The following is a 91,827-nucleotide window of genomic DNA, read 5'->3' on the forward strand; positions in this document are numbered from 1 at the left end:
CCGCGGGACAGCGGATCGCCGCACCAGCTGGACATCAGGACGCCGGGCCTGAAGGCGCGTGGCGCCGCCGTGCCGAGGCGCGCGGCGATCTCGTCGCGCAGCAGCGCCTCCGCCGCAGCGGCGCCGCCGCGTTCGATGGCGGGCGCGAGGCCCGCGCCGATCCAGGCGCTCGCGATGGGGTGGCCCTGCGGCCAGAAGGTGATCGGGACGAGCGCTTCGCCCGGTGCGACCTGGCGGTCGGTGGAAGCATGATCCGGAAGGCCCAGCCGGTCCTCCCCCGAGGCGTGCAGCGCGACCTTGATCGCGTGGCCGAGAGGCAGGTCGTGCACCGCCTGCTGCACGTCGTGCGGCAAGGGCGGATCGAAGCGGATAGCGCCGGCGGCCAGCAGCGAGGTCGGCAGGGTGCACACCACGGCGCGCGCGCGCAGCGTGCCGAAGTCGCCCTCCGCCACAGCTTCGCGCCCCGACCAGCGCAGGCGCGTGACCGCGGCGCCGCAGGATATCGGCAGCCCCTCGCCAAGGCGTGCGACAAGCCGGCCCAAGCCGCCCACCGGAAGCCGGTTGCCGCCCGACAGCAATGTCGCGTGGAAATCGCGGAGGCTCATGGCCTCGAGGGGCGCAGCGGCGATGACCGGCCCCTGCCATTCCACGACCGTGGCATCCCAGTCGCCGCCGCGCGGCGCGGCGTCCGCGACCGGAATGTCCGACCCGGGCGCCGCGGCGCGGGCCGCGATGGCCTGTTCGAAGGCCGCCCAGGCCGCGTCGTAGGCGGCATCCTCGGCAGGGCTGATACGTCGCCCCCCGATGAAGGTGATCTCGCGGCGCGCCGCGTCGCTGTCGACGAGGTGGATGCCGACTTCGCCCGCGAGCGGCACCAGCGGATTCGAGTCCGCCGCATGCAGCCAGGTGGCGCCGAGGTCGAAGGGCACGCCCAGGCTGTGGTCGGTCAGGGCCCGGCCGCCGATCCGTCCACGGGCTTCCAGCACGCGCACGCTGCGCCCGGCGTCCAGCACGGCCCGCGCCGCGGCGATGCCGGCGGCGCCGGCACCGATCACAAGGATGTCGCAATCCATGCGCGCGTCACGCCCGGTGCGGGGCGCGGGTTCGGTTCCGGGCCTCGCTACACCGTCAGCCTGGCGCCGGAGATCTCGACGAGGCGGCGCCAGATGGGCGTGTCACGACGGATCAACTCGGACAGCGCGGCGGGGCTCTCGCTCGTGGTCGGAAGGAAACCCATCTGGCGGAAGCGCTCGACGAAGGCGTGCTCGCGCGCCACGGCCGTGATGGCGGCGAACTGGCGCTGGACGATCTCCGCCGGGGTGTCCTTCGGCGCCATAAGCGCGTTCCAGGTGGTCACGTCGAGGTCGCCGAGCCCGACGTCGCGGAAGTTGCGCATGCCGGGCACGCCGGGGATCAGGGGAAACTCGTCGGCCGAGGAGACGGCCAGCGCCCGCAGCCGCCCCTCCGCCACGTGCGGCAGGAGGATCGTCGGCACGTCGAACATCATGTCCACCGTGCCGGTCAGCATGTCCTGCAACGCCGGCGCGCCGCCGCGATACGGCACATGCGTCACCTCCGCCCCGCCCATCGCGCCGAGGGCGGAGATCAGCAGGTGGCTTGTGGTGCCGGCGCCCGAACTGCCGCCGCGCAGCCCACCCGGATTGGCGCGGGCCCAGCGCATCATCGCGGAGAAGTCGGTCCAGCCGTTGCGCCGCGCGGTCTCGGCGTTCACGACGCAAAGTTGCACGCCGGAGGTGATCTGCGTCACCGGCGTGAAGTCGCGCTGCGGTTCATAGGGGATGCGGTCGTAGAGAGTGGGAAAGGCGCAGAGTGCGGATACGCCGATGACGCCGAGCGTGGTGCCATCCGGCGTGCTGCGCGCCACGTTCTCGGCGCCGAGCATGCCGCCCGCACCAGCCCGGTTGTCCACCACCGCCGTCTGACCGGAAAGATGGGCCGGAAGCCGTTCGGCCAGCAGCCGGCCGATCAGGTCGATGGCGCCGCCGGGCACGAACGGAACAACGATGCGGAGAGGCCGCGCGGTTCCCTGGGCACGGGCAAGGCCAGGCAGCGCGAGCACGCCGGCGCCAAGCAGCACGTGACGTCGGAGCATCGTGATACCTCATCATCTCGTCGGCGCTGCCACTCTGGCGGTGCCCCCACGAGCATTGCAAGCGCCATGCCTCAGGCAGGCGGCAGGCGTTCCAGCACGTGGATGAGAACGGCTGCGGCGACCGAGACATTCAGGCTTTCCACGCGGCCGGAACCCGCCAGCGTCACGCGATGCGCGCAGGCCGCGACCGCGGCCGGCGTCGGCCCGACCTCCTCGTTGCCGAGCAGCAACGCGAATGGCTTGCCGCGCGGCAGAGCCTCGGGCGTGACGCCGCCCTGCGGAACGGCCGCGACGGTCGTGAAGCGGGGCGCCATGGCGCGCAGCGCGACGGCAAGGTTCGGCACGCGATGCAGCGAGAGATGTTCCAGCCCGCCTTCCGACGTCCGGTAGGCCGCGTCCGACAGGCCCGCCTGGCGCGGATCGCCCGAGAGGAGCAGGCCGCTGCAGCCGAAGAAGGCGGCGGAGCGCGCGATGGCGCCGAGGTTGTGCGGGTTCCCCACGGCGTCGAGCACCGGCAGCACGCGCGCCTGCAGCAGTTCCGCCGGGAATGGGGCACCCAGTTCCGGCACCTCGCGCGGAATCGCAACGGCGACGATGCCGCCGTGATGGGCGCTGCCCGCGATCCGGGCGAGTTCGTCGGGCGGCACCTCGCGATAGGGCCTGCGCGTCGCGGCCATCAGCTTGCAGAGTGGCCCGGCCTCGCGGCGCCGGGCAGCGACGTAGAACAGCCGCAGGACAGCGTCCGGGCGCTTCGCAAACAGCGCCGCAACGGCGGATACGCCTGCGATCCGATCCGTCTCGGTCTGGCGCGCGCCGCTCATGCCATGTCGCGCAAGCTGCGCAGAAGGGCGTCCGGCACGTCGATGCCATCGCGCATCGCGCGGGATGCCAACTCGGCGCGGCGGCTGCCGGGAAGCCGCACATCCGGATCGGCGAGCATCGCCTCGATCAGCGTCTCGACGCGGTCGAAGAAGCGGTCGCGACCGGCGAGCGCGCCGGGATCCACGGCCAGGAGCGCGTGACCCAGCGCGGGCCGGTTGCCCGCCTCCTCGAAGAAGCTGTCGGCCTCGAACCCGAAGGCGGCGCCCGTCAGTGCGCAGCACAGCAGTTCCACCACGAGGGCTAGCAGCGCGCCCTTCGTCCCTCCCGCCGCGAGCATGGCGCCGGCAAGCGCGGCCTTGGCGTCCGTGGTGGGATTGCCCTCCGCGTCGATGGCCCAGCCGGGCGGGATGGGGCGGCCTTCCTTCGCGGCGAGCATGATCTTCCCGCGCGCCACCTCGCTCAGCGCCATGTCCACGACCAGCGGTCCGGCGTCGCGGCGCGGGAAGGCGGCGGCGATCGGGTTCGTGCCCATCAGGGCCCGGCGTCCACCCGGCACCGGCATGGCGGCCGGCGAGTTCGTGAAGGCGAGTGCGACAAGCCCGCGCCGTGCGAGCGCGGCGACCGGCAACCCCATCGCGCCCGCGTGATGGCTGTTGGTCACGCCGACGAAGGCGACACCATGCGTGGCGGCGCGCAGCGCGGCCTCCTCGACGGCGAGGGCAAGCGCGGGATAGGCGAGCCCGTGCCGCGCATCGACGAGCGCGGCGCCACCGCGGGATGCGGCAATCCACGGCTCGGCCGTGCCGTCGGCCCGGCCGTTCCGCAGGAAACCGGCGTATTGCGGCACGCGCGAGAGGCCATGCCCCGATTGCCCCTCCGCCTCCCCCGCCACGAGTGCGACGGCCGTCAGCGAGGCCATCTGCGGGTTGGCGCCGGCAGCCAGCAGCGCGTCGCGCGCGAGCGCCTCGGCTTCCGCCAGGCTCACTCTAGGCATCTGGGCGGATCTGCGCCTCGGTGACCAGCGTGGCCCGGCGGTCCGTCTCGTCGCGCACGAAGCACGCCGAGCCTGTGGCGTCCCCGCCCGGGGCCTGGGAGCCGGCGTCGCGGGGCCGGCGAATGACGTCAGCGTCCTGCATCGCAGTCGTGATATCGCGCCCGAGGCGTGCCAACAACGGCATGGGTGCCGCGGACTGGCCGAACACAGCCGCCGCTGACGCTCAGCGCGCCGCCGCGGTCAGCCCGCCAGATGGACACCGCACTATGCAGCGTGGGATTCGATCGGGACATGCGGCCTGCCCGTGGGCGTGCCCCACGAGCGGCTGCGTTGCGAGAAGCAGTGTCGCGCGACGACGCAACTTCGGATGGTTCCTGCGACGCGTTCCTACAGGACGTGTGGCGCCCCTTCGGTGCAGGGGGCAAAGCGGGCGCGGCGCACGCGACCACCTGTCAGCACACGGAAACGCTCAGCTCGGCGATCCAGCAGGGCATGGCTCCGTGCCGTTCATCGGATCGCAGTGATCACGACGGCTCCTGCGTCAAGCGCATCAACATGCCGAGACGCAGGCCACCGCAGTTCCCCTGCGCGAACCTCGACCTCCGGCGGAGATCAGGTCGGCGGCAGTAGCGCTGCGTAAGCCGCTGCCGCGGCGAGGAGAGTGGCTGCGGAGATGATTGCCAGGCGGAACATGGGCGCCCTCATTCTTGCTTTTTGCGGGGGGGTCAGAGGCTGCGGGGACAGCCGCGATCGACGCTGATCGACCGCATCGCCACGATAACAAATTCCATCGTCTCGCCAAGCCGATTCTATCGATCACGAAACGGCGAGTGACACGGTAACCCTTTCAACTCATTCGTGAAATTAGCGTCCAAGGCGTCTCATTTTGCGAGCAGCGCGTCTTGCGGTTGAGTGTGTGGCGAACCGTGTTCCGATGCGGGTTTCCCGAGCCCTCATCGCACGTATTCCGTGCTGCGGAGGAGCCAGCGCGTCGCGCATCGCGACGCCGGTTGAACGATGCAGGAAATTGCTCGCGCGAGCCGGGTCGAGAAGCCTTCGTCACGTCGGCATGCGCGATTGCATTGCCATTGAGGCATGCCATCCCAGCGCAATTCCCGACTCCCTACACTTGCCCGAGGCCTCTTCGTCCTTGCACGCCCGACGCGCGTCAAAAAAATCGCACGACCGCAGCGTTCTGATCCGCCGCCCTCTTCATCACCCTATGCCGCCTTACCGTGGCACGTTCCGCTTCGATCACACGCTCGCTCGGCTGCGGCGACGCGTCGGCAGCTCCGTGGAGAGGATCTGCGCCGGCAGTGGCCCCTTCGAGGCCAACCCGCTCCCGCATGCCGCGATGCTCTCCCAAGCGATGCCGTCGGAGCAGTGGCGCTCGGGCGTCATGAGGCGGGCCGCGCCGCGCCCCTTCAATCGTGTGCGCAGCCATGCTTTGAAGAGTGCAGACACCTGATCGGGGCGAGACGAATGGCCGGCGTCTACTGGTATGGCGGCGAGTGGACCTCGGAGGAACCGAAGCTCACCGGGCCGATGGACCACGCCTTCTGGTTGGGATCGGTCATCTTCGACGGCGGGCGCAGCATCAAGGGCGTTGCACCGGATCTCGACCGCCACTCCGCGCGCTGCGTCGAGAGCGCTCGCAAGATGCTCATGAAGCCGACGAAGACGGCCGAGGAGATCGAAGCCCTGTGCCGCGAGGGCATCCGCCGGATGGGCCCCGACGCGACGCTCTACATCCGGCCGATGTTCTTCGTCCGAAAGGGCCTCGGCGCGGCCCGGCCGGATCCCGACAGCACCGATTTCGTGCTGGCGATCTACGACAGCCCGCTGCCGGGCTTCGCCGGCTTCTCGGCCTGTCTTGCGCCGTTCCGGCGCCCCGCGCCCGACATGGCGCCGACGGACGCGAAGGCATCGTGCCTCTACCCGAACGGCGCGCGGGCAACCGCCTGGGCCGCGGAACGGGGGTTCGACAACGCCGTGATCTGCGACGCGCTCGGCAACGTGGCGGAGTTCGCGAGCGCGAACCTGATGTTCGCCAAGGATGGCGTCGTGGTGACGCCTGCGGTCAACGGCACATTCCTGAACGGCATCACCCGCCAGCGTGTGCTCGCCCTGCTGCGCGGCGCGGGGGTCCCCGTCGAGGAACGCGCGGTGAAGCCGGACGAGTTGGACACCGCCGACGAGATCTTCTCGACGGGCAACTACGCGAAGGTGCAGCCCTGCACGAACTACAACGGACGCGCGCTGCAGCCGGGCCCGCTCGCGCGGCAAGCACGCGAGCTCTACTTCACCTGGGCGGAGGCGCATTGGCGCATCCTGCCCAAGGCCGCCTGACTCACGCGCGCAGCAGTTCCTCCACCATCGCACGCGTCGGCGTCGCGCCGTCGCGGGCGCGGAGCGCGCCGGCGGCCGAGGCGAAGCGCATCACGGCCTCGATCGGCTGCCCTTCGGCAATCGCCAAGGCGTATGCGCCATGGAAAACGTCGCCGGCGCCGGTGGTGTTCGTCGCCTGAACGCGGAAGGCAGGCGTGCGGCGCGGCGTCGGATCATCCGCCGTCATCCACAACGTGCCCTTCTCCCCCTGGGTGACGGCAGCGACCCTGCAACCGGCTGCGAGCGCCTTCCGCAACGCCTCGGCGGGCTTCAGGCCTGGCGCGTAGTTGCCGAGGCCAGGCACGGAGAACACCGCGTGGTCCACCCGCGGGATCAGGTCGAGCAGGATCCTTGTCTCCGTCTTCTCGCCATCGATGACCGTCGGCACGCCCTTCGCCCGAGCGCGGTCCAGAACGCTCGCCGCGCCTTCGGGCCAGCGCGGGTCGCACAGGACGCACTGCGCGGATTCGATCAGGTGCAGAGGCAGCCAGGCGGGATCGGTGCCGAGATTCTCGCCACGGTAGCTGTAGATGCTCCGCTCGCCCTGCGGGTCGACCAGCACGGCCGAGACGGGCGTGCGCCCGCCGGGCGCCATGTGACAGTGGGAAACGTCCACGCCCTGCTCGGCGAGAGCCGCCAGTAGCGGCCTGCCGTTCAGGTCGTCCCCCACCCGTCCCCAGAAGATGCAGTTGCCGCCGAGGCGGGAGACGGCGATGGAAGCATTGGCTGCCAGCCCGCCGGCTCCGAGCGCATAGCTCCGCGCCCGGTTCTTGGATGGCGGCTGGACGATGTCGTCCACATGGAAGGTATGGTCCATGACGACGCTGCCGAGGCAGACGATGACGGGGCGGAGATCCGGAGCCATGCGTCGCAGGGTGCCCGCAGCCGCCGGGCCGCGCAAAGGAAGTCTCGCGCCGGGCCGCGCGCATGAGGCGCCGCTGCCCGATTGGCTGAAGGCGCGGATCCTGCACATGGACGCCGAGGTCCTCGTGCTGGACAAGCCGACGGGTCTTGCGGTCTCGGCCCGCAGCGGCCCCAGCCTCGACGCCTGGCTTCCCGCCCTGCGGCTCGGCAAGCGGCGCGACCCGCAGCCGGCGCACCGGCTCGACGCCGACACGGCCGGGTGCCTCGTGCTCGGCCGGACCGCGCCGATGCTCGCACGGCTGCATGGGCTTTTTGCGGAGCGCCGGGTCGAGAAGCTGTACTGGGCGGTCGTGCGCGGCGCCCCCAAGGCAGAGGCCGGCGTGATCGAGGCGCCGCTGCGCAAGGTCAGCAGCGCCGCGCGCGGCTGGCGGATGGAAACACATGACGCAGGCGATCCCGCCCGCACGGCATGGCGCGTGCTGGGCCGCGGGAGCGGATTGGCCCTCCTGGAGTTGCGACCGGAGACCGGCCGGACGCACCAGTTGCGCGTGCACTGCGCGCATCTCGGCACGCCGATCCTGGGCGATGCGATGTATGGCGGCGGCAGCGGTCCGCTGCACCTGCTCGCGCGGCAAGTCGGCCTGCCCGACCTCTCGATCAGCGTGGTCGCGCCGGTTCCGGAGCACATGCGCCCGGCCGTGGACGGCCTCAGCGCACCCTGAGCTCCGCACGGGCGGCCACGCCGTCCGCGTCCAGCACCGTGATGCGGTAGAAGCCTGGACCGGGCGGCGTCCAGGCCGCCTCGCGCCGCGCCCGCTCGACCTCGAGCGGTCGGCCGTCCACCAGGAAGCTGAGTGGCCGGCGCCCGCCGGCGGCGCGAATCGTCACCGGGCCGCCCTCCGTCAGAAGGGCGCCAGGCATCGGGAAGAGAAGCCGCAGCCGATCGGTGCTTTCGGCCGGCTGTGTCGGCGCGGCGCGAACCAGGGCGGGCTCGCGCGGCGCAGCCGGCAGCAGGGCGAAGCTCCGCGCCAGCACGGGAAGCGCGAGCGCGCGGCCGGTCGCGCCGGGCAGCGGCGTGCCGTCGGGCCGACCGATCCAGACGCCCGCGACGTGCCGCGCATCCAGGCCGAAGGCCCAGGCGTCGCGCCCGGCCCAGCTGGTGCCGGTCTTCCAGGCCACGCCCGCCCGCCCGCCGGCCGGGAAGGGCTGCACGAGCAAGGCAGCGGCCTGGGAAGCAGCGCGTGGCGCGAGCACGGGTTGCCGTTCGATCTCACCGGGCACGACGAGAAGCGGAGCGGCCCGGCCTGCATCGCCCAGCATCGCGTAGAGCGAGACCATGCTGCGCAACGTCATCCCGGCGCCACCGAGCGCCAGCGGGAGAGACGGCTCGGCGCCCGCCGGCAGGCGCGGCGGCGTGCCGGCCGCCTTCAGGAAACCAGCGAAGCGCAGCGCGCCAAGCTCGTTCAGCAGGGCCACGGCGGGCAGGTTGAGCGACTGGCGCAGCGCATCGGCGGCGGTGATCCGGCCCGCGAAGGAACGGTCGAAATTCTCCGGCGCATAGCCGCCGAATCGGAGCGGCAGGTCCGCCAGAACGCTATCCGGCCGCACGATCCCCTCCTCGAAGGCCAGGGCATAGATGAAGGGCTTGAGCGCCGACCCCGGCGAACGCACGGCCCGCGTGAGGTCGAGAGACCCGGCGCGGGGGATGTCCCCGAAGGCGCCGCCGACAAGCGCCCGGACCTGGCGCGTCTCCGTCTCCGCGATGACGAGGGCGAGGGCGGCACGATCGGGCAGCGCGCGCACCGCGTCCTCCGCCAGGCGCTCGGCGGCACGCTGGAGGTCGCGGTCGAGTGTCGTCGTGATCCGGCTTCCGGGCGTGGCGCCGCGCGCGAGATCGCGCGCGAGGTGCGGGGCAAGGCGCGGCATCGGCTGCCGCTGCCGCGGCACGTCGGTCACCAGCGCGGCCGCCCGCTCCTGCGGATTCACGTCACCCGCGCCGACCGCCCGCGAAAGCAGGACGGAGTCCCTGGCGTAGCGGGCGGCGACGGCGTGGCGGTCGGGCCGCAACGCCTCGGGGCGGCGGGCGAGTGCGACGAGCAGGGCGGACTCGGCGGCGTCCAGGGTCGCAGGCGCCCGGCCGAACCAGGCCAGCGAGCCGGCCCGCAGCCCTTCGAGGTTGCCGCCCTGCGGCGCCAGGGTCAGCCACATGCCCAGGATCTCGTCCTTGGAGAAGCGGACCTCGAGCTGCACCGCCCGCAGGATCTCGACCGCCTTGCTGCGCAGGGTCCGAGGTCGCGGATCAAGAAGCCGCGCCACCTGCATGGTGATGGTCGAGCCGCCCGAGACGACCCGTCCGGCGCGCGCCCATTGCACCGCCGCGCGCGCGAGGGCGAGCGGATCCACGCCCGGGTGCCGACGGAAACGGCGATCCTCGGCAGCCAGCAGCATGGCGACGAGATGCGGCGGGACATCCGCGGCGTCGGTGCGCAGCCGCCACATGCCTTCCGCGGCCGGCAGCACCGACAGCACGCGCCCCTCGCGGTCCAGCACCTCGATGCCGATCGCGCGGTAGCGCGACAGATCCGGCGGCAGCAGCCGGTCGAGCGTCGCTGCCGTCGCGCCGAGCAGGACGACAAGCAGCAGGGCGATGCCGCAGTGTCGCCGCATCGGCGTCAGCGCGGCGCCTGGGGACGCGCAGGCGGCGGAGGCGCCGGCGCAGCGGGCATCGGCTCGCCCTCGGCGTAGACCACGATGCGGCCACTGTTCTGGCGTGCGAAGACACCGGGCCGGTACATGTCCGAAGCCTCCATGCCTGGCAGTTCGAAACGGCCAGGCGTCACGGCGCGCAGACGAACGGCAAGCCGCGTCAACGGCTCCTGCGGCGTCAACGTCACCGCCGCGGCGAAGCGGTCGTCACGCGCCGGCTGCGCATCCGGCTCGCTGAGCACGCCGAGCCACGGCATCCCCTGCACCTCCCCTGGCGGCAGCCGCCCGGTGATCTCCCAGCCGGCGGGCAGGCCTTGCATGACCATCGCCTGATGGCGCTCGTTGGTCAGGGCGCGCACCTCGAGAAGAAGCACGAAGTCGGTGCCTGCGCGCACGCGATCGAGATCGAGCGCGCTCCCATCCGTCGCGAAGAATCGGCGTGCAACGCGCAGGCCCTGCGCCGCTGCTGGCAAGGGCGAGGTCGGCACGCCCGTGATGGCAACGGCCTGCATGAGCGACGCTTCGCCACGATTGGTCGCACGCCCCGGCGCGCCCAGCGCCGCGCCGACCACCGGCGACACGGGCAGGTCGCGACCGTCGAGAGTCACGCGCACCGGGCGGCCGTCCCGTCCCAGCAGCGTCGCCGCCACGATGGCCCAGGCCTGCTCCTGCGTATTCGCCATGGCGGGGCTGAAGTCGGCGCCAGGGAGCCGACCGAGCAAATTCGGCAGCTGGTCCTGCGCGACACCGCTCTCGCGCAGCAACACGGCGATGGCGAGCAGATCGCGCGACACGCTGCCGAAGTCGATCCAGCCGCTGCGCGCCGTATTGGCCAGTGCGGCGGCGAAGATCTGCTCCGCCCGCGCGCGGTCGCCCGCGCGCGCGAAGGCGGCCGCGAGCTGCGCGCGCGCCAGTGGCGTCGGCAACGCCTCCACATCCTCCGCCAAGCGGCGTGCAGCGCCCAGGCGGTTGCGGCCTGCCAGGGCCAGCACATGGACGCGATAGGCCAGCAGCGCGCGCTGCTCGGGATCCCGCGCGTCGCGTTCGAGGCCCTCCTCAGCCGCGCGCAGTGCCTCGTTGAGCGCCGCCTCGGGCACCGCCGCGCCGGCGGCGCGGGCACGAAGGAGCGCCTCGGTGGCGTACAGGCTGGCCCACTCCTGCACCTGTCCCTCGGCGCTCCAGAAGCCGAAGCGGCCGTCGAAGCGCTGGCGGTCGAGCACCGAGGTGATCGCCTGGCCGAGCATGGCCGCATCTTCCTGCGCAAGGTCGGGGTTCAGCGGCGCGAAGGCGAGGCCGAGGACACGCGATGCCGCCTGCTCGAGGCAATCCAGGGGAAAGCGCTTGAGCGCGGCGAGCATGCCGCCGGGGTCGTAGCGGACCGGTGCGCCCCAGGTCGCGCGCGCACTCCAGGTGCCGGCGATGAAGCGATCCGCGGGCAAAGGCACCGGAGCAGTCTCGTTCGGCGCAAGCGTCCGGATCGCCACCTCCGTCATCGGCGCGCGGGACGAGCGGACCGCGATGTGCGTCTCGCGCTCGGTGCTGAACCCGCCCGGCCCCGTGACGGCAAGGCGCAGGACACCCTCGCCCGCCACGGTCGCCCGCAGCGTGGTGGCCGGCATGGCGCGGGCACCGGTCGCGAGGGTTTGCACGACCCTTGAGGGTCCGGCGATTTCGACGGCGCCAGTGGCCGTGAGCGTGGCGACGATCTCGCCGGCGGGAAGCTCGATGTTGTGCAGCAGCAGCGGCAGGCGTGCCTCGTCGCCCGGCGCCAGGAAGCGCGGCATCATGGCTTCCGCGACGATCGGCTCGCGCACGGTCATGGGCCGGGAGGCCGATCCCACATTCGCGCCGCTCCACGCGACGACCATCAGGCGCAGCTCGCCGGCGAAGTCGGGCAGGTCGAGCGGCACGCGCGCAACGCCGTCCGGGCCGACCAGCACGACGCCGCTGAACAGCGCAACGAGGCGCTGCGGAATCTCGAGCAGGCCTCCCGCTTCATCGCCACCCTGGCGCAGCACCGCCGCCTCGCCCTCGGCCGGCGCGATCAGGCGGCCGTAATCGTCGCGGATGTCGACGCCGAGCCGTCGGCGCGCCAGGAAATGCGCAACCGGATCGGGTGACCGGAAGCCAGTGATGCGCAGGATGCCCTCGTCCACCGCTGCCAGCGTGAGCATCGCCGGGCCTGGGGGCGCGCCGGCAAGCCGCACGGGGACCTCGACGCGCGTGCGCGGCCGCGCGAGGTCGGGGGCGTCGATCGCGACCTCCATGCGGCGCCGTGCGGGATCGAGCCCGATCCAGGCGAGCCCCAGGGCGCGGGCGGGGCGGCCCGCCGGCGACTGGCCCGCGCGGAACACCGTGACCGCGACATGCGCGCCAGGGCCCCAGGCCGCGTCCACCGGGACCTCGATCTCGGTTCCTGCCTCGGGGATCTCGACCTCGCGCAGCGACAACACGCGGTCGGTCAGGACGGCGACGCTCGCACGACCGGCGAAGGGCGGCGTCACGCGGATCCGCGCCGTCTCGCCCGCGCGGTAGTCGCGGCGCTCCGTCGCAAGATCGACGCGATCCGGCACCTCCGGCGAGTCGGCGCCGGCCCAGCCGGAGCGGAAGCGGTAGGAGGCGATCGCAAGCCCGTTCGGTTCCGTCACCTCGATGCGGTAGCGACCGAAGGGCAGACTGCGCGCAAAGCGCGCGGGCGCGCCGGGGGCGACGCGGAGCTCCGTGCTGTCGACGGGTTCGTCGCGCCAGACCGTCTCGTAGCGCGCCACGCGCTCGCGGATCACGATCCGCCAGTCGGGTCGCTCGCGCACGAGACGCAGGCGAAGATCGGCCTGGATCGCCGCGCCGTCCGGACCGACCGCAGCGATGTCGAAGGCAGCCTCCGCATTCGCATCCACGGCCCCGCCGCCAAAGGCCGGGCGGATGGCAAGCAGGGTGCCGGGCGCACGCACGGGGAACGCGAGACGCGTGCCGCTCGGCCGGCCGCCCGGCTCCTCCATCAGGATGCTCAGCTCCGCACGGAGCGGTCGCGTGGTGTCCGGGACCCGGGGCAGGTTCAGCACGAGCGTGCTGCGCCCCTGTGCGTCGGTCTCCGGGATCGCGATGCCCTGGAGTTCCGGCGAGAAGCTCTCATCGGCGAGGCCGAAGCGCCAACCGCGCCAGGCTTCGAAAGGCTCGGGCTCGACGACGAGCCGCAGTTCGGCGTTGCCCGTCAGCCCTGCGCCAGGTGCGCCATAGAGAAAGCGCGTGGCGATCGGAACTTCGAGCGGCTGCCCTGCGATCAGGGGGCCCTGGACGGGCCCGGCGGTCACCTCCAGACGTTCGGGCACGAACGCGTCCACGCGGAAGGTCACCGTGCCGATGGGCGGCGCATCGGGATCGGCCAGCACGTCGGCGGTCCACATGCCCGCCTGCGCGCCAGCCGAGAGGCGGATGGGCGTGGTGAAGGCCGCGCCGCCGAGCCGATCCGGCACGCCCTGCCAGAACACCTGGCCGTTCGGCCTGAGGATCCGCAGGCGCGCCGGAATCTCCGCGGGCTGTCCGGCCGCATCGCGCAGCAGCGCCGAGATCTGCACGGTCTCGCCGGGACGGTAGATGCCGCGATCGAGCCAGACGAAGGCGTCGAGCGGCCCCGGCTGCGGCTGTCCCGCCGCGCCGCGGTCTGACAGATCGAAAGCGGCCGTCTCGAGGTCGAGCGCGGCGAAGTCATCGCCGACGAAGGCGTGCAGCGCCTGTGGGGCGAGCGCCCCCTGGCCGCGCAAGAGGGCGGGGGCGAAGCGCACCAGCCCGTCGCCGTCGGAAGTCGCCTCTGCCAGGATGTCGTTGTTGCGGGCCAGCAGCGCGACGCGCACGCCCTGGCGCGGCCGGGCATCGGAGAAGCCCCGAACCTGCGCCGCCAGGCCGTTGCCGCGCCAGGCCGTGACGCCGAGATCAGTGACCATGACGGCCACCGCGGCCTCGGCGTTGAACCGAGCGCGGCTTCCGTCCGCGGGCGCCGCAAGCAGCACGTACATGCCGGTCCCGGCTGTGAGCAGCGCGTCCGGCAGCGGCAGAGCCTGCCGAGCCAGCCGGTTCGGCTCGCCTGGGCCGAGCTCCGCCCGGCCTTCCCAGACGAGGCGTCCGCTGTCCTCGGCGATGCCGGAGGCGAGCCAGCTGTCCATCCGCTCGCCCGGCCGCCAGTCGCGCGTCAAGCCGACAAGATTGCGCTCCGTGACCCGCATCAGCCGGAGCGACATCTGCGTGACGTTGACGGTCGCAACCGTCAGGCGTGGCTGCTGACCGCGCGGAAGGATGAAGGTCCGGCTGTCGAAGATGATCCGCGGCGCGCGGTTCGGCATCGCGACGTTGACCGCGGTGTCGCGGATGACCCGCAGACCGTCCTCGCCCGGCAGTCCGGCGCGCAGGATCATGCGCGTCGAGCGGCCCCAAGGCAGACCCGCCACGCAGATCTGGTCGCCTTCCTTCGTGACCGCGAGACCGGGCAGCGGAGGCTCGGCATGGATCCAGTCCCGCGGCTGCCAATCCGTCCGGCGCGCCGGCGCCGAGGTGAAGACGAGGCAGGCGCGCGCCGGCTCCGCATCCGGCTCCGTCCGAAGCTGGCGCACGAGCAGCCCGGCAGCACGACGGGCGCTGGCCAGCGCCTCCCGATGACGCGTCTCCTCCGGTGCACGCTGGACGACGGCCTCCAGCGCCTGGATCTGCCAGATCGGCTGGTCGAGGCGCCGGAGGGCCTCCGCCATCAGAAGCAGCGACGGGATCTCCGGCACGCCGCCCGGAACGAGCATGAAGGCGCGCCAGCTTGCCTGCAGGGCGCGCGCCGGCTCGGGCGGCGTGCGGCGCAGCTGCGCATCTGCCAGGGCGAGCCAATGATCGGCACTCGCCTGACCGGCTCCGACACGCTCCTCCCAGGCCGCGGCAGCAGCGCCCCAATCGCCGCGCTGCTGCGCCGCGCGCGCCCGCGTCTCGGCGGCGGTCCGCTGCTGCGGCGTGGCGCCGGCGGGAAAGCGGCGGCTCAGCTGGGCTTCGTAGGAGAGCGCGTCATTCTCGAGCCCGGGCAGCTCGAAGGCGGTTGCCGGGACGGCGAAGAGTAGGCCGAGAAGGACGAGCAGGAGCGGAACGAGGCGCGGCATGGCGAGATCCCCAAGCGGGGGCGAGCATGCCATGCGCGCATCCGGGCTGCATGGATTCCCCGTTACCTGCGATGCCCCGAGACGCTCGCGCCCACATCCGGTGGCAGGCGCAGGACGGATGGCAGCGAAGCCAGCACCACCGCGCCCGCAATGAGAAAGGCGATGGCGAACTCGCGCGCACCGGGCGCCGCCGCGCCCGTCAAGGAGGCGGCCGCCGCGAGGCCGACGGAGCCGAGGACGACGCCGAGCGCCTGGCCAAGCTGCTGCATCGTGCCCGACATCGCCGTCGCGGCAGCCAGCTTCGACTGAGGGACGTCCGCGAAGGACAGCGTCGCGAGCGAGGTGAACTGCAATGCGCGCGTGAGGCCGCCAAGCGCGAGCACGACGAAGATCGCAGCCAACGGCCAGGCCGGCGTGAAGGCGGCACAGATCGCGACCCCACCCGCAGCCAGGACGGCGTTCACGCTCAGGACTGTGCGAAAGCCGTAGCGCATCAAGAGCGGACGGACGAGCGGCTTCATGGTGAAGGCGCCGAGCGCGGTCGCGAAGGTGATCAGGCCGCTCGCGCTGGCGGAGAGGCCAAACACGATCTGGAGCTTGAGAGGCAGAAGGAATGGCAACGCCGAGGCGCCGATCCGAAAGAGGCTGCCGCCACCCATTGAGACCCCGAAGCTTTGCAGCCGAAGTAGCGAAAGGTCCACGGCCGGGCGCGCGGCGCGGCGCGAATGCCGGACGGCCAGGACGCCCGCCAGAATGGCCAGGGTCAGCATCGTCGGCGCAAACCAGGCAGGCGCGATGTCGCGCCCCGCTGTCTCAAGTCCGGCCATGAGGACAGCCAAGGCGAAGCCCCACAGGCCAAGGCCGAGCGCATCCAGCGGACCAGGATCCTGAGGCTCGACGTCCGGGATGAAGCGCCACACCAGCAGCAGTCCGATCACGCCGACGGGGATGTTCAGCCAGAACACCGCGCGCCAGGAGATGGCGTCGGTCAGCAATCCGCCGATCGGCGGCCCGAGCACCGGACCGAGCAGGCCCGGCATGGTCAGCCACGTCATCGCGGTGACCAGCTCTTCCTTGCGGATGCGACGAAGCAGGAGGAGACGACCGACCGGCACCATCATGGCGCCGCCAAGGCCCTGGAGGACGCGGGCCGCGACAAGCGAGCCGAGGCCCTGTGCCAGTCCGACGAGGGCCGAGGCGAGGGTGAAGACCACGATTGCGACCATGAAAACGCGACGCGCACCGAACCGATCCGCCACCCAGCCGGAGACCGGGATGAAGACGCACAGGGCAACCAGATAGGATGTGATCGCGACCGACAGGTGCACCGGGTCCACTGCGAGGTCGCGCGCCATCGCCGGCAGCGCCGTCGCCACCACGCTTGCGTCGAGGTTCTGCATGAAGAGCGCGCTGGCGACGATCGCCGCGATGATGCGCGGGTCCTTCGCCTCAGCCACCGGCCATCTCGCGCAGCCTGGCGCGCTGGACCTTGCGCCCGTTCGGCCCGTCGACCATTGGGAGTTCCGGCAGCACGACGAGGCGCGACGGCGACTTGAAGGTTGCGAGCTGCGAACGGCAGGCTTCGAGGACAGCGGACGAATCGAAGCCGGCGCCGGGAACGACGAAGGCCACGGCGCGCCCGTCATGCGCCACGACCTGCGCGGCCGTCACGCCCGGCAGCGCAAGCAGAAACCCTTCGATCTCCTCGGGCGCGACAAGAAAGCCACCGAGGCGGAGCGCGTCGCCGGCCCTGGTGACGAAGTCGAAGCCGCGCCCGTCGGGATGCGCCGTGGCGAGATCGCCGGTCCGGAACCAACCATCCACACCGCGCGCGCGCGCCGTCGCGTCCGGATCGCCGAGATAGGAATCGAAGAGCGATGGTCCCCGCACCAGCAGTTGGTCGTCCGGGCCGATCGCGAAGGCCGCCGCGTCACTCGCGGGGAGGCCGCCGCCGACCGATGCATGCACGCCGCCAGGATCCTGCAATGCGAAGAGCGCCTGCGCCTCCGAACTGCCGTAGACGCCGCGTGCGGCGAGGCGCAATCGCGCACTTTCGGCCATCACCCGGTCGGCCTTGCCGTGGAAGTTGGCGAAGCCCGTGAAGGCCAGGGAGTTGTATGGGCTGCCTGCCACCTCGGCCAGACGCAGCAGGAGATCGTCGCCGCCGACCAGGTGCGTCACGCCCGTGCGGCGGATCGTCGCATCGGCCTCTGCAGCGTCGAACCGCGCCATCGGCTGGATTACCGCCCCGCCGGCCAGCGCGGCCATCGCGGCCGCGAGGCCGAAGGTGCCGCAGAGCGGCACGGCCGCAAGGAAACATGCGCCCGGGACGTCGAGGCCTATGCGGGCCGACACCTCCGCAGCATGGGCCGCGATGCTCCGCTGCCGGTGCAGCACCAGCTTCGGCCTGCCCGTCGTGCCGGATGTGGTGAAGGTGAGGCATTCGGCATCGGGCGTTGCGGCGTCAGGCGCCTCCCGCGCGCTGTCGAGCTCCGTGAACGGCCGAACCGGGAGATCGAGGAGATTTCCGACGCCAAGCGGGTCAACGCCGATGACCAGCCGCAGCGAGACGCGCTGCGCGGGCTCGACGGCAGCCAGGATCGCCGCTGCGTCCACGGCTTCGAAATCCCGCGCGACTGCGATCGCTGAGGGGCGTGCACGGGCGAGGAGCGGGCCGATCTCGGCGCTGCGGAATCGCGTGTTGAGCAGCACCGCGCATGCACCGCGTCGCGCCAGCGCTGCCAGCAGGAGAAGCAGGCCGGGCCCGTTCGGGAGGAAAAGCGCAACCCTGTCGCCGGGGCCAACCCCCTCCCGCGCCAAGCCTCCGGCGAGCCGCCTGACGGAGGCAGCCATCTCGGCCCAGGTCAGCCCAGGCAGGGCAGCGGAGTCCGGGCGGCGCGCGGCGGTCGCTTCGAGGAGCTCGGTGATGGTGCCAGGCCAGGACATCATCACCCATCTTGGTCCGGCCCCGATGGTGCCGCCAGACCGGACGCGACGGGGAGCTAGGTCAGAGGCGCGCAGGCCGCTGCGAGCCACGCACGCGTCCTGTCGTCCACCAGAGGTCCGACCTCTCGCAGCACGCGCGCGTGGTAAGCATCCACCTGCGCGCGCTCGTCCTGCGTCAGCAACCCGACATCGATCAGCGCGCGCTCATAGGGCGCAAGGGTGAGGACTTCGAACTCCAGGAACGGCTTTCGCTGGCCGGGCTGTTCGGCCGACGGGCGCACCATCAGCAGGTTCTCGATGCGGATTCCGTAGGCGCCAGGCTCGTAGTAGCCCGGCTCGTCGGACAGGATCATGCCCGGCTTGAGCGGCACCGGTTTCGCGGCACGGCTGATGCCAGCGGGCCCCTCGTGCACCGAGAGGAAGCTGCCGATGCCGTGCCCGGTGCCGTGGTCGTAGTCGAGGCCAGCCTGCCACAGGGCGCGCCGCGCGATCGCATCCAGGTGCGGCCCCGCGACGCCCTCCGGAAAGCGCGTGGCCGCCAACGCCAGATGCCCCTGAAGCACACGCGTGAAGCGGGCGCGAAGCTCAGCCGGCGGGTTGCCCGGCCCGGTCCAGAGCGTCCGCGTCACATCGGTGGTCCCGTCGCGATACTGTGCGCCTGAGTCGAGCAGGAACACCTCGTCGGGGTGGATGGCGCGATCCGTCTCCGGCGTCGCGCGGTAGTGCACGATCGCGCCGTGCTCCCCTGCGCCCGCAATCGCGGGGAAGCTTTCCGCCACGAAACGCTCACCTTCGGCGCGCAGCGCCAACAGCTGCGACGCAGCCTTCATCTCCGTCAGCCCTTCGCGGGGCGCTGCCGCGAACCAGGCGAGGAACCGTACCAAAGCGACTGCGTCGCGCCGATGGGCGGCCCGGGCGCCCTCCTGCTCCGTCGGGTTCTTGCGCGCCCGGGGAAGGCGGCACGGATCCTCAGCAGCCACGACGGTCGCGCCGGCTGCACGCAGCCGACGGGCGAACCAGGCCGGCGTCGCGTCCGGATCGAGCCGCAGGGTGCGGCCCGCCATGCCGTCCAGCGCCGCTGCCAGCTCGCCCGGTGGGCGAAGCGTCACCGCGCTGCCCAGATGTGCACGGAGGGCGACATCGGCGCGACCGGGGTCGAGGAAAAGTTCGACACGCCCGTCCGACATCAGCAGGGCCTGGGCGAGGAGGAGCGGCGTGTGGACGAGGTCGCGTCCGCGGATGTTGAGGAGCCATGCGACGGAATGCGGGTCGGCCAGGACAGCTGCATCCTCACCGGCCTTGCGCAGTTCGGCAGCGGCCGCTTCGCGCTTCGCGGCGGATTCGAGGCCCGCGAAGGCCAGCGGGTGCAGCTCGCCGGGACTGGCCGGCGGCACGGGGCGGTCGGCCCAGACCGCGTCGACCGGATTGGCATCGACCTGCACGAGTTCGGCGCCGGACGCGGCCAACCGCTCGACGGCGGCTTCCGTGTGGAGCCAGGGATCGTAGCCGATCCGCGCTCCGGCCGGCTCTGCCTTCAGCGTATCGACGGGCGGCTGCTCGAGAAGATGCCGCAGGGTCCAGAGCGCGCGGTCGGTCTCACGGTCGGCCTGGGTCGTGTAGCGGCCATCCACGAACAGAAAAGCGCGGTCGCGCAGCACCAACGCGAGTCCTGCGCTTCCGGTGAAGCCGGTAAGCCAGGCCAGCCGCTCTGCCGATGCCGGCACATACTCGCCGAGGAATGCGTCGCCGCGCGGGACCAGGAAGCCGTCCAGTCCCAGCCGGCCGACCTGCCCCCGCAACGACGCCAAACGGTCGGAGAAGGGCGGACGCTCGCTCGGTTGCTTCATCACGGCACCCCCGCCATCAAAGCATGCATCCACAGGAACCAATGCGATCAACGCATGTCTCTGGTGTGGCTTTCGCGCATCGCCTGTGGCCTGGACGTCCCTATCTTCCGGTCATGCAGCGAAGCCAGTGAGGGGCCATGGGGGCCCGCCGGCGAACGCTGCATAGCGAGAGCATCATGGATCCCCGTCGAGCCCCGGAACAGAGCGGGCTGTTCCATTCGAAAGCGCCGGCCAGCGCCGAGATCGAGGCGATTCGCCTGGCAGCTGTCCGCAGCCGCGATGCGGCGATCGCCGACATCCTCCAGAGGGCGGCGCGGCGTGTTGGCGCCGTGTTCTCCGCAGTTGCCGACGCCCTCACCAGTTGGCCCGAGCGACGCGCCACCTACGAGAAGCTGAAGCGGCTGAACGATCGCGAACTGGCGGACATCGGCCTGACGCGCGGCGACATCGCCCGGGTCTTCGAGCCTGATTTCCAGCTGCCTGTCGGCCGCGCCGCCAACGGCAACGAGGCCGCCGCGCAGGCCCGTGCCAAGGCTGCCTAGAACAGAACAACTCACGCCTCACTCCGCGGGGTCACCCCCCCTCTCAGCGCCCCGCGGACGCACGGGGCCGGCACCTTCCCCTCTCCCGGTGCCGGCCCCGTTCTTCTTGCAGCCGCGCCTTGCGGCGCACATCGATCTACGCCGGCTTGCGTAGCACCAGCGTCGTCCAAGGCCCCACCGGCAAGGCACGTTCGAGCCGGAGTCCCTGGCGACGATGTGCCGCGAGCACCATGCGCGCCTGCGTTCCGAGCAAGCCGGCGAGGATCGCCGTGCCCCCCGGCGCAAGGGCGGTCGCTAGTTCACGCGCCATCGCACACAGCGGGCGCGCCAGAATGTTCGCGAAAACTAAGTCGTAAGGTCGGCCGCGCCGGACATGTCGCTCGGCCCAGCCATCGGCCAGCCGCGCACGGACGCGGTCGCCGAGGCCGTTCATGCGCGCGTTCTGCTCAGCGACGCGAACACTCCAGGGTTCAATGTCCGTGGCCAGCACCCTGCAGCGCAGTCGCTTCACAGCTGCCATGGCGAGAATGCCGGAGCCGGTGCCGAGATCGAGCACACGCCGTCTTGGCCGACCGTCGCGGGCGATCCGCGCCAAGGCGACAAGGCAACCGCGGGTCGAGGCGTGCTCGCCCGAGCCGAATGCAATCCCGGCGTCCAGTACAAGCACGATCCGGCCATAGGTGCGGCGCGGCGCGACATGGGTCGGCCGGATCAGGAAGTCGCCGCCAATCTCCTGCTCGCCGAACGCCGCAACCGTGCGTGCGAGCCACCCTTCGGCCTCCACGGCCGCCGCCTGCAGTTGCGGGTGCTCCATGCCGGTCATCGCGGCTGCCAAGGCCAAGGCGCCGGCCAGTTCGTCATCACCGGCACCACGCGACCGCACGCCCTCGACGCGCCACGTGTCCGTGGCTTCGTCGCGGAACAGCGAAACGGAACGACAGACGGTCTGCAGGGCGGCCTCGAAGGTCGGAACGGCCTCCTCGGGCAGGGCGTCCAGCCAGATGGTCTCAAGGGGATCGGCGCGCCGGTCGCGCTTTGCCGAATAGACGTCGCGCGGCATCAGACCTCGCTTGCCCGGCGAACGAAGCGGTCGAGCACGCGCTTCGTATCCGCCTTGTCAAAGGCGACTTCCAGGCGGTCGTCGTCCACGGCGGTGACGGTGCCGTAGCCGAACTTGTCGTGGAAGACGCGCTCGCCTCGCGCGAAGCCCGTCTCCTGGGCGGGGCGCTCCTTCACCTCCCAGGATCCGGCCTCGATCACGCGGGGGCGGCGGGCGAGCAGCCCACCGCCGGAGAAGACGGAGGCCACGTCAGCCGCACGGTTCGCTCGGCCGGTTCCACCTTCCCGAAGGATCATGTCCTCCGGCAGTTCGTCCAGGAAGCGAGAGGGGATCGCAGGCGACCAGTTGCCGTAGATGCGCCGGTTCGCAGCATGGCTGATGATCGCCCGCCTGCGGGCCCGCGTGATGCCGACATAGGCGAGCCGCCGCTCCTCCTCCAGCGCCTTCTCGCCGCCCTCGTCCAGACTGCGCTGCGACGGAAAGAGGCCTTCCTCCCAGCCCGGCAGAAAGACAGTGTCGAACTCCAGGCCTTTCGCGGCGTGCAGCGTCATGAGCTGCACGCGCTCGGCCTCGGTGTTCTCATCGTTCTCCATGACCAGCGCCACGTGATCCAGGAAGCCAGCGAGTGTCTGGAACTCGCCCATGGCGCGCAGCAATTCCTTGAGGTTCTCAAGTCGGCCCTGGGCCTCAGCGTTGTTCTTCGTCGCTTCCGCCTGCCACATCGCCGTGTAGCCGCTCTCGTCGAGAAGGGTCGCGGCGGCGACGACGTGGCCGTCCTTCTCGTTCGCCTGCCGCCATCGCGCGAAGCCTTGCATCAACTCGCGGATTGCGGAGCGCGGCTTCGGCTTCAGCGAATCTCCCTCCACTATCCGTTCGGCGGCGGTCGCCAAGGGCACGCGTTCGGCCCGCGCCCGCTCATGCAGCGCGCGCATTCCCGAATCGCCAAGCCCGCGCTTGGGCACGTTCACGATGCGCTCGAAGGCGAGGTCGTCCGCCGGTTGGTGCAGCACGCGTAGATAGGCCAGCGCATCGCGGACCTCCTGACGTTCATAGAACTTCAGCCCTCCCACGACGCGATACGGTACGCCGAGGACAATCAACCGCTCTTCGAAGCTGCGCGTCTGGAACCCTGCCCGGATCAGGATCGCGATCTGGCTCAGCGGATGCCCGACGCGCCGCGCAGCTTCGATCCGCTCGCCCACCATCCGCGCTTCCTCCTCGCTGTCCCACAGCGAGACGACGCGCACCTTTTCCCCATCCGCATCATGGCGCCCGGGGCGCAGCGTCTTGCCCAGCCGCCCCGTGTTCCGCGCGATCAAGCCGCTCGCGGCGCCCAGGATGGGGCGGGTCGAGCGGTAATTCGACTCCAGGCGCACCACGCTCGCGCCCCGGAAATCCTTCTCGAAGCGGAGGATGTTCTCGATCTCAGCGCCGCGCCAGGAGTAGATCGACTGGTCGTCATCGCCGACACAGCAGATGTTCTGCGGCTCGGGCTCGGGGCGCTGCGCCAAGAGGCGCAGCCAGAGATACTGCACCAGGTTGGTGTCCTGGTACTCGTCCACCAGGATGTAGCGGAAGCTCCGGTGATATCCCGCCAGAACGTCGGGGTGCGTGCGCAAGATCTCCGTCACGTGCAGCAGCAGGTCGCCGAAGTCCGCCGTGTTCAGCGCACGTAGCCGATCCTGGTAGTCGGCATACAGCGCGCGAGCACGACCGCCGGCATAGTCCGTGTCTTCAGCCGGCGTCACGCGGCCAGGCGTCAGGCCGCGGTCCTTCCATCGCTGGATCTGCGCCATCAGGCCCTGCGCTGGCCAGCGCTTCAGGTCGACCGCCGCGGCCTCCATCACCTGCTTGAGGAGGCGCAACTGGTCGTCGGCATCGAGAATTGTGAAGGAGGAGGTGAGGCCGACGAGCTCCGCGTGCCGGCGCAGCATCCGCGCGCAGAGTGCGTGGAAAGTGCCGAGCCAGAGACCTTCGACGGGCCGCCCGAGAATGCCGGCGATGCGTTCCCGCATCTCGCGCGCGGCCTTGTTCGTGAAGGTCACGGCGAGGACCTCCCAAGGCCGTGCCCGCCCGCTGACAAGGATGTGTGCAAAGCGCGTCGTCAGCACCCGGGTCTTGCCAGTGCCGGCTCCGGCAAGGACGAGCAGCGGCCCGTCCAGCGTCTCCACCGCCTCGCGCTGTTCAGGGTTGAGCGCCTCGAGGTAGCTGCTCATTGGCAGGTGCCGACACTCCCGACGGCACAGATGCGCTGCCCATCGTTCCAGCGTGCGCCGTCAAGTATCGCGCCGGAAAAGTCGGCGCCCGTCAGCACGGCTCCGGTCAGGTCCGCGCCCGTCAGGTCGGCGCGGAACAGCCGGGCCCGGCGGAGATCGGCTCCCTTGAGAATCGCTCCGCGCAGGATCGCACGGGTGAAGTCGACCTCGCGCAGCGTTGCCTCCTGCAGCACGGCACCTTCGAGGTCCGCCGAGACGAAACGTGCATCCGTCGCGTCGGCGCCCGCCATCTTCGCGCCGGTCAGCCGCGCTCGCTGGAAGGAGGCGTCGCGCAGATGCGCTCGCGTCAGGTCCGCCCCCGACAGGTCACGGCCATCGAGAAGGCAGCGTCGCCACGTGACCTCCGGTGCAGGCGGGTCGGTGCAGGCGGCGAGCGCCGGCTGGGCGATGAGCGCCACCAGCAGGGCGAGGGCAAGTTGGGAGTGACGGGGCACGATGCGGCATATAGAACGGGGGTCGAACACATCCAACCGTCTCCGCAACGCCACCTCGCCTTGGGCCCGGTCAAATCCTTCCTCGAATGGTCGGCGCGCAGAGCCGGACTATTGCTTGCGGGCTGCATTTTCGTCGGCGTCGCAGTGCCGCCGCTCGCCGCGCTGTTGCGCGACACGCTGACGGTCACGGTGGCAGGCCTGATGACGTTGGTCCTGCTCCGGATCGACCTCGTGCAGGTCCTCGGCTATCTGCGCCGCCCGCTGCTGGTCGCGGCGCTGCTTGTCTGGATCCTCATCGCCTGTCCGCTGATCGTCTTCGCCCTGGTGCAAATGGCGGGCCTCGACGGGCCGCTCGGTGCCGCACTCGTCATCATGGCCACTGGCTGCGCGGCGACCTCCTCCCCTGCCTTCGCTCGGCTGGTGGGGCTCGATGCTTCGATATCGCTCGTCGTCGCCGTCGTCTCGACGCTCCTCGTGCCTTTCACAGCGCCGCCGCTCGCGCTGGGATTGCTCGGCATCGATCTCGCGATCTCGATCTGGGGACTGATGGCGCGCCTAGCCCTGATCGTCGGCCTGCCGCTGCTGCTCGCGCTCGCCATTCGGCGCGTCGTGCCGGCGGAGCGCCTCGGTGGCTGGTCCGGCATGGTGGACGGCACGGTCGTCCTGCTGCTGGTCATCTACGGGATCGGCGTGATGGACGGCCTGCAAGCGAAGCTGCTCCTGGACCCGCTATGGGTCGCGGGTGGGCTTGCGCTCGCCTTCATCGGCAATTTCGGGCTGAACGCGCTGACGGCTGTTGCGTGCCTCCCGGCCGGCCGGGGCGTCGCGCTCGCCACGGGGCTCCTGAGCGGCAACCGGAACATGGCACTTTACCTGGCGGTCCTTCCGGCCGCGACGGAACCGCGCATCCTGCTCTTCTTCGCACTCTGCCAGTTCCCGCTCTTCCTGAGCCCATTCCTCCTGCGTCCGCTCTATGGTCGCCTACGGCACGCCGGCCTGACAGGCTGACTCGCGCAGCGCTTGGGGGTTACGCTGCCCCCCGACACGAATGGAGCGACGCATGACGTCTTGGCCTGCCGCGGCACGTCCTGGCGAGCCGGCTGACCCTGGCCGCCCCTGGCACTGGGTCACTCGGGCAGAGGATGCCGGGTCGCATCCCTTGCCGATCGGCTGGAACCCGCATCTGCGGCATTGGGTGCTCTGGGACGGAAGCACCATCGGGTCGGAAGAGGCGGCCCGTCGCTTCGCCTACCTGGGACCTTGCCTGACGCCGGCGGAGACCGAAGCGGTTGTGGCAGACGCCGTTGCGGCGACCACACCGGCTGCGCCCCCGCCGGAGCGATCCCCGGAACCGCTCCGTGGGCTTGCGGCGCTGGCCGCCGCAGCGGCGCCGGATCCACCGGCCGCAATGGTATTCCGAAAGGACGCTATCCGCATCCACCTGCTGGTGTTCGCCGGGACGCTGTTCGGGACCCTGTTCCTGATCGACAAGTTCAACCTGATGCGGTGACCCGCCGGTTCAGCCGGTTGGAGCGTCTGTCCGCGGGGCGCGCACCCCGAGCAGATGCGCAATCGCATAAGTCAGGTCAGCACGGTTGAGCGTGTAGAAGTGGAATTCGTCGACGCCGTTGGCCTGCAGGAGTCGCACCTGCTCGGCCGCGACGACCGCGGCGACCATTCGCCGTGTCTCCGCGTCGTCTTCGAGTCCGTCGAACAGCTTCGCCATCCAGCCAGGCACAGAAGCGCCGCACATCGCGCTGAACTTCTGGACCTGCTTGAAGTTGGAGACCGGCAGGATGCCCGGCACGATCGGCACGGTGATGCCGGCCGCGGCGCAGCGGTCAATGAAGCGCAGGTAGATGTCGGTGTCGAAGAAGTATTGGGTTATAGCGCGGGTCGCCCCCGCATCAATCTTGCGTTTGAGAAAATCGAGATCGGCCGACGCGGACGTCGCGGCCGGATGGGTCTCGGGATATGCGCCGACGCTGATGTCGAAATCTGCGATGCGCCGCAGCCCGCGGACGAGATCCTCCGCCTGCGCATAGCCGCCAGGATGGGGCGTGTACTCGCTGGCGCCGGCCGGCGGATCGCCGCGTAACGCGACGATGTGGCGAACGCCGGCCGACAAGTACTCGCGCGCCACTTCGTCAACCTCATCGCGCGTCGCGCCGACGCAGGTCAGATGCGCCGCCGGGGTGAGTGACGTTTCGCGTGCCAGCCTGGCAACCGTCTCGTGGGTTCGGGCCCTGGTCGAGCCGCCCGCGCCATAGGTGACCGAGACGAAACGCGGGGCCAAGGGCTCCAGCCGTCTGATCGATGCCCAGAGTTGCTGCTCGAGTGCCTCATTCTTCGGCGGGAAGAACTCGAACGACAGCTTCGGAGGCGGCAGTTCCGTGGGCTGTGGCAAGCCGGCCACGCGCGGTCCCGTCAGCCAGCGCTGCAGCGTCCCGGCATTCATCGCGACGTTCATGGTTCTCCCCCGCGGCGGCGCGATGCCACCGCACGCCCATGCAAGCGCCCGCGCGGAACGGCCGTTCCGCCGTGGCTGGCGAGCGCATATATAGGGGGCCTGCGGAGCCCGAAAGCCCCGGGACGCACCGCCCGCCGCCTCGTCTTTGGCACAGGAGAGACTGGTTGATCGTTGGTCACCTCCCGCGTTCGGTCCTGGCGCTGGTCTGTGCGGCCGCTGTGGGCCTTGGCGCTTGCGCGACGCGCCCGGATCCGGCCGACACCGAAGCCGTCGAGGAATTCAGGGCCAACAACGATCCCCTGGAGCCGCTGAATCGCGGCATGTATTTCGTGAACGAGGGCCTCGATACGTTGGTCATCCGACCCGCCGCCGAAGCCTATCGGATCTTCTTGCCGCCGGAACTCCGCTCCGGCGTTCGCAACGTCCTCGGAAATCTGCGGACCCCGGTCATCCTGGTGAACGACCTGTTGCAGGGCGAGACGGACCGGGCCGGCGTCACGATCGGGCGTTTCGTCCTCAACACCACGCTTGGCGTGGGAGGCATCTTCGACGTCGCGACCGGCTTCGGCCTGCCTGGCCACGCAGAGGACTTCGGGCAGACCCTGGCGATTTGGGGGGTTTCGGAGGGTCCCTATCTGTTCATCCCGTTTCTCGGGCCGTCCAATCCCCGCGACCTCGTCGGGTTCGGGGTCGATGCAGCCAGCAATCCCCTGACCTGGATCTCCGGCAACGAGTTCTTCGATGCCGCGACGAACACGCGCATCGTCCTGCAGGGGCTCGATACGCGGGAGGGGCTGATCGAGCCTCTCGACGCGGTCCGGAACAGTTCGCTCGACCCCTACGCGACGATCCGGAGCGCCTACAGGCAGCGCCGGGCAGCCGAGATCATGAACCGGGACACCGCCGCGCCAGCAGCGCGAGGCACTGGTTTTGGCGCCGGCACAGGCGGTGCCGGCCAGGCGAGGTGAGCGGCACGCCCATGCAGCTCGATCGCGGCGCCGCAGTTTGAGGATGTTGTCATGCCGATAATGACCCGTCGCTTCGTGTTGGCTGCCGCATCCGTGGCTGTGACCTGCGCAGCGCGTGGCGCCGCCGCGCAGCAGATCGATCTCGGTCGCGCGACCGGCTTCATCCAAGCGACCGGCAACGAGCTCGTCGCCGCCATCAACGCCTCGAACCTGACCGCGGCCGTCCGTCGAGAGCGTGTGGCACAGATCCTCCGGCGCGCCGTCGATGTCGATGGCGTCGGCCGCTTCATCCTGGGGCGATGGTGGCGTGCCGCGACACCGGAGCAGCAGGCTGAGTACATGCAGCTGTTCGAGCAGGTGTTGCTAAGGAACCTGTCCGCCCGGTTTGGAGAGTATCAGGGCGTTCGTTTCTCTCTCGGGCGTACGCAGGCTCGCACCGAAGAAGATGCTCTGGTCAGCACCATCGTCGAACGACCAAGCACTCCGCCGTTCGGACTTGACTGGCGGGTCGCCGAGATCGGCGGCGCACCGAAGGTCGTGGATGTCATCGCAGAGGGAACGAGCCTGCGCCTGACGACACGCAGCGAGTACAGCAGCGTGATCACGCGGAACAACGGCAACGTGGGAGCCCTGCTCGTCGCGATGCGGCAGCAGATCCAGCAATTGACGCAGCGCGAGGGCGCTTGACCACTTGGCGCTAGGCGAGGCTCTCGAAAATCAGCATGCGGTGAGACTGGTGTAGAAACGCTCCGCATTCCTTCATGCCGATGTCGCTCAGCACCGCGCGGGACGCCTGGTTCGTCTCCCGAGCCACAGCAATGATGCGCTTGAGCCCCGCCCGATGCCCGAACTCGAGGGCGGCCACCGCTGCCTCCCGCGCGTAACCCTTGCCGCGGCATTCCGGCCACAGGGCGAACCGTAGCGCGACACCGCGGCCGTCGGGGCGCTCCATCAACCCGCATATGCCCAGGAAGTCGCCAGTCGTCCGCTCGAACACGCTCCAGGTGCCGTAGCCACGGACCAGCCAGAACTCCATGTCGTCTTCGAGTTCCTCCTTCGTCCGATCGGGACTTCGAACGCCATGGAGCATGAAGCCGAACACGCGTTCGTCGCCCTTGAGCCGGATCAGGTCCGGCAGGTGCTCCGGCCCGGGCGGGAGCAGCGAGAGACGCGGCGTATGCAGAGTGCGGGGTGCGGAGAGGATCGGTGTCGTCACGCAGCGTCCAGGCGGATCGCGTAGCCGTCCCCCTCCGCGACGAATTCGGCGAAACCCGTGGCGACGCGCGCATCCGGCCGGGCGCGATGGAGCGCCCTGAACAATGAATCCGGACTGCCCGGCGGCGGCCAGCGCCGCGGCATCGCGCCAACGTCGACCAGGGCGCGCGCGATCACCTGGGCACAATTGCCGCCCACGGCGACGAATCGCGGCGGACGCTCCGCGATATCCTCCCAGATCCGCGTGAAGAGCAGGGCGGCCTCGCGCCCGACCTCCACGACACAGAAGGTGGTCGGGCAGCGCCGTGCCCGCGCCTCCGCCGCGATCATGTATTCTGGCCGGTCACGGAGCAGCGCCCGCGCATCGCGCACCATGCCGGGCGCGACGATGGCCAGACGCCGGTCACGCCTCGTCCTGGCATAGTAGCCGACCGGGACGCCGCCCGGCAGGACAGCATCGGCATGGCCGCCCTCATCGGTGCTTCGCACCGTCGGCCCGGCCTTGTACCGGCAGGCGATCCCGACCTCTCCCGGGCCGACGCGCAGCCACACGGTCGGCGAACGCTCACCAGACACGCGCGGGAGCCTATCGTTCGAGCGGGCGGTATTTGATCCGATGCGGCTGATCCGCCGCGGCGCCAAGGCGTCGACGCTTGTCGGCCTCGTAAGCGGCGAAGTTCCCTTCGAACCACTCGACGTGGCTGTCGCCTTCGAAAGCCAGGATATGCGTCGCGAGGCGGTCGAGGAACCAGCGATCATGGCTGATCACGACGGCGCAGCCCGCGAAATCCTCCAGCGCATCCTCAAGGGCGCGCAGCGTATCGACGTCGAGGTCGTTGGTCGGCTCGTCGAGCAGCAGCACGTTGTGCTCGCGCTTCAGCATCTTCGCGAGGTGCACGCGGTTGCGCTCGCCGCCCGAAAGGATGCCGACGCGCTTCTGCTGGTCCGCACCCTTGAAGTTGAAGGCGGCGACGTAGGCGCGGGACGGGATGGTGCGCTTGCCGATGGTGATCTGGTCCATCCCGTCCGAGATCTCCTGCCAGACGGTCTTGTTGTCGTCGAGGCTGTCGCGCGACTGGTCCACGTAGCCGAGCTTCACGCTGTCGCCGATGGTCAGCTTGCCGGCATCCGGCTGCTCGACGCCCGTGATCATCTTGAAGAGCGTGGACTTGCCGGCGCCGTTCGGCCCGATGATGCCGACGATGCCGCCGGGCGGCAGCTTGAAGTCGAGATCCTCGATCAGCAGGCGATTGCCGTAGCCCTTCCGCAGATTCTCGGCCTGGATCACGAGATTCCCCAGGCGCGGCGCGGGCGGGATGACGATCTCCGCCTCGCCGGGGCCCTTCTCCTGGCTCTTCTGCAGCAGTTCCTCATAGGCGGTGATGCGGGCCTTGCTCTTGGCCTGGCGCGCCGCAGGGCTGCGCCCGATCCACTCCTGCTCGCGCGCAAGCTGGCGCTGCCGCGCACTCTCCTCGCGCTCTTCCTGCTGCAGACGCTTCCGCTTCTGATCGAGGTAGGAGCTGTAATTGCCCTGGTAGGGGAAGCCGCGGCCGCGATCGACCTCGAGGATCCAGTTCGTCACGTTGTCGAGGAAGTAGCGGTCGTGGGTGACGACCAGGACGGCGCCCTGCCACTCGCGCAGCGTCTTCTCGAGCCACGATACGCTTTCGGCATCGAGGTGGTTGGTCGGCTCGTCGAGCAGCAGGAGATCCGGCTTCTCCAGCAGCAGCTTGCAAAGCGCGACCCGCCGCCGCTCACCACCGGAGAGGTGGCCGACCGGGCTGTCGAAGGGTGGGCAGCGCAACGCATCAAGTGCGATCTCGATGCGTCGCTCCAGCTCCCAGCCTTCGGCCGCGTCGATCTTTCCCTGCAGCTCGGCCTGCTCGGCGAGCAGGGCGTTCATCTCGTCCTCCGACATCTCCTCGGCGAACTTCTCGGAGATCTCGTTGAAGCGGGCGAGCTGCGCCGAGAGCTCGGTGAACGCCTCCATGACGTTCTCGCCGACCGTCTTGTCGGGGTTCAGATGCGGCTCCTGCGGCAGGTAGCCGACCCGCGCGCCCTCGGCGGCCCAGGCCTCGCCACCGAACTCCTTGTCGATGCCGGCCATGATCTTGAGGAGGGTCGACTTGCCGGCCCCGTTCGGCCCGAGCACGCCGATCTTGGCGTCGGGGAGGAAGGACAGGGTGATGCCTTTGAAGACCTCACGGCCGCCCGGGTAGGACTTCGTGAGATCCTTCATCACGTAGACGTACTGCCAAGCGGGCATGGAGCGGGACTTCCGGGCGTGTGGGGAGAGGCGCGGGTTCTATCGTGCTGTGTGGCGCGAGGCCAGACGCGACGTCGGCCTCCCGCCGTCGCGGCGCGTCCGCCGGAGGGCTGCCGGCTGGAGGAGCGGACGCAACGGGGACGCGGGCGAGCGCCGGAATGGGCCCGGAGGGACTCGAACCCCCAACCAAGCCGTTATGAGCGGCCAGCTCTAACCGATTGAGCTACAGGCCCGGAGAGCCACTGATCGCCAAAGCGATCAGCCGATGCAAGCCCGGCGCTGGCCGGATCAGCCGGCCGCCTTCGCCCGCGCGATGGCTTCGGCGACATAGGCCTTCGCCTGCGCCGCATCGCCCCACCCAAGTATCTTCACCCACTTCCCAAGCTCCAGGTCTTTGTAATGGGCAAAGAAATGCTGGATCTGGTCGATCGTGATTTGCGGCAGGTGCGTGTATTCCGTGACTTTCTCGTAGCGCTTCGTCAGCTTCGGCGACGGCACGGCAATGATCTTCTCGTCGTGCCCACCGTCATCCTCCATCAGCAGAACGCCCACCGGCCGGACGTTGATGACGGCACCCGGCGCGATGGGTCGGGTGTTGGCCACGAGCACGTCGAGCGGGTCGCCGTCCCCGCACAAGGTGTGGGGAACGAAGCCGTAGTTCCCCGGATAGCGCATCGGGGTGTGCAGGAAGCGGTCGACGAAGAGCGTCCCGGATGCCTTGTCCATCTCGTACTTGATCGGCTCGCCGCCGACCCCGACCTCGACGATGACATTCACGTCCTCAGGCGGGTTGTTGCCGATGGGGATATGCTCGATGCGCATGGGGCGCGGGGGCTCCTTCCGACGGGTGGGAGCATCAACCACAAAACGGGGCCCGCCGCGAGAGGCGCGCGCCGCCTCGAGGGGGCGGTACCGGCCAGGACTTTTCCACTTTGGGTGGCGTTGCCAGCCAGGGTGCCTTCGCGCAAGGTTCTGATGGGCCCGCAGGCCGGGCCGGCCCGAGTGAGCGCGCCCCCATCGCGCCCCGTGGCCGGCTGACTGTCGGCTCCAGGGAGACATGAGGGGGTAAGCGGCCTTGATAACAATATCGGTGCTTCTGATCATCGTGCTGGGGGCGCTCTCGATCGCCTACGGCGTGAAGACGTCCAAGGAGATCATGGCGCTCGACGCCGGCTCCGACCGAATGCAGGAGATCGCGAAGGCGATTCAGGAAGGCGCATCGGCCTACCTCAAGCGCCAGTACACCACCATCGGCATCGTGGGCGCCGTGCTCTTCGTGCTGATCCTGGTGGCCTTCGGCTTCGGCGGGCACGCCTTCGCGGTGGCAATCGGCTTCCTGATCGGCGCGGTGCTGTCGGGGGCAGCAGGCTTCATCGGCATGAACGTCTCGGTGCGCGCCAATGTCCGCACCGCCCAGGCGGCGACACAGTCGCTCGCGCAGGGCCTCGACGTGGCGTTCAAGTCGGGCGCCATCACGGGCATGCTGGTCGCGGGCCTCGCGCTGCTCTCGATCGCTGTCTACTTCCTCATCCTGGTGCCGATCGGCGGCGCGGCGCCCAACAGCCGCCTGGTGATCGACGCACTCGTGGCGCTCGGCTTCGGCGCTTCGCTGATCTCGATCTTCGCCCGTCTCGGCGGCGGCATCTTCACCAAGGGTGCGGACGTCGGCGGCGACATGGTCGGCAAGGTCGAGGCCGGCATCCCCGAGGACGACCCCCGCAACCCGGCCACCATCGCCGACAACGTGGGCGACAATGTCGGCGACTGTGCGGGCATGGCGGCGGACCTGTTCGAGACCTACGCGGTGACCATGGTCGCCACCATGGTCCTGGCGGCGATCAGCTTCGGGGCAGAGGCGCGGGTCGCCGCGATGCTCTTCCCGCTGGCGATCGGCGCGGTCTGCGTCGTGACCTCGATCGCGGGCACCTACTTCGTGAAGCTGCCTGCCAACAACTCGATCATGGGCGCCATGTATCGCGGCTTCGTGGTCACCGGCGCGCTCTCGCTCGCTGCGCTGCTGCCGCTCTCCTACCTGGTGTTCGGTACCGGGACGGTGACCGCGGGCGGGCACAGCTTCGGCGCCTTCAGCCTGTTTCTCTGCGGCGCGGTCGGGCTCGCGGTGACCGCGGCGATCGTCTGGGTGACGGAATACTACACCGGCACCGACTACCGCCCCGTGCGCGCGATCGCCGAAGCCTCGCAGACCGGCCACGGCACCAACGTGATCCGCGGCCTCGCGGTGTCGATGGAATCGACCGCGCTGCCGGCGCTGATCATCATTGCCGGCGTGCTGTCCTCTTACGGCCTTGCGGGGCTGTACGGCATCGCCATTGCGACGACGACGATGCTGGCACTCGCAGGCATGGTCGTGGCTCTCGACGCCTTCGGCCCGGTCACCGACAATGCCGGCGGCATCGCCGAGATGGCCGGCCTCCCGAAGGAGGTCCGCGTCTCGACCGATGCGCTGGACGCGGTTGGCAACACCACCAAGGCGGTGACCAAGGGCTATGCGATCGGCTCGGCGGGCCTCGGCGCGCTGGTGCTCTTCGCGGCCTATACGCAGGACCTCAGCTATTTCATCGCCAACCCCGCCAGCTACCCCTACTTCGCAGGGCTTGGTGAGCTGACGTTCAGCCTGTCGAACCCCTACGTCGTGGTCGGCCTGCTGTTCGGCGGCCTGCTGCCCTATCTCTTCGGCGGCATGTCGATGACCGCGGTCGGCCGCGCGGCCTTCGCGGTCGTCGAGGAGGTGCGGCGCCAGTTCCGCGAGAAGCCGGGCATCATGACGGGCGCGGACAAGCCGGATTACGGCCGGGCGGTCGACATGCTCACCAAGGCGGCGATCAAGGAGATGATCATCCCTTCGCTGCTGCCGGTGCTGAGCCCGATCGTCGTGTTCCTGGTGATCCTGCTGATCGGCGGCAAGGCCGCGGCCTTCTCGGCGCTCGGTGCGATGCTGCTCGGCGTGATCGTCACCGGCTTCTTTGTCGCGGTCTCGATGACGACCGGCGGCGGCGCCTGGGACAACGCCAAGAAATACATCGAGGAGGGCAACTATGGCGGCAAGGGCAGCGAGGCCCACAAGGCCGCCGTCACCGGCGACACGGTCGGCGACCCCTACAAGGATACGGCCGGTCCCGCGGTGAACCCGATGATCAAGATCACCAACATCGTGGCCCTTCTCCTGTTGGCGATCCTCGCCCACAGCTGAGGCTCACGGCACTGGCGTCGAGCGGGCCGGCGGAGCGATCCGCCGGCCCTTTTCGTCTCCGCTACCCGGCGACGCCGAGCAGCATCAGCCGCCGCAACTCGCTTTCCTGCGCACGCAGCAGCCTTGCTGCCTCGCTCTGCGAGAGGACGCTGGTATTGGCAGCCATCCAGGCATGGCCGGCCGCGACACGCTCGAGCGCGGCCCGCCGAGCGTCCTCCGCGGGCCGCTGGCGGTCCAGTTCCGCGCGCCTGGCCGCCACCAGGTCCTGGAGCGCCGCTCGTTGCTGCGGCGTTGCGTTGCGAGGCAGTGCCGGCGCCTCGATGGCCGGCTGCGGAGCCTCGGCCAGCAGCGCCGAAGACTGGCGCTGCAAGGCCGCGACGGCAGCCTGGAGATGCGGGTCGCCCAGTTGAATCGCAGTGCGGAGATAGGGAGCGCGTGTGTTGCGCCGCGCCGTGTAGCCCATGATCTCGCCGAGATTCGTGAGCGCCGCGGCGCCTTCCGGGTCGAAGGGCTGGACCTTCTCGGCAAGCGCCGTCAGCGGGTTCTCGCGCTGCCGCGGCCAGCCGTCGTCGGCGAGATAGGCCAGCAGCCCAAGCCAGGAGGCGATGCCTTCGTTCAGCGCCTGCACCGCGCCCGCTCGCCCCTCGGCGGTGACGGGCGCCGGGGGTGGAGGGAGGAGAGCGGGGTCGGACGCGACACGGCTCGCCTGCAACGGCAGGACCGCTTCCCGCGCCTGCGACGACCAGTCGCGCACTGCCGAGTAGTCCGGCGAACAGCCGGCAAGCAGTGCGGCACCGACGATCAAAGCACTCCGCATCCTGACCCCCCTCTCCACGCTCCCCAGTCTAGGAGCGCCGAGGCCGGAACGGAAACCGCCCGCTCAGATCCGCAGCCGGTCGGGAATACGCAGGCCGAGCCGCTGCGGCACCGGCCAGACCTCCCGAACCGTGCGCAGCACCCGGAAGCCGGCCGCGATGTAGTTCGGCAAGGCGCGCGGATGGTCAGCCGTGCAGGTGTTCACCGTCACGACCGAGGGGCGATCGACCCAGGCGGTATCCACGGCGTGGCGCAGCAGGCCGCGCCCCAAGCCCTGGCCGATCACGTGCGGCATCAGGCCGAAGTAGGAGAGGTTGACGCCCCCGTCGCCGCCGCGCCGCTCCAGTTCGTAGAAGCCTGCGGGCTCGCCGTCCCGGTATAGGACGTGGATGGAGACGTCCGGCCGGGCGAGCAGACCTGCGATCTCGTCGTCCGGGACGGTGCGGCGCAGCCACCAGACCCAATCCCGCCCCACCGTATCGTAGAGATAGCGGTAGAACGGAACCGAGCAGCGGGAGACCCGCACCACAGCCGAGCCGTCGGGGAGCGCCGGCGCCGCATCGCCGGGTGGCGCATCCATCCGGAGGAAGGTCACCTCAACGGCGATACGTGTGACCGGTTCGCGCGCCGCGCTCATGGGCCGGTCAGTTGTCCAGGAAGCTGCGCAGCTTGCGCGACCGGCTCGGGTGCTTGAGCTTCCGCAGCGCCTTCGCCTCGATCTGGCGGATGCGCTCGCGCGTCACGTTGAACTGCTGGCCGACCTCTTCGAGGGTGTGGTCGGTGTTCATGCCGATGCCGAAGCGCATGCGGAGCACGCGTTCCTCGCGCGGCGTCAGGCTCGACAGCACGCGCGTCGTGGCCTCGCGGAGGTTGGACTGGATCGCGGCATCGAGCGGGATGATCGCGTTCTTGTCCTCGATGAAGTCGCCGAGATGGCTGTCCTCCTCGTCGCCGATCGGCGTCTCGAGGGAGATCGGCTCCTTCGCGATCTTCAGGACCTTGCGCACCTTCTCGAGCGGCATGCCGAGCTTCTCGGCAAGTTCCTCCGGCGTCGGCTCGCGGCCGATCTCGTGCAGCATCTGGCGGCTGGTGCGGACCAGCTTGTTGATGGTCTCGATCATGTGGACCGGGATGCGGATGGTCCGCGCCTGGTCCGCGATGGACCGCGTGATGGCCTGGCGGATCCACCAGGTCGCATAGGTCGAGAACTTGTAGCCGCGGCGATACTCGAACTTGTCCACCGCCTTCATCAGGCCGATGTTGCCCTCCTGGATCAGGTCCAGGAACTGCAGGCCGCGGTTGGTGTACTTCTTGGCGATCGAGATCACGAGGCGGAGGTTCGCCTCGATCATCTCCTTCTTCGCCTGCGTCATGTCCCGCTCGCCACGGGAGACGGTCGCGTAGACGCGCTTGAACTCGTCCACCGGCAGGCCGGTTTCGCCGGCGACCTTCGCGATCTCGCCGCGGACCGCCTCGACGTCGTCCTTCGACTTCGTGACGAAGGCCTGCCAGCCCTTCCCCTTCAGCTTGGCGAGCCCGTCGAACCAGGCCGGGTCGAGCTCGTGGCCACGCCAGCTCTGGATGAACTCCTCGCGCTTCACCTTGTGGCCCTCCGCCATGCGGAGGATCTGGCCTTCCAGGGTCGTCAGCCGGCGGTTCAGTCCCTTGAGCTGGTCCACCAGCTCCTCGATGCGGTTGTTGTGGAGATGCACCTTCTCCACCAGCGCGACGAGCTCCACGCGCTGCTTCTCGTAGGTCTTCTCGCTGCGCGCGGAGGTCTCGCCGCCCGAGGTGTAGGCGTCCATCCGCTTCGCGGAGAGCTTCTGCAGCTTCGAATAGGCGCTCTCGATCGCCTCGAACGCAGCCAGCGCCTCCGGCTTGAGCTTCTCCTCCAGCGCCGAGAGCGACAGGCCGAGGCCGCCGCCTTCCTCGTCGCCCTCCTCGAATTCCTCCTCCTGCGCCTGCGCCGCACCCTCCGGGTTGTTGGCGCCGGCCGTCGCCTCGAGGTCGATGACGTCGCGCAGCAGCATGCGGCCTTCCTTGACCGCGTCGTGCCAGGCGACGATGGCCTTGAAGGTCAGCGGGCTCTCGCAGAGCCCGCCGATCATCATGTCGCGCCCGGCCTCGATGCGCTTGGCGATGGCGATCTCGCCCTCGCGCGAAAGCAGCTCCACGCTGCCCATTTCGCGGAGGTACATGCGGACCGGGTCGTCGGTGCGGCCGAGGCTTTCCTCGTCCACATTCCCGCCCGACTCCTCGTCCTCTTCCTCTTCGGCCTTGGCGACGGGCTTGGGCGCGGCAGCCTCGCCGTCCTCGCCTTCCTCGTTCTCGACGACGTTGATCCCGAGGTCCGAGAGCATCGCCATGGTGTCCTCGATCGTCTCGGAGGACACCTGTTCGGACGGCAGGGCGGCGTTCAGCTCGTCATAGGTGACGTAGCCCCGCTCCTTGCCGCGGGCGACGAGCTTCTTGACGGCCGCCGACTGGATGTCGAGCAGCACGCCCTCCACCGCCTCGTCGCGGCCTTCGACCGTCTCGGCGCCGTTGGCGACCTTGGTTGCCATGCCTGACCCTGCTCCGTCGTCCTGCCGGCGCTCCGTTCCGGCTTTCGCCGGCACGCCGCCTTCCGGGCCGCCATCACCCCGCCGGTGATGCAAAGGCCCCCTACTTTATGGGGTGCTCCTGGGGTGTCCCCCAGGCCGATCCCCGTTGCCGGCCCCGCCCGGCGGCTCGTCTTCGTCCTCGCCCCACTCGCCGCGCCGCAGGGCGGCGATGGCGGCCTGCAACCTGACGAGGCGACGCTGCGCCCGCTCCTGCTCGCCGGCATCGTTGCTCTCGGTCCAGGCGCGCCGGGCGGCGGCCTGATCGTCCAGCAGCTCCGCCTCGCCACGCAGCAGGGCGAAGAAGTGCCACCACCCGTCCAGCGCCTCCTTGGGCTGAGCGTCCGGCCGGGCCGCGAACGGAAGGGATGGGTCGCGGAGCAACGCCGCCGCCGCCTCCCCCAGGCCAACCTTGGCGAGGTGGTCCATGAGCCCAGCCGAGTCAAGCGCGTGTCCCTGTGCCAGCCATGCGAGAACGGCGCTCCGGCACTGCGCGGCGAGCCCCGCGCCAAGGTCAAGGCCCGCCAGGCTCTCCTCGACCTCCGTCAGCAGCCAGGGGTGGCGGAGCGTGATGGCCATCAGAGCCGCGCCCTGCGCCATTCGCGTTCTTTCCGATGTAATCGCCGGGCGCGGAACATTCATTGGGCGCCTTGGTTGAAGAGCCGAGTGCCCGGAGTTCCGAGCACCTGACCCTCGTGAGCCTGGACGTCCCGAGTTCCAGCGGCTCAGTAACTCTTCGCGTAATGCATCAGCAAGAGATCGGTCTGTAATGAGCCTCGAAAAGCGAAATATTTCGCTCTTCTGTTTGCCGCGCGCGGTCACACCGGCTCCAGGTGCCGCCTCCTGTATAAGCCCCCAAAGCACGTCTTCAATCTTACGTGGAGCTTTGAGCAACGCCTCGAACGCGCGTGACCCGCCCTTCAACAGCAGGGTGTCGGGGTCTTCCCCGTTTGGGAGCGTCACAAATCTCAACGTCCGTTCAACGGTCACCAGCGGCAGCGCCGTCTCGGCGGCCCGCGCCGCAGCCCGTGCGCCGGCCGCGTCGCCGTCGAAGCACAGCACGGGCTCCGGCGTCAGGCGCCAGAGTTCCTCCAGCTGTTCCGCGGTCAGGGCCGTGCCGAGCGGCGCCACCGCCCCGGTGAAACCGGCCTGGTGCAGGGCGATGACGTCCATGTAGCCCTCGACCGCGACGACGGTACCACCGCGGAATGCGCCTTCCTTGGCGAGGTCCAGCGCGTAGAGGCTGCTGCGCTTCTTGAAGAGCACCGTCTCCGGGCCGTTCACGTATTTCGGCACGCCGTCGCCGAGGACCCGGCCGCCGAAGCTGATCATCCGGCCGCGCCGGTCGCGGATCGGGAACATGACGCGGTTGAAGAAGAGGTCCGTGAAGCCCTCGCTCCGGCCTTCGCCGTCGCCCTCCCGGGCGCGGATGAGGCCGGCTTCGGCAAGCTGCTCCTGCGTGATGCCCTCGGCCTTCAGGTCCGCGGCGATCGCGCCACGGCCGCCACCGGACCAGCCCAGACCGAAGCCGGCGATCGTCGCATCCGACAGCCCGCGGCGCTTGAGATAGGCAAGGCCATCCGCCCCCTCCGGCAGCCGCAGCCGCCGCTGGAAAGCGGCACAGGCCGCTTCGAGCACGCCATGCAGGTCGCGCGCCCGCTTTTCGCGCGCGGCCGCTTCGGGCGTCGGCTTCGGCACCTCGAGGCCGGCCTCCGCCGCCAGGCGCTCCACCGCCTCGGGGAAGGACGCGCCTTCGGCACGCATGACGAAGGTGATCGCGTCGCCATGCGCGCCGCAGCCGAAGCAATGGAAATGGTCGTCGTAGACGTAGAAGGACGGTGTCTTCTCGCCGTGGAAGGGACAGCAGGCCTTCCAGTTCCGGCCGGACCGGGTGAGCCGCGTCTTGCGGCCGATCAGGCCCGGCAGCGGGGTCCGGAGCCGCAGTTCGTCGAGGAAGGCGGGGGGCAGCGCCATGCGCGACGGCCCTCAGCGCCCGGGACGGGACGCGGCCGAAGGGACGGTCGCGCTGGCAAAGCCCTGCCGCGTCACGCCCCCAGCCTGGCCTTCACAAGCGGGTTCGCCCGGGACATGTCGAGCGCCGGGCCGTGCTTCTTCAGCACGGCCATGACCTTGCCCATGTCCTTGACGCTGGACGCCCCGGCTTCGGCGATGGCGGCGTCGACGGCGGCAGCGATCGCGGCCTCGTCCATCTGCTGCGGCAGGAACGACTCGATCACCGCGATTTCGGCCAGTTCCTTGTCCACCAGTTCCTGCCGGCCGCCCTGGCGATAGAGTTCGACGCTTTCCCGCCGGGACTTCACCATGCTGCGGAGCATGGCCACCACCTGATCGTCCGGCACCTTGTCCACGCCCGAGGGCCTGGCGGCGATGTCGACCTCCTTTAGCTTGGCGATGATCATTCGGACGGTGGAGGTCCTCGCCGCATCCTTGGCGAGCATCGCCTCCTTCATCGCGGCATTGAATCGGGCGCGCAGGTCGTCGGCCATGGCCGGGTGTCTCCTTCAGGCCTGATCTAGCCGCTCGGGCGCACCGGCCCAACCCTCCGGCGCAGAACCGCAGCCTAGACCGAGGACGCCGCGGACCGACCACGCCCGGGAAATTCTCTCCCAACCCATCATCGCGCTGGACCCGGGAAGTTTTTTCCCACATATCGAGGCCATGCGAACGGTGGAAGACATCATCGGCCTCCTCGGGGGGCCTGAGGCGGCAGCGGGTCGCCTCGGGGTCGGCACGGAAGCCCTGCGGAAGTGGCGCCAGGCCCGTACCATTCCCGCAAAGCACTGGCCTGAGGTCATCGCCGCCACCGGCCTGTCGCTGAGCGACCTCCCGCGTAGCGAATCCCGCAAGATCACGACGGAGTCTCCCGTGCCCGACCACGCAACCCCCGAAGGAGCGACCGCGGCCCTCGTCCTCGCAGATGGCAGCGTGCTCTGGGGGCGCGGCTTCGGGGCGCATGCGACGACGGTCGCCGAGATCTGCTTCAACACATCGATGACGGGCTACCAGGAGGTGCTCACGGATCCCTCCTACGCCGGGCAGACCATCTGCTTCACCTTCCCCCATATCGGGAACGTCGGCGCCAACCCCGAGGACATCGAGGCGACAGCCCCGGCCGCCCGTGGGCTCATCGTCAAGCAGGACGTCACCGCCCCGTCGAACTGGCGCGCCACGCGGCACCTCGACGATTGGCTGAAGTCGTACGGCGTGCCGGGGATCGCGGGCGTGGATACGCGCGCGCTCACGGCACGGATCCGCGACGGCGGCGCGCCGAACGGCGTGCTGTGCTTCCCGGCCGACGGCCGCTTCGACCTGCCGGCCCTGCAGCGCGAGGCGCAGGCATGGCCTGGGCTGGAGGGGATGGACCTCGCGAAGGAGGTCTCGACCCGGCAGACCTACGACTGGAGCGAGACCACCTGGACGATCGGCGAGGGCTACGGACGGCAGACCTCGCCACGCTTCAAGGTGGTCGCGGTGGACTACGGCGCGAAGCGCAACATCCTGCGCTGCCTTGCCGCGGCGGGCTGCGACGTGACGGTAGTGCCGGCCACCGCGACGACGGAGGACATCCTGCGCCACCGGCCGGATGGCGTGTTCCTGTCAAACGGGCCGGGCGATCCTGCGGCGACGGGCAAGTACGCAGTGCCTGTCATCCAGGGCGTGCTGGCCGCCAGCGTGCCGACCTTCGGCATCTGCCTCGGCCACCAGTTGCTGGCGCTGGCCCTCGGCGCGAAGACCTACAAGCTCGACCGCGGTCATCGCGGCGCGAACCAGCCGGTCAAGGATCTGAAGACCGGCAAGGTCGAGATCACCAGCCAGAACCATGGCTTCGCGGTCGACGAGACGAGCCTGCCGGTGGGCGTCGAGGTGACCCACCGCAGTCTCTTCGACGGCTCGAACGAGGGTATCGCCAGCACGAAGCTGCCGGCCTTCTCGGTGCAGTACCACCCGGAAGCCTCGCCTGGGCCGACGGACAGCCACTACCTGTTCCAGCGCTTCGTCGACCTCATCGAACAGCAGAAGCGCGCCTGAGGGGCCCATGCCCTCCGCCGAGACGCTTCTCGTCTTCGCCGCGCTCTCGCTCGGCCTGGCGGTCACGCCAGGGCCGAACATGCTCTATCTGGTCAGCCGCGCCCTGGCGCAGGGCACCTCGGCCGGCATGATCTCGTTGGTCGGCTGCCAGGCGGGCTCGCTCGCCATCATGCTCTGCGCAGCCGCCGGAATCACCGCCGCGCTGCTGGCCGTTCCCTATGCCTGGGACGTGCTGCGCCTCGGCGGTGCCGCCTATCTGCTCTACCTCGCTTGGCAGTGCGTGAAGCCGAGCGGCCAACCGCTCTTCGCCGCGCGCAAGCTGCCGCAGGAGCCTGCCGCGCGGCTGTTCGGCGTCGGCTTCGCGACCGCGGCGCTCAATCCCAAGGTTGCGCTCTTCTACATGGCGGTCCTGCCGCCCTTCCTCGACCCCGAGCGCGGCAGCCTGTTTCTCCAGGCGGCGATCCTGGGCGCCACGCAGATCCTTGTCTGTACGCTCTGGGATGCCGTCCTGGTCTGGGGGGCGGCAGGGACGGCGAAGTTCCTCTCGACCAAGCCCGTCTGGATGGCGGTCCAGCGCTGGGTGCTCGGCGTCGCACTCGCCTTGCTTGCGGTGAAGCTCGCGACGGAGGCGCGCTCCTGATGGAATTCGCGATGGGCCTCTTTGCGCTGGCCTATTCGGGCCTGGTGCTCTTCGTCCTGGCGGGCTCGCTGCGGAAGATGTTCCCACCCATGCGGGCGGCGATGACGGCCTTCGTGATCTCGAGCGTCGTGCATGGCGCGACGACGCTGCTGATGGGCGAGCACGCCGCCTGGGCCTTTGCCTTCTGGGGAATCCCCCATCTCCTCATCCTGCCCGCACTGCTGTGGACGGCGCGGCGGCAGAACTCGACCGGAGCCTGACATGCCGAAGCGTACCGACATCAGCTCGATCCTCATCATCGGCGCTGGCCCGATCGTCATCGGACAGGCTTGCGAGTTCGACTATTCCGGTGCGCAGGCGTGCAAGGCGCTGCGCGCGGAGGGCTACCGAGTCATCCTGGTGAACTCCAACCCGGCCACGATCATGACCGATCCGGGCCTTGCGGATGCGACGTATATCGAGCCGATCACGCCGGAGATGGTCGAGAAGATCATCGCCAAGGAACGACCCGACGCGCTGCTGCCGACGATGGGCGGGCAGACGGCACTCAATACGGCGTTGAAGCTCGATGCCGCCGGCGTCCTGCGGAAGTATGGCTGCGAACTGATCGGCGCGAAGGCGGAGGTGATCGACAAGGCCGAGGATCGCCAGAAGTTCCGCGACGCGATGTCGAAGATCGGGATCGAGAGCCCGAAGAGCGCCATCGCGCATTCGATGGCCGAAGCGCAGGCGGCCCTCGAGCTCGTCGGGCTGCCCTGCGTCATCCGTCCGTCCTTCACGCTCGGCGGCACCGGCGGCGGCATTGCCTACAACCGCGAGGAGTTCGAGCAGATCGTCTCCGCCGGGCTGGCGGCCTCCATGACCACCGAGGTGCTGGTCGAGGAGAGCGTGCTTGGCTGGAAGGAGTTCGAGATGGAAGTGGTCCGCGACAGGGCGGACAACTGCATCATCGTCTGCTCGATCGAGAACCTCGATCCCATGGGCGTGCACACCGGTGATTCGGTGACGATCGCACCGGCACTGACGCTGACGGACAAGGAATACCAGCGCATGCGCGACGCCTCGATCGCGTGCTTGCGCGAGATCGGCGTGGACACGGGCGGATCGAACGTGCAGTTCGGCATCAATCCCGCCGATGGCCGCATGGTCATCATCGAGATGAACCCCCGCGTCTCGCGCTCCTCGGCGCTCGCGTCGAAGGCGACGGGCTTCCCGATCGCCAAGGTCGCGGCGAAGCTCGCCGTCGGCTACACGCTGGACGAGCTGGCGAACGACATCACCAAGGTCACGCCGGCAAGCTTCGAGCCGACGATCGACTACGTCGTGGTGAAGATCCCCCGCTTCACCTTCGAGAAGTTCCCCGGCACGCCGGCGACACTGACCACGAGCATGAAGTCGGTCGGCGAGACGATGGCGATCGGCCGCTCCTTCTGCGAGGCCTTCCAGAAGGGTCTGCGCGGGCTCGAGACCGGGCTTTCGGGCCTCGACGAACTCGACCTGACGGATCACACGGCGCTTCGCACCGCGCTCGCCACGCCGAAGCCGGATCGCGCGCTGGTCGTCGCGCAGGCGCTGCGCGCCGGCATGTCGATCGAGGAGATCCACGACGCCAGCAAGTTCGATCCCTGGTTCATCCAGGAGTTCGACCGCATCGTGCAGGCCGAGAAGGGCGTGGTCGCGAACGGCCTGCCGAAGACGGCGCAAGGCTTCCGTGCGCTCAAGGCGCTCGGCTTCTCCGACCGCCGCCTCGCCAAGCTGGCAAATACGACCGAAGCCAAGGTCGCCGCGGCGCGCCAGGCGCTGCAGGTGTCGCCGGTCTACAAGCGCATCGACACCTGTGCCGCCGAATTCGCCTCCGACACGCCCTACATGTACTCGACCTACGAGGGCGGCTTCGGAACCCCTGCGTGCGAAAGCCGGCCGACCGACCGGAAGAAGATCGTGATCCTCGGCGGCGGACCGAACCGCATCGGCCAGGGCATCGAGTTCGACTATTGCTGCGTGCACGCGGCCTATGCGCTGCGCGAGGCCGGCTTCGAAACCATCATGGTCAACTGCAACCCGGAGACGGTCAGCACCGACTACGATACCTCAGACCGGCTCTATTTCGAGCCGCTCACCGCCGAGGATGTGATCGCCCTGGTCCGCAAGGAGCAGGAGAACGGCGAGGTGCTGGGCTGCATCGTGCAGTATGGCGGTCAGACGCCGCTCAAGCTCTCCCAGGCACTGCACAAGGCCGGCATCCCGATCCTTGGCACCTCGTCGGATTCGATCGACATCGCCGAGGACAGGGAGCGCTTCCAGCAATTGCTCAAATCGCTCGGCCTGAAGCAGCCCGCCAACGGCACGGCCCGCGACCTCGACGAGGCGGAGCGCGAGGCGGCGCGGATCGGCTATCCCGTCGTGGTTCGCCCCTCCTACGTGCTCGGCGGGCGTGCGATGGAGATCTGCCATAACCGCGAACAGCTGCGCCGCTTCGGTGCAGAGGCCGTGAAGGTCTCGGGCGACAACCCGATCCTGGTCGACCAGTACCTGGTGGATGCGATCGAGGTCGACGTGGATTGCATCGCGGATGCGCATGGCGAGGTCTATGTCGCCGGCGTGATGGAGCACATCGAGGAGGCCGGCATCCATTCCGGCGACAGCGCCTGCTCGCTGCCGCCCTACAGCCTCTCGCCCGCCCTGGTGACGGAGCTGAAGGCGGAGACGGAGGCGATGGCCAAGGCCCTCAAGGTCAAGGGGCTGATGAACGTGCAGTACGCCGTCAAGGACGGGGAGGTGTACGTGCTCGAGGTCAACCCCCGCGCCTCGCGCACGGTGCCGTTTGTTGCCAAGGCCACCGGCGTTGCGGTCGCGAAGATCGGCGCGCGGGTCATGGCCGGTGCAGCCTTGCGCGACTTCGACCTCGATGACGCCGCCATCGCACCGCATGTCGCGGTGAAGGAGGCCGTCTTCCCGTTCAATCGCTTCCCAGGCGTCGATGTCCTGCTCGGCCCCGAGATGAAGTCCACCGGGGAGGTGATGGGCCTCGACAGTTCCTTCGAGCGCGCATTCCTGAAATCGCAGTTGGGCGCAGGCGTAAGGCTGCCGGAAACCGGCACCGCCTTCATTTCGGTGAAGGACGGCGACAAGCCGGGTGCCGTCACGTTGGCCCGCCGGCTACTTGAAATGGGCTTCAAGATCACGGCGACCCGAGGCACCGCCGCCAAGCTGCGCGATGCCGGCCTCGAGTGCACCGTCGTCAACAAGGTACTCGAGGGTCGGCCGCATTGCGTGGACGCCATCAAGTCCGAGGCAATCCAGCTCGTCATCAACACAACGAGCGGCGGACAGTCGGTCTCGGACAGCTTTGACATCCGTCGCAGTGCATTGACCCATGGGGTCCCGCATTACACGACCATGGCCGGAGCCCGGGCCGCGGTGCACGCGATTGCCGCCCTGAAGGCCGGAACCCTTGATGTTGCGCCTCTGCAAGCGTATTTTAGCCGCTCGTTTTGAGACAGTGGGCGGCGGTGAGGGGGCCACCCTCCGCCGCCCTATCTCGTTTTCCCCCGCCGGTTTCCCAGTGCTTCAATTCGATTCGACCCTGGCGGGCCGTCTGAAGGAAGGACGTGACGTGCAGAAGTTCCCCATGACCGCGGAGGGTCTCGCACGCCTCCAGGAGGAACTCCGGCAGTTGAAGGCCGAGGAGCGCCCCGCCGTGATCCGAGCGATCGCCGAGGCACGCGCCCATGGCGACCTCTCGGAGAATGCCGAGTACCACGCGGCGCGCGAGCGTCAGTCCTTCATCGAAGGCCGGATTGCGGAACTCGAGGCGATCGTTCCGTCCGTCGAGGTGATCGACACGACCAAGATGTCGGGCGACCAGGTGCGCTTCGGCGCGCATGTCACCGTCGTGGACGAGGAGACGGAAGACGAGAAGACCTACCGCATCGTCGGCGCCTTCGAAGCCGACATGAAGGCGGGCTCCATCTCCATCTCGTCGCCCTTGGCGAAGGCCCTGATCGGCAAGAAGGTCGGCGACAGCGTCGAGGTGCCCGCGCCGGGCGGTTCCCGCGTCTATGAGATCGCGGCGGTCCGCTTCAGCTGAACGCCGCTGACAAAGCTCGTGGCGTCGCAGCAGCGCGACCATCCATCGTCTGGTTGAAGGATCCGACAGCGATGTCCCCGCTGCGCGGCCACGCGGCCGCAACCGAACCGGCGGCAATGCCGCATGTGACGCTGGCCGATATCAGGGCGGCAGCTGTCCGCATCCGCGGCTCGGTGTTGCGTACGCCCACGATCCGCTGCGACGCCCTGTCACGCTCGACCGGCGCGACGATCGTCCTGAAGCTCGACAACCTGCAGGCGACCGGCGCCTTCAAGGAGCGGGGCGCGGCCAATCGCATCGCGCTGCTGACAGCGCGCGAACGCGCAGCCGGCGTCATCGCGATGTCCGCCGGCAACCATGCGCAGGCCGTTGCTCGCCATGCCGCCCTGGCCGGCATCGGGGCCACCATCGTCATGCCGAAGTTCACGCCAGCCACCAAGGTGACGCGAACGGAGGGCTGGGGTGCGAAGGTCGTGCTGCACGGCGAGACCCTCGCCGAGGCGGCTGCCCACGCACATGAACTCGCCCTCCGCGACGGGCTGACATTCATCCACCCCTACGACGATCTCGGCGTGATCGCCGGCCAGGGGACCGCGGCACTCGAACTTCTGGAGGACGCACCCGAGGTCGACACCTTGTCTGTTCCGGTCGGCGGCGGCGGCTTGCTGACCGGCTGCGCCGCCGCCGCCCTCGAACTGAAGCCGGGACTGCGCGTGTTCGGCGTAGAGGTCGAGGGCTATCCCGCGATGGCGCAGCGCCTGCAGGGCCAGACGGTCGCTGTCGGTGGCCCGACGATCGCCGAAGGCATCGCTGTGCGCGATGTCGGCGAACTCCCGTTCGCGTGGTTGAAGCAGCATGGCATCGAGGTGCTCGTCGTGCCGGAGCGCGCGGTGGAGGAGGCGATCGCGCTCCTGGCCGAGGGTGCCAAGGTGGTGGCCGAGGGCGCGGGGGCTGCAGGCCTCGCCGCCGTTCTCGCGCATCCTGAGAGGTTCGCAGGCCGCACCGTGGGCATTCCGATCTGCGGCGGGAACATCGATGCGCGGGTGCTCTCCAACGTGCTGCTGCGCCAGTTGCTCCGCGATGGACGCATCCTTCGCCTGCACCTCGACATCCCGGACCGCCCGGGCGTGCTGGCCGACATCGCAACCCGAGTCGCGGCTGCCGGCGGCAACGTCATCGAGGTGAATCACCAGCGACTGTTCGCCGCACCATCGGTGCAGTCCGCAGAACTCGAACTCATGGTCGAGGTGCGTGACGCCCAGCAGGGCGCTGCCATCGTCGCCGCGCTGCAGGCGGGCAACTACGTCGTCCGGCGCGGATAGGTGGCAGCCGCCGGCACGCGTCACGATCCGCCCACAGGACCGCGGGTGGGTCGCACGCGCGAGCGGATCAGGCCGGAACCGCTTCCCGATCCACCGGAACCCCCGAGAGGTCGCGCGCCGTTCGGATCGTTGGCATGGTCTGCACGCGTAGCACGTGAGGGGCTTCCGTGAGCTTGGCCGTCAGCGCGTTCTCGTGCTGCGTGTCTTTCGCGACAAGCCGCAGGAGGAAGTCGCCGCCGCCGCGGATCATGTGGCACTCGCGGACTTCAGGCCAGGAGGTCACCATGCGCTCGAACGCAGAGAGAACGACCTCCTTCTGCGTCTCCAGGCCGACGATGGCGAAGAACGAGATCTGCCAGCCGAGAGCCTGAGCGTTGAGATCGGCGTGGTAGCCGCGGATGATCCCTTGCTCCTCGAGGCGACGCACGCGCCGCAAGCAAGGCGGGGCAGAAAGCCCCACACGGCGCGCCAATTCCACATTCGTCATGCGTCCGTCAGCCTGAAGTTCCGCCAGGATCTGGCGATCGACGGCGTCCAGATCCGGCTCGGCGACACGACGCATGGGCAGCCCTTCTTCTCGCGGCGACGCTGCCGCCTCATCTGGGTTTAGATTACGTATTTGCAAGCATTACCACGTGGCATCCGACATGTCAGCACGAATCGGTTGAGGCGGCCGCCGATCCCGCCGATATGGATGAGGCCCCCCAGTTGAACATGGATGCCCCGTGGCCGAGACGCGTCGTACCAAGCTTCTTGTTATCGGTGCCGGACCGGCCGGCTACACCGCGGCAATCTACGCCGCACGAGCCAGCCTCGCACCGCTCGTGGTTGCCGGCCTGCAGCCTGGTGGCCAGTTGACAATCACCACGGATGTGGAAAATTTTCCTGGGTTTGCCGCCGCCGTCCAGGGTCCTTGGCTGATGGACCAGATGCGTGCCCAGGCGGAGCACGTGGGCGCGGAAATCGTCCATGACGTGATTGTCGACGTCGACCTCGCGCAACGCCCGTTCCGCGCACGCGGCGACTCCGGGCAGGTTTTCCTGGCCGATTCGCTCGTGATCGCCACAGGCGCGCAGGCCCGCTGGCTGGGCGTCAAGGGCGAGAAGGAACTCTCCGGCTTTGGCGTCTCGGCTTGCGCCACCTGCGACGGGTTCTTCTTCCGCGGCAAGGATGTCGCTGTCATCGGGGGCGGCAACAGCGCGACCGAGGAGGCGCTGTATCTGTCCAACCTGGCCCGGCATGTCACGCTGGTGCACCGCCGGGATACGCTGCGGTCCGAGCGCATCCTGCAGGAGCGTCTGCGCGCCAAGCCGAATGTATCCTTTGTCTGGGACAGCGTGGTCGAAGAAATTCTCGCGGACTCTTCGGGCAGATTGCCAGTAGCCCGCGGTCTCGCGCTACGGAACGTGAAGACTGGCGAACGATCGGAACTGCCATTTCAAGGCATTTTCGTTGCTATCGGACACGATCCCGCGACAGCACTGTTCAAGGGCAAGCTGGAAATGGACAGCGACGGCTACATCGTGACTGAAGCCGGGACGACGCGAACGTCAGTGGCCGGCGTCTTCGCCGCTGGCGATGTGCAGGATCGGGTTTACCGGCAGGCGGTCACGGCAGCGGGGACAGGCTGCATGGCTGCGCTTGATGCGGAGAAATTCCTCGCGCACATGCCCCTTGAAGCTGCAGCCATCGGGTCGTGGAACTGACCCTTGGCGCAAACATCACCTAGGCAGGCGCCCCGCACGCGTGGCAGCCTAACGGCAACGGAGAGCTGAGGGAGACGCCGCGGTAATGCCGCTCGACTGGGACAAGCTTCGTGTGTTCCACGCCGTGGCGGAGGCTGGCTCCTTCACCCATGCCGGCGAAACGCTGAACCTGAGCCAATCGGCTGTATCGCGGCAGATCCAGGCTCTGGAGGAAGCTCTGGCGGTGCCTCTGTTCCATCGGCACGCGCGCGGGCTGATCCTGACGGAGCAGGGCGAGACGCTGAACCGTGCGGTGCGTGAAGTCTTCGCTAAGCTCGCGATGACCGAGGCGCTGCTGACCGAAAGTCGCGAGAAGCCGACGGGACGGCTCAAGGTCACGACCACCACGGGATTTGGCAGCATCTGGCTGGCGCCGAGGCTGCACCGCTTTCTGAACCTCCATCCGGATGTGACGCTCACCGTGCTGCTGGATGACGCGGACCTCGATCTCGCGATGCGTGAGGCCGACGTCGCGATCAGGATGCATCCGCCGCGGCAGCCGGACCTGATCCAGCGGAACCTCGGCAGCTTCTCGTGGAAGGTGTGCGGCGCCCCCGACTACCTGAAGCGCCACGGCATCCCCCAGCGCGCCGAGGATCTCGATGCGCATCGCATGATCGTCTACGGCGACTACCGTCCGCCGGTCGAAAGCGTGAACTGGCTCGCCGAGGCAGGTCGCCGCCCGGGCGCCCCGCGTCGGGCAGTGCTCGAAATGAACTCGTTGCCGGGAATCCTGCAGGCGGTCCGCAGCGGGCTCGGGATCGGCGCGCTCCCGGACTACATGGGGGAGGAGTTGGACGGACTGGTACAGATCCTGCCAGATCTGAAGGCCCCGCGGATCGAGGCTTACTTCGTCTACCCCGAGGAATTGCGCCACTCGAAGCGCGTAGCGGTGTTCCGTGACTTCCTCGTCGCGGAGTTGGCAGGGCCGAGCCGGATCGCGGCACAGTAGGCACCCCGAACCTCCCACCAGCCATGCGCGCATGTGAATCTAGCATAGCGGATCGACGTTTTTGTCGAATGCCGCATGGCTGCTTCGGACCTAAGTAAGTCTTCGTCTCGACCCTCATGTCGGGACAGGGTCATTCGGCCCCGGGCCGAACCCCTTCGTCTCCCAGACGTGAAGCCTCCCTGTTTGACTTGGCCTGCTAACCCCCTGGGTTAGCGGGCCTTTTCTTTGCCCCCAAGCGAGGCGGCGAGACCAGCTTCGCGGTGGCTTGCCGCAGCGTTAGCGCGTGGCGGCAGGTCCAGGCCAAGTTCAGTCGGCGCGTAGGGCAAACGCGGCGGCGAGAGGCGCGACAGGCGCCGCAACGGCGACGAGCGCTCCCAGCAGGAGCAGGTAGGGACGGGCCGACAGGTCGGCAGCCGCGGCCTCGATCGCCGCCGCCCCGAAGATCACGGCCGGAATGGCCAGCGGAAGGACAAGCAACGGCAGCAGCACGCCCCCACGCCTCGCGCCGAGCGTCAGGGCGGCACCCGCTGTCCCGAACAGCGACAGAACCGCCGTCGCAAGGCCGAGCGCGATCAAGGCGGTGCCCCATGCCTCGACCGGAAGATTGAGCATCGCAGCAGCAATAGGGGTTGCGGCCAGAAGGGGCAGGCCGGTCGTCACCCAATGCCCAAGCGCCTTCGATGTGACCAAGGCGGCAGGCGGCAATCCGGACAGCAGCAACTGCTCGAGCGACCCGTCCTCGGCTTCCGCACCGAACAGCCGGTCCAGCGGCAGGAGTGCCGCGAGAAGGGCGGCGGCCAGAAGCGCACCGGGCGCGATCCGTGCCAAGGCCTCGGGCGCCGGCCCGACCCCGAACGGGAACAGGGCGCAGACCAGCACGAAGAACATGACGGCTGCCAGCGTGTCCGCCGGATGGCGCATCGCCAGCCGCACCTCTCGCAGAAAGACGGCAGCGAACGCCTTCAAAGTCGCAGTTCCTCCGCATCGGGCAGCGGGAGTGGCAGGTGGGTGGCGGCAAGGACGATTCCGCCTCCGCGCCGATGGGCCGCAAGCAAGGCCCCGAGCCGCTCGACCGACGCCGCGTCGAGCCCCACCGTCGGCTCGTCAAGCAACCAGAGCGCCGCCGGGGCAAGAGCGAGTCGCGCCAGGGCCAGGCGCCGCTTCTGGCCCGATGAGAGAACGCGCACCGGCAGATCGGCCAGGTCGGCCAACCCGAGCGCGGCGAGCGCCGGTGTCACCTCTCCGCCCCAAAGCCTCGCGTAGAAGTCCAGGTTCTCTCGCGCCGTCAGCGACGGCTTCAGCGCATCGCCATGGCTCAGGTATCGCAAGCGCCGGGCATGCGCGGGCAGGTCCGACATGGCGTCCTCGCCATTCCAGGCAAGTCGTCCCTCGACCGGCCTGATCAGCCCCGCGACAAGCCGAAGCAGCGAGGACTTGCCGGCCCCATTCGGCCCGGTCAGCAGCAGCGCGCCCCCCGTCGCCACGGAGAAGGAGAGCCCGGCGAAAACGGCCCGCTCCCCGCGCCAGCATGCGAGGTCCGTTCCCTCCAGCATCGGTGCGTGACTGCCCATACCCCCCGCGGCGGCGCCCCCTGGCCTGCCCTTCCGCCATGTGGTTTAAGCCGCATGCTGCGGTCGCGAAAGCGGCGCGGCGAAATCGCGCCGCAGGCGGCGGAAGGCACCCCTCTGTTAGGGGGCGCAACCGGCTGTGGCGCCCAACAAAAGCCCCTTGGGCGACACGGGGATCCCGGACCATGCGCATGATCGGGCAGGACAGCCTGAAGACGCGCCGGACGCTGAGCGTCGGCGGAAAGGAATACCACTACTTCAGCCTGCCCGAGGCGGCGAAGCAGATCGGCGACATCTCGCGCCTGCCGTTCAGCCTGAAGGTTCTGCTCGAGAACGTGCTGCGCTTCGAGGATGGCCGCAGCTACACGGTCGATGACGCGAAGGCGATCGCCGGCTGGCTCGAGAACGGCCGCTCCGACAAGGAAGTGCCGTTCCGTCCCGCCCGCATCCTGCTGCAGGACTTCACCGGCGTGCCGGCCGTCGTGGACCTCGCCGCGATGCGCGACGCGCTCGCGAAGCTCGGCGGCGATCCGCGCAAGGTGAACCCGCTGGTCCCGGTCGACCTCGTCATCGACCACTCGGTCATGGTGGACGTCTCCGGCACCGCCGACGCGCTCAAGAAGAACGTGGACATCGAGTTTGAGCGCAACGGCGAGCGCTACGAGTTCCTCCGTTGGGGCCAGAGCGGCTTCGCGAATTTCCGCGTCGTGCCGCCGGGCACCGGCATCTGTCACCAGGTGAACCTGGAATACCTCGCCCAGGTCGTGTGGACCTCGCAGGACGGGCCCGACAGCTACGCCTTCCCCGACAGCTGCTACGGCACCGATAGCCACACGACGATGGTCAACGGCCTCGGCGTGCTGGGCTGGGGCGTCGGCGGGATCGAGGCGGAGGCCGCGATGCTCGGCCAGCCCATCGCCATGCTCATTCCGGACGTCATCGGCTTCAAGCTGACGGGCAGGCTGAAGGAAGGCGTCACGGCGACCGACCTGGTGCTCACCGTCACGCAGATGCTCCGCAAGAAGGGTGTGGTCGGCAAGTTCGTCGAGTTCTACGGCTCGGGCCTCGAGGACCTGCCGCTCGCCGACCGCGCGACGATCGGCAACATGGCCCCCGAATACGGCGCGACCTGCGGCTTCTTCCCGGTCGACAAGACGACGCTCGACTACCTGCGCCTGTCCGGCCGAGACGAGCACCGCATCGCGCTCGCCGAGGCCTATCTGAAGGCGCAGGGCATGTGGCGCGACGCCTCCACGCCCGACCCGGTCTTCACCGACACGCTTGAGCTCGACCTTTCGACCGTCGAGCCCTCGCTCGCCGGCCCGAAGCGGCCGCAGGATCGCGTGGCGCTGACCAACGTCGCGGCGTCATTCTCCAAGGACCTCGCCGCCGGTACGATGGGCGTGCCCGGCGACAAGGCCGATCTTCGCGTGCCGGTCGAGGGCGCGAACTACGATCTCGGCCATGGCGACGTGGTGATCGCGGCGATCACGAGCTGCACCAACACCTCGAACCCCTACGTGCTGGTCGCCGCAGGGCTCGTGGCGAAGAAGGCACGCGCCAAGGGCCTGAAGCCGAAGCCCTGGGTGAAGACCTCGCTCGCGCCTGGTAGCCAGGTGGTCACGGAGTACCTGACCAAGTCCGGCCTGCAGGCCGAGCTCGACGCGATGGGCTTCCAGACCGTCGGCTACGGCTGCACCACCTGCATCGGCAATTCGGGCCCGCTGCCGGACCCGATCGTTGATGCGATCGAGAACAACAAGCTGGTCGCGGCGAGCGTGCTGTCGGGCAACCGCAACTTCGAAGGCCGCGTGCACCAGAACGTGCGCGCCAACTACCTCGCCTCGCCGCCGCTGGTCGTCGCCTATTCGCTGGCGGGGACGGTAAAGCTGAACCTGACGACCGACCCGATCGGCGCCGACAGCGACGGCAAGCCGGTCTACCTCAGGGACATCTGGCCGACGCAGCAGGAGGTCAACGACACCGTCCACGCCGTGCTGACGCGCAAGATGTTCCAGGAACGCTACGGCGACGTCTTCAAGGGCCCGGCGCAGTGGCAGGCGATCCGCGTGGATGCCGACAGCGACACCTATCGCTGGAACTCCGGTTCCACCTACGTCCAGAACCCGCCCTACTTCGAGGGCATGACGATGGACGTGGCGCCGATCAAGTCTGTGCACGGCGCGCGCATCCTCGCGGTGCTGGCCGACAGCATCACGACCGACCACATCTCGCCGGCGGGTTCGATCAAGAAGGCGTCCCCGGCGGGCGAGTATCTGCTCGAGCACCAGGTGCGCCAGGCCGACTTCAACAGCTACGGCGCACGCCGCGGCAACCACGAAGTCATGATGCGGGGCACCTTCGCCAACATCCGCATCCGCAACGAGATGGTGCCCGGCGTCGAGGGCGGCATCTCCAAGCACTACCCCTCCGGCGAGGTGGCGCCGATCTACGACGTCGCCATGAAGTACCGGAAGGACGGCGTGCCGCTCGTCGTCTTCGGCGGCAAGGAGTACGGCACCGGCTCCTCGCGCGACTGGGCGGCGAAGGGCACCTTCCTGCTGGGCGTGAAGGCGGTGATCGCGGAGAGCTTCGAGCGCATCCACCGCTCCAACCTAGTCGGCATGGGCGTGCTGCCGCTGGTGTTCCGCGAGGGCGAGGACCGCAAGACCCTCGGCCTCAAGGGCGACGAGGTTATCGATCTGCTCGGGCTCGAGGATCTCAAGGCGCGCATGACCGTCGAGATGGTGATCCACCGCGCCGACGGCTCCACGCACCGCACCGGCCTGCTCTGCCGCGTCGATACCGCCGACGAGGTCGAGTACTACCGGAACGGCGGCATCCTGCACTACGTGCTGCGGGGCATGGCCAAGGCCGCCTAGCTCCCCACGACGTTGCTTCGCAACGTCGCACGAGGAAGCCAGGCGACGAGCACCGCGAGCTTGGTGCGTTGTGCGAGTTGTGAGGGGCGCGGTCCGCGAAGGCTGCGCCCCTTCGCTTCCCTGCGCTGAACCTTCACATGCGCGGGCCGTTCCAGCGGCGTGCGCGTCGCCGTCGTGCTCAACAGTTCCGCCGGATCCCTGCTCGGCCGCCACGCGGCCGAGGACGAGGTCGCGCGTCACCTCGAAGCCGCGAGGCTCGAAGCGATCCACGTCCCCGACCATCCGGACGGGCTCATCTCGCGGCTCGATGATGCGATCGCGCATGGCGCCGATGCCGTGGTGGTGGGCGGCGGGGACGGCACCATCGCCGCCGCGGCCGCGAAACTGATCGGCACCGAGACCGCTCTCGGTATCCTCCCGCTCGGCACGATGAACATGCTGGCCAAGGACCTCGGAATCCCGCTCGAACTCGGGAAGGCGGCCGAGGCGCTGGCGCATGGCACGATCCGGGCCATCGACGTCGCCGAGGTGAACGGTCACGTCTACCTCTGCAATTCGGTGATCGGCTCCCCCTCCTGGCTCGGCCGTCATCGCGAGCGCCAGCGCGGCAAGGCAAGCCTGCGTACCCGTGCGGCCTTCGCGATCGCCAACATCCGCGGGGCATGGCGGCACCGGCCGATGCGACTCCACATCGAGTTCGACGGAGCCAGGCGCGCCGTGCGGCTCTGGACACGAGCCATGGCCGTCGCAAACAACCGCTATGCGGAAGGCTTCGGACTCATCATGGTTCGGCCGCGCCTAGATGCCGGCGAGCTCACGCTCTACGTCGTACGGCGCTACGGGCTGTGGTGGTGGGTGCGGCTTCTGGTCGGCATGTTCCTCGGCACCTGGCGCGGCGCACAACTCGTGCACGAGCGGACCGCCCGCGAAGTGACAATCCGCTCGCCGCGCAAGGCCCTGCGCGTCATGAGCGACGGAGAGGCGCAGATCCTGTCGCCCCCACTGGTCTATCGCATCCATCCTGGGGCGCTGCGGGTCATCGTGCCGCGTCCATCCGAAGCCACGGAAGCCCCGGCAGAGACGCAGCCGGTCGACCGTTTACCCGTCGGGCCGCCCTCCGGTTGACCGTCATCGCCCACCTCTCCGATCTTCATTTCGGCGCCGAGGATCCCGCGGTGGTGGAGGCCCTGGCCGACGATGTAGCGCGCGCGAGGCCCGATCTCGTCGTCGTCTCCGGCGACCTGACGCAGCGGGCACGGCATCGCGAGTTCCATGCTGCGATCCAGTTCCTGCGGTCGCTGCCGGCACCCGTCCTTGCGGTTCCCGGCAACCATGACGTGACGGCGTTCGACGTCCTTGAACGGTTCAGCGATCCCTGGGGCCGCTGGCAGCGTCACGTCGCTTCGGACACCGAGCCGGTCTGGACCGACGCCGAGGTGGCCGTGGTCGGACTCAACACAGCGCGGCGCGGCGGTCTCTATCTGAACTGGGCGCGCGGCCGCGTGGGCGCGGATCGGCTCGCGCGGCTCGAGACGCGGCTCACGTGTCTGCCGGACACGCTGTTCCGGATCGTCGTCGCGCATCATCCCTTCGCCGCCCCCGTCCTGCGGCCGGATGCGCGCCTCGTCGGCGGTGCCGCGGCCGCCCTCGAGGTCTTCGCGCGGCATGATGTGCAGATGGTGCTGACCGGGCATCTTCACCTGCCGGACATCGCGCCGGTTCCTGGCGCCAGGATGATGCTCGTGCAGGCCTCGACCGCGACCTCGCACCGGCTCCGGGGCGCGTCCAACGCCTGGCACAGGATCAGCGTGCGCGAGGGCGTCGCCGCGATCGCATCCCGCTACTGGGACGGTGCAGGTTGGCGAGACGTCGAGACCTGAGCCGCCGCAGGCACCGGGTTACTTCGCGCGACGCGCTGCGCGCTGCCTTGTCGCCCGGGCCGACCCTAGTGCCGCAAGGCGCGCCCGAGCGCGAGGATCGCCGGCACGGCCGCGGCGCACAGCGCGGCCATCACCCAATAGCCGCCGCCACCGAAGGCGGCGTAGAGTGGTCCGGCAGCGAGCGTCAGCACGCCGATCGAGAGGCCGCCACCGAGCGACGCCTGCAAGGCCTGCGCCGTGCCGGCCTGCGCCGGCGGCACCACGCGCGCGAGGATCATCATGGCTGCCAGATGCTGCGCGCCGAATGTTCCCGCGTGCAGGATCTGAAGGGCGAAGAGCGCGATCGGATCCGTCGTGACCGCGATGAAGGCCCAGCGGAGCACGCCCGCCATGGCCGCGATGAGCGACAGTCGCACTGCCCCGAGCCGGGCGACGATGCCGCGCCCCCACACGAAGAGCGCGATCTCGGCGATCACCCCCACGGACCAGAGCGCTCCGATGAGCCCCGCCCCGAGACCTGCTGCCTGCCAGTGCAAGGTCCCGAACGCATAGTAGAAGGCGTGGCTGCCTTGCACGAGCGCACTCACCAGGATGAGCCAACGCAACGCCGGAACCTTCAGCGGCGCGAGCAGGCCGGCTGCCCCGGACGCGGTGGATCGCCCGCGTGACGCCTCGGGCGCCGGCAGCGACACCGCCGCCAGGGCCGTGGCTGCGAGCCCCGCCATGATCAATGGAAGGGCTGCGGCGGGGCCGGCCCAGGCCACGGCCTGGCCGGCGAGAAGCGATGCCACGATGAAGGCGACGGAACCGGCGGCGCGCACGCGACCGTAGTCGAAGGGCGTTCGCCGAATGGCGGCGAGTGTCAGCGCATCGGTCAGCGGCATGACCGGGGCAAGCGCCACGCTCATCAGTGCATAGGTGAGCAGCATCGCCAGGAAGCCGGCGGCGACCAGAAATCCGCCGCAGCACAGGGCCGCAGTCGCTGCCGCGAGCGCCAGCACGGCGCGCGGCGCGGCAAGCGTATCCGCCAGCCTGCCGCCCATGGGGCCGGCGAGCAGCCGAAGCGCCGATCCCGTCGCCAGCACGATGCCGACCTCCGCGGCGTCCAGGCCCTGCGCGGCAAGAACCGCTGGCAGGAAGGGCAGAATCACGCCAAAGGCGAAGAACTGCGTGGCATAGACCAGGGCGTGATGGCTCGCGGGGGTCACACGCCCAGGCTGCCGCGCGTCGTGCTCCCCGCCAAGGCCATCAATCGCGCCGGACGCGCCCAGGCAGCACTGTTGCCAAGCGAGCGTCGCCGTGCGACGGGTCCCGGCATCTGCTTCCTACGGACTGGTCCCCCGCCCCCTCATGTCCGACCGTCAGATGTTCCCCGCCCGGGTCCGCGCCGTCCTCGGTCCCACCAACACGGGCAAGACACATCTCGCCATCACGCGCATGCTCGCGCACGCCTCGGGCGTGATCGGCTTCCCGTTGCGGCTTCTCGCACGCGAAAACTACGATCGCATGGTGGCGGTGAAGGGCGAGCGGCACGTCGCGCTGATCACCGGCGAGGAGAAGATCGTGCCGCCGGAGGCGAAGTGGTTCGCCTGCACGGTGGAGGCGATGCCGCTCGATCGCCGGACCGAGTTCGTCGCGGTCGACGAGATCCAGCTTTGCGCCGATCCCGATCGGGGGCACGTCTTCACCGACCGCCTGCTGAACGCGCGCGGACTCGTCGAAACCATGTTCCTCGGCGCCGCGACGATCCGGCCGCTGCTGCAGCGCCTCGTGCCGACTGCCGAGATCGAGACGAGGCCGCGCCTGTCGCAGTTGACCCATGCCGGTCTTGCGAAGCTCACGCGCCTGCCGCCCCGCTCCGCGATCGTCGCCTTCAGCGCGACCGAGGTCTACGCGATCGCGGAAGCGGTGCGGCGCCGGCGCGGCGGATGCGCGGTGGTGATGGGCCGCCTGTCGCCGCGCACGCGCAATGCCCAGGTGGCGCTCTACCAGAACCGCGAAGTCGACTTCCTCGTGGCCACCGACGCGATCGGCATGGGCCTCAACATGGATGTCGACCATGTCGCCTTCGCGGCGCTCCAGAAATTCGACGGCCATCAGATGCGGGGCCTGACGGCACAGGAGGCAGCCCAGATCGCGGGGCGGGCCGGACGCGGCATGCGCGACGGAAGCTTCGGCACGACCGCCGATTGCCCACCGCTGCCGGACGAACTCGCCAAGCAGATCGAGAACCACGAGTTCGACCCGCTGCAGCAACTCGCCTGGCGCAATGCGGATCTGGACTTCACCAGCGTCGACGCGCTGCTCGCGTCGCTCGCCGCGCCACCGCCCATGCCTGGTCTCTCGAAGGGCAACGACGCGGTCGACCACATCACGCTGCACGCCTTGTCGCGCGAGAGCGAGGTCCGCGACCTCGCCCAGGGTCGTGCCCGGGTACGGCTGCTCTGGGAGGCGTGCCAGGTTCCCGATTTCAGGAAGATTGCCGACGACAGCCACACGCGGCTCTGCGGCCGGATCTTCGGCCATCTCGCCAAGGATGGAACCCTGCCGGATGACTGGGTCACGGCGTCCATCGCGGCGCTCGACAATGTCGAGGGCGACCTCGACACGCTGATGGCCCGGCTCGCCAACATCCGGATCTGGTCCTACGTCGCCGCCCGCGCCGATTGGCTCGCGGACGCCGCCTCTCGCCAGGCGCAGGCGCGCAAGGCGGAGGACAACGTGTCCGACGCGCTGCATGAGCGGCTCCTGGCGCGCTTCGTGGATCGGCGCGCCGCGCATCTCATCCGTCGCCTGGACGAGGACGACGCCAACCTGCTCTCCGCCGTGACCCGGCAGGGCGAGGTCGTCGTGGAAGGCCATACGGTCGGCCGTGTGCGGGGCTTCCACTTCGAGCCCGACCCGGATGCCACGAAGGAAGAGGAAAGGCGGCTTGTCCTCCGGGCCGCGCGGCGCGCCCTGCGCGAGGAGATGCCCCGACGCCTGGCCTCGCTCGAGACCGCTAAGGACGAGGCCTTCAGCCTGACGCCGCAGCATCGCGTCCTCTGGGACGGCGCGGAGATCGCCCGCCTCCGACCGGGCCCGGAGCCGCTCAAGCCGCATATCGACCCGATCGCGAGCGAGTTCCTCGACAATGCGCAGCGCGAGCGTGTGCGACTGCGGCTGGCGGCGTGGCTCGAAGGCCTGGTGAAACGTGAACTCGGTCCGCTGTCGGTTGTCGAAGCCAAGGCGGCGGAGGACAACAGCCTGCGGGGCCCCGCCTACAGGCTGCGAGAAGGCATGGGCCTGGTGCCCGGCGCGACGGAACGCGACGTGCCGGCGGAACTCCGCTCCCGCCTGAAGGCGATCGGTATCCGGGCCGGTCGCTACGCGCTCTACCTGCCCGAAGTCCTGAAGCCCCGCGCGATGACGCTGCGCGCCCAGTTCTGGGCCCTGCGTCACCATCTGCCGACGCCGGCGCTTCCGAACCCGGGTCTCGTCTCTGTCACCTTGCCGGAGACGCCGCAGCCGCCGCCCGACGATCCGCAGGCGCCGCGTCCGCCGGAGAGCTGGCCGCCGGGATTTGCGGCCGCCATGGGTTGGCTCCAGGCGGGTCATGTCCTGCTGCGCCTCGATGTCGTCGAGCGGATCGCGGGCGAGCTCGGCTATCTCACCCGCCGTGCGCCCGCGCCGGTGCCCGAGGGCTTGGCCTCCCGCCTCGGTCTGAAGGGCGACACGCTGCCCATCGTGCTGGAGGCCATGGGCTTCCGGTTGATCCCCGCCGAGACGCTGGCCGAGGACCAGTTCGGGCCGCCCGCACCGGCGCGGATCGGCGTCGCGCGCCCGGAACGCGTGCAGCGCCCGCCACGTACGGAGCGCGCGCCGCAGCAGCAGCGGCCGGAGCAGCCCGACCGCGGCCCGCGCTGGGATCCGAGCATCATGTTCGGGCCGCCCATCCCCCGGGACCTGCGCCCCGCGCGGCCGGATCGCGGCCCGCGACGCGAGCATCGCGGCGACAACCAGCATGCCGACCGGCCGCGCCAGGACGGGCCGCGTCCCGACACGTCAAGACGGGAGACCCCCGAGGGCCCTGCCGCGCAGCGCGAGGCCCGGCCTGACCGGCACAGGGACCAGAGAGACGACCAGCGCCCGGATAGGCGGCGGTCCGACCGGCCGCGCCAGGACGGACCGCTGCCCAACGGGCCGCGGCGCGACGATCGCGGGCCGCGTCCCGATCGTCCGCGCTTCGAGGGTCCGCGACGCGACCGTGAGGAGCGCGCCCCGCGGGAATACGCCTCCGGCCCGAAGGTCGACTCGCCCTTCGCCGTGCTTGCGCAACTGAAGCTCAAGAAGGACTGAGGTGGAGGCCGAGGCCGGTCCCGACTGGCAACGGCTGGATGTCTGGCTCTGGTGCGCGCGCCTCGCGAAGACGCGCGGCGAATGCGCCCGCCTCGTCGCCGGCGGCGCGGTGCGGCTGAACCGCCAGCCCACCGACAAGGCTCATGCGAGACTGCGCGTCGGCGACGTTCTGACGCTCGCCGTCCATGGCCGTGTCCAGGTATGGCGGGTGCAGAGATTGGCGTTGCGCCGCGGACCGCCGGCGGAGGCGCGGCTGCTCTACGAGGACCTCGCTCCGCAGGACGGACCGTGATCGGCACCGGTCAGTCGGCCCGCCGCCCGTCGCACTCGGGCTCCGTCTCGAGGACAGATTCGTGCAGCGAGCCGATCTCCGCCACCGGCCGGCCGGTGGCATCGAGTTGGAAGAAACCCCAGGCCATGTCTCGAACCTCCGGCTCCAACTCACCCGGATCGGACAGCAGGCAGCAGATCGCGCAGAGAAGCTCGCGCTGCATATGGCGGACCACGGTGGTCAGGTCGTCTTCGGACACGCCGAGGGCCCTTATCCGGTCTAGCGCAGCGAGGGTGGGTTCCCCGCCGGGGCCGGGGTGAGCCCACAGCGCCTCTACCCAGGCCGGCCCGTTCCGCCCGACAAGCTGCTTCCACGCCTGCCGCAGGAAGAGGAACCGCGCGAGTTGCGGAATGCCTTCGCGACGCTTCGATTGCGCCCAGGTGGCCGGCTCGCGCGCGCCAAGCTTGCTGAAGAGATCCGGAGCCGCCGCGGCGGCAGGAGCGGCTTGCCTTGTGCGGCGCGGCAGGCCAATCCTCTCCTACCGGGGCGGGGCTTTTCCGCGCCGGGCCGGAGGCTGCAGTGACCTACGTCGTCACCGAGAACTGCATCAAGTGCAAGTATATGGATTGCGTAGAAGTCTGTCCGGTGGATTGCTTCTATGTCGGCGAGAACATGCTCGTCATCCATCCTGACGAGTGCATCGATTGCGGGGTTTGTGAGCCCGAGTGCCCGGCGGAGGCGATTGTGCCCGATTCCGACGACAAGGCGTCCGCTTGGGTCGAGCTGAACCGCACCTACTCGACCCAGTGGCCAAATATCACCCGCAAGGGCGAGGCGCCGGCAGATGCCGACGACTGGAAGGACAAGCCAGGCAAGCGCGACCTCTTCAGTCCAGAGCCCGGCACGCCGTAGAAACGAGGCTCAGGGCGGGATGGGCGCGTTCCCTCTAATTCACCCGGGGTGGTAACTGGCTGATTTTCAGGTTATAATTTTGTTGGGATTGGAAACGGACAGGGGACGTGGAACGCGTTCGGGGTCCGATCCGCTTGTCTGTGGGATCATGCCGGCTCGGGCCCGGCCCCCGGGACGGCGGGGCCAATCCCTGCGACTAAGCCCAGGGTCGCGGAATCCCGGGTGCGCGGATAGCGGGTAGCGTGATGAAGGCAACCGCCCAGTCGAAGAGCGCCCAGGCCAAGGGCCGGACGACCAAGCCGGTGCGGGCGGCTGCGCCGAAGAAGGCGGCGAAGGGCGCAGCCAAGTCCGTGGCTTCAGCACGACCAGCCAAGAAGCCCGCACAGAAGGCGGCCACAAAGCCGAAGGCGGCCACCGCCCCGCGGCGTGGAGCATCGTCGGCGGGCGGGAAGCGCGTCACCAAGGCAATCGTCAAGGCGCCCGCGAAGTCGGTTCGCAAGTCCGCCACGAATAAGGCGAGCGCCGCCAAGACCAAGACAAGCAAGCCGTCGACCGGGACGGGCGCAGCGCGAAGGGCCGTTGCGCGGCCGACCGCGGCATCGAAGCCCAAGAGCGCTTCGCGCGCCAAGGCAGCTGCGCGCAGCCCGTCGTCCGTCAAGCCCAAGGCGGCCAACGCGGCGGCGCCCAAGGCGTCCGGGCCGAAGAAGTCCGCACCGGCCAAGGCAGCGCCGCCGAAGTCGTCGCCGACCCCGACCAAGTCGGCCGCGAAGCCGGATGCCGTCGCGGCAGAACCCGCAAGCGCGGCGCCTTCGGCCCCGCTCACGGCGGCGCAGCCGGAGGCTGCGAAGACCAAGGGCGTGGCCGAGCCGCCGCCGCCGCCCGCTCGGAGCTCCCCGTCAGTGGCCCCGCCCGCGCCCAAAGCCATGGCCATGGCGGCGCCGCGTCCCGCCCCGGTGCAGTCAGCACCGCCGGCGGCCCCGGCGCAACCGAGCCCGCCGGTGCCGCGCCCGCCCTCGCTGTCGCGGCCCAGCTTCCCGTCTCGCGCTCCGGGCATGATGGGGCTCCGCCAAGGTGCTCCACCCGGGCCCGATGCGACAGCGCCAGCACCGGCAAAGCCGAAGGGGCCACCGGTCGAGTTCAAGTCCGGCGACTACGTCGTCTATCCGACGCATGGCGTTGGGCAGGTGCAAGGCATCGAGGACATGCCTGTCGCCGGCTTTTCGCTGAAGGTGATCATCGTCACCTTCGAAGAGAACCGGATGACGCTGCGAGTCCCGGTCAACAAGGCAGCATCATCGGGACTGCGAAAGCTCGCCAGCGAAGCGCTGATGAACGAAGCGCTCGACGTCCTCCGCGGACGCGCCCGCATCAAGCGCACCATGTGGTCCAGGCGGGCCCAGGAGTACGAGCAGAAGATCAACTCGGGCGATCCGCTCGCCATCGCGGAGGTCGTGCGCGATCTGCACCGCAACGCCGGTCAGCCCGACCAGTCCTTCTCCGAGCGGCAGATCTACGAGCAGGCGCTGGACCGCCTTGCGGCGGAGCTCGCGGCGATCGATCGCACCGACAAGGCCACTGCCGCGGAGAAGCTGCAGGGCGTTCTGAAGTCAGGTTGAGCGCGGGCACCTGCCCGCCCCCGGGACTCATCGCGCCGCACCTCCGGCGGCTCGAGGCCGAGGCGATTGGCATCCTGCGCGAGGCGGCGGCGGCGTTCCGAAATCCGGTCCTGCTCTATTCGGTCGGCAAGGACAGCTCGGTCGTCCTCCATCTCGCGCTGAAGGCCTTCGCGCCCGCCCCGCCGCCCTTTCCGCTGCTCCACATCGCGACCGGCTGGGACTTCCGCGCGCTTCTCGAGTTCCGGGATCGGCGCGCCGCGGAGCTTGGTTTGCGTCTGATCGTCCACACGAATGGAGACGGCCACGCGCGCGGTATCGGTCCCCTCACGCACGGCTCCCGCCTGCACATGCAGGTCATGGCCACGGAGGCGCTGGGGCAGGCCCTCGATACCTGGGGCTTCGATGCAGCCATCGGCGGCGCGCGTCGAGACGAGGAGCGCAGCCGGGCGAAGGAACGCGTGTTCAGCCATCGCGGCCCGGGGCATGGATGGAACCCGCGGCACCAGCGACCGGAGCTTTGGCGCCTCTGGAACACGCGGCAGGGACCGGGCGAGACGATGCGGGTCTTCCCGCTCTCGGATTGGACGGAACTCGACGTCTGGACCTACATCGCCGCTGAGGGGATCCCGGTTGTGCCGCTTTACTTCGCGGCGCCGCGACCGGTGGTGCAGCGGGACGGTCTTCTGATCATGCGGGACGACGCCCGCATGCCGCTGCTGGCCGGCGAGGCGGAGGAGCTACGGCGGGTCCGCTTCAGGACCATGGGCGACTGGCCCTTGACCGGGGCGCAGGACAGCGATGCGACGACCGTTGCGGACGTCATCCGCGAAATCCGCGAGTCCAGGTTCAGCGAGCGAGCGGGACGGCTGATCGACCGGGATGAGGACGCCGCGATGGAGCGCAAGAAGCGCGAAGGCTACTTCTGAGCTGCGTCGGAGCGATATCGCCACAAAAAGACCCCGGCAGGCTGCCCTGCCGGGGTCTGTACCGTCAGACGAGCAGACGGATCACTCGCTGTTCTGGCGGACGCCCATGAACTGGAGCAGCAGCTGGAACAGGTTGACGAAGTTCAGGTAGAGCCCGAGCGCGTCGAACACGCTGCGCTTACCGGCCTCCTCCGTCCCCTCGGCATAGGCATGCTCGATGTAGTCAGCCTTGATCCGCTGGGTGTCGTACGCGGTCAGGCCGACGAACACCACCACGCCGATCACCGAGATGGCGAACTGCAGCGCGGAGCTCTGCAGGAAGATGTTCACGATGCCTGCGATGATGATGCCGATCAGGCCCATCATCATGAAGGCGCCCATGCGAGTCAGGTCAGCCTTCGTGGTGTAGCCGTAGAGGCTCACGCCCGCGAACATCGCCGCCGTGATGAAGAACGTCGAGGCGATGGAGGCCGAGGTGTAGATCGCGAAGATATTCGACAGCGACGCGCCCATGACGGCGCAGAAGGTCCAGAAGAGGGCCTGGGCGGTCGTCTTGCTCATCCGGTTGATGCCGAAGCTCAGCACCAGGATGAAGGCGAGCGGCGCGAACATCGCGACCCAACCGAGGATCGTCGGCACCGTCGCGTTGCCGCGCGGGGTGCGGACCACCTGGTAGAACAGGCTCGCCACGTCCGGATTGTGGGCGATCAGATAGGCGACGATGCCGGTCAGCAGGAGGCCGGAGGCCATCCAGTTGTAGACCCGCAGCATGTACGCCCGCAGCCCGGCGTCGAGCTGGGCGGCATCCACGGCCGAGGACCGCCCGAAGGGCTGGGTCCAGGCCGACGCGCCCGTCTGGAAGCGGTTGTCGGGACCGAAAGCCATGGTGAGTAGATCCTCCCGGCGGGACAGGGGTGACAGTGGCCGTCCCGGCGGCGCCTATCATATGGAGTTTTGGTAATCCGGATCAACCGGGTATGCGCCAGCATTCCGCAGGTGCGAAGGACACGTGCGAAGGAGGCGAGGCGTGCCGGTCGGACCCACCGCCGCGTCAGGCCGCCCCCTGGACCCAGTAACCCTTGTGCGGCACCGCACCCTCGGCCTCGAGGCAGGGCCCGACAACGTCCACCGCCTCGGCGGCGCTGTCGAGCACCGCCCGGCAGGACAGGGACAGGCCTGCGGTATGCGGCTGTGCGTTCCGCAGATGCAGGATCGCCGCCGCCGAAAGCCCGTAAACCACCCGACCGATCCCGGTGTAGAAGATGGCGGCCGCGCACATCGCGCAGGGCTCCCCGGACGAATAGATCGTCGCCCGCCGCAGCGCCGGCCGGGGGATGCCCGCCGAGATCACCGCCTGACACGCGTTCATCTCGGAATGCGCGAGCGTCCCGCCACCGCCCTGGCCCTGGGTCGAGAGGCCCTCTGCCAGGATTGCTCCGTCTTCGGCGACGACCACGGCCGCAAACGGGCGGTCGCCCCGGGCCCGCGCCGCGCCGGCCAGGCTGAAGGCGTGGCGGAGGCGGGCCGCATCTGTCTCGGACAGGGATTGCTCCATCGCTCGAACAAACCTCGCCGCTACTCGTTGCGCAACAGCGGCGCCGGGCGGGCCCGCAGCGCCAGCGCGGTCCCGACATAGCCCAGCGCCAGCGTCAGCAGGACGCAACCGATCACCACGATCGCCAGGGTCCCCGGCAAGAATACCCACGTCGCACCCATGACGAAGCGCGTCACCGCCCAGGACGCAGCGGAACCGGCCGCGGCGGCGAGGAGACCCGCGACAAGGCCCAGCAGGCCGAACTCGACCAGCCATGCCGCGCGGATCTGCGACCTGGTCGCGCCAACGGTCTTGAGCACGACCGCGTCGCGGACGCGGCGCCGCTGGCCTGCGGCAACCGCCCCGGCCAGAACGAGCATGCCGGCGAGCAGCGTCACCGAGGACGTCGCCTGCAAGGCGACACCGACCCGAGACAGCAGATTGGCGACCGCCTCGAGAGCGTCGCGGACCCGGATCCCCGACACGTTCGGGAAGGCGTCGGTCAGCGCCCGCAGCACCCCGGTCTCGGCCTGCGGCGTGCTGCGGACGGTCGCGATGTGCGTATGCGGCGCGGCCTCCAGCAGGCCGGGCGAGGCGACCATGGCATAGTTGATCCCAAGTCCGCGCCACTGGATCTCGCGCAGGGAGGCAATCCGCAGGTCGATGTCGCGCCCGAGCACGTTCACCGTGATGGTCGAGCCGAGCCCGATGCCCCAGCCGCGGGCCAGGTTGGCGTCGAAGGACACCAGCGGCGGGCCGTCGTAATCGGCGGGCCACCATTGCCCGGCGACCAGACGCGTCCCCTCGGGCGGCGTTGCCGCATAAGTCAGGCCGCGGTCGCCGCGCAGCGCCCAGCGCGTGTCTTCCGTGGCGTTCACCTGATCCGCCGGCACGCCATCCACGGCGACGATGCGCGCCCGCAGGGACGGCGCCCGCTTGACCTCATCCACCCCCGGCTGGGCCTGGGCGAGGCGGTCGAACTCCCGCGCCTGGTCGTTCTGGATGTCGATGAAGAAGAACGAAGGCGCGGCCTGCGGCAGTTGATCCGAGATCTGGCGCCGCAGGTTGCCCTCGATGGTCGCGATGGCCGCGAGCGTCGTCAGGCCGATGCCGAGCGCGACCAGCATCGTCGGCGTCGGCGCCCCCGGCCGGTACAGATTGGCGAGGCCCAGGCGCCAGGAGGGCCGCCGCACATGGCGCAGAAGCCGCGCGCCGCGCATCAGTAAGTCGGCCCCGAGCCGGAACAGCAGCAGGGTCGCTGCGGCGCCGACCACGAAGCCCAGCGCGAAGCGGGGCTGCTCCGCCGTGGTGACGACAAGCGCCACGAGCGACAGCGCCGCGATCACGTTCCAGACGAGGATACGGTGCGACGGACGGCCGGGCGACGCGGTGACGGTGTCCCGGAACAGCGCGGCGCCCGGGATCCGCTGCGCACGCCCGAGGGGCCAGAGCGCGAAGGCGACCGCCGTCAGCAGCCCGTAGAGGGCAGCAAGTCCCAGTTCCCGCGGATAGATCCCGAGCCGCGGCGGGACCGGCAAGGCGCCCGCAAGCGCCTGGGCCGCCAGCCATGTCAGGCCGAAGCCCGCGACCAGGCCGATCGCGATCCCGATGCCCGCAAGGATCAGCACCTGGATCAGGTAGGTGGCCAGGATGGTGTCCCCGGGCGCGCCGAGGCAGCGAAGCGTCGCAATGGTGCGTGCCCGCGCATCGAGCCAGGCCCGCACGCCCGTGGCCACGCCGATCCCGCCCACCAGCAGGGCGGTCAGCCCTGCCAGGGTCAGGAAGGACGCCGCCCGGTCGAGAAACCGGTTCACGCCAGGCTCCGCCTGGTCCGCGTAGCGGACACGCCAGCCGCCGTCGCCATGCGCGGCACGCCATGCCTCCGCAAAGGGCCGCGAGGCGGTGCCCGCGGCCAGGCGAACGCGCGTGTCGTAGCTGACGAGACTGCCCGGCTGCAGAAGCGCCGTGCCGGGAAGCGCCTCGGCCAGGATCATCGCACGCGGGCCGAGCACGGCCGGGCTCGCCACGCGATCGGGCTCCGTCGCGATCACGCCGACGAACGTCAGGGCCGCCTCGCCGATGCGGACCACGTCGCCGGGCCGCAGGCCGAGCCGCTCGGCGACCGAGGCTTCGAGCGCGAGGCTGTCCGGCGTCAGCCGGGCCTCCGCCGGGGCGAGCACCAACTCCCCATAGAGCGGGTAGGCACCGTCCACCGCCTTCAACTCGACCAGCGTCCGCTCGCCGGACGGTGCGACGGCCATCGCCCGCATTTCGACGACCTGCGACAGCTGCGCGCCGCGCGCCGTCGCCCAGGCCTTGGCCGCGTCCGGCATCGGGCGCTGGCTGGTCCGCACCTCGATATCGCCGCCGAGCAGCCGGGCGCCGTCCGCCGCCAGCCCGGCCTCGGTCGCCGCCCGGAGCGTGCCGACGGCTGCGATCGCCGCCACGCCGAGCGCGAGGCAGGCCAGCACGATGCGCAGCGATTTCAGGCCGCCGCGCAGCTCGCGGCGGGCGAGCCGCCATCCATGGAGGATATGCGCGGTCATTCGGCGGCGAGGCGGATCGCCGGGGTGTCGGAGACGATCCGGCCGTCCTCGATCCGGACCTGGCGGCCGCACCGCTCGGCCAGGGCCGGGTCATGCGTGATCAGCAGGAGCGTCGTGCCCATCCGCGCGCGCAGCCCGAACAGCAGGTCCATCACGACCGCCCCGGTGCCGCGGTCGAGATTGCCGGTCGGCTCGTCGGCCAGGATCAGGCGCGGCTCCGCGACCACTGCGCGGGCCAGCGCCACGCGCTGCTGCTCGCCGCCCGAGAGCTGGCCCGGATAGTGATCGAGGCGATGGCCGAGCCCGACCTCCTGCAGCGCGGCGGCCGCGCGGTCGAAGGCATCCCGCCGTCCGGCGAATTCCAGCGGCACCGCGACGTTCTCCAGCGCCGTCATGGTCGGAACGAGGTGGAAGGCCTGGAACACGATCCCCACTTCGTCGCGACGGAAACGGGCGAGCGCGTCTTCGTCGAGCGCAGGGAGATCCCGGCCCGCCACCATCAGCGACCCTCCGGTCGGCCGCTCGAGCCCGGCCAGGAGCATCAGGAGCGACGTCTTGCCAGAGCCCGAAGGCCCCACGATCCCGACCGCCTCGCCTGTCGATACGGCGAGATCAACTCCCCGCAGGACCTGGACGGGACCGGAGGCGGCGGCAGCGGTGAAGACAAGCCCCTTGGCGCTGATCAGCGGGGCCTCGGCAGGCGATGTCACGGATGAGGGGTCCTCGGCGGCTCGCGTCGGATATGGGCGCCGCGCTGCCCTGCAAAAGGCTGCCTCGGGTCTCGGAATGTTGCTGGCCGCGACGGCGGCCGCCCAGGCGCAGCCTCTCTCGGGCGCCGAAATCCGGCTCCTCATGCTCGGCGACTCCATCACCGCGGGGTTCGGGCTGGCACGGTCCGAAGGGCCGCCTGCTCGGATCCAGGCGCTGCTCCGCGAGCGGGGGCGCAATGTGCGGGTGATCGATGCCGGGGTGTCGGGCGACACCACGGCGGGCGGACGGGCGCGGATCGAGTGGGCTCTCGCCGACCGGCCGCACGCGGCAATCGTAGCGCTCGGTGGCAATGACGGCCTGCGTGGGCTCGCCCCCGCCCAGATGCGCGCGAACCTGGTTGCGATCCTGGACGCACTGGCCCGCCGCAACGTCCCGACGCTGCTGGCGGGCATGCTGGCCCCACCGAACCTGGGCGCGGAGTACGGCCGGGACTTTGTCGGCGTGTTCGAGGGGCTGGCCCGCGAGCGGCCGGACCTCGTCTTCTACCCGTTCCTGCTCGATGGCGTGGCGGGCGACCCGGCCCTCAACCAGCCGGATCGCATCCATCCGACCGCCCAGGGGGCCGATGCGATCGCGCGCCGGATGCTGCCTTTCATCGAAACCCTTCTGGACCGGGTGCGCGTTCCGGCGGCAGGCTGACGATCGACGATTCGGGAGGGCACCCGCCGATGCTGCGCCTTTTCGTGGCCCTCGCGCTGCCCGCCCTGATCAAGACGCAGCTCGCGGCGCTGGCTGGCGGGATTCCGGGCGCAAAGTGGGTCCCGCCGGACAATTATCACCTCACGCTGCGCTTCATCGGCGAAATCGAGCCATGGCAGGCCGAGGAAGTGGACGCGGCCCTCGCGGCGATCCGCGCGCCGCGCTTCGACCTCGCCCTGGCTGGGATCGGGACCTTCGAGAAAGGGGGCCGTATCCAGTCGCTCCACGTGACCGCGGACCGCACGGATGCCCTGGCGCGGCTCCAGGCGAAGGTCGAGACGGCGCTGCAACGCATCGGGCTGGAACCGGAGCGCCGCCGCTTCGCGCCGCATGTGACGCTGGCCCGCACGGACCGGGCGGAGACCGCGAAGCTCGTCTCCTTCGTGCAGACCCACGCGCTGGTCCGGCTTCCGCCGGTGCCGGTCGAGCACTTCACGCTCTTCTCCTCGCGGCTGGGCAAGGAAGCCGCGCACTACGTGCCGGAGGTGGAATACGAACTCGCGTGATGGTAGGGGCTTGCCCGTGCGCCGCCGCCCAGTCCTGACCGTCCTGCTCGCGGGCCTGTTCCTCCTGCAATGGGGGACCGCGTTCGCGCATTGCCTGCGCTTGGCGGCGCCGCAGGCCGCGCTCGTCGTCGAGATCTGCACGCAGGGCGGCCTGCACCGCGTGGTGCTGCCAGGCGAGCCGGAGCAGGGCCAGCCGACACCTGTGGCGACGCCGGCTTGCCCGGTCTGCCTCGGCGCCGGCTCCGCCGGGCTGCCGAGCCCGGACTTCGAATTCCGTTCGCCGGTCCGGCTGGCGCAAGCATCCGACCCGCCGCCGCCGTCGCCACCCCCGCCGGCGCCCCTGCCGCCGCGCAGCTGCCAGCCGAGGGCGCCACCGACCTCCTGACCGCATACCCGAACCGGATCAGGAAGAGGAAAGTCCCATGTCGTTCGTTGTCACCCGCCGCGCCGCCCTCGGCGCAATGGCAGGTCTTGGGCTGAGCGCGGCGCAAGCGCAGGATGCGTCGATCGGGCCGCTGCGCGTCTCAGGCGCCTGGACCAGGGCGGCCGGCGCAGGCGCGACCGGTGTCGGCTACATGACGCTGCGCAACACCGGCACGTCGCCGGACCGCCTCGTCTCGGCGCGGACCCCCGCGGCCCGCAGCGTCGAGTTGCACACGCATGTGCGCGAAGGCGACGTCATGCGCATGCGGCCCGTCTCGGCCATCGACCTTCCGGCCGGCCAGGAGGTGAGGCTGCAGCCGGGCGGGCTCCACCTCATGCTCATCGGGCTCACCGCACCGCTCCGGCAGGGGGATCGGGTGGCGGTGACGCTCGTGTTCGAACGCGCCGGCGAGACCGAGGTCCAACTCGCGGTCGAAGCGGCCGGTGCCCGCACGCCCCAGTCGGGCGGGCATCGCCACTAGCGTCTCGGCAGGATCGGCGAGGCCGTGCCCCTTCTCGCCCTCGCCTTCCTTGCATTCGTCGGCCTCGGGCTGCCGGACCCGCTGCCGGGAACGCTGTGGCCGGAGGTCGGCAAGTCCTACGGGCTCCCGAATGCCGCGCTCGGGCTGGTGCTGGCAGGACTTTCGGGCGGCTATATCCTGGCCGGCCTCCTGGCCGGACGCTTGATCTTCACGCTCGGCATCGGCGGCGTCCTGGCGGCCAGCGTCGCGGCAACGGCGCTTGCGGCGTTCGGCCACGCGCTGGCGCCACCTTTCCCCCTGTTCGTGTTGCTCGCAGTCCTCGCAGGGCTTGGCGGCGGGGCGGTGGACGCGGCGCTGAACACCTATTCGGCCACGCATTTCTCGTCGCGGCATCTCAACTGGCTGCACGCCTGCTGGGGCATCGGCGCAACGCTCGGTCCCGCCGCAGCGGCGGCCCTCCTGGCCGCCGGCGCCGGCTGGCAGGCGGGCTACGCCGGGGCCGCGATCGTCCTCACCGGCCTTGCAGCCGCCTTTATCGCGACACGCCGGCGCTGGGACGATGCCGCCCCGCCGGAACCGCCGCGGACAAGCGCGGTCGCGGCTCTCCGCCATCCGGTCGTACGCCTGCAGATGGCGGTGTTCTTCGTCTACACGGGCCTCGAAGCCGGCGCCGGGCAGTGGGCGGCGACGGTGCTGTCAGGCCGCGGCGCGAGTGCCGCGGAGGGGGCCTGGGCCGCCACGCTGTTCTGGGCAGGTCTCACGCTGGCGCGGATCGCGATGGGCTTCGTGGTGGACCGGATCGGGCCGGATCGCCTGCTGCGCCTCGCCATGCCGGCCATGGTGATGGCCGCGGCGCTCTACACGACGGGCTGGGCGGACCTGGTCGCACTCGCTCTGCTGGCCGCGCTGCTCGCGCCGGTCTATCCGACGGTGATGGCGCGCACGCCGGCCCGGCTCGGCCCGATTGCAGTTCAGGCAATCGGCTTCCAGGTGGCGAGTGCGATGGCGGGCGTCGCAGTTTTGCCTGGTCTCATGGGGATCGCCGCCGATTTCTACGGACCGGATGCCGTGCCGGTGATGCTCCTGCTGCTTGGTCTGCTCCTGACCTGGTTCGTCTGGCGGCTGCCGGTCACACGATGACCCGGCAATCCCGAGACTTCGCCACCGCTCCACCGCGCTAGGATCCGGTCATGTCCGCACCGTCGATCGTGATTCTCACCGGCGCCGGCATCAGCCGCGAATCCGGGCTCGCCACGTTCCGCGACGCCGATGGCATCTGGGCGAAGGTCCGCATCGAGGATGTCGCCACGCCCGAGGCGTTCCGGCGCGACCCGATGCGCGTGCATGGCTTCTACAACGCACGCCGCGCCCAGTTGCGCGATGCAGCGCTGCAGCCGAATGCCGCGCATCTCGCGCTGGCTGAGCTCGACGGCTGCTGGCCGGGCGACCTGCTGCTTGTGACGCAGAACGTCGACGACCTGCACGCCAGGGCAGGCTCGCGCCGGCTGCTGCATATGCATGGGGAATTGATGAAGGCGCGCTGCGGCAGGTGCGAGGCGGTTCACCCCTGGGCGGCCGATTTGTCGACCGGGACACCCTGCCCCGCCTGCAGGCAGACTGGCAGCATGCGACCGCATGTCGTGTGGTTCGGCGAGATGCCACTGGAGCTGAAGCAGATCAGCGCCGCGCTCGATCGTTGCGACCTGTTCGTGGCGATTGGCACGAGCGGGCAGGTCTACCCCGCGGCGGGCTTCGTGGCCGAGGTGCGGGGGCGCGCGCGGACAGTGGAGCTCAACCTTGAAGCCACAGAGGGCAGCCGGCTGTTCGACGAGGTCCGGTACGGTCCAGCAACGCAGACCGTTCCCGCGTTCGTGCACGAATTGGTACAGTCCCTGTAGAGCCAGCTGGGTGGAGCGCATCTGGCGATTGCGTTTCGCGACCGGCACGGCAAGCTGGTGAGCATGAGCGCAACGCGGCCAAACCTGTTCGAGCGGCCCTGGGTCCGGGCTGGGCTGATCGGTCTGTTGCAGCTGTGGATGGCAACCAGCGCCGTCGCGCAGGATCCCCGGCGCATGCCGCAGGTCGCGCCGCTGCCAGGGATTGGAACCGCTGACCCGCGTCAGCAGGCGGATGTGCGGCAGATGCCATGGCGTGCCCTCGGGCGCGTCCAGACCGAGCTCGGCGGGCGCTGCACCGGCGTCATGGTCGCGACGAATCGCGTGCTGACGGCGGCGCACTGCCTGGTCGCCCCGACCTCCCGGCAGTTCGTGCAGCCCGGCTCGATCCACTTCCTGCTCGGCTATGAGCGGGGCGGCTTCGCGGCGCGCGCGCGCGCCGCATCCTACGTGATCGGCCAAGGGTACGCGCCGGATCGTGGCCCGTCGGGTGCGGATTGGGCGCTGCTGGTGCTGGAGCAGCCGATCGCCACCTCGGATCGGATCCTGCCGCTCATCCGCGAAGCGCCGCCGCCGCGCACGCCGGTGATGCTCGGCGGCTACCAGCAGGATCGGCCGGAGGTGCTGATGGCCGACACGGCCTGCCGCGTGCTGGGGCTGCAACGCCAACCAAGCGGCCATCCGATCCTGATCCACGACTGCGCCGGGACCCGCGGGGCGAGCGGCGCGCCGCTGCTCGCCCTCATGCCCGATGGACGCCGCTGGGGCGTGGTGGGCGTGCTGTCGGTCGTCAGCCCCGATCTCGCGCTCGGGCAGGCCGTGCCGGCCAGTTCCGTCGCGCCGATCTTCTGAGCGTCAGTCCCCGCGCTCCAGCCGCTCGATGTCCTCATCCGAGAAGCCGAAGTGGTGGGCGATCTCGTGAATGAGGACGTTCCGGACGAGCCGGAACAGATCCTCCCCCGTTTCGACCCATTCCAGCAGGATCGGCTCGCGGTAGAGCGTGATGGTATCGGGCTCGAACGGCGCGTCGAGGACGCTCTTCTGCGTCATCGGCGTGCCACGATAGAGGCCGGTCAACGCCCAGGGGCTTTCGAGTCCGACTTCCGCGGCGGTGTCCTCGTCAGCCACTTCCTCGACCACGATCGCCGCGCCACGGACGAGGTCGCGCAGCTCCTTCGGTATGGCGGCGAAGGCCTGCTCAGCCATCTCCACGATGTCATCGAGCGTCGGCGGGTGATGAAAGCGCGGCATGGCGCATCCACCTCACCAGACGCCGCTCCGTCAAGCCAGGAGACACCAGGATGGCCGCCAAGCTCGATCCCGCCGCCAGGGCCGCACTCGCCGACCTCCTGCCGGACTGGAGCATCATGGACGGGCGTGATGCCATCCGGCGCAGCCTTCGCTTCGCGGACTTCTCGGAAGCCTGGGGCTTCATGAGCCGCGTCGCGCTGCTGGCCGAAGCGCAGGACCACCATCCGGAATGGTCGAACGTCTACAGCCGGGTGGAGATCGTGCTCACCACCCACGACGCGGGTGGCCTGTCGGAGCGGGACGTCAGGCTCGCGCAGTCGATCGATCGCGTCCTGGGCAGCGGAGGCTGATCCGGGCCGGTACAGGAGCGCCGGCGGCCAGGAGACCAGCATCGAACCCGGCCGGCGGCGAAGCGGGCAGTCGCGCAGCCTCGCACTGTATCGTTCAGGCGCCGCGACCGACCCTCGCGAGCATCACCGTCCCGATCCCGCCAAACATGCCGACCACGGCCAGCGGCAGGGCGTGGCCTGCAAAGGCCGCAACGCCCAGCGCGACCGCGGATGGTCCGATCAGCAGCGCCACACCGCGGCTCGTGTAGAGGACGCCAAGAACGCTGCCGACGGCGCCACGTCCGAACCGATCAGCCACGAAGGCGGGCAGAAGCGCGACGAACCCGCCCTGCAGCGCGCCGAAGATCAGGGCGAAGGCCTGGAACTGCGCCAGGCTGTCCGCCGCGGCCCAGCCGATCGTACCCGCTGCCAGCCCCGCGCAGCAGCCGAGGAAGACGAGGCGGCGCCCGATCGCGTCCGCCAGCGCGGCGAGCGCGAAGCGGCCGGCAATCGAACCGAGACCGATCAGCGCCAGCAGCGCCAAGGCATCGTGCCGCGAGACCCCGAGATCACGCGCCGTCGCCACTAGCAGCGCATAGGGCAGCGCCACCGGCAACGCGATCAATAGCGTGCCGCCATAGGCGAGCACGAAGGCGCGGCTCCGGATCACCTCGAGCACCGGCGTTGGGGGCCTTCCTTGCGCGGCGTCCGGGTCGAGCCGATGTCCGTCCGGGCCAAAGCCGAAACGCTCGGGCGTCGGATGCAGCAGGGCCGCGCCGGCCAGGCCCACCGCAACGGCGAGGACGCTGCAAACGACGAATGCGACCCGCCAATCCCCCAGCATCGCAAGCGCCTCGGCGGCCGGCGGCACGATCGCGGTGCCGATCCCGACACCGCTGACCGCAATCCCCGACGCGAGGCCGCGGTGCACCACGAACCAACGCTGCACCGCGGCGAGCGCAGGAACATAGGCGAAGCCCGTCCCGAGGCCGATCAGAAGCCCGTAGCCGACATAGACCTCGATCAGCGTCTTGGCCGTCGCGGCGACGAGAAGACCGATGCCGACCAGCACCATCCCGGCTGCGGCGAGGACACGTGGCCCGACGCGGTCGGCCAGCACCCCGCTGACGGCGCTGACGAAGAAGCAGGCGCTGCCGCTCAGGACAAAGACGAGCGTGACGGTGCTGCGCGAAGACCCGAACTCAGCCGCGATGTCCTCGGCGAAGGCGGAATACGAGTAGATCGCACCGAAGCCGACGAGCGTGACCAGGAACGCCCCGAGCACCACCTGCGGCCCGAGCGACGAGGCCGTGAGCAGCGACACGAGCGCCGGAAGCCTGTCAGCGCGCGGGGCGGGCGCAGGGTCGGGAGCACGCCTGACGAGGCGAGACGGACGCCTGGCCCTGACAGGGTGGCTCATCGGCGCGATACGGGCCGACGCCTGGACGAGGTGATCGCCACGATCCACTGCACGACAAGGCCGCTCAGCAACGACCAGGTCGCACGCCATGCCTGCGCGCGGGCCAGCCTCTCGAGCCGGGGGGCGTCCTGCGCAGCGGCGGCGTGCAGCAGCGCTGCGGCGAAGCCGTCCGCGGTCACCGCGCGGCGCTCTGCTGCGCCGTCACGAGGACGGCTGCGAACCAGTCGGCGACAGCCTCGGCCGCCGCCAGCGTGACGTCGAGGTCGGCCCTGGCACGCAGAGGCGCACCTCCGTCGGGATCGGGAAGCACGGGCCCAGGCGATGGCCAGATCGCGCCCGGCGCGTCCCACGCATGACCTGCGCCACGCAGTTCCCGCAGCGTGACTCCGGGATGCCCGACCAGCGCAGCGCAATCCTGCGCTTGCTCCTCGCCCTGCACCACGAGAGCCGGCGCGCGCGTGGGTAGCAGCAGCCTGGAGCACCCGGGATACAGCGCAACGCCCGGCACGCCACGGTCAGCCGCCAGGATGGCCCGCCCGCCCAGGCCGAACCCCAGGAGGCCGGTCGCCGCAGCGTCGAAGCCCGCTTCTTCGGCCCAGGCCAGGGCGACCGCAGCGGCCTGGGGGGACGCCGCCGGGTCCACGGACGACGGACGCGCCTCGAGATCCTCGCCGAGACCGAGGACGAGCGTCGCGATGCCCCTGGCGAGCAACGAGTCCACATACGCCTCCGACCGCCCGTCCTCACCAAGCGCATCGGGCAGGACGATGACCAACGCGGCCTGCGGCCCCTCCGGCGGAGTGAGGAGGCGTCCGAGGCCGACGGGCTCGGGCAGCTGGACCAGCTGCGCAGGATGCTCCGCCGCAAGCGGCACACGCCCCCCGCTGAGCAGGGAAAGCAGGACACACACGGCCCAGATCGCGGCGCAGCGCATATCAGGCTCCTCTGGCAGGCAGCCCGTTGAACCACCCACTTCGGAGCGGAATCCCGAACGCGAGACGAAACTTCCGCGAAAGGCCAGGCCCGCACTCGCTGCTGCCTGCGGCTGCGCCAGGGCCGAGGCCGATCTGCCGCAAGCTTGTGCTGTCAGGTCCGACCGGCCTGGTGAGCCGCATTGCCGCCCGCCAGTCCCGATGCTTCCCTCGTGGCACGGGAGGAGCACCGCGCATGACGACGATCCGCAACGTACTCTTCGTCATGTGTGACCAGCTGCGGTGGGACCACCTGGGGTGTGCAGGACACCCATACCTGCGCACTCCGAATCTCGATGCACTCGCCGCGCGGGGCGTCCGGTTCACCCAGGCCTATGTCCAATCCGGAATCTGCGGTCCGTCGCGCATGAGCTACTACACGGGCCGCTACGTCGCATCGCATGGAGCAACCCACAATCGCGTCCCCCTGTCGCTCGGCGAAGTGACGCTCGGCTGGCACCTGCGCGAAGCGGGCCGCACGCTGGCGCTCGCCGGCAAGACGCACGTCCTGCCCGACGCACGCGGCATGCAGCGCCTGAGGCTCGATGGCCAGCACGACCTCAAGGCGCTGCTGGACGAAGGCTGGTTCACGCTGGTGGACCGCCACGACGGGCACCATGCGGAGCCCGACTCCGCCTATGCCCATTGGCTCCGCGCCCAGGGCTATGACAGCGCAGACCCGTGGACCGACTACGTGATCGCCGTCGAGGACACGGAGGGGCGCGTTCTCAACGGCTGGAAGATGCGGAATGCGCGTCTGCCAGCGCGCGTGAAGGAGCAGCACAGCGAGACCGCCTACACCGCCGACGTGGCGCTCGACTTCATGCGGCGCCAGGGCGACCAGCCTTGGGTGCTGCATCTGTCCTTCGTGAAGCCGCACTGGCCCTACATCGCGCCCGCTCCGTGGCACGCCGCCTATTCCGCCGACCAGTGCCTGCCGGTCTCACGCGACGCCCGCGAGCGGACGGAGGCGGCGCACCCGGTCTTCCGTGCCTTCCAGGACGAGGAGGTGGCGCGCAGCTTTCAGCAGGAGGCCTGCATCCGCGCCGTCCGGCCCACCTACCAGGGCCTGATCGGGCAACTCGACCATCACCTCGGCCGCGTCTGGGACGAGATGGAACGGCTGGGCCGCTGGAAGGACACGCTGGTGATCTTCTGCTCCGATCACGGCGACTACCTCGGCGATCATTGGCTGGGCGAGAAGGAGCTGTTCCACGACTGCATCCAGCGTGTGCCCTTTATCGTCTACGACCCGTCGCCGGAGGCGGATGCGACGCGCGGAACCAGCGAGGCCCGCTTCGCCGAGGCCATCGATGTCGTTCCGACGATCCTCGATGCGCTCGCGCTCGATCCGGCGGAGCACCTGGTCGAAGGACGGACGCTGCTGCCGCTGCTGCGTGGCGAATCCCCGGTCGGGCGCGACTCCGTCTTCAGCGAGCTGGACTGGACGTTCCGCGGGGCGCGCAGGCGGCTCGGTCATGCGGCGGGGCAGCACGGCGCCTGGATGGTGCGCGACGCACGCTGGAAATACGTGCACTGGAGCAGCGGCCACCGGCCGCAACTCTTCGACCTGCAGGCCGACCCGGAGGAGTTCCAGGACCTCGGCGCGGATGCCTCGCATGAGGGCATCCGGCAGGCGATGCGCGAGCGCTTGCTCACCTGGTTCGCGGGTCTCAAGCGCCGCACGACGCTGACCTGGGCCGAAGCCGAGTTTCGCACCGATCGCCACAAGGCAGCCGGCGTCTTCTACGGAGAGTGGTAGCCTGCGCTACGCGGCACCGACCGCATGGCCGACCGGATGGTAGCCGCGGCCATACCAGATCAGCGCCCCGCCCGGAGAGCCGTGGCGGATCGCCTCGATCTCGGCGAACAGGACACTATGCGTGCCCTTCTCAAGCACCTCGGTGATGCGGCAGTCGAACGCAACGACGGCATCGCCGTCGAGGACAGGGGCACCTGTCGCCAGGCGACTCCAGCGCGCCATCGCGAAGCGTCCATCGGTATCGAGGCCGCCCTTGCCAGCGAAGGCGTCCGAAAGCTCGCTGCACCCTGACGCAAGCGTATTCACGCACAGCACGCCGTTCGCCTTGAAGAGCGCGTTGCCCCGGCTCCTCCGATTCAGACAGACCAGCAGGGTGGGTGGATCATCGGTGACGGAACAGACGGCACTCGCCGTGAAACCGGCACGGCCAGCAGCGCCATCCGTCGTGACGACATTCACCGCAGCGCCCAGGCGCGCCATCGCGTCTCGGAATTCCTGGCTCGACACCGTCATGGCCGAGACATGGTGGTTCGGCTCACGGTTGCAAAGCCGTCAGCTCAGGCGCGGGCGGGCCGAAACAGGCGCACGCACCGTGTCCGCGGCCAGGAAGCGAGGGGGGCGCTATCGGATATAGCCGGCGCAGCCCAGCACCTCGTCGACACCAGGACCAGCTTCGCCTAGCGGCAGGGCACGAAGCGGATATTCTCGACCTGCGCGTCGAGTCGCGCGCCCGTGTCCTCAACATCGGTCGAGATGACGAGTTCGAGCATGGGCGGCACGTCTCCACTGCCGAAGGCGGTCCGCCAGTCCGCACCAAGGTCGACTCGCTCCTCGACCCACTGGCCGCGCACTGCATCGGCCGTGCGGAGCACCCGGATCTTCGTGATCCCGCTTGTCCAGGGGCTCGGGAAGAACCCCCCGGGCTGTCCCTGTCCTTCCCGGCCGGTTCCGCCCCAGACGTAGGTCAGCGCGCTGCGTGGCAGGCGGACCTGCCCGGCCGAGGCCTGCGCGACCGCGTGCTGGGTCCGGATGGCGAAGCCGGCCTGCGGCCCGAACCCCGAGAACCCAATGGAGATGGCAATCGCCCGGTCATCCCCGCCGCGGCGCGTGAGGTCGGTCGCCGGCGGGCCTGCGTCCACCCGCCAACGCCACGCGAGGCACCCGGCCTGGCCTTGCAGTGGCCGAGCGACGAAGCTCCCCTGGCCCTGGGCCCGGATCCGCACGCCGCCGGCCTGGGTCGCGGTAAACTCCGCCGGCCGGATGCCGGTCCACTCCACCTTGCGCCACCCTGCTGCTTCAAGTTCCGGCGGGGTATGGCCCGGAGAGGCCGCCCCCCCGAGGAGAGGCGAAGCCAGGAGGGCGGCGATGGCGGGGGCGGCACGTCGCATGGCCCCATTTGAACAACGTAACCGCGTGTGACAAGCAGGAATTGCCGGTGCCACGATCGGAGGGTCAGCGCGACGGTCACACCACGACCCGTGCCCGCCGACGGTCCGAAGGTGCCGAGGCGGCACCATTCGCGCTTGCCGCCTACTTCCCCGTGGCACCCTGCAACGGGGCACCGAGCCTAGGCGCGCAGGCGCCCATCGATCCAGCCGGCTCGGGCGATTTCGTACAGCAGGTGCTGCCGATACGGATGCCCGGGCGGGACGCGCGGGTGCTCGAAAGTCGTCACCCGGCGCATGCCGAGCTTCTCCATGAGCCGCCACGACGGCTCGTTGGCCGGTGGCGTGAAGGCGACGACCCGATCCAGCCCGGCCGGCCCGAAGCCATGCGCCAGCGCGATCCGTGCCGCCTCTTCCGCGAGTCCACGGCGCTGGAAGCGCGTGCCGATCCGCCACCCGATTTCGGTCGCCGGCGTGAAGGAGGCGTCGAAGAAGACCGGCTGGAGGCCTACGACGCCGACCATGCCCTCGGCCGGCAGTTCGACGACCCAGAACCCATAGCCGCGGTCCCCGAAGGCAGCCGCGATGCGTCGCCCCCAAGCATCGGACTCCGAACGATCATGCGTGTTGAGGAAGAACCGCATGGCCTCTGGATCGCCGTTGATCGTGAAGAGCGGATCGAGGTCATCGGGCAGGCGCCATGGCCGCAGCGTGACTCGCGGGCCGTGCAGCGTCACAGGGTCAGGCATGACAGGACGATAGCACGCCTTGGCCAGGCAGGTCGCCAGGGCTAGGTATCGCGGGAGGAGACGCCATGACCCCGATCAGCCTGGAGGCGATGGCCGCGTCAGTGCCGAACGGGGCGCTGGTCGCGTTGCCGCCGGACAACTCCCTCCCCTCCGTGGCCCTGGCCCGCGCCCTGATCCGCCGCGGCGCGCGTGACCTCAAGCTGCTCGGCGTCCCGGTCTCGGGCTTCGCCACGGACCTGCTCATCGGCGCCGGCTGCGTCGTCGAGGTCGAAACCAGCGCCGTGTCGCTCGGCGAGGCCGGGTTCGCCCCGCGCTTCACCGCAGCCTTGAAGGAGGGCCGGATCGCGGTCCGGGACGCGACCTGCCCAGCCATCCACACCATGCTGCAGGCAGCCGAGAAGGGCGTGCCCTTCATGCCGCTGCGCGGCCTGATCGGCAGCGACATCCTCGCTCACCGGCCGGACTGGAAGGTGATCGCGAATCCCTTCGCCGCCGGCGAAGACCCCATCGTCCTGCTGCCCGCGCTCTCGCCCGACGTGGCCGCGATCCACGGCGTGATGGCCGACGAGGAAGGCAACGTCTGGGTCGGGCGGCGCCGCGAACTGGCGACGCTGGCGCATGCCTCGAAGCGGGTCCTCGCGACGGTCGAGCGCCGCGTGCCCGGCAACATGCTGGAGGATGAGCGCCTCGCGCCCGGCTGCATCTCCGCCACCTATGTGGAGGCGATCGCGGTCGCCACCCGCGGCGCCTGGCCCGTCGCGCTGCTCGACGACTACGCATTCGACGCCGCGCATGTCGCGGAATACGCGGCGATGGCGAGGACCGAGGGCGGGTTCCGCGCCTATCTCGACCGTCACGTCCTGGCCCGGCAGGCCGCTGCCGAATGAGCATCCGCCCCGAGGAGCGCGTGGCCGCCGCGCTGGCGCGGCTGATCCTGGATCCCTCCGCGCCGCCGGCGCGGCACATTGCTGTCGGCGCGGCCTCGCCCATCCCGGCGGCGGCCTGCTGGCTGGTGCGGAAGCAGGGGCATCCCGTGCGGCTCTCGCTGCTGCACAAGCGCAGCGGCAACCCCTTCACCGAGGGCTCTCGCGAGCTCTTCGACCTTACCGGCCAGGGCCGCATCGACCTGTTCTTCCTCGGCGGTGGACAGATCGACGGGCAGGCCAACATCAACCTCGTCGGGACCGGCGAGTGGCCGGGAACCGGCGTGCGCTTTCCGGGATCCTTCGGCTCCGCCTTCATGTACCTGATGACGCCACGCACCATCCTGTTCCGCGAGGAGCACTCGCCGCGCGTACTGGTGCAGCAGGTCGACATGATCTCGGCCCCCGGCGTCTCGCCGCCGGCGGTGTTCCGCCGCGGCACGGCGCAGGCGCTCGTCACCGGACGCTGCGTGTTCCGCTTCCATCCCGACCGCGCACGCTTCGCGCTGGAGAGCGTGCATCCTGGCGAGAGCGTCGAGAGCGTCCGCGCCGCGACCGGCTTCGACTTCGATGCGGCCGGAACGGTGCCGGAGACCCCGGACCCGACCGACGCAGAGCTTGCGCTGCTGCGCGGGCCGGTCTGCGACGAGATGCTGGAAACCTACCCGGAGTTCTGCGCCCGGGTCTTCGGCAGGAGACACGCGGCATGACCGACGCTGTGCCCATTGCGGGCGGCAAGGGCCTTGCCCTGACCCCCGGCGCGCTGAGCGGCCTGAAGGTGATCGACCTGACCCGCGTGCTGGGCGGCCCCTATTGCACGATGATCCTCTCGGACCACGGCGCCGAGGTGATCAAGATCGAGCCGCCGCAGGGCGACGAGGTGCGCGACTGGGGCCCGCCCTTCCACGACCATGCGGAAGGCGGGACGGACGCCAGCTACTTCATCGGCGTCAACCGCAACAAGCGGAGCCTCGCCCTCGACCTGTCGAAGCCGGAGGGGCGTGAGGTGCTGCTGCGCCTCCTCGCCGATGCAGACGTGCTCGTCGAGAACTACAAGCCCGGCAGCATGGAGAAATGGGGCATCGGCTACGACGCGCTGTCCCAGCGCTTCCCACGCCTTGTCCATTGCCGCGTCTCGGGCTTCGGCGGCGACGGGCCGCTCGGCGCCCTGCCGGGCTACGACGCCGTGATCCAGGCGATGGTCGGACTGATGTCGATCAACGGCAACGACGGCACCGGCCCGCTGCGGATGGGCACGCCGATCGTCGACCTCGCCACCGGCCTGTATTCCTGCATCGGCATCCTGATGGCGCTGCAGGAGCGGCAGCGGAGCGGCCGCGGGCAGTTCCTCGACATGACGCTGCACGATTGCGGGATGGCGCTGCTCCATCCGCAGGCGGCGAACCACTTCCTGAACGGCAAGCGGCCGAAGGCGACCGGCAACCCGCATCCGAACATCAGCCCCTACTCGAAGTACCGCACCCGCACCTGTGAGATCTTCATCGCGGTCGGGAACGAGCCGACCTTCCGCCGCTTCTGCGAGTTCCTCGGCCTGCCCGACCTGCCGAAGGATCCACGCTTCGCGACCAACGCGCTGCGCGTGACCAACCGCGCGGCGCTTGACGCCCTGCTCGATGCGCGCCTCGCGGAGGAGGACGGCCACGACCTCGCCGACCGGCTGCTCCGCAGCGGCGTTCCCGCGGGTCCTGTCCAGCATGTGGACGAGACGATGTCGGCGGCCCACACGGCGCATCGGGGCATGGTGACGGAACTCGGCTGGTACCGAGGCCTCGGCACGCCGATCAAGATGAGCCGCACACCGGGCGGCACGCGCGCAGCGCCGCCCCGCTTCAATGAGCATGGCGCCGCGATCCTCGCCGCGCACGGCTTCACGCCGGAGCAGATCGCCGAGCTTGAGGCAAGCGGGATCGTCGTGCAGGCGCGGCGTTGAGAAGGGATTGACGCAGGTCATGGGCAAGCCGGGCGACAAGGGACAAGACGCCAGCATGGATTGCGACATTGCCGTCATCGGCGCCGGCCCGGCCGGCCTGTCCTTCGCCCGCGCGCTCGCCGGCTCGGGCCTGCACGTCGTGCTGGTGGAGCGCGCGTCCGAGGCATCGCTGGCCGATCCGGCCTTCGACGGCCGCGAGATCGCGCTCACCCACCGATCGCAGGACATCCTGCGCGACCTCGACGCCTGGGACCGCATCCCGCCTGCCGAGATGTCGCCGCTCCGCCAGGCCCGCGTGCAGGACGGCGTCTCGCCCTTCGTCCTCGATTTCTCGCCGCCCGGCGAGACCCCGCTCGGCATGCTCGTGCCGAACCACCTGATCCGGCGCGCGATCTACGACGCCGTCCGCGACGCCGATTGCGCGACGCTGCTGACGGGCGTCGCCGTGACCGCGGTCGAGACCTCGCCGCGCGGCGGCCTGCTGAAGCTCGCCGATGGGCGGCAGATCCGCGCACGCCTCGTCGTCGCGGCCGACACCCGCTTCTCGGAGGCGCGGCGCCAGATGGGCATCGCGACGCGGATGCGGGACTTCGGCAAGTCCATGCTCGTCGCCCGCGTTGCGCATGAAAAGCCGCATGATGGGATCGCGACCGAGTGGTTCGGCCACGGCCAGACGGTGGCCATGCTGCCGCTGCAGGGGGCTGTCTCCTCCATCGTGCTCACCCTCCCGGCACGACAGATCGAGGCGCTGATGCAGGCGAGCCCGGACGCCTTCGGCGCCGATGCGACGCGACGCACCGATGGGCGCTGGGGCGCGATGCAGCTGGCCGGCACGCGGCACGCCTATCCGCTGGTCGCGACCTATGCGCAGCGCTTCGTCGGCACGCGCTTCGCCCTGGTCGGCGACGCCGCCGTCGGCATGCATCCGGTCACCGCGCATGGCTTCAATTTCGGTCTGGCCGGTGCGTCGCGCCTGGCGGAGGAGATCCGCGCGTCCCAGGCGCGCCGGCGCGACATCGCGGACCCCGGCGGGCTGCTCCGCTACGAACTGGCCCATCGCCGCGCCACCTGGCCCCTCTTCACTGCGACCAACGCCATCGCCTCGCTGTACACGGACGACCGCGCCCCGGCCCGGCTGGTGCGCGGCGCCGTGCTGCGGCTCGGCGCCGCGCTCGCACCGGCGCGCCGCCTGGTGACGGCGCAGCTGATGGAAGCCCGCGCCGGCTGACCCGCTACTCCACGCGGATGTTGTTGGTGCGGATGACCTCGGCGTAGGTCTCCGAGTAGCGGCGGATCTCCTGGCCGAAGCGGGTCGCGCCATGCGCCAGGACCGTGAAGCCCATCTCCTCGAGCCGGCCCCGCACCTCGGGCCGGTTCAGCGCCGCGGTCCAGGCCGCCTCCAGCCGTGCGCGCGCCGCCTCCGGCACTGCGCTCCGCGCGACCAGGCCGAACCAGCTGTCGGACAGCACGAGCGGGAAGCCGAGTTCGGCCATGGTCGGCGTGTCGGGCAGTTCGCGGACGCGCCGCTCGGCGGAGATCGCGACGGCGCGCAGCTGTCCGATCTGCACCGGCTGGATCATGTCGGGCAGGTTGGCGAGCATGAACTGCAGCCGCCCACCGATCAGGTCGTTATGCGCCTGGGCGGGGCTCAGATAGGGCACATGCGTCGCGTTCAGCCGCGCAACCTCGCGGAACTGCTCGCCGCCAAGGTGGTTGGACGTCCCGATCCCATAGGACCCGAAGGACAGGCCCGCGCCGGGTCGCCGGCCGGCTTCCAGGAAGCCGGCGAAGTCGCGCGCGACGCTCGGATGCACCGCAAGGACATGCGGCACGACCGTCGCCATGACGATCGGGGCGAAATCCCGCAGCCCGTTGTAGGGCGTTGTCGGCCGCAGCGTGATGTTCGCCGCGAAGCTGTTGGCGACCATGATCATGGTGTGACCATCGGGCGCGGCACGGAATGCTTCCGTCGTCCCGACCACGGTCGCGCCGCCAGGGCGATGCTCCACCACCACCGGCTGCCCGAGGTCACGGGTCAGGATCTCCTGCACGATGCGCACCACAGGATCCATCGTCCCGCCGGGCGGGAAGGGGATGATGACGCGCACGGGTTGCGTCGGCGACCAGGCCGCTCGCGGTCCCTGGGCGCGCGCGACGGCTGGCGCGGCGAGCAAGGTGGCAAGCAGCAGGCGACGTGACGGCATGACGGACCTCCTGGATCAGGCGGGCAGGACGCGCTCGCGCCACACCGCGCGGCAATCCATCTCGTAGTCGAGCTCGACGACCGGCGGGCGGCAGAACTGCCAGGTGACGCCGTGCCGCGCGGCGCCGCGCGCGACGATCTCCTCAGCCAGGACAGGATGGATGTCGTACACGCTGTAGACCTGGACGCCCGTCGTCGCCCGCCATGTGCCGCCGAGCAGTCCCATCCGGCGCTCCATCTCGCCCAGGACCCAGCGCACCTTGCTGCGGAACCCGGTCGGAGAGAGGTCGCCGCGGGCGATGATGTGGTCGCGGTAGTTGCCCTTCCCCTCCGGCGCCTCGCCGCTGCCCGCAACGGCGAAGGACGGCGCGGCGGCGGCATCGGGCACGGAGAAGACGAAGGAATGGAAGCTCGGCTCGGCGGGCGGCGCGATCTCGGGACAGACGTTGCTCCGCGCGACGGGATTGAGCCCATCCCGGAACAGGCCCCACTCCTGCAGCACGCCGCCATAGACGCGGTTGAACGCGGCGAAGCCTTCCTCGGTGAAGGGGGCCGGCGATCGAAGCTCGCAGGCACAGAAGGCCGCTTTCGGCCGACCAGCCGCTTCCAGCACCTGCGCGATGCGCGCGAAGCCCGCCATCAGTGGCAGCGGCTCGGCGAAGCGCACCCGCTCGAGCGTGAAGCCGGGCTCGGCGGCGACGCCGGCGCTGTACTGGTACACCCCGGGGATGAAGCGATAGCCTCCCTCGGGCACGCGGATCGTTTCTGCCATGAGCCCCTCCTCATCGGATGGTGCACGGGCATGGCGGATCCGCGCAACGACCGGATGGCCGAGCCGGCCGGACTGCGGCGAAAAGGGCCACCATGCCTGCACCGATGACGCCGCAGCTTTGGGGCTTGCTGATCCTGCTGTCGGCGATCTGGGGCGCGTCCTTCTTCTTCGCCGCGGTCGCGCTGACCGGCTTCCCACCCTTCACCATCGTGCTCGGCCGCGTGGCGATCGCGGCGGCCGTGCTTGCGCTGGCTTGCCGCATGTCGCGGCTCCCGCTCCCGCAGGGCCGCCCGGCATGGATCGCCTGCGCGGGCATGGCGCTGCTGAACAACGCCCTTCCCTTCAGCCTCATCATCGTGGGGCAGCAATACATTCCCTCCGGCCTCGCCGCCGTGGTGAACGCATCGACCCCCGTCTTCGCGGTGCTCTGCGCGCATTGGCTCGCCACAGATGAAAGGCTGACGGCCGGCAAGCTCGCCGGCGCGCTGACCGGGCTTCTCGGCGTGGCGATCCTGGCGGGACCGGCGGCCCTCACGGCGGGCCATGGGACCGAGTTGCTCGGCATCCTCCTCTGCCTCGGAGCCTGCCTGTCCTATGGCCTGTCAGGCGTCTGGTCGCGTCGCGTCCGGCTCGCGGGTCTGCAGCCGCTCCAGGCCGCAACAGGCCAGTGCATCGCGTCCACGCTGATGATGCTGCCGCTGGTGCTCGCCTTCGACGCGCCCTGGGCGCTGCCACCCCCGCCCGCCGCGGCCGTGGCGGCGCTCGTGGCCTTCGGCGTGGTCTCGACCGCGCTGGCCTATGCGCTGTTCTACGCCATCCTGGCGCGCGCCGGCGCGACCAACACGATGCTCGTGACCTTGCTGGTGCCCGTCACGGCGCTGCTGCTCGGCACGCTGGTCCTCGACGAGCAGCTGGCGGCGCGGCACTTCGCGGGGATGGCGGTGATCGCGATGGGCCTCGTGATGATGGACGGGCGGGCGCTGGCCTGGATCAGGGCCAGGTGAAGCTGCGCGCCATGACCTGTTGCGCCTCGGTCTCCGCCGCATCGGGACGGTAGTGAGCCCGGACGTAGTCCAGGGCATCGCCCGGCACGCCGGCGGCACGCGCCAGGCAGGCGAGGAAGAGCCCGGTGCGGCCGATGCCGGCGCGACAGCCGACATGCACGGGACGCTCCGGCTCGGCTTCCAGCTGGGCCAGCACCGCGGCGACGGCGCGCTTCAGCGCCTCCGGGTCCGGCAGGCCGAAATCCGGCGTCGGCAGCGCGACATCGGCGAGCCACGCCTTCGCGGCCGCCGGCTCGAGGCAGACGCCGAAGGCGCCCTCCGGGATGGCGTCGAAGGGGCCGCCGGTGATCGTCACCAAGCGGCCGGCGACAGGCAGTGGCAGCGTGCCGCGCAGGCGCGGGCTCATCCGGCCTTGGGCGTCGCCGGTTCGGCCACCTGCTCGATCAGCGCCTCCGCCTCCGCCTTCAGCGCGAGGTAGGAGCGGACCGAGAAGGGCAGCATGCCGAGGTAGATGACGCCCGCCGCCGCGAGCGCCGCCCAGGGCTCGGCAACCAGCAGCGCGACATAGCAGCCGACGCCGAGCAGCAGCGGCAGGATCGCGGCGCGCGGCACCTTGAAGTTCTTGAACGACCAGGTCGGAAGCGTGCTGACCATCATCGCGCCCACCGCGACCAGCACGATGCCGACGAAAACCGGATGGCGGATCGCCGCCGCGAAACCGTCCCAGCCCCACTCGCCGAAGGCGATGGCGGCAAACAGCGGAAACAGCGCACAGCCCGCGCCGGCCGGCGCCGGAACGCCGGTGAAGAAGTTGTACGCATAGGCCGGCTTCGGCTTGCCCGGACCAATGTCGAGCGAGGCGTTGAAGCGTGCCAGCCGCAGCGACGAGCAGACGGCGAAGAGCAAGCAGGGCACGAAGCCGAGCGGCCCGACCGCCTGCATCGACCAGAGATACAGCACCAGCGCCGGCGCCACGCCGAAGGAGAGGAAGTCCGCCAAGCTGTCGAACTCCGCGCCGAAGCGGCTGGTCGCCTTCAGCAACCGCGCAAGGCGGCCGTCCAGCCCGTCGATCACCCCCGCGACGACGATGAAGGTCGCCGCCTGCGGCCAGCGCCCGTCGATCGCGAACCGGATCGCGACGAGGCCCGCGCAGAGCCCGAGCATCGTCAGGATGTTCGGGATCAGCCGGTTGAAGCTCGCCCCCTCGAAGCGCGGCCGCGTGCGAGGCCGGAAGCGCCGGCTGAAGCGATGGAGCGGCTGCGCCTTCCTCGGCGCCGGGTCGCTCATCGCGGCGCCACCACGGGCGGCAGTTCGGCAATCACCGTCTCGCCGCCGATCATGGTCTGGCCAACATGGACAAGGGGCTTCACACCCTCCGGAAGATACAGGTCGGTGCGGCTGCCGAACCGGATGATGCCGAAGCGCTCGCCGGTGTTCACCATGTCGCCCTCCCGGACGGTGCAGACGATGCGTCGCGCGATCAGGCCGGCGATCTGCACCACGGCGAAGTCGCGCCCGTCGGTCGTCCGGATCGCAAGCGCGTTGCGCTCGTTCTCCTCGCTCGCCTTGTCGAGCGCCGCGTTGACGAAGGCGCCATGGCGGTAGGCGATCTTCGTGATGCGCCCCTCGATCGGCGCGCGGTTCACGTGAACATCCAGGACGGACAGGAAGATCGCCACGCGCTGCCGCGGGGCATCGCCGAGGCCGAGTTCCGCAGGCGGGACGGCCGGGCCCACCAGGACCACGCGCCCATCGGCCGGCGCCACCACGGCATGGTGGCGCGTCGGCACGACCCGTTCGGGATCGCGAAAGAAGTAGAGGCAGAAGAGCGTGAAGAACGTCGCCGGCCAGAACACCCAGCCGCCCAGCACGAGGCCGCCGAGGATGGCGACGGCCGCGCCGGCGTAGATGAAGGGCTTCCCCGCCGGGTGCGGCTTCGCGAGGACCATGCGGACAGTGGAGGACAGGCTCATGGCCCCGGTTATGGTCCCTTCACCCCTCCCGGACAACAAGGCGCCCGGCCGCCGATCCTGAACCAGCGACGGCGACGCCGCCGCGTCGCGACGCTGGCCTGCCGCGCCCTACCGTGGGCGGGCTGCCTCGGCCGGGCTCGGCGCCGGCACCGAGAAGACCTGACCGGGGAAAATCAGGTTCGGGTTGCGGATCTGCTCGCGGTTCGCCTCGAAGATCACGGTGTAATGGGTGCCGCGACCATAGCTTGCGCGCGCCAGCCGCCAGAGGCTGCTCCCCGGCTGCACCACGACGCGCCCCTCGGGGATCATGCCCTCGGGCAGCAGGTCACGCTGGAAGGGCAGTTCGATCCGGGCGGACACGACGCCCGCCGACGCCACCTGATCGAGGCGCAGGCGATGGCGGCCGACCGCGACCTCGTCCTGCGGGGCGAGCGCCCAGCGCCCTTGCGGATCAGCCTGCGCGTCGCCGGCATGCCGGTCATTCACGTAGAGCCGCACCGTCGCATTCGGCATCGCCGTGCCGGCGAAGCGGATCGAGCCCGCGTCGTCGTAATCCACCTGGCCAAGCGCCAAGCCCTGCTGCGGTGCGGCGGACGGTCCCTGCAGCAGGCGGGGCGGCGCCTCAGTCGGCGGTACAAGCACCACCATCGGACCGGCCGGCGCCGCATCGGAGCGCACGGGATGGCTCGCGGCGGCCATCACCGCGGGCGGCGGCGGCGCGGGCTCAGGCACGACAACGACGACGGTGTCCGCACCGGCCACCTCCTCGCCCCCGAGACGCGCCAGCAGCGTGAACTGCCGCGCCCCAGGAGCCAGCGGCTCGGTGGGGAGGATGACCCATTCACCGCGCGCGTCGGCCCGGGCACGTGCGACTTCGCGCCCATTCTCGAGAAGCACCACTTCCGCGCCCGGCGCCGCGCGGCCGGCGATCACCGCCGTCCCCCGCGCGCCGACACGCACGACGTCGAAGCGAGGCAGCTCAGGCGCCGGAACGGCGGGCTGGGCTGGAGGAACAAGCGCCGCCGCGGTTGCCGGGACCGCCTGGCCCGCAGACCGTGCGGGCGCGGAGGTCGGCTCGGCGTTGGATGCGGCGCGCATCGATGGTGCTGGCGATGGCCCCGCGTCATCGAGCATCCCGCTCGCCACCACGGCCACGACGCCGCCGAGCACCATCAAGCCAAAGAAGGACGCATGCGCGCCAGACTTCATCGTATGTAACTAGGCGGTCCCCTACCCCGGGGACAAGGGCGCCCCGGCGGATCGCACAGCGGTTACCGCAACAGGTACGCCGCCGCGGCGCAAGCCGCACCGGCCAGCGCAGCTCCGATCGGAGCGCCGACCCGCAGGAACAGCCGCCTGCCGGCCGGCGCGCCGAGCGCCAGGGCCGCAACCGGCGCCGCTGCCGCAGCCCAGTCCGCC

General features: G+C 70.0%; 82 protein-coding genes and 1 tRNA gene. 38 read left to right on the forward strand and 45 right to left on the reverse strand.

The features are described from left to right. From L2I40_RS00005 to L2I40_RS00020, 4 genes are all read right to left on the reverse strand, one after another. Positions 1-1,073 (reverse strand): flavin monoamine oxidase family protein (locus tag L2I40_RS00005; RefSeq protein ID WP_237212793.1); only part of this gene is annotated, 1,073 nt, incomplete at its 3' end. Between the two features lie 47 nt (positions 1,074-1,120). Continuing rightward, entirely contained in the window at positions 1,121-2,113 is a 993-nt protein-coding gene (locus L2I40_RS00010; protein WP_237212794.1) for a Bug family tripartite tricarboxylate transporter substrate binding protein, read from the reverse strand. 71 nt (positions 2,114-2,184) lie between these two features. Continuing rightward, positions 2,185-2,934, reverse strand: a complete 750-nt coding sequence (locus L2I40_RS00015) for a TrmH family RNA methyltransferase (protein ID WP_237212795.1) — start codon at positions 2,932-2,934, stop codon at positions 2,185-2,187. After that, positions 2,931-3,929, reverse strand: a complete 999-nt coding sequence (locus L2I40_RS00020) for an Ldh family oxidoreductase (RefSeq protein WP_237212796.1) — start codon at positions 3,927-3,929, stop codon at positions 2,931-2,933. Before L2I40_RS00020 ends, L2I40_RS00015 begins: the two co-directional genes overlap by 4 nt. 1,482 nt (positions 3,930-5,411) lie before the next feature. On the opposite strand from L2I40_RS00020, the gene L2I40_RS00025 reads away from it, so the two are divergent. Continuing rightward, positions 5,412-6,278 carry a branched-chain amino acid aminotransferase gene (locus L2I40_RS00025; RefSeq protein ID WP_237212797.1) on the forward strand — a complete coding sequence of 289 codons (867 nt, stop codon included), beginning with the start codon at positions 5,412-5,414 and terminating at the stop codon, positions 6,276-6,278. Position 6,279: 1 nt separating this feature from the next. On the opposite strand, the gene L2I40_RS00030 is transcribed toward L2I40_RS00025, so the two are convergent. Beyond that, on the reverse strand, positions 6,280-7,182 hold the full coding sequence (locus L2I40_RS00030; protein ID WP_237212798.1) for a PfkB family carbohydrate kinase: 903 nt from the start codon (positions 7,180-7,182) through the stop codon (positions 6,280-6,282). On the opposite strand from L2I40_RS00030, the gene L2I40_RS00035 reads away from it, so the two are divergent. Next, on the forward strand, positions 7,181-7,903 hold the full coding sequence (locus L2I40_RS00035; protein ID WP_237212799.1) for an RluA family pseudouridine synthase: 723 nt from the start codon (positions 7,181-7,183) through the stop codon (positions 7,901-7,903). The genes L2I40_RS00030 and L2I40_RS00035 overlap by 2 nt on opposite strands. Here L2I40_RS00035 and pbpC read toward each other — a convergent pair. The 5 genes from pbpC to L2I40_RS00060 form a co-directional block, all read right to left on the reverse strand. Then, positions 7,890-9,848, reverse strand: a complete 1,959-nt coding sequence (pbpC, locus tag L2I40_RS00040; RefSeq protein WP_237212800.1) for a penicillin-binding protein 1C — start codon at positions 9,846-9,848, stop codon at positions 7,890-7,892. The two genes, L2I40_RS00035 and pbpC, sit on opposite strands and share 14 nt — an antisense overlap. A 5-nt stretch (positions 9,849-9,853) precedes the next feature. Continuing rightward, positions 9,854-15,016, reverse strand: a complete 5,163-nt coding sequence (locus L2I40_RS00045) for an alpha-2-macroglobulin family protein (protein WP_237212801.1) — start codon at positions 15,014-15,016, stop codon at positions 9,854-9,856. 62 nt (positions 15,017-15,078) lie between these two features. Continuing rightward, positions 15,079-16,473 (reverse strand): DHA2 family efflux MFS transporter permease subunit, encoded by a 1,395-nt coding sequence (locus tag L2I40_RS00050; RefSeq protein WP_272910914.1) that lies wholly within the window; start codon positions 16,471-16,473, stop codon positions 15,079-15,081. Next, positions 16,466-17,962, reverse strand: a complete 1,497-nt coding sequence (locus L2I40_RS00055) for an AMP-binding protein (protein ID WP_237212803.1) — start codon at positions 17,960-17,962, stop codon at positions 16,466-16,468. The genes L2I40_RS00050 and L2I40_RS00055 overlap by 8 nt, the downstream gene beginning before the upstream one ends. A 56-nt stretch (positions 17,963-18,018) precedes the next feature. Beyond that, on the reverse strand, positions 18,019-19,809 hold the full coding sequence (locus L2I40_RS00060; RefSeq protein ID WP_237212804.1) for an aminopeptidase P family protein: 1,791 nt from the start codon (positions 19,807-19,809) through the stop codon (positions 18,019-18,021). A gap of 137 nt (positions 19,810-19,946) precedes the next feature. On the opposite strand from L2I40_RS00060, the gene L2I40_RS00065 reads away from it, so the two are divergent. Next, a complete protein-coding gene (locus L2I40_RS00065; protein WP_237212805.1) occupies positions 19,947-20,351 on the forward strand; it encodes a DUF1127 domain-containing protein in 405 nt (134 codons plus the stop codon). A 136-nt stretch (positions 20,352-20,487) separates the two neighbouring features. Here L2I40_RS00065 and L2I40_RS00070 read toward each other — a convergent pair whose 3' ends face one another. The 3 genes from L2I40_RS00070 to L2I40_RS00080 are packed head-to-tail and all read right to left on the reverse strand — an operon-like array spanning position 20,488 to position 24,151. Continuing rightward, entirely contained in the window at positions 20,488-21,411 is a 924-nt protein-coding gene (locus L2I40_RS00070) for a 50S ribosomal protein L11 methyltransferase (RefSeq protein ID WP_237212806.1), read from the reverse strand. Then, the gene (locus L2I40_RS00075) at positions 21,411-23,627 is read right to left on the reverse strand and encodes an ATP-dependent helicase (RefSeq protein WP_237212807.1); all 2,217 of its coding nucleotides are present in this window, start codon (positions 23,625-23,627) and stop codon (positions 21,411-21,413) included. Before L2I40_RS00075 ends, L2I40_RS00070 begins: the two co-directional genes overlap by 1 nt. Beyond that, a complete protein-coding gene (locus tag L2I40_RS00080) occupies positions 23,624-24,151 on the reverse strand; it encodes a pentapeptide repeat-containing protein (protein WP_237212869.1) in 528 nt (175 codons plus the stop codon). Before L2I40_RS00080 ends, L2I40_RS00075 begins: the two co-directional genes overlap by 4 nt. 81 nt (positions 24,152-24,232) lie before the next feature. Between L2I40_RS00080 and L2I40_RS00085 the strand changes: the two genes are divergently transcribed. Together L2I40_RS00085 and L2I40_RS00090 are read left to right on the forward strand one after the other, a co-directional pair. Beyond that, complete coding sequence (locus L2I40_RS00085; protein WP_237212808.1) at positions 24,233-25,129, forward strand: hypothetical protein; 897 nt, start codon at positions 24,233-24,235, stop codon at positions 25,127-25,129. A gap of 151 nt (positions 25,130-25,280) precedes the next feature. Continuing rightward, complete coding sequence (locus tag L2I40_RS00090) at positions 25,281-25,631, forward strand: hypothetical protein (protein ID WP_237212809.1); 351 nt, start codon at positions 25,281-25,283, stop codon at positions 25,629-25,631. Positions 25,632-25,640: 9 nt separating this feature from the next. Here L2I40_RS00090 and metF read toward each other — a convergent pair whose 3' ends face one another. Continuing rightward, on the reverse strand, positions 25,641-26,591 hold the full coding sequence (metF, locus tag L2I40_RS00095; RefSeq protein ID WP_237212810.1) for a methylenetetrahydrofolate reductase: 951 nt from the start codon (positions 26,589-26,591) through the stop codon (positions 25,641-25,643). Between the two features lie 164 nt (positions 26,592-26,755). On the opposite strand from metF, the gene L2I40_RS00100 reads away from it, so the two are divergent. Continuing rightward, entirely contained in the window at positions 26,756-27,559 is an 804-nt protein-coding gene (locus L2I40_RS00100) for an MlaA family lipoprotein (RefSeq protein ID WP_237212811.1), read from the forward strand. A gap of 60 nt (positions 27,560-27,619) precedes the next feature. After that, positions 27,620-28,246 carry an MlaC/ttg2D family ABC transporter substrate-binding protein gene (locus L2I40_RS00105; RefSeq protein ID WP_237212812.1) on the forward strand — a complete coding sequence of 209 codons (627 nt, stop codon included), beginning with the start codon at positions 27,620-27,622 and terminating at the stop codon, positions 28,244-28,246. A 10-nt stretch (positions 28,247-28,256) separates the two neighbouring features. On the opposite strand, the gene L2I40_RS00110 is transcribed toward L2I40_RS00105, so the two are convergent. The 5 genes from L2I40_RS00110 to ppa form a co-directional block, all read right to left on the reverse strand. Continuing rightward, entirely contained in the window at positions 28,257-28,775 is a 519-nt protein-coding gene (locus L2I40_RS00110; RefSeq protein ID WP_237212813.1) for a GNAT family N-acetyltransferase, read from the reverse strand. After that, complete coding sequence (locus L2I40_RS00115; protein ID WP_237212814.1) at positions 28,772-29,350, reverse strand: hypothetical protein; 579 nt, start codon at positions 29,348-29,350, stop codon at positions 28,772-28,774. Before L2I40_RS00115 ends, L2I40_RS00110 begins: the two co-directional genes overlap by 4 nt. A gap of 10 nt (positions 29,351-29,360) precedes the next feature. Then, the gene (ettA, locus tag L2I40_RS00120; RefSeq protein ID WP_237212815.1) at positions 29,361-31,040 is read right to left on the reverse strand and encodes an energy-dependent translational throttle protein EttA; all 1,680 of its coding nucleotides are present in this window, start codon (positions 31,038-31,040) and stop codon (positions 29,361-29,363) included. Positions 31,041-31,199: 159 nt separating this feature from the next. Further along, a tRNA-Ile gene (locus L2I40_RS00125) sits at positions 31,200-31,273 on the reverse strand. A 55-nt stretch (positions 31,274-31,328) separates the two neighbouring features. Further along, positions 31,329-31,862 (reverse strand): inorganic diphosphatase, encoded by a 534-nt coding sequence (gene ppa, locus L2I40_RS00130; RefSeq protein WP_237212816.1) that lies wholly within the window; start codon positions 31,860-31,862, stop codon positions 31,329-31,331. 268 nt (positions 31,863-32,130) lie between these two features. On the opposite strand from ppa, the gene L2I40_RS00135 reads away from it, so the two are divergent. Beyond that, positions 32,131-34,251, forward strand: coding sequence for a sodium-translocating pyrophosphatase (locus tag L2I40_RS00135; RefSeq protein ID WP_456305719.1), 2,121 nt, complete (start codon positions 32,131-32,133; stop codon positions 34,249-34,251). A gap of 61 nt (positions 34,252-34,312) precedes the next feature. Here the strand turns inward: L2I40_RS00135 and L2I40_RS00140 are convergent, their stop codons facing one another. The 5 genes from L2I40_RS00140 to L2I40_RS00160 all read right to left on the reverse strand — a co-directional run bounded on the left by L2I40_RS00140 (position 34,313) and on the right by L2I40_RS00160 (position 40,174). Then, entirely contained in the window at positions 34,313-35,056 is a 744-nt protein-coding gene (locus L2I40_RS00140) for a hypothetical protein (RefSeq protein ID WP_237212817.1), read from the reverse strand. A gap of 75 nt (positions 35,057-35,131) precedes the next feature. Further along, positions 35,132-35,704 (reverse strand): GNAT family N-acetyltransferase, encoded by a 573-nt coding sequence (locus tag L2I40_RS00145; protein WP_237212818.1) that lies wholly within the window; start codon positions 35,702-35,704, stop codon positions 35,132-35,134. A gap of 7 nt (positions 35,705-35,711) precedes the next feature. Further along, positions 35,712-37,631 carry an RNA polymerase sigma factor RpoD gene (gene rpoD, locus L2I40_RS00150; protein ID WP_237212819.1) on the reverse strand — a complete coding sequence of 640 codons (1,920 nt, stop codon included), beginning with the start codon at positions 37,629-37,631 and terminating at the stop codon, positions 35,712-35,714. Positions 37,632-37,736: 105 nt separating this feature from the next. Continuing rightward, on the reverse strand, positions 37,737-39,641 hold the full coding sequence (dnaG, locus tag L2I40_RS00155; protein WP_237212820.1) for a DNA primase: 1,905 nt from the start codon (positions 39,639-39,641) through the stop codon (positions 37,737-37,739). 71 nt (positions 39,642-39,712) lie between these two features. Further along, positions 39,713-40,174, reverse strand: coding sequence for a GatB/YqeY domain-containing protein (locus L2I40_RS00160; RefSeq protein WP_237212821.1), 462 nt, complete (start codon positions 40,172-40,174; stop codon positions 39,713-39,715). A gap of 172 nt (positions 40,175-40,346) precedes the next feature. Here L2I40_RS00160 and carA point away from each other — a divergent pair, with 172 nt between their 5' ends. The 6 genes from carA to L2I40_RS00190 all read left to right on the forward strand — a co-directional run bounded on the left by carA (position 40,347) and on the right by L2I40_RS00190 (position 47,769). Beyond that, positions 40,347-41,717 carry a glutamine-hydrolyzing carbamoyl-phosphate synthase small subunit gene (gene carA, locus L2I40_RS00165; protein ID WP_237212822.1) on the forward strand — a complete coding sequence of 457 codons (1,371 nt, stop codon included), beginning with the start codon at positions 40,347-40,349 and terminating at the stop codon, positions 41,715-41,717. Positions 41,718-41,724: 7 nt separating this feature from the next. Beyond that, positions 41,725-42,357: a LysE family translocator gene (locus L2I40_RS00170; protein ID WP_237212823.1), complete on the forward strand. Its 633-nt coding sequence runs from the start codon at positions 41,725-41,727 to the stop codon at positions 42,355-42,357. Further along, entirely contained in the window at positions 42,357-42,617 is a 261-nt protein-coding gene (locus tag L2I40_RS00175) for a hypothetical protein (protein WP_237212824.1), read from the forward strand. Before L2I40_RS00170 ends, L2I40_RS00175 begins: the two co-directional genes overlap by 1 nt. A 1-nt stretch (position 42,618) precedes the next feature. Further along, complete coding sequence (gene carB / locus L2I40_RS00180; RefSeq protein WP_237212825.1) at positions 42,619-45,855, forward strand: carbamoyl-phosphate synthase large subunit; 3,237 nt, start codon at positions 42,619-42,621, stop codon at positions 45,853-45,855. 118 nt (positions 45,856-45,973) lie between these two features. Continuing rightward, positions 45,974-46,447 (forward strand): transcription elongation factor GreA, encoded by a 474-nt coding sequence (greA, locus tag L2I40_RS00185; RefSeq protein ID WP_237212826.1) that lies wholly within the window; start codon positions 45,974-45,976, stop codon positions 46,445-46,447. Positions 46,448-46,518: 71 nt separating this feature from the next. Continuing rightward, the gene (locus tag L2I40_RS00190; RefSeq protein WP_237212827.1) at positions 46,519-47,769 is read left to right on the forward strand and encodes a threonine ammonia-lyase; all 1,251 of its coding nucleotides are present in this window, start codon (positions 46,519-46,521) and stop codon (positions 47,767-47,769) included. 67 nt (positions 47,770-47,836) lie between these two features. Here the strand turns inward: L2I40_RS00190 and L2I40_RS00195 are convergent, their stop codons facing one another. After that, positions 47,837-48,331 carry an Lrp/AsnC family transcriptional regulator gene (locus L2I40_RS00195; RefSeq protein ID WP_237212828.1) on the reverse strand — a complete coding sequence of 165 codons (495 nt, stop codon included), beginning with the start codon at positions 48,329-48,331 and terminating at the stop codon, positions 47,837-47,839. Positions 48,332-48,494: 163 nt separating this feature from the next. Between L2I40_RS00195 and trxB the strand changes: the two genes are divergently transcribed. Together trxB and L2I40_RS00205 are read left to right on the forward strand one after the other, a co-directional pair. Then, entirely contained in the window at positions 48,495-49,475 is a 981-nt protein-coding gene (gene trxB / locus L2I40_RS00200; RefSeq protein WP_237212829.1) for a thioredoxin-disulfide reductase, read from the forward strand. An 85-nt stretch (positions 49,476-49,560) separates the two neighbouring features. Beyond that, positions 49,561-50,466 carry a LysR family transcriptional regulator gene (locus L2I40_RS00205; RefSeq protein WP_237212830.1) on the forward strand — a complete coding sequence of 302 codons (906 nt, stop codon included), beginning with the start codon at positions 49,561-49,563 and terminating at the stop codon, positions 50,464-50,466. A gap of 306 nt (positions 50,467-50,772) precedes the next feature. Here L2I40_RS00205 and ccmB read toward each other — a convergent pair whose 3' ends face one another. Further along, positions 50,773-51,432, reverse strand: a complete 660-nt coding sequence (ccmB, locus tag L2I40_RS00210; RefSeq protein ID WP_272910911.1) for a heme exporter protein CcmB — start codon at positions 51,430-51,432, stop codon at positions 50,773-50,775. Continuing rightward, positions 51,429-52,037, reverse strand: coding sequence for a heme ABC exporter ATP-binding protein CcmA (ccmA, locus tag L2I40_RS00215; protein WP_308116402.1), 609 nt, complete (start codon positions 52,035-52,037; stop codon positions 51,429-51,431). Before ccmA ends, ccmB begins: the two co-directional genes overlap by 4 nt. 182 nt (positions 52,038-52,219) lie before the next feature. On the opposite strand from ccmA, the gene acnA reads away from it, so the two are divergent. The 3 genes from acnA (at position 52,220) to L2I40_RS00230 (ending at position 56,796) form a co-directional block, all read left to right on the forward strand. Further along, positions 52,220-54,916: an aconitate hydratase AcnA gene (gene acnA / locus L2I40_RS00220; protein WP_237212832.1), complete on the forward strand. Its 2,697-nt coding sequence runs from the start codon at positions 52,220-52,222 to the stop codon at positions 54,914-54,916. A gap of 159 nt (positions 54,917-55,075) precedes the next feature. Continuing rightward, positions 55,076-56,041, forward strand: coding sequence for a diacylglycerol/lipid kinase family protein (locus L2I40_RS00225; RefSeq protein WP_237212833.1), 966 nt, complete (start codon positions 55,076-55,078; stop codon positions 56,039-56,041). Continuing rightward, the gene (locus L2I40_RS00230) at positions 56,038-56,796 is read left to right on the forward strand and encodes a metallophosphoesterase family protein (RefSeq protein ID WP_237212834.1); all 759 of its coding nucleotides are present in this window, start codon (positions 56,038-56,040) and stop codon (positions 56,794-56,796) included. Before L2I40_RS00225 ends, L2I40_RS00230 begins: the two co-directional genes overlap by 4 nt. Positions 56,797-56,861: 65 nt before the next feature. Here L2I40_RS00230 and L2I40_RS00235 read toward each other — a convergent pair whose 3' ends face one another. Next, on the reverse strand, positions 56,862-58,004 hold the full coding sequence (locus L2I40_RS00235; protein WP_237212835.1) for an MFS transporter: 1,143 nt from the start codon (positions 58,002-58,004) through the stop codon (positions 56,862-56,864). Between the two features lie 157 nt (positions 58,005-58,161). On the opposite strand from L2I40_RS00235, the gene L2I40_RS00240 reads away from it, so the two are divergent. Both L2I40_RS00240 and L2I40_RS00245 read left to right on the forward strand, forming a co-directional pair. Continuing rightward, positions 58,162-61,134: a helicase-related protein gene (locus L2I40_RS00240; RefSeq protein WP_237212836.1), complete on the forward strand. Its 2,973-nt coding sequence runs from the start codon at positions 58,162-58,164 to the stop codon at positions 61,132-61,134. 1 nt (position 61,135) lies between these two features. Next, the gene (locus tag L2I40_RS00245; protein ID WP_237212837.1) at positions 61,136-61,426 is read left to right on the forward strand and encodes an RNA-binding S4 domain-containing protein; all 291 of its coding nucleotides are present in this window, start codon (positions 61,136-61,138) and stop codon (positions 61,424-61,426) included. Between the two features lie 10 nt (positions 61,427-61,436). On the opposite strand, the gene L2I40_RS00250 is transcribed toward L2I40_RS00245, so the two are convergent. Continuing rightward, positions 61,437-61,664, reverse strand: coding sequence for a hypothetical protein (locus tag L2I40_RS00250; RefSeq protein WP_237212838.1), 228 nt, complete (start codon positions 61,662-61,664; stop codon positions 61,437-61,439). 320 nt (positions 61,665-61,984) lie between these two features. Between L2I40_RS00250 and fdxA the strand changes: the two genes are divergently transcribed. The 3 genes from fdxA to cysD all read left to right on the forward strand — a co-directional run bounded on the left by fdxA (position 61,985) and on the right by cysD (position 64,859). After that, entirely contained in the window at positions 61,985-62,317 is a 333-nt protein-coding gene (gene fdxA / locus L2I40_RS00255) for a ferredoxin FdxA (protein WP_237212839.1), read from the forward strand. Between the two features lie 245 nt (positions 62,318-62,562). Beyond that, complete coding sequence (locus L2I40_RS00260) at positions 62,563-63,933, forward strand: CarD family transcriptional regulator (RefSeq protein ID WP_237212840.1); 1,371 nt, start codon at positions 62,563-62,565, stop codon at positions 63,931-63,933. Next, positions 63,930-64,859 (forward strand): sulfate adenylyltransferase subunit CysD, encoded by a 930-nt coding sequence (cysD, locus tag L2I40_RS00265; RefSeq protein ID WP_237212841.1) that lies wholly within the window; start codon positions 63,930-63,932, stop codon positions 64,857-64,859. The genes L2I40_RS00260 and cysD overlap by 4 nt, the downstream gene beginning before the upstream one ends. Positions 64,860-64,940: 81 nt before the next feature. On the opposite strand, the gene L2I40_RS00270 is transcribed toward cysD, so the two are convergent. The 4 genes from L2I40_RS00270 to L2I40_RS00285 form a co-directional block, all read right to left on the reverse strand. Further along, positions 64,941-65,744, reverse strand: coding sequence for a Bax inhibitor-1/YccA family protein (locus L2I40_RS00270; RefSeq protein ID WP_237212842.1), 804 nt, complete (start codon positions 65,742-65,744; stop codon positions 64,941-64,943). A 166-nt stretch (positions 65,745-65,910) separates the two neighbouring features. Then, on the reverse strand, positions 65,911-66,414 hold the full coding sequence (locus L2I40_RS00275; protein WP_237212843.1) for a deaminase: 504 nt from the start codon (positions 66,412-66,414) through the stop codon (positions 65,911-65,913). A gap of 20 nt (positions 66,415-66,434) precedes the next feature. Beyond that, positions 66,435-68,939, reverse strand: a complete 2,505-nt coding sequence (locus L2I40_RS00280; protein ID WP_237212844.1) for an ABC transporter permease — start codon at positions 68,937-68,939, stop codon at positions 66,435-66,437. Continuing rightward, entirely contained in the window at positions 68,936-69,649 is a 714-nt protein-coding gene (locus tag L2I40_RS00285; RefSeq protein WP_372490970.1) for an ABC transporter ATP-binding protein, read from the reverse strand. The genes L2I40_RS00280 and L2I40_RS00285 overlap by 4 nt, the downstream gene beginning before the upstream one ends. A gap of 76 nt (positions 69,650-69,725) precedes the next feature. Between L2I40_RS00285 and L2I40_RS00290 the strand changes: the two genes are divergently transcribed. The 7 genes from L2I40_RS00290 to L2I40_RS00320 all read left to right on the forward strand — a co-directional run bounded on the left by L2I40_RS00290 (position 69,726) and on the right by L2I40_RS00320 (position 74,567). After that, on the forward strand, positions 69,726-70,349 hold the full coding sequence (locus L2I40_RS00290) for an arylesterase (RefSeq protein WP_237212845.1): 624 nt from the start codon (positions 69,726-69,728) through the stop codon (positions 70,347-70,349). Positions 70,350-70,378: 29 nt separating this feature from the next. Continuing rightward, positions 70,379-70,915 carry an RNA 2',3'-cyclic phosphodiesterase gene (gene thpR, locus L2I40_RS00295; RefSeq protein WP_237212846.1) on the forward strand — a complete coding sequence of 179 codons (537 nt, stop codon included), beginning with the start codon at positions 70,379-70,381 and terminating at the stop codon, positions 70,913-70,915. Positions 70,916-70,931: 16 nt separating this feature from the next. After that, on the forward strand, positions 70,932-71,300 hold the full coding sequence (locus L2I40_RS00300) for a hypothetical protein (protein ID WP_237212847.1): 369 nt from the start codon (positions 70,932-70,934) through the stop codon (positions 71,298-71,300). A 37-nt stretch (positions 71,301-71,337) separates the two neighbouring features. Continuing rightward, positions 71,338-71,820 (forward strand): copper chaperone PCu(A)C, encoded by a 483-nt coding sequence (locus L2I40_RS00305; protein ID WP_237212848.1) that lies wholly within the window; start codon positions 71,338-71,340, stop codon positions 71,818-71,820. Positions 71,821-71,844: 24 nt separating this feature from the next. After that, on the forward strand, positions 71,845-72,960 hold the full coding sequence (locus L2I40_RS00310; RefSeq protein ID WP_237212849.1) for an MFS transporter: 1,116 nt from the start codon (positions 71,845-71,847) through the stop codon (positions 72,958-72,960). Between the two features lie 50 nt (positions 72,961-73,010). Beyond that, positions 73,011-73,718, forward strand: a complete 708-nt coding sequence (locus tag L2I40_RS00315; protein ID WP_237212850.1) for an NAD-dependent deacylase — start codon at positions 73,011-73,013, stop codon at positions 73,716-73,718. Positions 73,719-73,892: 174 nt separating this feature from the next. Continuing rightward, entirely contained in the window at positions 73,893-74,567 is a 675-nt protein-coding gene (locus L2I40_RS00320) for a trypsin-like serine peptidase (RefSeq protein WP_272910912.1), read from the forward strand. A gap of 3 nt (positions 74,568-74,570) precedes the next feature. Here L2I40_RS00320 and L2I40_RS00325 read toward each other — a convergent pair whose 3' ends face one another. Beyond that, the gene (locus L2I40_RS00325; protein ID WP_237212852.1) at positions 74,571-74,966 is read right to left on the reverse strand and encodes a metallopeptidase family protein; all 396 of its coding nucleotides are present in this window, start codon (positions 74,964-74,966) and stop codon (positions 74,571-74,573) included. Positions 74,967-75,016: 50 nt separating this feature from the next. Between L2I40_RS00325 and L2I40_RS00330 the strand changes: the two genes are divergently transcribed. Continuing rightward, positions 75,017-75,316: a 4a-hydroxytetrahydrobiopterin dehydratase gene (locus tag L2I40_RS00330; RefSeq protein WP_237212853.1), complete on the forward strand. Its 300-nt coding sequence runs from the start codon at positions 75,017-75,019 to the stop codon at positions 75,314-75,316. Between the two features lie 94 nt (positions 75,317-75,410). Here the strand turns inward: L2I40_RS00330 and L2I40_RS00335 are convergent, their stop codons facing one another. Both L2I40_RS00335 and L2I40_RS00340 read right to left on the reverse strand, forming a co-directional pair. After that, positions 75,411-76,619 carry an MFS transporter gene (locus tag L2I40_RS00335; protein ID WP_237212854.1) on the reverse strand — a complete coding sequence of 403 codons (1,209 nt, stop codon included), beginning with the start codon at positions 76,617-76,619 and terminating at the stop codon, positions 75,411-75,413. Between the two features lie 271 nt (positions 76,620-76,890). After that, a complete protein-coding gene (locus L2I40_RS00340; RefSeq protein ID WP_237212855.1) occupies positions 76,891-77,649 on the reverse strand; it encodes a hypothetical protein in 759 nt (252 codons plus the stop codon). 233 nt (positions 77,650-77,882) lie between these two features. On the opposite strand from L2I40_RS00340, the gene L2I40_RS00345 reads away from it, so the two are divergent. Next, positions 77,883-79,448, forward strand: coding sequence for a sulfatase-like hydrolase/transferase (locus L2I40_RS00345; RefSeq protein ID WP_272910913.1), 1,566 nt, complete (start codon positions 77,883-77,885; stop codon positions 79,446-79,448). A gap of 6 nt (positions 79,449-79,454) precedes the next feature. On the opposite strand, the gene L2I40_RS00350 is transcribed toward L2I40_RS00345, so the two are convergent. From L2I40_RS00350 to L2I40_RS00360, 3 genes are all read right to left on the reverse strand, one after another. Next, positions 79,455-79,961: a flavin reductase gene (locus L2I40_RS00350; RefSeq protein ID WP_237212856.1), complete on the reverse strand. Its 507-nt coding sequence runs from the start codon at positions 79,959-79,961 to the stop codon at positions 79,455-79,457. Between the two features lie 164 nt (positions 79,962-80,125). Continuing rightward, a complete protein-coding gene (locus L2I40_RS00355) occupies positions 80,126-80,725 on the reverse strand; it encodes a DUF3047 domain-containing protein (protein ID WP_237212857.1) in 600 nt (199 codons plus the stop codon). Between the two features lie 290 nt (positions 80,726-81,015). Then, a complete protein-coding gene (locus L2I40_RS00360; protein ID WP_237212858.1) occupies positions 81,016-81,582 on the reverse strand; it encodes a GNAT family N-acetyltransferase in 567 nt (188 codons plus the stop codon). 65 nt (positions 81,583-81,647) lie between these two features. Between L2I40_RS00360 and L2I40_RS00365 the strand changes: the two genes are divergently transcribed. Genes L2I40_RS00365 through ubiM form a run of 4 tightly spaced genes read left to right on the forward strand, consistent with a single transcriptional unit; the run spans position 81,648 to position 85,684 of the window. Further along, on the forward strand, positions 81,648-82,469 hold the full coding sequence (locus L2I40_RS00365; RefSeq protein WP_237212859.1) for a CoA transferase subunit A: 822 nt from the start codon (positions 81,648-81,650) through the stop codon (positions 82,467-82,469). Beyond that, on the forward strand, positions 82,466-83,215 hold the full coding sequence (locus tag L2I40_RS00370; protein ID WP_237212860.1) for a CoA-transferase: 750 nt from the start codon (positions 82,466-82,468) through the stop codon (positions 83,213-83,215). The genes L2I40_RS00365 and L2I40_RS00370 overlap by 4 nt, the downstream gene beginning before the upstream one ends. After that, positions 83,212-84,456 (forward strand): CaiB/BaiF CoA transferase family protein, encoded by a 1,245-nt coding sequence (locus tag L2I40_RS00375; protein WP_237212861.1) that lies wholly within the window; start codon positions 83,212-83,214, stop codon positions 84,454-84,456. Before L2I40_RS00370 ends, L2I40_RS00375 begins: the two co-directional genes overlap by 4 nt. Before the next feature lie 7 nt (positions 84,457-84,463). Then, the gene (ubiM, locus tag L2I40_RS00380) at positions 84,464-85,684 is read left to right on the forward strand and encodes a 5-demethoxyubiquinol-8 5-hydroxylase UbiM (RefSeq protein WP_308116403.1); all 1,221 of its coding nucleotides are present in this window, start codon (positions 84,464-84,466) and stop codon (positions 85,682-85,684) included. Between the two features lie 4 nt (positions 85,685-85,688). On the opposite strand, the gene L2I40_RS00385 is transcribed toward ubiM, so the two are convergent. Both L2I40_RS00385 and cnbZ read right to left on the reverse strand, forming a co-directional pair. After that, the gene (locus tag L2I40_RS00385; protein ID WP_237212862.1) at positions 85,689-86,660 is read right to left on the reverse strand and encodes a Bug family tripartite tricarboxylate transporter substrate binding protein; all 972 of its coding nucleotides are present in this window, start codon (positions 86,658-86,660) and stop codon (positions 85,689-85,691) included. A 15-nt stretch (positions 86,661-86,675) separates the two neighbouring features. Continuing rightward, positions 86,676-87,431, reverse strand: coding sequence for a 2-amino-5-chloromuconate deaminase CnbZ (cnbZ, locus tag L2I40_RS00390; protein ID WP_237212863.1), 756 nt, complete (start codon positions 87,429-87,431; stop codon positions 86,676-86,678). Between the two features lie 92 nt (positions 87,432-87,523). Between cnbZ and L2I40_RS00395 the strand changes: the two genes are divergently transcribed. After that, on the forward strand, positions 87,524-88,435 hold the full coding sequence (locus L2I40_RS00395; protein WP_237212864.1) for a DMT family transporter: 912 nt from the start codon (positions 87,524-87,526) through the stop codon (positions 88,433-88,435). Here the strand turns inward: L2I40_RS00395 and L2I40_RS00400 are convergent. The 4 genes from L2I40_RS00400 to L2I40_RS00415 form a co-directional block, all read right to left on the reverse strand. Next, complete coding sequence (locus L2I40_RS00400) at positions 88,422-88,841, reverse strand: protein-tyrosine phosphatase family protein (protein WP_237212865.1); 420 nt, start codon at positions 88,839-88,841, stop codon at positions 88,422-88,424. The two genes, L2I40_RS00395 and L2I40_RS00400, sit on opposite strands and share 14 nt — an antisense overlap. Beyond that, on the reverse strand, positions 88,838-89,722 hold the full coding sequence (locus L2I40_RS00405) for a CDP-alcohol phosphatidyltransferase family protein (RefSeq protein WP_237212866.1): 885 nt from the start codon (positions 89,720-89,722) through the stop codon (positions 88,838-88,840). The genes L2I40_RS00400 and L2I40_RS00405 overlap by 4 nt, the downstream gene beginning before the upstream one ends. Next, entirely contained in the window at positions 89,719-90,408 is a 690-nt protein-coding gene (locus tag L2I40_RS00410) for a phosphatidylserine decarboxylase (RefSeq protein ID WP_237212867.1), read from the reverse strand. The genes L2I40_RS00405 and L2I40_RS00410 overlap by 4 nt, the downstream gene beginning before the upstream one ends. A 108-nt stretch (positions 90,409-90,516) precedes the next feature. Next, a complete protein-coding gene (locus L2I40_RS00415) occupies positions 90,517-91,341 on the reverse strand; it encodes a LysM peptidoglycan-binding domain-containing protein (protein WP_237212868.1) in 825 nt (274 codons plus the stop codon). Positions 91,342-91,827: the final 486 nt, after the last annotated feature.

It is taken from the genome of Falsiroseomonas oryziterrae, from assembly GCF_021864505.1.
Classification (GTDB): domain Bacteria; phylum Pseudomonadota; class Alphaproteobacteria; order Acetobacterales; family Acetobacteraceae; genus Falsiroseomonas; species Falsiroseomonas oryziterrae.

What these genes read in the sequence shown, in the direction of transcription:
- pbpC (WP_237212800.1), bottom strand. Translation starts at nt 9,848, where the DNA reads ATGCGGCGACACTGCGGCATCGCCCTGCTGCTTGTCGTCCTGCTCGGC.
- metF (WP_237212810.1), bottom strand. Translation starts at nt 26,591, where the DNA reads ATGAACGTCGCGATGAATGCCGGGACGCTGCAGCGCTGGCTGACGGGA.
- L2I40_RS00410 (WP_237212867.1), bottom strand. Translation starts at nt 90,408, where the DNA reads ATGAGCCTGTCCTCCACTGTCCGCATGGTCCTCGCGAAGCCGCACCCG.
- carA (WP_237212822.1), top strand. Translation starts at nt 40,347, where the DNA reads ATGCGAACGGTGGAAGACATCATCGGCCTCCTCGGGGGGCCTGAGGCG.
- acnA (WP_237212832.1), top strand. Translation starts at nt 52,220, where the DNA reads ATGCGCATGATCGGGCAGGACAGCCTGAAGACGCGCCGGACGCTGAGC.
- L2I40_RS00340 (WP_237212855.1), bottom strand. Translation starts at nt 77,649, where the DNA reads ATGCGCTGCGCCGCGATCTGGGCCGTGTGTGTCCTGCTTTCCCTGCTC.
- L2I40_RS00010 (WP_237212794.1), bottom strand. Translation starts at nt 2,113, where the DNA reads ATGCTCCGACGTCACGTGCTGCTTGGCGCCGGCGTGCTCGCGCTGCCT.
- L2I40_RS00065 (WP_237212805.1), top strand. Translation starts at nt 19,947, where the DNA reads ATGGGGGCCCGCCGGCGAACGCTGCATAGCGAGAGCATCATGGATCCC.
- L2I40_RS00160 (WP_237212821.1), bottom strand. Translation starts at nt 40,174, where the DNA reads ATGGCCGACGACCTGCGCGCCCGATTCAATGCCGCGATGAAGGAGGCG.
- L2I40_RS00370 (WP_237212860.1), top strand. Translation starts at nt 82,466, where the DNA reads ATGAGCATCCGCCCCGAGGAGCGCGTGGCCGCCGCGCTGGCGCGGCTG.
- L2I40_RS00025 (WP_237212797.1), top strand. Translation starts at nt 5,412, where the DNA reads ATGGCCGGCGTCTACTGGTATGGCGGCGAGTGGACCTCGGAGGAACCG.
- L2I40_RS00365 (WP_237212859.1), top strand. Translation starts at nt 81,648, where the DNA reads ATGACCCCGATCAGCCTGGAGGCGATGGCCGCGTCAGTGCCGAACGGG.
- L2I40_RS00405 (WP_237212866.1), bottom strand. Translation starts at nt 89,722, where the DNA reads ATGAGCGACCCGGCGCCGAGGAAGGCGCAGCCGCTCCATCGCTTCAGC.
- carB (WP_237212825.1), top strand. Translation starts at nt 42,619, where the DNA reads ATGCCGAAGCGTACCGACATCAGCTCGATCCTCATCATCGGCGCTGGC.
- ccmA (WP_308116402.1), bottom strand. Translation starts at nt 52,037, where the DNA reads ATGGGCAGTCACGCACCGATGCTGGAGGGAACGGACCTCGCATGCTGG.
- L2I40_RS00070 (WP_237212806.1), bottom strand. Translation starts at nt 21,411, where the DNA reads ATGCCGCGCGACGTCTATTCGGCAAAGCGCGACCGGCGCGCCGATCCC.
- L2I40_RS00035 (WP_237212799.1), top strand. Translation starts at nt 7,181, where the DNA reads ATGCGTCGCAGGGTGCCCGCAGCCGCCGGGCCGCGCAAAGGAAGTCTC.
- L2I40_RS00325 (WP_237212852.1), bottom strand. Translation starts at nt 74,966, where the DNA reads ATGCCGCGCTTTCATCACCCGCCGACGCTCGATGACATCGTGGAGATG.
- L2I40_RS00240 (WP_237212836.1), top strand. Translation starts at nt 58,162, where the DNA reads ATGTTCCCCGCCCGGGTCCGCGCCGTCCTCGGTCCCACCAACACGGGC.
- L2I40_RS00275 (WP_237212843.1), bottom strand. Translation starts at nt 66,414, where the DNA reads ATGGAGCAATCCCTGTCCGAGACAGATGCGGCCCGCCTCCGCCACGCC.
- L2I40_RS00030 (WP_237212798.1), bottom strand. Translation starts at nt 7,182, where the DNA reads ATGGCTCCGGATCTCCGCCCCGTCATCGTCTGCCTCGGCAGCGTCGTC.
- L2I40_RS00015 (WP_237212795.1), bottom strand. Translation starts at nt 2,934, where the DNA reads ATGAGCGGCGCGCGCCAGACCGAGACGGATCGGATCGCAGGCGTATCC.
- L2I40_RS00170 (WP_237212823.1), top strand. Translation starts at nt 41,725, where the DNA reads ATGCCCTCCGCCGAGACGCTTCTCGTCTTCGCCGCGCTCTCGCTCGGC.
- L2I40_RS00045 (WP_237212801.1), bottom strand. Translation starts at nt 15,016, where the DNA reads ATGCCGCGCCTCGTTCCGCTCCTGCTCGTCCTTCTCGGCCTACTCTTC.
- L2I40_RS00330 (WP_237212853.1), top strand. Translation starts at nt 75,017, where the DNA reads ATGGCCGCCAAGCTCGATCCCGCCGCCAGGGCCGCACTCGCCGACCTC.
- rpoD (WP_237212819.1), bottom strand. Translation starts at nt 37,631, where the DNA reads ATGGCAACCAAGGTCGCCAACGGCGCCGAGACGGTCGAAGGCCGCGAC.
- L2I40_RS00260 (WP_237212840.1), top strand. Translation starts at nt 62,563, where the DNA reads ATGAAGGCAACCGCCCAGTCGAAGAGCGCCCAGGCCAAGGGCCGGACG.
- cnbZ (WP_237212863.1), bottom strand. Translation starts at nt 87,431, where the DNA reads ATGGCAGAAACGATCCGCGTGCCCGAGGGAGGCTATCGCTTCATCCCC.
- L2I40_RS00190 (WP_237212827.1), top strand. Translation starts at nt 46,519, where the DNA reads ATGTCCCCGCTGCGCGGCCACGCGGCCGCAACCGAACCGGCGGCAATG.
- L2I40_RS00270 (WP_237212842.1), bottom strand. Translation starts at nt 65,744, where the DNA reads ATGGCTTTCGGTCCCGACAACCGCTTCCAGACGGGCGCGTCGGCCTGG.
- L2I40_RS00375 (WP_237212861.1), top strand. Translation starts at nt 83,212, where the DNA reads ATGACCGACGCTGTGCCCATTGCGGGCGGCAAGGGCCTTGCCCTGACC.
- L2I40_RS00145 (WP_237212818.1), bottom strand. Translation starts at nt 35,704, where the DNA reads ATGAGCGCGGCGCGCGAACCGGTCACACGTATCGCCGTTGAGGTGACC.
- L2I40_RS00395 (WP_237212864.1), top strand. Translation starts at nt 87,524, where the DNA reads ATGCCTGCACCGATGACGCCGCAGCTTTGGGGCTTGCTGATCCTGCTG.
- L2I40_RS00105 (WP_237212812.1), top strand. Translation starts at nt 27,620, where the DNA reads ATGACCCGTCGCTTCGTGTTGGCTGCCGCATCCGTGGCTGTGACCTGC.
- L2I40_RS00290 (WP_237212845.1), top strand. Translation starts at nt 69,726, where the DNA reads ATGTTGCTGGCCGCGACGGCGGCCGCCCAGGCGCAGCCTCTCTCGGGC.
- ppa (WP_237212816.1), bottom strand. Translation starts at nt 31,862, where the DNA reads ATGCGCATCGAGCATATCCCCATCGGCAACAACCCGCCTGAGGACGTG.
- L2I40_RS00060 (WP_237212804.1), bottom strand. Translation starts at nt 19,809, where the DNA reads ATGAAGCAACCGAGCGAGCGTCCGCCCTTCTCCGACCGTTTGGCGTCG.
- L2I40_RS00315 (WP_237212850.1), top strand. Translation starts at nt 73,011, where the DNA reads ATGTCCGCACCGTCGATCGTGATTCTCACCGGCGCCGGCATCAGCCGC.
- thpR (WP_237212846.1), top strand. Translation starts at nt 70,379, where the DNA reads ATGCTGCGCCTTTTCGTGGCCCTCGCGCTGCCCGCCCTGATCAAGACG.
- L2I40_RS00360 (WP_237212858.1), bottom strand. Translation starts at nt 81,582, where the DNA reads ATGCCTGACCCTGTGACGCTGCACGGCCCGCGAGTCACGCTGCGGCCA.
- L2I40_RS00195 (WP_237212828.1), bottom strand. Translation starts at nt 48,331, where the DNA reads ATGCGTCGTGTCGCCGAGCCGGATCTGGACGCCGTCGATCGCCAGATC.
- L2I40_RS00305 (WP_237212848.1), top strand. Translation starts at nt 71,338, where the DNA reads ATGTCGTTCGTTGTCACCCGCCGCGCCGCCCTCGGCGCAATGGCAGGT.
- dnaG (WP_237212820.1), bottom strand. Translation starts at nt 39,641, where the DNA reads ATGGCGCTGCCCCCCGCCTTCCTCGACGAACTGCGGCTCCGGACCCCG.
- L2I40_RS00385 (WP_237212862.1), bottom strand. Translation starts at nt 86,660, where the DNA reads ATGCCGTCACGTCGCCTGCTGCTTGCCACCTTGCTCGCCGCGCCAGCC.
- L2I40_RS00320 (WP_272910912.1), top strand. Translation starts at nt 73,893, where the DNA reads ATGCCGCAGGTCGCGCCGCTGCCAGGGATTGGAACCGCTGACCCGCGT.
- L2I40_RS00055 (WP_237212803.1), bottom strand. Translation starts at nt 17,962, where the DNA reads ATGTCCTGGCCTGGCACCATCACCGAGCTCCTCGAAGCGACCGCCGCG.
- L2I40_RS00205 (WP_237212830.1), top strand. Translation starts at nt 49,561, where the DNA reads ATGCCGCTCGACTGGGACAAGCTTCGTGTGTTCCACGCCGTGGCGGAG.
- ettA (WP_237212815.1), bottom strand. Translation starts at nt 31,040, where the DNA reads ATGCCCGCTTGGCAGTACGTCTACGTGATGAAGGATCTCACGAAGTCC.
- L2I40_RS00075 (WP_237212807.1), bottom strand. Translation starts at nt 23,627, where the DNA reads ATGAGCAGCTACCTCGAGGCGCTCAACCCTGAACAGCGCGAGGCGGTG.
- L2I40_RS00020 (WP_237212796.1), bottom strand. Translation starts at nt 3,929, where the DNA reads ATGCCTAGAGTGAGCCTGGCGGAAGCCGAGGCGCTCGCGCGCGACGCG.
- L2I40_RS00175 (WP_237212824.1), top strand. Translation starts at nt 42,357, where the DNA reads ATGGAATTCGCGATGGGCCTCTTTGCGCTGGCCTATTCGGGCCTGGTG.
- L2I40_RS00350 (WP_237212856.1), bottom strand. Translation starts at nt 79,961, where the DNA reads ATGACGGTGTCGAGCCAGGAATTCCGAGACGCGATGGCGCGCCTGGGC.
- L2I40_RS00345 (WP_272910913.1), top strand. Translation starts at nt 77,883, where the DNA reads ATGACGACGATCCGCAACGTACTCTTCGTCATGTGTGACCAGCTGCGG.
- L2I40_RS00400 (WP_237212865.1), bottom strand. Translation starts at nt 88,841, where the DNA reads ATGAGCCCGCGCCTGCGCGGCACGCTGCCACTGCCTGTCGCCGGCCGC.
- L2I40_RS00280 (WP_237212844.1), bottom strand. Translation starts at nt 68,939, where the DNA reads ATGACCGCGCATATCCTCCATGGATGGCGGCTCGCCCGCCGCGAGCTG.